The sequence below is a fragment of the Streptomyces sp. NPDC090106 genome (genome assembly GCF_044747265.1).
Taxonomy (GTDB): domain Bacteria; phylum Actinomycetota; class Actinomycetes; order Streptomycetales; family Streptomycetaceae; genus Streptomyces.
Genome location: NZ_JBIVDS010000003.1, coordinates 1 through 115343, shown reverse-complemented (window position 1 = coordinate 115343; position 115343 = coordinate 1). Strand labels below are relative to the sequence as shown.

Here is a 115343-nt window from a genome sequence, read left to right as displayed (position 1 = left end):
CAGAGCAGCCGCGTTGAAGTAGAGGGTGTCGAGAGCGGGCAACCGGTAGCGGGCGGGGGCCTGTTCGCCGAGGGCGCGGATGGTCTGGGCGTGGGTCGGCACCAGGAACACGGACTGGGCCCGGTGCTCCTGGGCGAGTTCGAGCATGCGGACGGGGTCCCAGCGCGGCAGCATCACGACGGTGCCACCGGTCAGGACGGGGGCGTAGCCGAACATGAAACCGGCGCCATGACTCATCGGCGCGACGGCGATGCTGGTCCTGCCCTCCCCAAGTCCCCATTCGTGGGCGGAGAGCAGCGCCGTGAGGGCACGTCCCCCGTGGGTGAGCAGCGCACCCTTGGGGCGGCCCGTGGTGCCGGAGGTGTACTGGACGCAGAAGACGTCGTCACCGGTGACGGCCACGGCCGGATCGCGGTCGGGTGCGGAGGCCAGCGCCGTCTCGTACGCCTGGCCGGGGCCGGGCCGTCCGACGGTGAGCACGACCGGGAGTTTCCCGCCGCCCTCGGTGACGGCGGAGACGGCTTCCTCGGCACGCCCGTCCTGCACGATCAGCGCCTGTGCCCCGCTGTGACCGACGATCCACGCGATCTCGGGGCCGGTCTGCCCGATCCCCAGCGGAACCATCGGCAGCCCCGCCTTGGCCAGCGCCGCCGCGACCTCGGGGTACTCCAGACAGTTGCCCAGCAGCACGGCCACCGGATCGCCGGGGGTGAGCCCGGCGCCGAGCAGGGCCTGCGCCAGCCGGTTCGACCGCGCGTGCAGCGCGGCGAAGGTCAGCGAGCGCTCGCCGTCCACGACGGCGGTACGCCCGGCGTCGTGGACGGCGCGCTCCCGCACTCCGGTCGCCATGGTGACGGTGACTCCGTCGGCGAGGATCCGCCGGACCCGGGCGGGCAGGGGTGGTGCATCGGGCATGACGACACGTCCTTCCCGGGGACCCGGCGGCGCGGGATCCAACAACTCCTGTTGTACCCAAGCCGTTCCTCATCAGTCAACAATGTTTCCACCAGCGGAACAGCTGTGCGGGCAGGAGCCGACGCGCCGCTCACCGGTCGCCGCGCTCGGCCTGCGCTACGGCCGCCGCCGCGTCGTCGTCGTAGGCCGTACGCGCGCGCCATACGACGGCGCAGCCCACGGCGAGCGGGACCAGCACGGAGGCGAAGGCGAGGTCGAGCGAGCCGGTGGCCTCGGAGAGGAGGCCGATCAGCCAGGGTCCGAGCGAGCCGCCGAGGGTGACGAGCATCTGGAGGACGGCGAACCCCATCCCCCGCCGGCCGGCGGACACGACGTCGGCGTTGGCGGCCGTGAGGTTGGCGAGCGAGACGGCGAAGCCAAGATTGGAGAGGGTGAAGAAGGCCACCTGCGGGACGAGTTGGGGAACGGCGACGGCGCCCGCCAGGGCCAGGGTGCCGAGGCCGAGGCCGGCTCCGCCCAGGGTGACGCGCCAACCCGGCCTGACCCCGTGGTGACGGTCGCCCCAACGGCTGCCGAGGAGAATCCCGGCGGCGATCCCGACCAGCCCCGCACCGCCCGCGACCGCCGCCGCCGAGGCCTCACCGAGGCCGAACTTCCGGTCGTAGAAGGAGGGCATCCAGAAGAAGAGCCCGCCGAGACCGAAGAAGACGATGCTCAGGCCGCCGACCACGGAACGCAGGGTGCGGATGGCGAGGAGTTCCCGGACCTGGCGCGCGAGCGGGACGTCCGGCTCCGGCGAGTGAGACGTGCCGGCGTCCTCCGGGACGGGTTCCGCCACCTCCGCGGGCGACTCCGGCACCGCGGGCGGCTCCGGCACCCCGGCAGCCTCTCCCCTCCGATACCAGAGGGTCAGCCGGTCCCCCGTGCCGCGCAGCGGCTCCTTGAGCGTGAGGACGAGCAGGGCCACGGCGATCCCCGGCAGGGCGACGAGGAAGAACCCGGCGCGCCATCCGACGTGCTCGGCGAACGCACCGCCCGCGATGACCCCGACGGGCAGGCCGCTGAAGTACGCCATGCGTTCGAGCCCGAAGGCCCGGCCGCGCCCGGGGCCGGGGTGGTAGTCGGCGAGCAGGCTGGACGCCGGAGGGTTGTAGAGCTGGCCCGCGGCACCGAGGAGCACCCGCACCGCGAAGAGCGTCGCGTAGCTCCCGGCGAGACCGGTGCCCAGGGTGAGCAGCGCCCACAGGGCGACGACCGCGGACACGGTCCAGGTGCGCCGGGCCCGGTCGGCCAGCCTCCCGGCCGGCAGCAGCAGGACGACCGCCGCGATCGAACCGGCGGTGGCGATGGCCCCGGCGGCGGCGTCCCCGAACCCGAACTCCTCCTGGATCTTGGGCAGGGCGCCGGCCAGGAGGTTGTACTCGATCCGGTCCACGGCGGCCACCAGGGCGATACAGCAGGCCGGCCACCACCCGAAGGGCGCCGGATCACCGCGCCGCACCTCCGTCGTCCCGCCACCGGGGAACACGGAGAACACACCCGATTCGGCGTGTCGGGTGCGCTTCTCCCCGCCCGCACGTCGCTGAACCATGGAGCCACCTCTCAACGACCGCTCTCGACGACCGCTCTCGACAAACGCGAGCAGAAGGAAACAGAGTTTCCCTAAAACATCAGAAAGGTGAGACCCTGACAAGGGCCTGGGACCCGCGGACACCCAGCGTTACACGCATGTCATGCCCACCTCATTCGGGAGGCTCCTTGTCCAGACCGACGCGCCCGGCAACCGCCCTGCTCATCACGCTGACCTCGTTGTGCGCCGCCGTTCCGGCCGGTGCCCTGCCCTCCCGGCCCGCGCCGCCCGCGTTCTCCGCCCACACGGTCGACGCGGCGCTGCCGGGAGCGGCGTTCGCCGTGGCAGGGGACCTCGTGGGCGGACCGCGCAAGGAACTCGTGGTGACGGGGTTCGGCCGTTTCACGACCGTCCCCGGCGGACCGCCGGTCCCCCCGGCGGCGGGCCGACTCGCCCTGTACCAGCAGAACGGCGCGGACCTCGACACCTGGTCGAAGCGGCTGGTCTTCGACACAGACGCCGGGATCCCCTTCCCCAACGAACCGGCCCTCGCCGATGTCGACGGCGACCGCGACCAGGACATCGTGGTGCCCGGGGGCTTCTTCCGCTGCACGACCCTGTGCGGGTCCCTCACCTGGTGGGAGCACCGGCGGGGCGGCACCTGGAAACGTCATGACATCGTGGCTCCGGGAAGTTCGGACCTCTTCTACCACCGCGCCGTGGTGGTCGACTTCGACAAGGACGGCCGCAAGGACCTGGTGACCGTCGGGGAGTCCTCCACGCCCGTCACGAGGACACCGGACGAGCCGCCCGCCGCCGCCTGGATCCAGGTCTTCCGGGGCGTCGACGGGCCCGAGCGGTTCAGCACGGAGCCCGTCGACCTCGCGCCGGGCGGCGGCGCCCTGCCCGTCGTGGCGGACGTCGACCGTGACGGCGACCTGGACGTGGCCTCCGCGCAGTACTTCGAGCCGGGGGCCGCGTTCATGTGGGCCGAGCGCACCGGACGGCCGAGCGCGGCACACCCGTTGGGCGACTTCACCCCGCACGTCATCGACACCACCCAGGGGCGCGCGATCCAACTGCGGGCCGTGCGCAACCTGTACGGCGACGGCCGTACCGTGTGGGTCGGTTCCAACCACACCAACACCGCCTTCCCACCGGGCTCGGCCGAACCCCCTTCGCAGGTGGTCTCGTTCACGGTGCCCGCCGATCCGCGCGGGCCCTGGGCCCCGACCGCCCTGTCCGAGGGGATCGTCGCGCGCGGCCGGGCCGGGCAGGCGGCGCCCGGTGTGTTCGGCAGCGGCGACATGGACGGCGACCGCGACACCGACCTGCTGGTGTCGGGCGACGGCGACGACCGCCTGTTCTGGCTGGAACAGAGACGCGACCACACCTTCGCCACCCATGTGCTCGCCACCGGCGCGGGCCAGGCGGGCGGAGCCGTGGTCACCGACCTGGATCGGAGCCGGCCGGCCCGCAACGAGGCCGTGTTCACCGTGTTCGAGTCGGACAGCGTCATGGTGTGGTCCCGCGACTGAGCCGCTGACGCCGGCCGGCTCGCCCATGGTCGCGCGGGCGGGCCGGCCGGCGTCGCCGTCACGTCAGGGCTTGGCGGAGTACACGACGCCGGTCAGGTTCTGGGCGGCGGAGCCCCACACCTGGTCGTACAGCGAGGTGTCGACGCCGAGCGTGTACAGCAGCCACGCGGTCGTGACACCGTAGGTGAGCTTCAGCTGGGCCGCGCGGGTGATGCTGCCGCTGTCGCAGCCGAGACCGGAGCTGTCCTCGAACCCGCAGTGGAACCCGCCGGTGATGACGCGGAGTTGGGTGGGAGCGGGCTTGGCGTCGTACATCTTCTGCTGGTTGTCGGCGACCCCGGCGATGGAGTCGGCGCTGCCGCCGACGTACTGGACGGGAACGCCCAGCGTCCGGCCCGCCTCGACGGCGGACGGGTTGGTCTCCGCCGCCGCGAGCGTGCTGACGGACTTGACGGCCGGGTTGCGGCTCGCCGCGACCAGAGCCGCGCCACCGCCCATCGAGTGCCCGGAGAGGGCGTACTTGGCGGTGTCGACGCGGCTCGCGAAGCGTGAACCGCTGGTGGTGTTCTGGGCGGTGAGCCAGGTCAGTGCCGCGTTCAGGTCGTCGGCGAAGTTCGTGTGGCTCGGGAAGAGGCCGCCCTGGGATTTCGGGACGACGGTGATGACGCCCCAGGACGCGTAGTGCTTGAGGAGGCTCTCGTACTGGGTGATGGCCTGGAAGAAGCCGTGGCCGAAGGCGAGACCGGGGTGGGCGCCGGCGGCGACGGCCGCGTTCGCCCCGGCCGTCGTGCCCGGGTACCAGACCCGCGCGCTGTACGAACGGCCCGCGGCCGACACCGTGACGTCGGTGTAGGCGACGGGGAACGACCCGGTGGTGGAGGGGTCCACCGCCTGGACCGAGGGTGCCGCCGGGGCGGCGAGGGCGGCCGGCGCGCAGGCGAGGGCCGCTGCCGCGGTCAGCACGACCGCGGTCATCGAACGCAGGATTGCACGGAACACGAGATCACCGTTTCTGTGGGGGTGAGCATGTGTGGACGTACGCATAGGGCTGTACGTGTGCGGGTGTACATGTGCGGCATTACATGTGCGGGTGTACATGTGCGGCATTACATGTGCGGGTGTACATGTGCGCGTGCACGCGCATAGGCAGGTGTGTGCCTATACGTGGGTGGGGCCGTCCCTGACGGGAAGGCGGGGTGGGGCGTGCCGCAGGGGAGGCTGCGGTGGCGCTCGGCGGATCCTCCGTGACCGGCCGCCGCCGGTCACGGAGGACGTCTCAGCCGCCGAAGCTCAGCGTGAAATCGCGCAGGGTGAGGCTGATCAGCGGGGCGCGGCGGCCCAGGTCGGCGAGCCGGCCGTCGGACGGCACGGTCCACGCGGCGCGCGCGGCCCGCACGCTCGCCCGGCTGCGGACCCGGCTCGTCCTGGTCCTGCCGTCCAGGGTCTGGACGATCCGGTACGACAGCGGCAGGCGGCCGGGGAGGCGTCCGCGCTCCTCGAACCGGGCGGCGGCGAGCGGTCCGTCGTCGCTCTTCGCGGCGAACGACGCCACGTCCGTGCGCTCGGCCTCGAAGACGGCCATCTCCTTGGGGATGCCCCACAGGGCCCGGCCGCCGGCCATCGAGGCGGGGCTGTCGACCCAGATGTCGGTGATGCAGACCCGCGGGCGCCCACCGTCCCGCACCAGGACGGCCCGCAGCAGTTCCCCGTAGTGCAGGACACTGTCGTTCTCGTAGACGACCCAGGCCGCGCCCGCCAGTCCGCGGCCGGCGACGGTCACGGGACGGGTGCCGACGGCGACGGGGGGAAGGTCGGCGCGCGGCACGGGCCAGAGCGAGAGGTACATCTGACCGGCGAGGTGCCAGGGCTCATCCGGGTAGGGGGTCATTCCGCGTCCGTTCCGTGGGGAGGTGAAAGGCGCAGGGCACCCGGGGCCGTGGCCGGGACGACCGGCCGGTGCGGGGGGACGGGTGCGACGTGCCCGTAGGGCAGACCGGGTGCGGGGCGGGGGTCCGTGTCCCCCTTGTTGGGCCACAGTGCGGTGGCCCGCTCGGCGAGGGCGGTGATGGTGAGCGAGGGGTTGACGCCGAGGTTCGCGGAGATGGTGGAGCCGTCGATGACGTGCAGGCCGGGGTGGCCGTGGAGCCGGTGGTAGGGGTCGACGACGCCGTCGCCCGGGCCGTCGCCGACGGTGCAGCCGCCGATGAGGTGGCCGGTGGTGGGGATGTCGAAGAGGTCGGCCCAGGTGCCGCAGGCCTGGCCCCCGATGCGGTCGGCCGCCGTGCGGGCGGCCTTGTGTCCCGCCGGGATCCAGGCCGGGTTGGGGGCGCCTTCGCCCGGACGGCTGGTGAGCCGGCGGCGGCCGGTGCGGGTGCGGCGCAGAAAGGTGGTCACCGAGTTGTCGACGCTCTGCATGACGAGCAGCACCACGGACTGCTGCGACCATCGCCGGGGGTTGTGCAGCGCGGGCAGCCGGCGGACGTTGCGGGCCATGGCGGCGAGCCCCACCAGCAGACGGGACCGCCCGGGCACGGGGTCGACGAGCATCGCGCCGAGCAGCCCGAGCAGGTTGCTGCCCCGGCCGTACCGGACCGGTTCGACGTGTGTGGTGTCGTCGAGGTGGACGGAGGAGGTGATGGCGACGCCACGGGAGTAGTCCGCGTCGCGTTCCGGCGCCCGGACGCCGAGGATCGCCTCCGAGTTGGTGCGGGTCAGGTGCCCCAGCCGAGGCGAGATGCCGGGGAGGGAGCCGTCCGCCTTCAGGGTGTGCAGCAGTCGCTGCGTGCCCAACGCACCGGCTGCGAAGACGACATGACGAGCCGTCACGACGTGACGCCGCCTCCGCCCCGGGAGGGCGCCGGTGCGGACGGAGACGACGGCCCAGCCGTCGCCGCGGCGCTCGATGCCGGTGACCGTGCGGCGTTCCAGGACGCGGGCGCCCGCACCCTCGGCCAGACCGAGGTAGTTCTTCGGCAGGGTGTTCTTCGCGTTGTGCCGGCACCCCGTCATACAGGCTCCGCAGTGCACACACGGGGCACGGCGGGGTCCCGCGCCGCCGAAGTAGGGGTCGGGGACGGCCTCGCCGGGCGGGGCCCCGTCCGGACCGAAGTGCACACCGACCGGCGTGGGGCGGAAGGTGTCGGCGCAGCCGAGGTCGCGCGCGGTGTTCTTCAGCAGCAGATCGGCCTCGGTGAACAGCGGGTTGGGTGTCACTCCGAGCATGCGGCGGGCCTGGGCGAAGTAGGGGGCCAGTTCGCGCCGCCAGTCGGTGATGCCGGCCCAGTGCGAGCCCTGGTAGAAGGCGTCCGGCGGTTCGTAGAGCGTGTTGGCGTACCCGAGGGATCCGCCGCCGACACCGGCGCCGGTCAGGACGAGGATGTCGCCGAGCAGGGAGAGCCGCAGGATGCCCGTGCAGCCGAGGCGTGGCGCGAAGAGGTAGCTGCGCACCCGCCAGGAGGTGCGCGGGAAGTCGGTGTCGGAGAAGCGCCGCCCAGCCTCCAGGACCGCGACCCGGTAGCCCTTCTCGGTCAGCCGCAGGGCGCTGACGCTCCCGCCGAACCCCGACCCGACGACGAGGACGTCGTAGTCGAAGCCGCTCTCCCCTTCTCCTCCGCTCTCCCCTCCCCTCCCGCTCATCGCCGTTCTGCCGCTCATCGCTTGTCTCCCGCTCATCGCTTGTCTCTCGCTCTGAAGTCGGCGAGCAGCGGGGTGACGAGCCGTTCGAGGTTGGCGCGCCGGACCTCGGGGTGGACCGCGCCGAGCGGGAGCGTGCTGTCGAGGCCGGGCATGTGAGGGACGAGGGCGAGGTGGGGAAGGAGCACCAGGAGCATCGACAGGAGCGCGTCCAGGTCGGCGTCCTTGCGCAGGTCCCCCGCGTCGACCGCGCGTTCCAGCAGGGGCCGCAGACCGGCGAGGTAGATGGTGTTCACGGGGACGCGCACCGCGTCCCGGACGGCGGGGTCCATCTCCATGTTGGTGGCGGCCGTGACACCGCGCTCCAGCGGATGCCGGGCGAAGTAGTCGAGCCACGCCGCCAGCGCGTCGGTGAGGTGGGTGGCGAAGTCGCTGGTGCCGTCGTAGCCGTCGAGCCAGGGCTGCATGCTCTCGTAGATGCGCAGGGAGGTCTGCTCGGCGACGTACGTGAAAAGGTCGAGCTTGCCGGAGAAGTACTGGAAGAGCGATCCCTTGGCGACCCCGGCCTCCCGGGCGATCACGTTGAGGCTGCCGGTGGAGTAGCCGTGCGTGCCGAACTCGTCCATCGCCGCGACGAGAACCCGCTCGCGGCGGACCGGCGAGAGCCGGGTCCAGGTGGGCGTGGGCATGGGCGCTCCTCGACATGACCGGGCGGTCACATGACCGCCCGGTCATGGTGGAGGCGGCACCCGGGAGATGTCAACGAGTCGGACGGACAAGCCTGTTGAAGCCTTTCGGCACGGCATCGCACACCCATTGACAGAACGTCGCGCGCCGTCCAGCCTGCGAGCGGCCGGTAAAATGACCGGGTGGTCACAAGGAGGTCGCCATGCAGAGGGTGTGTGTGATCGGGGCCGGGTCCTCCGGGATCGCCGCCTGCCAGGTCCTGGCGGAACGGGGCATCGCCTACGACTGCTTCGAGCTCGGCTCGGACGTGGGCGGCAACTGGCGCTATCTCAACGACAACGGGCAGTCGTCGGCCTACCGGTCGCTCCACATCAACACCTCGCGCCAGATCATGCAGTACGCCAGTTTCCCCATGTCGGACACGTATCCGGTGTATCCGGGCCACGCCCACATCGCCCGCTACTTCGACGAGTTCGTGGACCACTTCGGGCTACGGACGTCGATCAGGTTCCGCACCGAGGTGGTCGGGGTCGCGCCGGAGGGCGGCAAGTGGGCGGTGACGTACCGGGACCGCGACACGGACGTCCGGGAGACCGGTTCGTACGACGCGGTGCTCGTCGCCAACGGCCACCACTGGAAGCCGCGTTGGCCCGATCCGGGCATCGCGGGCGCCGCCGCCTTCGAGGGCACGCAGACGCACGCGCACGACTACCGGACGCCCGAACCGTTCGCGGACCAGCGGGTGCTGGTCCTCGGTATCGGCAACTCGGCCTGCGACATCGCGGTGGAGACCTCCCGGGTCTCCCGCAGGACGTTCCTGTCGATGCGGCGCGGCGCGCACATCCTGCCGAAGTACCTGTTCGGGGCCCCCACCGACCATCTCACCCACTCCTGGCTGGCCAAGGCTCCCCTCGCCGTCCAGGACCGCGGTCTCCAGCTGCTGCTGCGGCTCAGCCGCGGCCGGCTCACGGACTACGGCCTGCCCGCCCCGGCGCACCGCGTCCTGGCCGCCCATCCGACCATCTCCGACGACCTGCTGTCGCGCCTGGGCCACGGCGACATCTCGGTCAGGCCAGTGCCACGCGCGGCCGACGCGCACCGGGTGACCTTCGACGACGGCAGCGTCGAGGAGATCGACGCGATCATCTACTGCACGGGGTACGACATCGCGTTCCCCTTCCTCGAGCCGGAGTTGCTCGACACCGCCGGCAACGACCCGGCCCTCTACCACCGGGTCGTCTCCCCCGACCTGCCCGGCCTGTACTTCATCGGCCTGGTGCAGCCCCTCGGCGCGATCATGCCGCTGGCGGAGGCCCAGTCCCACTGGGTGGCCGACCTGCTGGAGGGCCGGTGCGCCCTGCCTGACCGGCCGGAGATGCTCGACGAGATCCGCGCCTACCGCGCCCGTACCGCCCACCGCTACGTCGCCTCGACCCGCCACACCATCCAGGTCGACGCCCAGCCGTACCTGAGGGAACTGAGGCGGGAACGCAGGAAGCGCGCGGTGCGGCGGTAGCGCGGGAAGAGTCGTCGTGCGCGCCGGTGGGCAGGATCACCGGCATCACGCTGTCGTGAGTCGGTCGGGGGGCGGACTTGTCGCGGAGCAGGATGTGGGCAGGGTTCGTCGCCGCGGTCACGGGGGTTCTGCTCCTCGCCGGTCCCGCTCGGGCGTCGGACGCCCCTGCCGCTGACCCGGCGTGCGTGCAGTTCTTCGCGGAACCCGCCGCGACCCCGCCCTCGGGCGGAAAGTGACGCCCGCCCCTCGGTCCGTGTTCACGGGAGGTGTCGGACCGGTCCGGGAATGCGCCCGGTGCGCAGGGCACGGAACCCCGGCCACTGGGTCCGTTCGCCTCGCGCCGGCCCCCTGTGTCCCATAGGGTCGCGGTGCCTTCCTAGGTGTGGAGGCGGCGCGGTTCTCACGGCTCGACCGGTCAGGAGTTCCCATGGCAGGACAGTTCGAAGCGGTGGTCGAGGTCGACCGGCCGGTCGAGGAGGTGTTCGCCTACCTCGCCGACGGACGCAACGACCCCGAGTTCAGCCCCCGCGTACTGCGTATCGACCGGATTCCCGAAGGCCCCACCGCCGTGGGGACCGTCTTCCGGAGCACGGTCAAGGACGCCGGTGTGAAGACCGCCAGGGAGTTCCGGATCACCGAACTCGAAGCGCCCGCGCGGATCCGCTGGACCGAGGTGTCGAAGAACAGCGTCGCGGTCCGCGAGGGCGGCTACGACCTCTCGGAGTCGCCCGGGGGCGGGACCCGGGTCCGTCTCTTCAACGTCCTGGAAGGGCACGGCGTCGGCAAGCTCCTCGTCGGGCTCGCCCTTGCCGCCGCCAGGAAGGACGCGGACGCGTTCGGCGGCCGGATCAAGAAGGCGGCCGAGGCGGCCATCACCCCGGGCTGACGCCGAGTCGCCCCGTCGGCCGACGGCGTCCCGAGGGCGCCCGCGAAGGAGCCGCACGCACCGATCGGACGGTGCCGGTCGGCTCCTTCGCCATGTCGACGCACCCGGCGGTCCTCCCCGCCCCGCCCCCGCGCTATGTATTCGCGCTCGCGTCCTAGGTTTCCGCGCGGAGTGTGATCCGACGCGCGGTGCCGCGACCGGCGTACGCGGGGCGCGTTTGGCTTCCCGTGGCAGGGCGCGCAGTGACGGTTCTGCTCCGGGAGATCCCCCGGGGCGGAGGGGTTGCGCGCGGTCCGGTGAAACCGTGCGGGAGCGAGGAGTACGACGACGTGTGGACGAGCGGTGGCGGTGGCGGTTCAGGGGTCGTGTCCGCGGACGGGGACGCCCGCGCGGCCGTGGTCGGCCGGGACCGGGAGATCGCGGCGCTGGGCGAGCTGTCGGCCGGGCACCGGCTGGTGACCGTGACGGGGCCCGCGGGGGTGGGCAAGAGCACGGTCGCCGCCGCGGCCGTCGCGTCGTCGGCGGGGTGGGAGTGCCTGGTGCAGGTGCGCTGGCACGGGTCGGGGCCCGGGCGTCCGGGTGACCTGGCCGCCGAGCTGGTCACCCGGCTGACCGGGACCCTGCCCGCCGGCGCCGTCGACCCGGCGTGGGCCGCCCGCCACCTCCCCGACGTCCCCACACTGCTGTTCCTCGACGACGTCGATCCGGTGTACGACGAGTGCGTGCGCCTGGTGCAGCGCGTGCTGGTGCTGGCGCCGCGGACGCGGGTCGTCGTGACGTCGCGCCGGGCCCTGGGGCTGGACGCGGAGCGGATCTTGCGGCTCGAAGGGCTGAGCACCCGTCCGTCGGCGGACGGCGGACGTCACGCGCCCGCGGTGGAGCTGTTCTTGCGGCAGGCGCCCTCCGGGCTGGACCGCGAGCGGGACCTGACCAGCGTGAGCGAGGTGTGCGGGCTCCTCGAAGGGCTGCCGCTGGCCGTGGTGCTCGCCGCCGAGCAGAGCGTCCGCCTGCCCGTGCAGGAGCTGCCGCGGCTGGTCCACCAGGGCCAGGGATGGCTGAGCGGCACCCGGCCGGCGCTGCGGCGGCACCGGTCCCTGCGGGATGCCGTCGGATCGGGATGGATGCTGTGCGACCGTGCCGTACGGACCGTGTGGGCGCGGGCGGGCGTGTTCGCCGGATCCTTCACGGAGGCGTCGGCCGTGTACATGTGCCAGGGCGGGGACATCGGACCGGCGGAGGTGCCCGCCTGTCTGGCCCAGCTCACCGCCCTGGGCGTGCTGGAGGTGGACGGCGAGGTCGGCGGTGTGCGCGAGCCCCGCTACCGGATGACGGGCCTGGCCCGGGAGTTCGGCGCCGAACGCCTCACGGCGGAGGGCGAGTTGCCCGCGGCGGCGTTGCGCAGGTCGCAGCGCTGGGGGCAGGTGGCCGCCGAGGCCGAGCGACTGTGGGACATCGGCAGCCAGGCCCGTGCCGTACGGCTCGTGTCCGAGGAGCACGACGAGTTGGCCGCCATGCTCCGGCACGCGCACACCGACCCCTCCCTCGCCCCGGCCGCTCTGCAGGCGGGCGTGCGGTTGTGGTTCTGGTGGGTGGCCTGCGGCCGGGCCGACGAGGGAGCGGCCCTGCTGCGTGGCCTGCTGCCGCACTGCGAGGACGATCCCGTGCTCGCGCGCGGGCAGTGGCTCGCCGCCTGGCTGAGCGTGCGCAGCCGGCCGAGGCTCGCCCGTGCGCTGCTGGACGAGGCGTGGTGGTCCTCGATGCTGGACGGCGACACCGCCACCGTCGGCCGCATCGCACACGCCCACGGGACACTCGCCCTCCAGGAACGCGACGTGCGCGCCGCGGCCGAGCACTTCGGGCTGGCCTCCGACCTGATCCCCGCGCACTCTCCCGGCGGTCCCCCGCCCGCGCTGAGCCAGGCCGCCCTGGCCCTGGTCCAGGCCGGTCCCTCCCCCGCCACCGCCCGGCGCACCGCCCGCCGCGCGCTGGCCCAGGCGGAGTTGCGCCACGACCTCTGGGCCCGTCAAGTCGCGCTCTACGCGAGCGCGTTCGCCGACCACCGGCTGGGCCGGTCCGCACGCGCCTGGCACCGGGCGCGCCGCGCCCTGGCCGATCCGGAGCTCGAACTGCCCTCCGCCCGTCACGGCGCCACGGCACTGCGGCATCTGATCACCACCATCGAGACGGGCGTCGGTGGCACGGAGACCCACGACCGCGCCCTCGACACCGGCGGCCCGCTCCACCCCGACCTGCCGACGATGCTCGTACCCCGGACCGCGATCCCCGTGCCGTCCCCGCGCTCCCGCGGCGAGGGGTCGTGAACGGGACACGCGCCGCTGCCGCACCCGCCCGACCGAGCCGGTGTGCGACCCGGACGCACCTCCCCCGGCGCGCGATCGACCCTTCACGCACCGCAGCGCGGGCTCGGGTGTCGGTCGCATACTTGCCGGTGCGCCGACCCGCGCATTGGGGTGACGCCCGCCGCGAAGCGGTCGCTCCGGGGGATGTCGTGCTTACGCTGCGACGGGCCCGCCCTGCAGGTGTACGGCTCTTGGGAAGACTGAGGGAGTGGAATGGGCTTCGGGTTCGAGGCACAACGCAACGGGCGGTTACCCGCACAGCTGAGCAGCTTCGTCGGCCGCGCGGAGGAGTTGGGCGAGATCGGGCAGGCGCTCGACCAAGGGCGCCTGGTGACGCTGGTCGGCCCCGGAGGCATCGGCAAGAGCCGCACCGGGGTGCACGCGGCCCACGCGTGCAGCGATTCGTTCCCCGACGGAGTGTGGTTCGCCGAGCTGTCCGGCCTGTCCGATCCCGAACTGCTCCCGGGACTGCTCGCGTCGGCACTGGACGTGCCCGAACACACCGGGCGGGAGAGGGAATCACGCGATGCCGACGAGTCCCGCGGCGTCGGCGGGGCCGGGGACGTCACCGGAGCCGGGAACTCCGCCGGAGCGGCGGACGCGACCGGGGCCAGGATGGCCATGGAATCGCTGGTGTCCCATCTCCGGGGGCTGCGGCTGCTGATCGTCCTGGACACCTGCGAGCACCTCCTCGACGCGTGCGCGGCGGTGTGCGGGGTGCTGCTGCGGGCCGCGCCCCAGGTGCGCGTCCTGGCGACGAGCAGGCAGCCCCTGGGGGTGCCCGGCGAACGCCTGGTCCCCATCGGGCCGTTGGAGCGGGCCGAGGCGATGGATCTGTTCACGCAGCGGGCCGCGCTGTCGGTGGCGGGCTGGCAGGTCACCGAGGCGAACCGGCCGCGGGTCGTGGAACTGGTGGAACGGCTGGAGGGCATACCGCTCGCCCTCAAACTCGCCGCCGTACGACTGCGGGTGGCCCCGCTGGAGGAACTCACGGCCCGCCGCGACAACCGGTTCGACATCCTCACGGGCACCCAACGCGGCGGCCTGGACCGGCATCAGACGCTCCGGACGGCGATCGGCTGGTCGTACGAGCTGTGCACGGCGGACGAACGGCTGCTGTGGCAGCGGCTGTCGGTGTTCGCCGGGCCCTTCGATCTGGCGGCGGCGGAACAGGTCTGCGCCGACGGGCGGCTGCCCGCCGAGAGGGTCGTGGCGGCCATGTTCGCGCTGGTCGACAAGTCCGTGGTGCAGTGCGGCGGGGAGGGCGGCGGCGGTTACCGGATGCTGGAGTCCATCCGGGCCTACGCGGCCGAGCGGATGGACGCGACCGGCGACGCGGGCGCGGTCCGTGAACGGCACTTCGCGCACTACGAACGTCTGGCCGGACGCCTGTGGGACGAGTCGGTGTCCGGTGCGCAGGTCCCGCTGCACCGGGCGGTGCGGGACGCGCTGGCGGAGATCCGGCAGGCGCTGCGTTTCGCCTGCGCCCCTGAGGGGCCGGCCGCGCGAGGGCTGTGGCTGGCGGCCCGGCTGGCACCGTACTGGCGGGCGGCCGGGCTGCTCTCGGAGGGCCGCTACTGGATCGACAAAGGGCTCGCCCTGGTGCCGGAGGACTGCCCGGAGCGGGCCTGGGGGCTGCTGGCGACCGGGTGGTTCGCGGCGTGGACCGCGGATCCCGATCCGGCGCTCGCCCGGTTCACCCAGGCCCGCGAGGTGGCTCTGCGGTGCGGCGAGGAGCGGGTCGTGTGCCTGGCGGACCCCGCTCTGGGGGCGCTGCGGGCACTGCTGGGCGAGGTCGGGGAGGGCCTCGCGGCCGTCGAGGCGGGGCGTCGGCGGCTGGTCGAGCGGCGGGACGCGCTGGGCGTGGCCCTGATCCACTACGAGGCCGCGCTGCTGCTGGGGCTGCTGGGCCGGACCGAGCGGGCGCTGGAGCTGTGCGAGACGGGGCTGACGCACCTGGAGGGTACGGGCGAGCGCCAGTTCCGTGCCGCCACGCTGGCGGTGAAGGGGCTGGTGCTGTGGCTGGCGGGGCGGCCGGAGGAGTGCGCCCCGCCGCTGCACCAGGCGCTGGAGGACATCGCCGGGATCGGGGACTTCCTGGTCGTCGCGCTGTGCTGTCTGGGGCTGGGCCGGCACGCGGCCCACCGGCAGCGCCCCGTGCGCGCCGCGTGGCTGCTGGGCCACGCCGACAGCGCCGCGCGGCTCGCCGGCTGTCCGGTCACGGCCCTCCCCCTGCTCGCACAGGAGCAGAACCGGGTCCTCCGGGGGGTGCGGGCCGCGCTGGGCGACGAGGAGTTCGACCGCTGGCACGCCACCGGCGCCCGCATGTCCGGGGCCGAGGTCCTCCAGGCCGTACGGGCGGGCACCGAGAGGCCGGTGCCGCGCCTGGACGCGGTCCAGGAGAAGCACCCGGGCCCCGCGCCGGGCCAGCTGACGGCACGGGAACGCGAGGTCGCCGCACTCGTCGCCGAGGGGCTCTCCAACCGCCAGATCGCCGAGCGTCTGGTGATCTCCAAGCGCACGGCGGACACCCACGTCGAACGCATCCTCGCCAAGCTCGGCATCACCTCGCGCACCCAGGTCCCCTCGGCACTGCACACCTAGGGGCAACATCCTCCAGGGGAAACACCCCCTGGGCCCGTCCGTATACGGACGGGCCGTACGGACGCCTCGGCGCTCCGCATACGGACATTCCCCGATGGGCCTCGCGTCGGGGTGATCGCTCCCGCAGTCTGAAGGTGCGTGGCCGCCGGGTCGGCGCGGCGGCCACGCGTCACCTGTCCGGCGATCCGCCCGCCCGAGGGTCGCCCGGCGGTCGGGCCGGGCGACGGACGCCCGGCGGACGCCGGTTCGCACCAGGCCATAGGGTGGGCCGATGGACGGTGCGGTCGGGCTCAGACAGGTGGCGGAACGAGCCGGCGTCTCCATGCGCACCGTGTCCAACGTCGTCCGTGGGACGGGGCGTTTCTCGGAGGCCACCCGCGAGCGCGTGATGCTCGCCGTCGAGGAACTGGGGTACCGGCCCAACACCGCGGCGCGGCGCCTGCGTACCGGCCGCAGCGGCGTACTGCTGCTCGCGGTACCGGAGCTGACCATGCCGTACTTCGCCGAGCTCGCCGCTCACCTGTTGCGGCAGGCGGCGGCACACGGCTGCACCTTGCTGGTCGAGGCCACCGGTGGACGTCCCGAGGCCGAGCTGGCCCTCGCGCTCGGGCAGACGGACCCCATGGTCGACGGGGTGGTCCTCAGCCCTCTCGCGCTGGACGACGAGGCCGCGGCCCGCGCCGGTTCCAAGACGCCCCTGGTCCTGCTCGGTGAGCGCGTGCACGACCTGCCGTGCCCGCACGTCACGATCGACAACACGGGCGCCGCGCGGGAGGCCACCGAGCATCTGCTCGCCCGGGGGCGGCGCCGTATCGCGGTCCTGGGCCGGCAGACCGTGGCCCACGCGGCGACCTCCGCGACCCGCCTCGCGGGCCACCGGCAGGCGCTGGACCAGGCGGGAATCGCCTACGACGAGACGCTGGCCCCCGCCGTCGCCGCGTACCACCGGGCCGACGCCGCCGCGGCCGTGCGAAGGCTCCTGGATCTGCCCGAGCCGCCCGACGCGGTGTTCTGCTTCGCCGACGCGATGGCCGAGGGCGCCCTGCACGCCGTACGGGAGCGAGGGCTGAGCGTGCCGGGCGACATCGCGGTCGTCGGGTTCGACGACGTCGAGGGCGCCGCCTACACCGCGCCGCCGCTCACGACGGTCGCCCCGGACAAGCCGGAGCTGGCGCGGCTCGCGGTCAACGCCCTGCTGGACCAGATCGAGGGGCGCGTCGACCCGTCGGTGCTGATCGCCGGGCACCGGCTCGTGGTGCGGGACAGCTCCTGACCGGGCGAACGCCCCCCAGGGGGTGTTGTACGGGACTCTCGCAACACCCCCTAACCCCGTACGGCACCCGCCGTCATCCCGGACACGAAGTACCGCTGGAGCAGCACGTACACGACGACCACGGGCGCCGAGGCGATCACCACGCCCGCGAAGAGCAGCGGGTACCGGGTGAGGAACTCGCCCTGGAAGTTCAGCAGGGCGAGCGGCAGGGTCCGTCGGTCGTCGGAGCGGATGAACAGCAGCGGGTACAGCAGGTCGTTCCAGTCCATGACGAACAGGAAGATGCCGGTCGTGGCCAGCGCGGGCCGCGTCAGGGGCAGGGCCAGGGAGCGGAAGGCGCGCAGCGGGCCCGCCCCGTCGAGTTCGGCGGCCTCGTACAGCTCCTCGGGGATGGAACGGAGGAAGCCGCCGAGGATGAACACCGCCGTGGGCAGGGTCATCGTGGTGTCCACGATGACCAGGCCGAGGAGGCTGTCGGTGAGGCCCATGCGGTCGAACAGGACGTACTGCGGGACGATCGCCGCCTGGGCGGGGACGGCGAGCCCTGCCACCAGCACCCCGAACACGATCCAGCCGGCGCGTCCCGGCACGCGTGCGCAGAAGAACGCGGCGAGGCTCGCCACGACCAGCGTGAGGGCGACCGCGCCGGCGGTCACGGTCAGGCTGTTGACGAAGGCCGGGCCGAGGCCGCCCTCGTCGACGGCGCGCCGGTAGTTGTCGAGCGTGGGTGAACCGGGCGGCGACAGCGGGGAGTCGAAGAGCTGCGGCAGCGTCTTGAACGTGCCGAACAGCACGACCAGGAGCGGCAGGACGACGGCCGCCGCGCCCAGCAGGAGCACCACGGGTCGGATGGTCTTGTGCAGCACGTCAGGCAGCCCTCCGCAGCGCCCGCCGCTGCACCCAGGTGAGCCCGGCGATGAGCGCCATGAACACCAGGGACTGGGCGGCCGCGTAGCCGAACTGGTTGTTGGAGAAGGTCGTGTAGACCCGGGTGGAGAGGATGTCGAGCGCGGGTCCGGGCGGGTTGCCGCCGAGGCCGAGGACGAGGTCGAAGGCCTTGAAGGACTGCACGGTGGTGTACGCGACGACGATCCCGGTGGCCGGGGCGACCAGTGGCCAGGTGACGTACCGGAAGCGGGTCCAGCGGCCGGCGCCGTCCAGGGCCGCCGCCTCGTACAACTCCCTTGGGATCGTCTGGAGTCCGGCGATGTAGACGACCATCATCTGGCCCGCGTGGAACCACACCTGGGTCAGCGCCAGCCAGAAGACCGCCGCGTCCGGGTCGCCGAGGTACACGGACTGCCAGGAGTCCAGCCCCATGGCGCGCAGGGCGGCGTTGAACAGCCCGCCGTCCGGGTCGTAGACGAACCGCCACACGAAGGCCACCGACACCGAGGACAGGACGGTGGGGAGGAAGAACAGCGCGCGCAGGAGCGTCGTCGTCCGCGTCGTGCGGACCAGGTACAGGGCCAGGAGCAGGGCCAGAGCCGTCTGGGCCAGGACCACGGTGACCGTCAGCTTGAGGTTGTTCTCGACCGCGTTGCGGAACACGTCGTCGCCGGTGGCGAGTTCGGTGAAGTTGCGCGCGCCGACGTCGTGGTAGGTCGCGCTGTATCCGTCCCAGTCGGTGAGGGCGTACTGCGCGGCCTGGATCGTCGGATAGGCGAAGAAGAAGAGGTAGAGGGCCAGCGCGGGCACCGGAAAGAGCCACAGTGCCCGCGCCGCGCGGCGGTTACGCGCGCTTCTGGTCGATGACACGCTGGGCCTCCTCGGCCGCCTGCGCCGGCTTCTTGCCGCCGACCACGGCGACCGCCGCGTTCTCGACCGCGCTGCGGATGTCCAGGTCGAGGAACTGGAAGCGCGGGGCGAGCAGGGTCTTCCGCGTCAGCCAGGGCGCGACGGCCTTGAGGTCGGTGTTGGTGTACTCGACGCCCTGCACGGTGACGTGCTGGCCGGTGCCGTCGGCGTAGAGGGCGGCGTTCGCCGGGTCGCTGAGGAACTCCAGGAAGGCGTACGCGGCGGGCTGCACCGTGGAGGCGCTGTTGACGCCCAGGATGAAGGTGGTGTTGAAGACGCCCTCGTACTTGGCCTTGCCCGCCGGGCTGGTGATCGGGGCGACGAGGTCGAAGGGGAACTCGGCGCCGAGGGCCCGTACTCCCGCCATCTGGAAGGAGCCCGTGGCCAGCAGACCGGCCTTGCCCTCGGCGAAGAGTTGGGTGACGGCGTCGGTGGTGGAGCCGGTGGCACGGGCCTGGAAGTACGGTTTCAACTCCCCGTACTGCTCCAGGGTCTTGAGGAACCAGTCGTCGGTGACCTTGTACCGGCCCGACTCGATCCTCGTGAACATGTCGTCGCTGGGGGCGTTGTTCATGACCATGGTGTTGAGCAGCTGGCCGGCGTTGGCCGCGTCGCCGCCGGGCCAGGCGATCGGTGTGAAGCCCTTGGCCTTGAGGTCGTCCAGCAGTTGGAGGAAGCCGTCCCAGTCCGTGGGGGCGCTGGTGTGCCCCGCCTTGTCGAGGGCGTCGGTGTTGGCGAGCGGCATATTGAAGACGAGCTGGTACGGCAGTCCGTACTGCACGCCCTGGGTGGCGCCCGGGCCGATCAGGCTCGCCTGGTAGCGGGCGAGGACGCCGGTTGTGGTCAGCGGGGCGTAGACGCCCGCCTTCACGATCTGCTCGAACTGCGCGCCGCGGAAGGCGGTGAAGAGGTCGCCGGTCTTCGAGCCCTGGATGCGGCGCAGGGCGGCGGACTGGTAGTCGGCGGACGGGGATATGTCCTGCTCGACGCCCGCGTCCGGGTGCTTCTTGACGAAGGCCTTGACCAGGTCGGCGATCACCGCCTTGTCCTCGGCTCGCCAGTGGGCGAAGGAGACGGTGCCCGTGGGCGTGCCCGAGGTGGCGAGGGCGGACGGGGACGTGCCCGCGTCGGCGGCGCCCGATCCGCCGCCGGGTCCGGCGCACGCGGCGGCGGCGAGACCGAGTCCGGCGGCGCCGAACAGACGAAGGGCTGCTCTTCTGTCGAGTGAGGAGGGCATGCGGTGCTCCTTGGAAAGTTGGGTCAACGGGTGCGGGAGTGCGGGGAATTCAGACGGCGGCGAGCCGGTCGGCGGCATCGGCGTCGGGGATCAGGGGGCGGACGCATTCGCCGAACCGGATCGCCTCCTCCAGGTGCGGCCGGCCGGAGAGGATGAAGTGCTCGATGCCGAGTGCGGCGAACTCCGCCATGCGTTCGGCGACTTGTTCGTGGCTTGCGACCAGGGCGGTGCCCGCGCCAGGCCGCACCAGGCCGAATCCCGCCCACAGGTTGGGGTGGATCTCCAGCCGGTCCGTACGGCCGCCGCTGAGTGCGGCCATGGCCCGCTGCCCGGCGGACTCCGAGGCGGAGAACCGTTCATGGGCCGCCTTGACGGCAGCGGGGTCCAAGCCGTCCAGGATCCGGCCCGCCTCCGCCCACGCCTCCTTCGCGGTGTCGCGGCTGATGACGTGCAGGCGAATGCCGTACGACAGCTTCCGTCCTCGCGCGTCGGCCGGTTCACGGACGCGGGCGATCTTCCGGGCGACCGCCGCCGGGGGTTCGCCCCAGGTGAGACAGGTGTCCGCGTGGCGGGCGGCCACCGGCAGCGCGGCGGCCGGCGAACCGCCGAAGAAGACGGGCGGACGGCTGGTGCCGCGGGACTGGGGGGAGTCCCGGGCGGTCATTCCGACCACGCCACGGTCGTCACCGGTGGTCGGAAGGAACCAGTGCAGGCGCACGGTCATGAGGTGTCCCCAAGGGAGGCGAGGAAGTCTGATTCAACGTTGCATCAAGGCCGACGGCCCAGAGCCGCACGAACCGACGTTCACGTCAGGAGAGAGGGGGAGACGCCGCCGAAAAGGGGCGCGCGGGATCAGCTACACAGCGCGGTGGCGACCCTGAGCAGGTCGACGTGCGCGCGCTTCACAAGCTCGACACCGGATCCCATGGGGCGGGACTATACACAGCGGGGCCGGAAGCGCGAGACGGCGGTCTCACTCAACTGACGTGAGGCTGGGGCCACTCAGCGCACGCCCGCTTCGCTGCCCCTGGTCCCCCAGGCCGGTCGCCTCCCGTCCGTGCGGGTCCTGCCGCGGAGGCCCAGCAGGAAGCCCGCGGGGATCGTGATGAGCCCCGGTGTCTGGAGGGGGAAGAGGTGGAAGTCGTGGTCGGGGAGGAGGGCGGTCGGGGTGCCGGAGACGGCCGGGGAGAGGGTCATGAGGGTCGCGATCAGCGGCAGGGTTCCGTAGACGGTCCAGCGCACGCCGGTCGACGAGTAGCGGGGCAGGAACGCCGTGCAGAGCAGGACCGGTGCCAGTACGGACGCGCCCACCGTCAGGGAGAGCGAGATGAGGGTGAGGGTGCCTCGGTCGCGGAGCAGGACGGCCAGGAGCACGGCGGCGGAGCCGAACAGGACGACGCCCGCTCTGGCCCGGCGGACCTCCCCGCCTCTGCGGCGGCTCGTCCGGGTTTCGCCGGGTGAGCCGCCGAAGTCACGTACCAGGCCCGCCGCCGCGGCCAGGGTGATGCCCGCGACGGCGGCGAGGGTGGTCGCGAAGACGGCGCAGGCGACGATCGCGAAGAGCATGCTGTGCCGGGTCCCGTCGGCGGACGGGTCGAGCGCGCCGGTGACCATGAGCAGGGCGGTGGACCCGGTGGGGTCGGCGGCCCGGATCGCGTCCCGGCCGAGCAGGGCGCACGCGCCCAGCCCCGCGACCGCCACGCCCAGGCAGACGAGGGTCACCGGGACCACCGCCCAGCCGACCGTGCGGCGGGCCGTACGGGCGTCGCGCAGCGGGTGGAGCCGCATGGTGAGATGCGGCAGACAGGCGGCGCCGAGGAGCAGGGTGACGGCGAAGCCGAGCAGGTCGAGCCGGCCGGTGAGCGAGGGGCCGAAGTGGAGCCCGGGGACGGCGTAGCCGGTTCCCGCGCCCGACTGCTCGCGCGCGGCCGAGAACAGGGCCGGGGGCGACCATCCGTGGCGGGCCAGGACGAGGCCCGCGAGGAGTGTCACGGCGACGAGGACGACGGCGATCTTGAGGATCTGGATGTAGCCGGTGCCCCGCATCCCGCCGAAGGCGGCGTAGCCGACCATGAGGGCGCCGCTGCCGACGGTGCAGGCCGTGAGCGCCGCTTCGGGCAGGCCGAACATGGCGGCGATGATGTGCCCGCCGGTCGACAGCTGGACGAGCAGCAGCGGGGTGAGCACGACGAGGGCGGCCGTTCCCAGCGCCTTGCGCGCGGCGGGGTCGCCGAGCCGGTCCGCGACGAAGTCGCCGAGGGTGAACACGCCCTCGGCGCGCAGGCGTTCGCCCAGGATCCGCAGCACGAGCCAGAGCGACAGCACGGTGACGGCGGCGAAGAGGATGCCGTCGGCGCCGTCGAGCGCGACCGCGCCCGTGGTGCTGAGCAGGGTGGCGGCGGAGACGTAGTCGCCGGCGACGGCGAGCCCGCTGCCGACGGGCCCGAAGGCGGCACCGCCCCCGGCGTAGAAGTGCTCGGGTTCGTCCAGGTCGGCGGCGGCGAGCCCGCACAGCAGCAGCGACCCGGCGACGAAGACGAGGAAGACCATCGCGGCGAGGGACTGCCCGTCCGTGGAGCTCACCGGCGGCGTCCCGCTGCCGGTGCGGAGCTGCCGTGCGCTGCTGCTGATGCGGCTGACATGGCGGCCATGCCATCAGCCGCCCCTTGCGCCGTCCAGGGCTCTTCGGCATCGGGAGACCCGTGCACAACGCGCGCGGGCGGGCCGTGTGCGCGGGCACAGGCGGCCCGGCCGCGCCATTCTTCGAGATGGCGCGTCTCACCAGGTGAAACGCGGGTTTGACATTAGATCGGCTTATAGCTGATAAAGAAGATGCTTTGGCCATTGAATGTCGCCCCGTGACCGATGGCCCCCGTCCAGCCAAGTGAGAACGCCGTGTCCGAGACCGCCACCGCCCGCCCCTCCCTCACGCCCCGGGAGACCTGGGACGCCTGGTGTACCGCGCGCCGCACGGCGCTCACCGGCGCGACCGGCAACCTCGCCCTCGTGGAGACCCGCTGGCTGCCGGCCGGGGAGCGCGGCGACGCGGAGGCGGCCCGCGCGGGTCTGCCGGAGACCGTGACCGTCACCACACTGTCGCGGACCGACCTCGTCAGCGGTGAGCCGGAGCACGGTCTGCGGTTCTGGGACGCGGCCTCCCCCGCCATCGCCCACTTCGACCATGTCGACGTCTTCCCCTACGACCCCGCGTGGGTCCTGGAGGCGACGTTCACCCCGGTCCCGGGCGCCCGCCGGATCGCGTTCGAGCACATCCGCGACAACGGCGGCAGCCGCGACCTCGTCGTCCCGGGCGACATCGCCCTGACCGTCGACGGCCGCGACTACACCCTGAGCGCCTTCGACGACGACGGCACGCTGCTGCTCGTCTTCGGCGACCCCACCAACGGCGACAGCACCTACGGCGCCGGCCGCTTCCTGTTCGTCGAGCGCACCGACGACGACAGCCGCGTCGTCCTCGACTTCAACCGGGCCTTCGTACCGCCCTGCGGATTCTCCGATCAGTACAACTGTCCGATGCCGCCGCGGCAGAACCGCTTCCACCTGCCCGTCGAGGCCGGCGAGAAGCTCCCCGTCTTCCGCGACGGCTTCACCGGCACCCACTGATCCGGTCCCCTCGGCCCTCCCCCGTCGGCAGCACCCTGCCGCAGCACGAAAGCGCCCTCATCATGAGCATCAAGAAGTCGCACCTGTACGCCGTCAGCACCGCGGCCACCCTCTCCCTCGCCCTGAGCGCCTGCGGCGGCTCCGCCGGCGGCAGCGCCTCCGGTGGCACCTGGGACAAGAACGCGACCGTCAACATCGGCTCCCTGTACGAGCCGCAGAACCTCGACAACACCGCCGGCGGCGGCCAGGGCGTCACCGAGGCCCTCAACGGCAACGTCTACGAAGGCCTGTTCAAGCTCACGGACGACGGCAAGGTCGAGAAGCTCCTCGCCCAGGACTACCAGGCGAGCGCGGACGGCCTGACGTACACCATCACCCTGCGCGACGGCGTGAAGTTCCACAGCGGCAAGGAACTGACCAGCGCGGACGTCAAGTACAGCCTGGAGAAGGTCCTCGCGGACGACTCCCAGTCGGCGCGCAAGAGCAACCTCGAGGTGATCAAGGACGTCGCGACTCCGGACGCGCGGACCGTGAAGGTCACGCTGTCGCAGAAGTCGATCTCCTTCATCTACAACCTCTCCTACGTCTGGATCATCGACTCCGAGGCGAAGGACCTGAAGACCTCCGAGGACGGCACGGGCCCGTACACCCTCGGCAAGTGGACGCGCGGCTCGGCGCTCAGCCTGAACCGGTTCGCCGGTTACTGGGGCGACGCCGCCGCGAACAAGAAGGTCGTCTTCCACTACTTCAAGGACGCCACGGCGCTGAACAACGCGCTGCTCACCAACGCCGTCGACGTGGTGACCAGCGAGCAGTCCCCGGACGCCCTGGACCAGTTCAAGAGCAACCAGAACTACAAGGTCAACGACGGCAATTCGACGACCAAGCTGCTGCTCGCCTTCAACGACAAGGCCAAGCCGTTCACCGACGTCAAGGTCCGCCAGGCCGTCTCGGCGGCGATCGACGACAAGAAGCTGCTGGAGTCCGTCTGGGGCGGCTACGGCAAGCTCATCGGCTCGATGGTCCCGCCCACCGACCCGTGGTACGAGGACCTCACCGACGTCAATGCCTACGACGTCGCCAAGGCCAAGAAGCTGCTCGCCGAGGCCGGTTACGCCAAGGGCTTCACCTTCACCCTCGACACCCCGAACTACGACCCGCACCCCACGGCGGCGACCTTCATCAAGTCGCAGCTCGCGAAGGTCGGCATCACCGTCAAGATCAACACGATCACGCCGGACGAGTGGTACACGAAGGTCTACAAGAACCACGACTTCACCGCCACGCTCCAGGAGCACGTCAACGACCGCGACCTGGTCTGGTACGGCAACCCGGACTTCTACTGGGGCTACGACGACAAGCAGGTCACCCAGTGGGTGAAGGAGGCCGAGGAGGCCTCCAGCACGGCCGAGCAGACCGCGCTGCTGAAGAAGGTCAACGAGAAGACCGCGGCGGACGCGGCCAGCGACTGGCTCTACCTCTACCCGCAGATCGTCGTCGCGAGCACCAAGCTCTCCGGCTACCCCCTCAACGGCCTCAACTCGCAGTTCTACGCCTACGACATCAAGAAGAAGGGCTGATGGCCCGCTACCTGCTGCGCCGTCTGGCGTTCCTGGTGGTGTCGCTGGCGCTGGCGAGCGTGGTGCTGTTCGTGCTGCTGCGCCTGCTGCCCGGCGACCCCGCCAACGCGCTGACCTCGGTCGGCGCGAGCCCGGAGCAGATCGCGGCGGCCCGTCACGCCATCGGCTCGGACCGCCCGCTGCCCGAGCAGTTCACGCACTGGCTCGGGCAGTTGGCGACCGGTGACCTCGGTACCTCCTTCGTCAGTTCGCTGCCGGTGGGGCCCGAGGTCACGGCCCGGCTGAACGTCACCGTGCCGCTCACGCTGGCCTCGTTCGTGCTGGCCGTCCTGATCGCCGTGCCCGCCGGGTTCGTCGCCGCCCACAAGCGCCGCACCTGGTACGGCGCCCTGCTCAGCGGCGTCTCCCAACTGGGCATCGCCATACCGGTCTTCTGGCTCGGCATGATCCTCATCGCGGTGTTCGCCCTGAACGCGGGCTGGCTCCCGTCGGGCGGCTTCCCGCAGGACGGCTGGGCGGTACCGGGCGAGGCGATCCGCTCGCTGGTCCTGCCCGTCGTCACCATCGCCCTGGTGATGAGCGCCTCCCTGATCCGCTACGTCCGGTCCGCCGCCCTCGACGTGCTCGGCAGCGACTATCTGCGCACCGCCCGCGCGCTCGGCGAGAGCTTCGGCACCGCCATGTGGCGCCACGGACTGCGCAACGCCTCCATCCCGGTGATCTCCATCCTCGGCATCGAACTCGCGTCCACGCTGCTGGGCGCGGTCGTCGTGGAGTCGGTGTACGCGCTGCCCGGCCTCGGCTCCCTGCTGGCCACCGGCATCGCCCAGCACGACTACCCGGTCATCCAGGGCGTCCTGTTCGTCTCCACCCTGGCCGTGCTGCTCATCGGGTTCCTCGCCGACCTCGTCCAGCGCATCATCGACCCGCGGCTGCGGGGCCGGCTCTCGGGAGGCGCCCGATGACCACCACCGACCTGCTCGCGAAGCCCGCCGGCAAGACGGCCGGTCCGCGCGCCCGTCGTCGCTCCGTCACGCTGATCGTGGGCTGCGTGGTGACGGCCCTGGTCGCACTGCTGGCGCTCACGTCGTTCCTGTGGCTGCCCTACTCCCCCGACGACACGTCCGGCGGGCGGCTCGCCGGACCCGGTGACGGCCATCTGCTGGGCACCGACAAGCTCGGCCGGGACCTGTTCACGCAGCTCATGACGGGCGCGCGCATCGCCTTCGCGGCCGGACTCGGCTCGGTGGCCGTGGCCGCGCTGATCGGTGTCACCCTCGGTGTCCTCGCCGCGTTCGCCCAGGGCTGGCTGGACGACACCCTCTCGGCGTTCCTCGACATCCTCATCGCCTTCCCCACCCTCCTGCTGGCGATGCTCGTCGTGGCCGCCCGGTCCGCCACCCTGAGCTCGGCGGTCCTCGCCATCGGGCTGGCGCAGAGCGCGGTGGTGGCCCGGTTGGTGCGCATCCTCGTCAAGCGGGTCCTCACCCAGGACTACATCACCGCCGCCCGCACCTCGGGAACGTCCTGGCCCCGCACGGTCCTCGGCCACGTCCTGCCGAACATCTGGCCCACCCTCGCGGTCAACCTGGCCCTCCAGTTCGGCCTCGCCGTCCTCGCCGAGGCGGGCCTGTCCTACCTCGGCCTCGGCGCGCCGCCGCCCAACGCCTCCTGGGGCCGGATGCTCCAGGAAGCCCAGGCCACCTTCACCACCGCGCCCGCGGGCGCTCTCGCCCCCGGCGTCCTCCTCGTGCTCCTCGTCATCGGCGTGAACCTCGTCGCCGACGGCCTGCGCGACGTCCTGGACCCGGCGACCCGCGGGAGGCGGGCATGACGCTCCTCGACGTACAGGGCCTGTCGGTGACCACCGCCGACGGACGCCCCCTCGTCCACGACCTGTCCTTCGGCCTCGCGGGCGGAGACCGCCTCGCGCTGATCGGCGAGTCCGGCTCGGGCAAGTCGCTCACCACGCTCGCCCTGCTGGGCCTGCTGCCCGAACAGATGACCGCCACCGGGAGCATCCTCCTGGCCGGCACCCAGATCATCGGCGCCGCCGACAGGCACCTCACCGGCGTGCGCGGCCGGGACGCCGCGATCGTCTTCCAGGAGCCGCTGACCGCCCTCGACCCGCTCATGCGCGTCGGCCGTCAGGTCGCCGGTCCGCTGGCCCGCCGTACCGGCCTCAAGGGCGCGAAGCTGCGCGCCGCCACCTTCGAGGCACTGGCACAGGTACGGCTGCCCGAGCCGGAGCGCATCGCGCGCGCCTTCCCGCACGAGATCTCCGGAGGTCAGCGCCAGCGTGTCGCGCTGGCCGCGGCCCTGGCGTGCGAACCCCGGCTGCTCATCGCCGACGAGCCCACGACCGCGCTGGACGTGTCCGTGCAGGCCGAGATGCTCGACCTCATCGACACCCTCGTCCGCGAGCGCGAGATGGCGGTGCTGTTCGTCAGCCACGATCTCGCCGTCGTGGCCAAGGTCACCGACCGCGCGCTGGTCATGAAGGACGGCCGGGCAGTCGAGGAGGGCGCCGTGCGCGACATCGTCGGCGCTCCCCGCGAGGAGTACACCCGCCGTCTGGTGGCCAGCGCCCGCCGCCTGGAGTCCGCCCTGGACCTGAGGAGCGCCCCGTGAACGCCGTGCTGGAACTCGACGACGTCAGCGCGCGCTACCGGGGCGCCCGCACCGACGTCGTCCAGGACGTGTCCCTGTCCGTGTCACCCGGCGAGAGCCTGGCGCTGGTCGGCGAGTCCGGCGCCGGGAAGACCACCCTGCTGCGCCTCCTGCTGGGGCTGGCCCAGCCCACCCGGGGCAGCGTCCGCTTCGACGGCCAGGCCCTGTCCCTGCGCGACCGGGAGCAGATGCGCCGCTTCCGGCGCGGCGTGCAGTGCGTCTTCCAGGACCCCTACTCCTCCCTCGACCCGCGCCGCCGGGTCGGCTCGATCGTCGCCGAGCCCCTGCGGTCGCTGCGCGTCGGGACGAAGGCGGAGGCCGCGGGGAAGGTGGCCGCCGCGCTCGAAGGGGTCGGCCTGCCCGCCGATGCCGCCGAGCGGTACCCGCACGAGTTCTCCGGTGGCCAGCGTCAGCGCATCGCCATCGCCCGCGCCACGGTGTGCGATCCCCGCGTGCTCCTCGCGGACGAGCCGGTCAGCGCGCTCGACGTGACCACCCGGGTCAAGGTCGTCGACCTGCTGGCCGAGCTGAAGCAGGAGCGCGGCCTCACGCTGGTGATGGTCTCGCACGACCTGTCGGTCGTGGCCTCGCTGTGTGAGCGGACGGCCGTGCTGGAACGCGGGCGGGTCGTCGAACAGGGCGACACGGCACAGGTCCTGAGCGCTCCCGCCCACTCCTACACCCGCCGTCTCATCGACAGCGTTCCCCGTCTGCCCGTCTGACCGCCGTGCCTCCGCCGTCACCTGGTTCTCCGGCGTGACGGCGGGCCGGTGGCGCAGCGGGTAAAGGGACGCCCGCCGCCTCGTACAGGCGTTCCACCGCAGCGCTGGCCGAGGCGAAGACGCAGCTTCCCCCGTCCTTCTCCCACCGCGCCATCTCGCGCAGCAGGCTGGAGTCGCAGAAGGTCACCTCGTCCAGGTGGAGCGTCAGATGGTGCGTACCGTCGGCGCGGCACTTGCGCATGATGGCGCTGAGCATCGTGATGCTGTGGAGGTCGATCTCGTCGCACAGATGAACCACCAGTCCCGAAGTGTGCGGGTAGCACTGGGAGACGATGTGGGGGCGGAGCCGGGATCGGGGATGAGGACCGGTGCCGGAGCTCGTGCGACCGGAGTGGCTGGAGTTGCTGGAGTGATTCGTGTGATTGGTGTGTGATCCATCCATGCCAGTAGTGAAGCCAGAGCGCCGCCGCCGGGCCGATGACTTCTCCCGCAGATTGCCGCAGCGGATGAAATCACCAGTCCGGCCGGGTGGTTCTCGCATCCGGACGCGGGGCCCGAGCGGAAGTGTTCCTCTGCGTCGCCACCCGGCCGACCGCCGCCCCGTTCCGCCCCGGACGGCAGTGTCGATCCGTGGAGTCTGCCGCCGACCCGGATCGCCGGCGGGGGCGGCAATGTGGCGTCGGTGGCGTTCGGTCCCGACGGGCACACACTGGCCGCGGGAAACCAGAACAGCACCGTCTCGCTGTGGGACATCTCCGATCCCGACAACCCCGCACCACGCGGTGAACCGCTCACCGGACCGGACGACCCGGTGGACGCCGTGGCGTTCAGCCCGGACGGGCGCACCCTGGCCGCGGGCGACGGCGGCGGCACCGTCACCTTGTGGAACATCGCCGGCCCGGGTCGTCCCGTCCGGCTCGGCGAGCCCCTCACCGGTGCGGACGGGGACGTCTTCTCCCTGGTCTTCAGCCCTGACGGCGACCTCTTGGCGGCGGCCGGTGACGGACAGGGCAGCGCCATCGCCCTGTGGGACGTCAGCGACCCCGCGGCACCCGAACCCCAGGGCACCATCTCCGACTCCGACACGGAATCGGTGTCGTCCCTGTCGTTCCACCACGACGGCTCGATCCTGGCGGCCGGCGGTGACAGCAGCGAGAACGGCACCGTCGGTCTGTGGAGCACGACGGACCCCGGGGTCCGTGTCGGGGAGAAGATCGACCAGCCGACGGCCACCAGCACCTGGGTGGCGTTCAGCCCGGACGGCCGCACCCTCGCCCTCGGCAACAGCCGCGGCACCGTCACCTTGTGGGACGCGACCGACCCCAACCGTCCGACCCGTAGGGGCAGTCCGCTGACCGTGCCCGGCGGCAGCCTGTGGTCGGTGGCGTTCAGCCCCGACGGACGCACGCTCGCGGCGGCCGGTCACACCGACGACGGCGCCGTCCACTTGTGGGACGTCGCCGATCCCGACCACCCCACGGCGATCGGCCGACCGCTGACGGTGCAGACCGGATTCGCCGCCGTCCTGGCGTTCAGCCCGGACGGCCGCACCTTGGCCGCCACCACCGACGACGGTGTGGCCACGCTCTGGAACCTGGACGTCGAGTCCGCCATCAGCCGCATCTGCGCGGGCAGTTCGGGGGCGTTGAGCCGGGAGCAGTGGACCCGCTACGTTCCCCGGTTGCCGTACGACCCACCGTGCGGGACAAGTCAAACGTGCCCTCCGGGTGGAGCCTGCTGATACAGCGCGACCAGCACGCCGTGCACGGGCCGGCCCTCCGTGTCCTCGTCCGCCTCGTCGACCAACTTGACCAGGGTGTCACCGAGTTCTCGCGCCTTCGCGGGACTGAGACGCAGATGACGCAGGGTCAGGTGAGGGTCCACGGGTGCGCGGTCCAGCTCCTGGGCGACCGCGGTGAGCATGGCGGCCGTGCCCGCCGCCCGGGGTTCGGCGACCATCATGCGGCGGGCCGTGCGCTGGTAGTACTGCTCGGTGCCGCCGCGGACCTGACGGGTCTCGGCGACATGGACCAGCCCGGCCTCGCGCAGCACTTTCAGATGGTGGGCGACGTTGCCCTTCCTCGCGTCGAGCTGCGCCGCCAACTGGCTCGTGGTGGCGGGGCGTTGCCCCAGGGCGAAGAGCAGCCGCTGGCGCAACGGGTGCGAGAGCGCCGCGAACTGCTCGGGCGCGCTGATCTCCAGGACGTCGTCCGGAGGCGGCGGGTAGGAGGGCTGATCACGCATGGCGAAAGTGTCTAATCTTCTTGACGCTTTCGCAAGGCCGGTGCTCTACTCCCTGCCATGCCGACTCCGACACCCTTTCATCCGGGCTCCGTCATCGACGAGGTCGCCCGACTGGTGACCGAGCACTACGTCTTCCCCGAGACCGCCGCACACCTCGCCGACCTGCTGCGCAAGCGCCTCGCCGAGGGTGCTTACGCCGTCGGCGACGCCGAGGAGCTGGCCCGGCTCGTCACGGCGGACCTCCAGTCCGTCAACGACGACCGGCACCTCGCCCTGAAGCACCATGCCGACCCCGTCTCCCGCGCGCAGGGGGCGGCGAAACTGGAGTCCATACGCCGGGACTTCGCCACCTCGCTGGGCGGCGCGCCCCGGGTCGAGCTGCTCGACGGTGGCGTCGCCCTGCTGGAACTGGCGCCGATGCTGTTCCCGCTGGAGTGGGCGGCCGAACCGCTGAGCGCCGCGCTCACCCTGGTCTCGCGCGCCGAGGCACTGATCGTGGACCTTCGGGGCAACCGGGGCGGCGACCCGGACACGGTCGCCTTCGTCTGCAGCCACCTGCTGGACCGGCGCACGCACCTCAACACCATGTACTGGCGTGCCGGGGAACGCACCGAGCAGTCCTGGAGCCAGCCCCACGTGCCCGGTGCCCGTTTCGGTGGCAGCAAGCCTCTGTACGTGCTGACCGGCGGCGCCACCTTCTCCGCCGCCGAAGAGCTCGCGTACGACCTGCAACAGCTCGGGCGTGCCGTCGTCGTCGGCGAGCGCACCCTCGGTGGCGCACACCCGCGCGAGGGCTGGACGGTGCACCCGCATCTGGAGGCGAGCATCCCCACGGGCCGTGCCGTCAACCCCGTCTCCGGCACGAACTGGGAGGGGACGGGGGTGCAGCCGGACGAGGCCTGCGCCGCCGCCGAGGCCCGCGAGCGCGCGCACGGGCTCGCTCTCGCGCAGCTGGCCGGGCAGCGGTAACAGGCCCCACAGCAGCGCCAGTTGAGGACGCCGGAGGGACGCGGGCCGCACGGCCGGCCTTCCGGAGCCGTCCGACTCGGCGCATTCGGCCGAAGGACTGGACCATTCCGACCACACTCGCCATGATGACGCTGTCATGACAATCGACTCGTCGGACGGTGACCGTGCGCGCAACCCTGGTCCGGGCCACAGTGGCCGCCGTGCTCCTGCTGTTCCTGGCACCCGCACCGGCCGCACCGGCGCAGACGGTGCCGGAAGCGGAGTCCGCCGCGCCCCTGTCGAGTGCGGCCGACTGGACGCCACCGCTGAGCACGCGAGGCCGCTGGATCGTCGACGCCGACGGGAACCGGTTCAAGCTGCGCTCGGGCAACTGGCACGGCGCCAGCGGCACGTGGAACGGCTCGGGTGACGTCGAGGTCGACGCCAACCATCACGCCGGTGAGAACTCCGGCCGGGTGCCGCTCGGCCTCGACCGCGCGCCCGTCGCCGAGATCATCGCCGGTTTCCAGGAGATCGGGATCAACAGCATCCGACTGCCCTTCTCCAACGAGATGATCCACGACACGCGCCCCGTCACCGACGACGCCGTCGCCGCGAATCCCGCGCTGCGCGGCATGACCCCGCTCCAGGTGTACGACACCGTGGTGCGCGACCTCACCGCCGCCGGTCTCGCCGTCATCCTCAACAACCACACGAACACGACCCGTTGGTGCTGCGGAGTGGACGGCAACGAACGCTGGAACGCGAGCCAGTCGACCGAGACCTGGGAGAACGACTGGCTGTTCATGGCCCGCCGCTACCGGGACAACAAGCGCGTCGTCGGCGCCGATCTCTACAACGAGGTGCGCCGCACCGTCTGGGACGACCCCAACTGGGGCCTGGGCGACAACCACGACTGGTTCGCCGCCTCGCAGCACGTCGGCGACCGCATCCTCACCGAGGCCTCACCCGATCTGCTGATCATCGTCGAGGGCATCAACTGGACCGGCATCCCCATCGACGGATTCGCGCACGAACGTCCCACCCTGGAACCGGCGCGCCGCCTCTCGCACACGCTCGTCGACTCCGGCAAGCTCGTCTACTCCGCGCACTTCTACGACTACACCGGGCCCAACCACACCGGCGCCACCGGGACGGGCGAGACCACCGACCCCCGCTACCGCGACCTGAGCCCGGCCGAGCTCACCCAGGTCCTCTACCGCCAGGCCTTCTTCGTCACCGCCGAGCAGGACCAGCACTTCACGGCGCCGGTCTGGATCAGCGAGTTCGGCGTCGGCGGCCGGGAGGAGACGGGCGCGAAGCAGCGGGCCTGGTTCGAGAACTTCGTCGACGAACTGATCCGCAACGACGCCGACTTCGCGTACTGGCCCCTCGTGGGCTGGCACGAGAACCGCACCGGCAACGGCTGGGCCCTGCTGCACTGGGATTCGGCCGGCCACCGCATGGGGCTGTACGACGGCGACGACTGGCGGGCCGCGGCCTGGACCCGGCTGCTCACGGCGACCGGGCGCACCGGCCCCGTCGCCCAGGTGTCGGAGTGGGGTCAACTGAGCCCGGATCACGCGGACTTCATCCAGTCCCGGCGCATGCGTGCCCTGTCCGACTGGGACTCCGGCGCCCGCAAGGCGGTCTGCCCGGACGGGCAGCGGCTCCTGGGGCTGAGCCACACGGGCAACCGTGGCCTGTGCTCGGACGTCACCGCCACGGCACTGTGGGCCGCGGCCGACGGGCACGAGAAGGTCGTCGACGAACGCCATGTCGTGTCGGGCCGGGACTGGGCCTCGGGGTACACCAAACTCCAGTGCGCCGAGGGCGATTTCCTGATCGGCTACAGCGTGCGCGGCGCCGCCGTCTCCTCCGCCCTGTGCGCGACCGCCGCGCCCGGACGGCTCGGGACCGACGGCCGTACCGTCTGGTTCGACCGCGGCGACAACCGTGGCACGGGACCCAAGGGCGGCGACTTCGCGAACGGCCACTACAAGGGGCAGTGCGCCGACGACGAGTACGCGGCCGGCATCGCGTACACGGGCCGGCTGGGGTCGTCCAGAACGCCGGACGCGCTGTACTGCCGCAAGCTCGGCTGAACTACTGCTCGGACGCGCCGGGTTCGGCGGCGAGGGACGCCTGGTAGACGTCCGCGTAGGTGGGTGAGTCCTTGACCAGGTCGTCGCAGAACGCGGCGACGTCGGTGCCGACGAGGTCGAGGACTCCCCTGCCCGCCGCTGCACCCTCCTCGAAGAAGTCGAGGAGCCCGGGGAGCAGTTCGGGCAGGCTGACCGGGCCGACCTTGAAGAGGTACTTCTGCATCTCCTTGTAGACGATCCGGTAGTCCGGCGGAAGGGCTTTGACCCGGGCCAGGTGCGCCCGCCACTGATTCTTGCCCTCGATGATGTCCTGGATGCCCACGTCAGCCTCCCAGCCTGCTCAGCTTCTTCGCGACGTTCCTGTTCAACTGCTCGCGCCACCGGTCGCGGTAGGTCCGTGCGCCTTCTCCGCCGGCGAGCGCGGCGCAGAATCCCCGGATGTCGTCGCCGAGCACCTCGTGCACATCCTGTCCGTCCGCCGCGGCCACTTCGAGCAGGCCGAGTGCGCCGTCGAGGATCGGCATCAGGTTGCGCCCGGTGAAGTCCCCGTAGGGGAAGAGGTGGTTGACGATCTGTCCCCACGCCGCCCGGTGGTCCGCGGGCAGTTGCTCGGCCCGCGCCTCGAACGCCTGCCATTGCCTGGTGAGATCGCTGCCGGTGACCTTCTCCCAGAAGTTCATCTCCCGCCCTCCCTGAGTCTGTCGATGCGTGCCGACACGTACTGCCACTTCGCCCAGAACCGTGCGAGCTCCTCGCGTCCGGCGTCGTTGAGCACGTAGAACTTCCGCGGCGGACCGACCTCGGAGCGCCGTTTCGTCACCTGGACGAGGCCGTTCCGCTCCAGCCGGAGCAGGATGGTGTACACGGTCCCCTCGATGACGTCGACGAAGCCGAGCTCGTTCAACCGCCGTGTGATGGCGTAACCGTAGGTCTCCTCGGCACCGATGATCTCCAGCACGCATCCTTCGAGCGTGCCCTTGAGCATCTCCGTCAGGTCGTCCATCCCCGGGCTCCTCCACCATGCCGGTACTGCGTAGTACCGAGTACCACTACACGGTATCACCGAGTAGCGATGACGGAGCGGTGCCCGGACACGTTCCTCCACCGATGCAAGCGCGACCCCGCGAGGGCGCGTCGCCGACGGGGCACGGGCTCACTCGGGAGCGCCGGTCAGCCCCCGCTGCTCTCCCGCACCACGATCCGGTGCCCGACCACCTCGTCCCGGTAGGGCACCGCGGAGTCCGGCGCGTCGACGCGGTCCAGCAGCAGCGCGACCGCCGCGCGGGCGATCTCCCGCTTGTCGGGCGAGACGGTGCTCAGGCTGGGGACGCTGAAACGGGACGCCTGGATGTCGTCGAAGCCGATCACGTCGAGGTCGGCGGGCACCCGCACCCCGGCCTCGTACAGGGCGCGCAGGGCGCCGAGCGCGAGGTTGTCGTTGAGGCAGAGCAGTGCGTCCGGCGGGGACGGCTCCCGGGCCAGGCGGGCCGCCGCCTCGGCGCCGTCCCGCCAGTGGTAGGCCTCGACCGGCACCACCAGGTCGGCCTCGAAGGGCAGGCCCGCCGCGGCCAGGGCCTCGCGGTAGCCGTCGGTGCGCAGCCGGTCGGTGCCCTGCCGGCCGCGCAGGGTGCCGCCGATGACCGCGACGCGTCGACGCCCCCGGGCCAGGAGGTGTGCGGTGGCCTCGCGCGCGGCTCGCACGTTGTCGATGCCGACGTGGTCGGTGTGCCCTTCGGCCGGGTGCTCACCGAGCAGCACCAGGGGAAGACGGCGGTCGCGCGTCGCAAGGTCGCGGGGCAGCAGGGACAGCGGGCTGAGGATCACGCCGTCGCAGAACTGGGTGTCGAAACCGTGCAGCGCGGCCAGTTCGCGGTCGCGTTCGCCGCCCGTGTGGTCGATCAGGACGGTGCGGCCGTGGAGCTTGGCGGCCTCCATGACGTGCCGGGCCAGTTCGGAGAAGTACGCGACGTCCAGCTCGGGCACGGCGAGGGTGATCATGCCGGTGCGACCCTGGCGCAGTTGCCGGCCCGCGATGTTCACCCGGTAGCCCAGGGCGTCGATCGCCTCCTGGACGGTGGTGCGGGTCCGTTCCGAGACGTGTTCGTAGTTGTTGATCACGTTGGAGACGGTCTTGGGCGAGACGCCGGCGTATTCCGCCACGTCCTTGATCCTCGGTCTGGCCGCCACGCTGAACTTCCTTCCGAACTCCGGTGATCATACCGATCACGGAGAGCGCTTTCCGGCCACTCGACTCCTCAGAATCTGCGCCCGAGCTATTTACATCGATGTAATCGGCATGGTGCCATGAGCCCGCACCATCCGCACCATGCGTCATTCGCACGGTCCGCACCCTCCGTGCACCGCACCGACCTGCACTCTCGCCACGAGGAGCACCATGCCCGACCCGTACCTCCCGGACGAGCCACCCCGCCCCGAGTACCCCAGGCCCCAGTTCACCCGGGACGCCTGGCTGAATCTCAACGGCGTGTGGCAGTTCGAGATCGACCGGTCCGACAGCGGCCTGGAACGCGGTCTGAGAGACCGCGAGTTGACCGGCAGCATCCTCGTCCCGTTCTGCCCCGAGTCGGAGCTGTCCGGTGTCGGGGACACCGACTTCCTGGAGGCGGTCTGGTACCGCCGCACGGTCACCGTGCCCGCCGGGTGGGCCGACTCCCGCGTCCTGTTGCACTTCGGGGCCGTCGACCACGACACCACGGTGTGGGCCAACGGCCAGGAGGTGGCCCGGCACCGCGGCGGCTTCACCCCCTTCACCGCCGACCTCGGCGACGTGGCCACGGCCGGCGAGGAACTCACCGTCGTCGTGCGCGCCCGGGACAGCCGCCACACCGTGCAGGCCCGCGGCAAGCAGGCCACCTGGTACGCCAACACCCATTGCCACTACACCCGGACCACCGGCATCTGGCAGACCGTGTGGCTGGAACCGGTCCCCCGCACCGTCGCCCTGGGCCGCCCCCGCATCACTCCCGACCTGGCCACCGGTTCCTTCCTGGTTGAGCTGCCGCTGTCCGCGAACGCCGCCGGGCACCGGGTGCGCGCCACGCTGTCCGACGCGGACGGCGCCGTCGTCACCGCCGAGGGCCGCGCCGACCTCGACCTGCGCCCCCGCCTGGTCCTCACCGTCCCCGAGGAACGGCGGCGCACCTGGTCCCCGGACGATCCGCACCTGTACGACCTCGCCCTGGAGGTCCTCGGCCCGGACGGCGCGGTCGTCGACTCCGTCGGGTCCTACGCCGGACTGCGCTCGGTGTCCGTGCGCGGCAAGGAGCTGCTCCTCAACGGCGAGCGGATCTTCCAGCGGCTGGTCCTGGACCAGGGCTACTACCCCGACGGTCTGATGACCGCGCCCAGCGACGCCGCCCTGCTGCGGGACATCGAGCTGGGGATCGCGGCCGGCTTCAACGGGGCCCGGCTGCACCAGAAGGTCTTCGAGGAGCGCTTCCTCCACCACGCCGACCGGCTCGGCTACCTGGTGTGGGGCGAGTTCGGCGACTGGGGCTGCGAGACCGGCGTACGCGACGACAACCAGCGGCCCGACGCCTCGTTCGTCACGCAGTGGCTGGAGGCGCTGGAGCGCGACCACTCGCACCCGTCGATCGTCGGCTGGTGCCCGCTGAACGAGACGTACCAGAACCTGCACGACCGCATCACCGTGCTGGACGACGTCACGCGCGGCATGTTCCTCGCCACCAAGCAGGCCGACCCGACCCGGCCGGTCATCGACGCCTCGGGCTACGCGCACCGGGTGCCGGAGACGGACGTCTACGACTCGCACTGCTACGAGCAGGACCCGGCGGAGTTCGCCAAGATCATGGACGGGCTCGCCGAGAACCGTCCGTACGTCAACACGGGTCCCGAGGGCCGGACCTGGTCCGTCCCGTACCGCGGACAGCCCTACTTCTGCAGCGAGTTCGGCGGGATCTGGTGGGACCCGGAGGCCGCCGCCGCGGCCGGCGACGACGCGGCGAACTCCTGGGGGTACGGCGAACGGCCGCGCACCGAGGCTGAGTTCGTGGACCGCTTCCAGGGGCTGACCGGCGTGCTGCTCGGCGACCCGGGCATGTTCGGCTACTGCTACACCCAGCTCACCGACGTCTTCCAGGAGCGCAACGGCGTCTACCGCTTCGACCGCTCGCAGAAGGCCGACACCGCGTTGCTGCGCGCGGCCCAGCTGCGCCCGGCGGCCTACGAGAGCAAGCCCTAGCCCCGCCCCGCTCCACCGCTTTCCCGCAGGGGCACACCCTGTCCGAGATTTACATCGATGTAAGCGGCGGCGACCGGTAACCCGCGATCCGCATCACGCACCTCCGAATGAGCCTGTGGTGGGCTGGGGCGGCGCGGGACCCCTGGTCCCCGCGCCGCCCCAGCCCACCGGGAAGGAACACCATGACCGGCACACCCGCCCAGGTCGGTCGCCACGGGCCGACCAGACGCCGCGTCCTGACGACAGCCCTCGCCGCCGGCGCGACCGCGCTCGGCGCCGGCGCGCTCACCGGCTGCGGCTCGGCCCTCGCCGCCGACGACGGCTCCACCGTCCGGCTGTGGGACCTGTTCAGCGGCGCCGACGGCGGCCTGCTCAACGACATGGTGGCCAAGGCCGGGCCCGACATGCCCGGCACACGCGTCGAGCGCACCGTCCTGGAGTGGGGCACGCCCTACTACACCAAGCTCGCCATGGCCTCCGCGGGCGGCCGGGGACCCGACGTCGCCGTCTCGCACATGTCACGGCTCGCCGGGTACGCGCCCACCGGGCTCCTGGACCCGTGGGACCTGAGCGTGCTGGCGGAGTACGGCATCGCCCCGGACGACTTCGCCGACGCCGTCTGGTCGCGCACCCGGTTCGACGGCAAGACCTACGCCATCCCCCTGGACACCCACCCCTTCATCGTCTTCTACCACCCGGAACCGGCGAAGAAGGCGGGTCTGCTCACCGCCGACGGCACCCTCGACACGGACGCCTTCTCCTCCCCCGACCGGTTCCTGGCCGCCGGCAAGGAACTCGCCAAGGCGTCCGGGAAACAGGGCATCGCGTTCGGCTACGTCACCGACACCGCCCAGTGCTGGCGGCTCTTCTACGGCCTCTACCACCAGACCGGCGGGCGCTTCGAACTGCCCGAGGGCGGCCCCGCCGAGGTGGACGTCGACCGGATGGCCACGGTCATCGCCTTCATGGCGAAGATCGTCGACGGCACCGTCAACCCCCGGAGCCTCGACTACGCCTCCGCCATCGCCTCCTTCGTCAACAACCAGACGGCGATGATCCTGTCCGGCGAATGGGAGCTGGGCACCTTCCGGTCCACCGACAAGAACGTCGGCGCGGCGCCCTTCCCCACCGTGTTCGGCACCCCGGCCGTCTACGCCGACTCGCACTCCTTCGTCCTGCCCCGCCGCGACCACCCCGACGAGGAGCACCGGCACCGTACGCACCGCGCGGTCGCCGCGCTGCTGAAGGCCGGGCAGATCTGGGCCACCGCGGGCCACATCCCCGCCTACACCCCGGTCACCGAGACCGCCGAGTACGCGGCGCTCAAGCCGCAGTCGCACTACGCCCAGGCCGCGGACCACGTCGTCCTCGACCCGGCGGCCTGGTTCGCCGGAGCGGGCTCCGACTTCCAGAACGCCATGTCCCAGGTCCTCCAGCAGGCGCTCCTGGGCGACATGACCCCGGACCGCGCGGCCCGCGCGATGGTACGGCGTCTCGACACCTTCCTCTCCAAGCCCAGCCCGGCCTGATCCGGCCGCGAACCATCCGCGCAGGAGGCACAACGATGTCCTCTCCCCTCGCCCCGTCCCGTTCAGGGACGCTCCCGGCGCGCCGGATCCTCTCCCCCGGCCTGCTGTTCGCCCTGCCCTTCCTCGTCCTCTTCGCCCTCTTCATGGTCTGGCCCCTGGCCCAGGGTCTGTGGATGAGCTTCACCGACACCTCGCTGTCGGCCCACGCACCCAGCTTCATCGGCCTCGACAACTTCTCCGAGGCCCTCCAGGACGCCGAGATGTGGCGGGCGCTCGGCCACACCGTGTGGTTCACCGTCCTGTCGACCGTCCCGCTGGTCGTCGTCGCCCTCGGCATGGCCCTCCTGGTCCACACCGGACTGCCCGGCCAGTGGGTGTGGCGCCTGGCGTTCTTCGCCCCGTACCTGCTGCCCGTCGGCGTCGTCACCCTCATCTGGGCCTGGCTCTTCCAGGGCGACCTGGGCCTGTACAACCAGCTCCTCAACGCGGTCGGCCTCGACTCCGTGGCCTGGCTCAGCGACAAGTCCGTCGCGATGTGGGCGATCGTGCTCACCACGCTGTGGTGGACCGTCGGCTTCAACTTCCTGCTCTACCTCGCCGCCCTCCAGTCCGTACCCGACCACCTCTACGAGGCCGCGGCGCTGGACGGCGCGGGCGCCTGGCGCCGCCTGTTCTCCATCACGCTGCCGCAGCTCAGCCGCATCACCGTCGTCGTGACCGTGCTCCAGGTCCTCGCCTCACTGAAGGTCTTCGACCAGATCTACCTGCTCACCAAGGGCGGCCCGGACAACTCCACCCGCCCGGTCATCGAATACATGTACGACGTCGGCTTCACCGGCTACCGGCTCGGCTACGCCTCGGCGATCAGCTATGTCTTCTTCGCCCTCGTCATCCTCGCCTCCGCGGCCCAGTACGCCGCCCTCCGCCGCCGGGAGAAGTGACATGACCTCCACCACCGAGCTGCCCGCCCGCAGCCCGAGGACCACGCCCCGCTCCCCCGTCATCCGGGAGGTGGCGGCCCGCAGACGGCGCGCCGAGGTCCGCCGCGTCCATCTCTCCCTCGGCGACAGCCGCACCGCCCGGACCCTCACCTTCGCGGTGCTGACCCTGCTGGCCCTGCTGTGGCTGCTGCCGGCCGGCTGGGGACTGCTGACCGCGTTCAAGTCGGAGCAGGACGCGAGCGATCCGGTCCACTGGCTGTGGCCGGCCCACGGCTTCACCCTCGACGGGTTCCGCAGTGTGTGGGAGCGCGGCGACCTCCCGCTGTGGATGTTCAACAGCTTCCTGATCGCCGCCGTCGTCACCGTGATCACGGTGGCGGTCTCCGCGATGGCCGGGTACGCCTTCTCCCGCACCCGGTTCGCGGGCCGCAAGGCCCTGTTCACGCTCACGGTGGCGGCCGTCCTGGTGCCGCCGCAGATGCTGATCGTGCCGTGGTTCCAGCAGATGCTGACCCTGAACCTGGTCGACACGTACGCGGCGGTGATCCTGCCGCAGACCGTGGCGCCGGTGATGGTGTTCATCCTGAAGCGGCACTTCGACTCGCTGCCCAAGGAACTGGAGGAGGCGGCCCGCATCGACGGCGCCGGGCACGTCCGGATCTTCTGGTCCGTGCTGCTGCCGCTGTCCCGCCCGATGCTGGCGGCCGTCGCGATCTTCGTGTTCATCGGGGCGTGGAACAACTTCCTGTGGCCCTTCGTCTCCACCTCGGACCCCGACCTGATGACCCTGCCCGTCGGCATCACGTCGGTGAAGGACGCCTACGGCGTCCAGTACGCCCAGTCGATGGCGTCGGCCGTACTGGCCGCGCTGCCGCTGGTGGTCGTCTTCCTGTTCTTCCAGCGGCACATCGTCAAGTCCGTCGCCACGACGGGACTCGGCGGCCAGTGAGACCGACGGCCCGCTGAGCCGGACCGCCGAAAGGACGCACCACCAGGCGCCACGACCGCACAGGCACCACCCACTCAGGCACCGCCCCACTCACCGGAGTCGCCCATGAGTACATCCCCCCGCACGGTCCGCGTCGCGACGCTGCTCGCCCTGCTGCTGGCCGTGGTGTTCTCGCTCGTCTCCACGCCCCCGTCGACCGCGGCGCCCCAGGCCGCGGCGGCCACGAGCACCACCTTCCGCAATCCCCTCAACACCGGGCCCGACCCGTACCTGACGTACTTCGACGGCTCCTACTACATGACGACGACGCAGGGCGGCAGCATCCGCATGTGGCGCTCGGCGTCGCTGGCCACGCTCCTCGCGTCCGACCCGGTCACGGTCTGGACGGACACCGACAGCTCCCGCAACAAGAACATCTGGGCCGCGGAGTTCCACCGCTTCGGCAACCGCTGGTACCTCTACTACACGGCCGACGACGGTGTGGACGACCACCACCGCGTCTACGTCCTGGAGTCCGACGCCGACTCCCCCACCGGCCCCTACCACTTCAAGTCGGCGCTGATCCCGCCGAACCACACCGCCGACTTCGCCATCGACCCCAGCGTCTTCACCCACAACGGCAAGCTGTACCTCGCCTACAGCGGCATCAACGCCTACCAGCACAACGGGCTCAACATCGCGCCGCTGTCGAACCCGTACACCGTCTCCGGCAACGCGGTCGCGATCGACGCGGCGGGCGGCTGCGCCGAGGTCCGTGAAGGCCCGGAGTTCCTCAACCGCAACGGCCGTACCTGGATGACCTATTCGGCGTGCGACACCGGCAAACCCGACTACCAGCTGTGGATGCTGTCCCTGGCCGACGGCGCCGACCCGCTGGTGCCCGCCAACTGGCGGCAGCGCAGCGGCGCGGTGTTCGCGCGCAACGACGCGGTCGGCGTGTACGGCCCCGGCCACCACGCCTTCTTCAAGTCCCCCGACGGCACCCAGGACTGGATGGTCTACCACGCCAAGACGACGTCCCAGTACACCTACACCGACCGCACCAGCCGCGCCCAGAAGATCGGCTGGAACGCCGACGGCAGCCCGAACCTCGGAACGCCGCTCGCCCTGGGCGCCACCCAGAACCTGCCCTCCGGCGACCCCGGTTCGGGCAATCACTGGATCAACGACGACGGCCGTTCCAGCGGCGACGGCACCCTCGCCTACACCGGGACGTGGAACTCCGGCACCGGATGCGCCGCTCAGTGCTTCTGGAGCGACGACCACTGGAGCGACCAGGCCGGCACCACCGCGACCTTCACCTTCACCGGGACCAGGATCGCGCTGCTGTCGGTACGCGACACCGGCAACGGCATCGCCGCGATCAGCGTCGACGGCGGCACGGAGACCCGTGTCGACTTCTACGGCGCGATCCGCACCGGTGAGACGGTCCAGTACGTCAGCCCGAAGCTGTCCCCCGGCCGCCACACCCTGCGCGTCCGCGTGACCGGCGAGCACAACGCCCAGTCCACGGCTTCCTTCGTGAGCGTGGACCGGGCGGAGGTGTACACGGACTGACCTGGGAGAAGAGAAGGGCGGCGGTCGTCAGGTGGAAGACGGCCGCCGTTCCCTCACGGAGCCCGCCGCGCACCGCGGACGCGGCGACGTCCCGAGGGAGCCGGCCGCCGTGGGACGAGCGGGGCCGACGGCCCGGGACGGGTGAGGGCGATCAGTGCGGGGTGGTCCGGCGACAGGGAGCAGGCCGGGTCGGTGCGGGAGGCGTCACCGGTCAGCGCGAACGCCTGGCAGCGGCACCCCCCGAAGTCCTCGGTCCGCCGCTCGCAGCCACGGCAGGGATCCGGCATCCAGTCCGTGCCCCGGTAGGCGTTGAAGGCGGGCGACTCCTCCCAGATCCAACGCAGCGGCCGGTCGGCGGCGTTGGGGGCGTCGAGCCCGGGCAGGGAGGCGGCTGCCGGGCAGGGCAGCGTGGTCCCGTCCGGCGCGACGGTCAGCGAGACGGCGCCCCAGCCTCCCATGCAGGGCTTGGGTGTTCCGGAGAAGTAGTCGGGGACCACCCAGGTGACGTCGAGCCTGCCGCGCAGGCGCTCTCGCCAGGTCTCCACCTTCTCCGCGGCCACCGCGAGTTGTTCACGGGTGGGCATGAGCGCGTCCCGGTTGAGCAGCCCCCAGCCGTAGAACTGGGTGTTGGCCAGCTCGATGCGGTCCGCCTCCCAGGCCACCGCGAGTTCCATCAGCGCGTCCAGGGCGTCGAGATTGTGCCGGTGCAGGACGACGTTGACGCCGAGGGGCAGGCCGCGTTCCCTGACGAGCGCCGCCGCCCGTCGCTTCGCGCCGTGGGCGGGATGGCCGGCGAGGTCGTCGGAGCGGCGGGGGTCGGCGTGCTGGACGGACAACTGGACGCTGTGCAGCCCCGCGTCGGTCAGGGCGTCGAGCCGTTCGGCCGACAGACCGACCCCGCTGGTGACCAGCTGGGTGTAGAGGCCCGCGTCCACCGCGGACCGGGTGATCTGCTCAAGGTCCTTGCGCAACAGGGGCTCGCCGCCGGAGAGATGCGTGTGCAGGACGCCGAGTTCCGCCGCCTGGCGGTGGATGCCGGCCCATTGGCCGGCGGTCAGTTCCCGTGAACGCCGCGTCAGTTCGAGGGGGTTGGAGCAGTAGCCGCAGTGCAGGGGGCAGGCGTGGGTGAGTTCGCTGAGCAGGGCCCAGGGCGGGGCGGGAGCCGTCATCGCAGGACTCCTTCCGTGCGGAGCGCGGTCAGGAACGAGAGGACGTCGTCGCGGATCGTGTCCTGCGCGGGAGGCGGTGCGAGGGCGGCGACGATGTCGTCGACGGTGCGGTCACCGTCCGCGAGTTCGAGTACGGCCCGGGCGGAACCGTGCAGGACGACGACCCGCTCGGGCAGCAGCAGGACGTCGGTCTCCCGTACCTGGTCGTGCCGCAGCCGGGCGGCGGGCGGGAGCCGGGGGCGCCAGGTCGAGGGGTCAGGCATCGCGGAGTTCCTGACGGGCCGCTCCCTGGACGCTGTCGAGCAGGCTCCACAGGACGTCGCACTTGAACGAGAGCGCGGACAGTGCGCGGTGCTGCTGGTCGCGGGTGACGGCCCAGTCGCGGACCCAGCCGAGCGCCTCGTTCCCGTCGCGCCGTCCCTGGGGGACCCGGGCGCGGAAGTAGGACAGGCCGGCGGACTCGATCCAGGGGTAGTGCAGGGGGAAGGTCTCCAGCCGCGTCAGCATGATCGACGGAGCGCACAGTTCCGTCAGGGACGACGCCACCGCTTCCAGCGCGTCGGCGTTGCGGCAGAAGTTGACGTAGCCGTCGACGGCCAGCCGGACGCCGGGCAGGAGGTGTTGGTGGGCCAGCAGCTCGTCGCGCCCGAGGCCGACGGCCTCGCCGAGCCGGAGCCATCTCTCCAGACCGCCGTCCTGGTCGGTGCGACCGTCGTGGTCCTGGATGCGCCGCAGCCAGGACCGGCGCTGGGCGGGAAGGCGGAGCTTGCTCAGGACGAAGGCGTCCTTGATGGGGATGTTGCACTGGTAGTAGAAGCGGTTGGCGACCCAGGTCCGCAGCTCGGCCGGTGTCGACCGGCCCTCGTGCATGCGCTGGTTGAAGGGGTGGCGGTCGTGGTAGCGGCTGACCGCCAGTTCCCGCAGACGGCGTTCCAGCTCGTCCGCGGACCACGGTGCGGGTCCGCCCTCGGCCGGGGAGACCGGGCGGCCCGCCTTCACGGTCGTGGTCACAGGTTCACCACCATCCTGTCCGCGGCGACGCCGAGGCCGAGCCCGGCGAGCCGTTCGTGTGCGGGATCGTCCGGATCCCCCAGCGGATTGCTGTTGTTGAGATGCGTGTAGAGGATCCGCCGGCCCGTCTTCCCGCCTCTGCCACAAAGGCGGGAAGCCGTTCCGTTCGGGCCTTCGACGGGCAGGTGGCCCATGGCCGAGGCGGTGCGCCGCGAGAAGCCGGTGCGAGGGGGTTCGTCGTCCGTGAGGAAGGTTCCGTCGAGCAGGACGCAGTCCGAGTCGGCGATCTCCTGTTCCAGCGGCTCGCTCCAGGACGCCAGGGCGGGTGCGTACAGGGCGGTCTTCCCCGTGGCGGGGTCGCGGACCTTGAGGGCGACGCTCCAGGCCGGATGCGCGGGTTCACCGGCGGCGTACCGGGGCCGCTTGGCGGACAGCGGGACGGCGCTGACGTGAAGTCCGCCGATGTCGGTGGGGCGTTCGGCCCCGGTGAGGGGAAGGTCGTTCCAGCGCAGCGCGGTGTAGGGGGAGAGGACTTCGTCCAGAGCGAGGCGCGTGGTCAGCGCCTTGCGCACGGGTTCGGTGCACCAGATCTCGATGCGGGAGGCTTCCCTGATCCGCAACAGGCCGAGTGTGTGGTCGAGTTCGGCGTCGGTGAGGACGACGCGTACGACGGGGGTCCGCTCCTGTCCGGCGTCGGGCAGCAGCGTGCGGTGGCTCTCGAGTTGCCCGGCGATGTCCGGGGTGGCGTTGGCGAGGAACCAGGCCCCTGGGTCCGCCGGCTGAAGGGCCAGTCCGTCGTGCAGGCGTCGGCGTGCGGGGTGGCGGCGTGCCCCGGTGCACCCGGGGCACGCGCAGTTCCACTGGGGCGTGCCACCACCGGCTGCCGTGCCGAGGACGCGCAACAGCACGGTGGGCCCTCCTACTTGGTGCGCAGCGAGTAGGCGGTGACTTCGAGAGCGGTGTCGACGACGGTGAAGTCGGGGCTCTGCCAGCCTGCCGGGGCCTGGGCCGGCGGCTCGGTGGGCTGCTGGGTGCGGGGTTCGTCGTGCATGGTGATCCTGCCTTCCGGTGAGGGGATTCGACGGCGCCGTGCCGGGCGCCGGGGTCGGCCGGCCTGGTGCGGCCGGACGTCACTTGCAGAACGGCGCCTTGCCCATGGCGGACTCGATGCCGCCGAGCAGCAGCTTCTGGAACTCCGCGGCGCCCGCGAAGGATCCGTCGGTGGAGAAGTCCTTGGCGTCGTGGCCGAGCGTGGTCAGCCAGGCCCTGCCTCCGTCGTAGTACTGGCACCAGGCGACGGGGTGGTTCCTGCCGTGCCCGGGGTGGTTGTAGTTCCCGGCCACTCCCTTGGCGAGCGTGCTCTCGTCGACTTCGGCCAGGACGCGGACGCGCGTCGGGGCGGGGACGAGGTTGTACCACTCGTCGGAGAACTGCCATCTGGCGGGAAGCGACTTGGTGGAGTGGTCCTTGCGGTCGACGGTCTCCACGGTGCCGGGCTGCGCGGGGCCGTGGTCGTAGAAGTTGGCGTTGCCGAGCAGCCCTTCGTACCAGGGCCAGTTGTACTCGGTGCCGAACGCGTTGTGGACGCCGACGAACCCGCCGCCCCCTCGGACGTACTGGCGCAGGGAGGTCTGGGCGGCGTCGTCGAGGGTGTCGCGGCTGGTGGAGTAGAAGATGACGGCGTTGTACTTGAACAAGGTGGCGGGCGAGGCGAGTTGGGTGACGTCCTCGGTGACGTCGACCTGGAAGCCGTTGTCGGCGCCCATCTTGGCCACGGCCTTCTGGACGACGTTGGCGTCGGTGAGCGGCGGGTTCAGTCCGGGGGCCAGGGCGGGGCCGAGGTTGGCGTGGCGGGGGCCCGCGGTGCGGGTGTAGAGCAGGACCTTGTAGCCCTGGGTGGTGTCGAAGGTGCCCCAGTCGTGGTAGCAGCGGGCGTCCACGCCGCGGCACACGCCGTAGTCGGGGTCGCCGAGTTCCTGGGCGCCCTGGCCGGTGCGGCCCTGGGCCACACTGAGGGTGCCGGTCGCCACGAGGGCGACGGTGATGCCCACGGTCGTGGCCGCGCCGGTGAGTGCCGCGCGCAGCGGGCGCATGCGGAGTCTGGTTCTCATGGAGCGTCCTCACGTCGTTCGGGAAAACGTGGCTGAGGGGTCGGCGGACTTCGCCGTGAGGGGGGCTACTTGACGACGATCTTTCCGGTGTTCTGCGGGGTGACCGGGTCGTTGTAGAAGTACTCGCCGGGGGTGTCGAAGGTGTACGCGTAGGACTGGCCCGGCATCAGGAGCCCGGTGTCGAACTCGGCCTCGAAGAACGAGACGGCGCCGTGCGCGGACCTGTTGTCCGCGGGATTGACGAAGGTGACCGTGGTGCCCCGGGCGATGCTCAGGTGCTGCGGCGCCATGGCGTTCTGGGCCACGAGGTTCTCGGTGGCACCGGGGGCGTTCCTCGTGCTGTCCCAGACCCTGCCGAGGGTGACGGTGTGCCGGGCGGTGTCGCCGGTCACGGCGGCGGTCCGGATCTGGTTGCGCTTGGACGGCGGGGTGGGCGCGGCGGCGGGTTTCACGGTGCCGCCCAGCTTGAACGCCCACAGGTGGTCGCCCCGGGGGATGTCCGGGTAGGGCAGGCCGTTCCCGCCGGCGAGGACGGCGACGTACTGCTCGCCGTCGATCTCGTAGGTGAGCGGGTTGGTGTTGACGCCGGCGCCGCACTGCCAGCTCCACAGTTCGCCGCCGTCGCGGTCGTCCAGCGCGGTGAGCACGCCGTCGGGGCGGCCCTGGAAGAGGACGCCGCCGGCGGTGCTGAGGACGCCGTTGCCGTGGGCGAGCGACCACTCGCCCTCCTGGCGCCAGGCGACGGTGTTGGTGCGCGGGTCGACGGCGGCGAGGCCGCCCGCGAAGTACTCGCCGAGGGGCCGGGCGGTGTTGACCCGCCCGCCGTGGGTGTTGGAGTAGGCGGAGTTGATGAGCCCGTAGCCGACGTAGACCAGGCCGGTGCGGTGGCTGAACGACGGCGAGGACCAGTCGGCGCCGCCGCCCGCGCCGGGGAAGATGATCGTCGCACGGTCCCAGTGGGCCTCGAACAGCCCGCCGGTCGGGTAGAAGGGCACCGGGCGGGTGGCCTTGTCGAGGCGGGGTTCGGTCTCGACGAAGGGTTCGCCGCCGGGGAAGGGCTGGGTGGGCGCGGTCTTCTGGGCCGCGTGCTGCGGTACCGGGCGTTCCTCCATGCCGTGGACCGGCGTGCCGGTGGCGCGGTCGAGCATGTAGTACATGCCGGTCTTGCTGCCGTAGACGACGATCTTGCGTTTCCTGCCGTCGATCAGGATGTCGGCGAGGACGGGGGACATGACGCCGTCGTAGTCCCAGATGTCGTGGTGCACGGACTGGAAGTGCCAGCGCCGCTGTCCGGTCTTGGCGTCCATGGCGACCAGGCAGTTGGCGAAGAGGTTGTCGCCGCCGCGGGTGGAACCGTCGGTGCGGGGATAGGGGTTGCCGAACGTCCAGTAGACGAGGCCGAGTTCGGGGTCGACGGCGGGATGGATCCAGCAGACGGCGCCGCCGGTCTTCCAGGTGTCGCCCTCCCAGGTGTCGTGGCCGTACTCCCCCGGGCCGGGGGTGCCCCAGAAGACCCAGGCGACGTCGCCGGTGCGGGCGTCGAGGGCGTAGGCGCGTCCGCGGGCTCCGGCGGTGCTGCCCTGGGTGCCGATGTAGACGAGTCCGTCCCAGTACACGGCGGCTCCGGCGAGGCCGCCCTTGCTGCCGCCGCACTGGCCCGAGGCGGGGTCGCAGCCGGGGTCGCCCTGGTCCTCGACCATCAGCTCGCGGCTCCAGACGACGGCGCCCGTCCTCTGGTCGAGGGCGAGGACCTTGTTGTCGCCGGAGATGGTGAACGCGAGGCCCTCGCCGAGGGCGAGGCCGCGCATGTTGGTGGTGTCGGTGCCGACGTTCGTCTTCCACTTGACCTGGCCGGTGCGGCCGTCGACGGCGAAGACGTTCTGCTGGGTGGTGGCCAGGTAGAGCACGCCCTTCTCGGCGATGACGGCGCACTGCTGGGCGGAGGAGGTGGAGCCGTTCTCCAGGTTGATGTGCCAGGCGCCGCCGAGCCTGCGGACGTTGCCGGTGGTGATCTTCCTGAGCGAGGAGTGGCTGTGGTTGCCGAGGTTGCCGCCGGCCTTGGGGTAGTCGGCGCCGGTGGCGGCGTGGGACTGGCCGGGCACCGGTCGCGCGAGGGTGTCGTCCTGGCCGGCCTGGGCGGGGGTGCCGCTCAGCAGGGTGACGGTGGTGGCTGTTCCGGCCGCGGTCGAGGTGAGGAAACTGCGTCTATCCATGGTCCCTCTTTCATGACGAGTCCTGACATACCCGTCAGTGGCGGGGCTGTGGTGTCTCAGGCGGGGAGGGGAGGAAGGCTGCGGGGCGGATCATGGTCCGCTGTACGGTTCGAGAGGTCCGTACGGTGGTTGCCGATTGGCGGAAAGCTACGTTAGGGACGCGCCGGGGGTGTGGCAAGGGCTGTGACGCGGATTGTTCACGCGTCTTTCGGCTGGGGCAGCCGGGCGGGCAGCACGGTGCGCGGGATGGGGCCCTTGTTGCGGCGGCCCTGCCCGGTCTCCTCCCACGCGTGCGCCAGGATGCCCACCGAGCGGCTGAGGACGAACAGACCGCGGGCGAGCGGAGCCTGGAAGCCCAGCTCGGCGTAGATGACGGCGGTGGCACCGTCGATGTTCATCGGCACGGGCCGGGCGCCGGCCCGGCGTCTCGCGAGGACGTCCTCGACGGCGAGGGCGGCCTGGAGGAAGTCCCCGCGGACGACACCGTCGGCAACCGCCCCTCGGACGAGGTGGATGAGCGGATCGCGCCGCGGATCGACGGGGTGGAAGCGGTGGCCGAAGCCCGGCAGATAGCGCGAGCGGCTCTGCCAGTCGGCCATGACCTCCTCAGCCGCCTGCCGCCAACTGCCGCCCGGGGCACGCCGGTCGCGGATGTCGCCGAGCATCTCCACACACTGCTGGCCCGCCCCGCCGTGCGCGTCGCCGAGCATGTTCACCCCGGTGGCGACGGCGTTGTTGAGGCCGATGCCGCAGGTCGCCGCCATCCGGGCGGCGGCGATGGAGGGGGCCTGGGGTCCGTGGTCGACGCCGGCCACCAACGCGGCCTCCAGCAGGGCCGCTTCACGGGGCGCGGGCGGGGAGCCGCGCAGCATCAGCCAGATGACGTCGACCAGGCTCGCGGTGCCGATGAGGTCCTGGACCGGGCGGTCGCGGAGTTCGATGCTGCCGGGCTCGATGTGGCTGACCGCGGTGGCCCACCACCGCGCGGCCTCACTGGCGTCGCGCTCGTCGGCGGTCATGACGCGGCGGCCTCTCCGGCCGTCTCGGTGGCCGCGTCCACCCAGCGGTCGGCGATCTCCTCGCGGTGGGCGTTGTGTTCGCCGAGCAGCGGTGGCGGAGAGGGCGGCCCGAAGGCCTCCCCGTCGACGAGGACTCCGTTGCCCACGACGGACAGTGGCCGTCCGGGGCGTCCTGGATGGCTGAGTCTCGTGATGAAGTTCCGGTGGGCCAGTTGGGCCTGTTCCAGGGCCTGGGGCACGGTGAGCACCCGTGCGGCGGGCACACCGGCGGCGTTCAGCTCGCGCTCCCAGTCGGCGGCCGGACGGCGCGAAAGAGCTTCGTTCAGGGCGGTGTTGAGCTCGTCGCGGTGCCGCTTGCGCTGTTCCCGTCCGCCGAACCGGTCGTCGGTGATCAGTTCCGGCGCCCCGGCCAGCCGGCACAGCGCCTCGAACTGGCGCTGCTGGTTGGCCGCGATGTTGAGCGGTCCGTCCAGGGCGGAGAAGGTGCCGGAGGGGGCCGCGGTGGGGTTCTGGTCACCGAGCGGTTCGGGCGGGATCCCGCTGACCAGGTAGTTGGAGACGGCCCAGCCCATGGTGGACAGCGACGCCTCCAGCATGGAGACGTCGAGCCTGCTGCCGTGCCCGGTGCGTTCGCGGTGCAGGAGGGCGGCGCTGATGGCGAAGGCGGCCATCAGTCCCCCGGTGGTGTCGCAGACGGGGAAGCCGACGCGCAGGGGCGCGGTCTCGGCGGTGCCGGTGACGCTCATCATGCCGGTGAGGCCCTGGACGATCTGGTCGTAGGCGGGCGCGCCGCTCATCGGGCCGTCCTGTCCGAAGCCGGAGATGGAGCAGTAGACGAGCCGGCCGTTGAGCTGGGCGAGGCGTTCGGTGCCGTAGCCCATGCGCTCCAGGACACCGGCCCGGAAGTTCTCCAGCAGGACGTCCGCCCCGGACAGGAGCCGTTCGAACAGGGCGCGGTCGGCGGTGTCCTTGAGGTCGAGCTCCAGGGACGCCTTGCCCGCGTTCTGGGCGAGGAAGGAGGCGCCGACGCCCGCCCGGTTGAGGGCGGGGTCGGGACCCAGGTTCCGGGCCAGATCCCCCTGACCCGGACGTTCGATCTTGACGACCTCGGCGCCCATGAGCGCGAGCTGGTAACTGCAGTAGGGGCCTGCCAGCACGTTCGTGAGATCCAGAACGCGTGTTCCGTCCAATGGGCGGACGTGCATATGACGTCTCCTTCCAGTGGCGCCTGGCGCGGCGCCGCTGCCGGCGGTGTTAGGTGCGCGGCCCCAGGGGGTGGTGGAAGCCCTGTGCGGCGACGCGCGCGGCGGTCTCGCGCAGGTCGTCCGCGAACACCTCGATGTCCTGTTCGGTGATGCGTGCGCTGGGGCCGCTCAGCGAGAGGGAGGCCACCGTGACCCCCGACTGGGTGCGGATGGGTACGGCGACGGCGGTGAGGCCGATGTCGCGCTCGCCGTGGCTGGTGCTGTAGCCGCGCTCGGCGGCGTCGTCGGCCCACAGGCGCAGTTGCTGCACATGGGCCACTCCGTGCGGGGAGGCGGCGGCGACCCGTTGCAGCAGTCCGTCGGTGGCGCCGATGAGCAGCACCTTCGACGAGGCTCCGGCCCACAAGGGCAGTTCGTCGCCCACCCGCACCACGTGCCGCAGCGGCTGGGGGCTCTCCTGCTGAGCGACGCAGACACGGTGGATGTCGCGGCGGATCATCAGGTTCGCGGTCTCCCCGCGCCGGTCGACGAGTTCGCGCAGCAGTTTCTGCGTGTCCGGGGGCAACTCCCAGCTGGTGTGGGCGAGATGGGCCCAGCGCCACAGACCGGGCCCGGCCGTGTAGCCGCCGGGTGTCGCCCACAGCAGTCCGTACTGCTCAAGCGTCTGGACGAGGCGCACCACGGTCGTCTTGGGCAGGCCGGTCGCGTCGACCATGTCCTTGAGCGGAACGGTGGGCTGGTCTTCGGTCAGCAGCGACAGGATGTCCAGAGCCCGGCGCACGCTGCGTACGCCGCCCGGTCCTTGCTCCGTGTCCATGCGCTCTCCTTCGTCGGTGGTCGGCCGCTCGGCCCGCTGTCGGGCGTGGCACTGGAGGGGACAGCTTCTACCAGCCAAGGTCCATTCGAAAACCGTGGCTTTCAACTTCCTCACGCCGACCTATTGCCACGGCCTCCCGGCGCCCGTACGTTACACGCCAGTCCACAGAGCAGTCCACGGAAACCATCAGATGGTTTTTTCTGGAGACGTGATGCTGCAAGACCTCCTCAAGGCAGCCGACCGGAACGACGTGGTCGACGCCCTCCCCTTCCTCGCCGGGTCCTGGGGCGGAGAGGGCCCTCCCACGGATCGCAGGGGCCCTTATCTCCGGCGCACCGTCAGCCGGGCCCCCGCCGCGACCGGGCGCGAGATCGGCACCGCGGTCGCCCGGTCCAGCGGCTACGCACGCCAGATGGCCGACCTCGCGCCCGCCGCGCGGGCCGACGTCCTGGAGACCGCCTCCCGCGGCGCCCTCGCCCACCGCGACGCGCTCGCCCGCCTTCTCGCCCTCGAGCTGGGCAAACCCGTCAAGGACAGCCGTACCGAGATCGAGCGCGTGGCGTCCACGTTCGCGGTCTGCGCGGCCGAGGCCCGCCGGATCGACGGCGAGAACCTGCCGGTGGCCGGCTGGAGCACCGGCATCGGCAGCACCGCCCTCACCTACCGGGCGCCCGCCGGGGTGGCGCTGGCCATCACGCCGTTCAACGCGCCCGCCAACCTCCTCGCCCACAAGCTCGGCGCCTCCTTCGCGGCGGGCAACACCACCCTGGTCAAGGCCCCGCCGCAGGCGCCGGCCGTCTCGGCGGCCGTCGTCGCCCTGCTCCTCGACAGCGGGATGCCCCACCAGGCGGTCCAGCTGCTGCACGGCGACGGGGAGGTCGGGGCCGCCCTGTGCGCCGCCGACCCCGTCAGCGTCATCAGCTTCACCGGCAGCGCCGACACGGGTGCCGCCGTGGCGCGCGCCGCCGGCCGCAAGCGGCTCGCCCTGGAGCTGGGCGGCAACGCCGCGACCATCGTGTGCGAGGACGCCGACCCCGCGGCGGCGGCACGGATGTGTGCCCGCACCGGATACAGCAACTCGGGGCAGAGCTGCATCTCCGTGCAGCGCGTCTACGTCCACCGCTCCCGCTACGGCGAGTTCCTCGACGCCCTCACCGCGGCGGTCGACGCGCTCGTCGTCGGCGACCCGTTCGACGAGAGCACCGACATCGGCTCCATGGTCGACGAGAACGCCGCGGAACGCGTGGTGGCCTGGTCGGACGAGGCCCGTGCGCTGGGCGCGAGCGTCGTCCGCGGCGGCACCCGGGACGGCGCCACCGCCGCCCCGACCATCGTCGCCGACCCGCCCGCCCACGCCTCCGTCGTGGTGCGCGAGGTGTTCGGCGCGCTCGTCGCCGTCCTGCCCTTCGACGACTTCGACACCGTCCTCGACCAGTGCAACACCAGCCGCTACGGACTCCAGGCCGGCCTGTTCACCCACGACATCACCCGCGTCCTCACCGCCTGGCGGCGGCTGGAGGTCGGCGGCCTCATCGTGAACGGCACCTCCAACTTCCGTCTCGACCACGTGCCGTTCGGCGGTGTGAAGGACTCCGGCTTCGGCCGCGAGGCGCCTCGGTGGCTCATCGAGGACTACAGCGTCGTCAAGACCCTCGTCCTGCGCGGGCTGTCCGTGTGGGGCGACAGCCGCGAGCTGCCCAAGGAGACCCCGTGACCACGGTGACCGCCGCCGAAGCCCTCGTCGCCCAACTGGAGTCCTACGGCGTGCAGTACGTCTTCGGCACCTGCGGGCACACCAACATCGCCCTGCTCGACGCGCTCGGCCCCAGCCCGATCGAGTTCGTGATCGCCCGGCACGAACAGGCCGCGGCCCACGCCGCCGACGGCTACGCCCGCGCCACCGGACGTCCCGGAGTACTGCTCACCCATGTGGGCCCGGGCATGATGAACGCCGTCACCGGTGTCGCGACCGCCGCCCTGGACTCCGTGCCGCTGGTCGTCGTCACCGGCGACATCCCCTCCTACTACCACGGGCGGCATCCGCACCAGGAGGTCAACCTCCACGCCGACGCCGACCAGACCGCGATCTACCGGCCCTTCTGCAAGCGCACCTGGGAGGTTCAGCGGGTCCAGGACCTCCCGCGCGTCACCGAGCGCGCCTTCTTCACCGCGACCTCCGGACGCCCCGGAACCGTCCTCGTCAACGTGCCGATGGACCTGTTCAACCGGCCGGTCGCGCCCTACGACGGCGCGCATCCGCTGCCCGGACACCTGGGCAGGCCCGGCCTGGACGAGCCGACCGCCGACCGGATCGCCCGGGAACTCCTGGCGGCCGAGCGGCCCCTGATCTACTTCGGCGGCGGCCTGCGCGGCCCACGGGGCCGCGCCGCGCTGCTGGACCTCGCCGAGCACCTCGACATCCCGCTCGCACACTCCCTCATGGGCAAAGGCGGCGTCCCCGACCGGCACCCCCTGCTGCTGGGCATGCCCGGTTTCTGGGGCCTGGAGAGCACCCACGAGCGCACGAAGGGCGCCGATGTCGTCCTGGCGCTGGCCACCCGCTTCGCCGAGACCGACGCCAGCTCCTGGGAGGCGGCGTACACCTGGAACTTCCCGCCGAGCCGACTGCTCCAGATCGACATCGACCCCGCCGAGATCGGCCGCAACTACCCCGTGCACATCGGTGCCGTGGCCGACGTCGAGCTCGCGCTGGAGAGGATCGGCGCGGCGGTACGGGCCCGTCGAGGCGAGCCGCTCTCCCGTCCCGGCCTGCGCGAGAGCATCGCCGCCGCGCGCGCCGGGGTGTTCGACGCGGCCCGTGAGGCCGGCCGCAGCGACGCCTTCCCGCTGCGTCCCCAGCGCATCCTGGCCGACCTGCGCGACGCCCTGCCCGACGACGCGATCCTCGTCACCGACGTCGGCTGGAACAAGAACGGCGTCGCGCAGTGCTACGAACTGCCCGAACAGGGCCGCTTCATCACCCCGGGAGGCGCCTCCACCATGGGCTTCGGCCCGGCCGCGGCCGTCGGCGTGCAGATCGCCCGGCCCGAGCGTGTCGTGGTCGCCCTCATCGGCGACGGCGGCATGAGCGCCCAGCTGCCCGCCGTACCGATGGCGGTCGAACAGGGCGCGCCCGTCATCTTCGTGGTGATGAACAACCGCGCCCACGGCACCATCGCCGACCTCCAGTCCTCGTCCTTCGGACGGTCCTACGGCTGCGAGTTCACCGACGCCGAAGGCCGCCCCTACAGCCCGGACTTCGCGCGCTACGGCGAGTCCTGCGGCGCCGACGGCTACTCCGTCACGGCCCCGGGCGACCTGCGCAAGGCGCTCGACGACGCCGTCGCCCGCCGCCGGCCCGCCGTCCTCGACGTGCCCATGGTCAACGAGCCGGTGCCCACCCCGGGCCACTGGAACATCAAGGACATCTACGCCGGCCGTTTCCCCGCCGACGCCCGCTGACCTCCTCCCGCACCGCCCGCCGGCCCCGGCACCACCACGGGCCGGCGGGGCTCGCGTCGCCTCCCCCCACCCCGCCCGTCAGCCCACCGACACCGATACCGAGGTGACCACCATGTCCCGTACCTCCCGGCCCTCCGCTCCACGCACGCTGCTCGCCACCGCCGTCGCCGTGGCCGCGACCGCCTCCCTGGCCGCGTGCGGCGCGCCCGGCGACTCCGACAAGGGCGGCGGTTCCGACTCGGGCCCCATCAAGATCGCCGTCGTCAACGCCCGCAGCGGCCAGCTCTCCTCGCTGGGCGACTGGGAGTACAAGGGCGCCAAGCTCGCCGTGGACGAGTGGAACAAGAAGGGCGGCATCGACGGCCGCAGGATCCAGATCAAGTCGTTCGACGACCAGGGCGACCCGACCACGGGCACCAACCTCGCCCGGAAGATCTCCAGCGAGGACTACATCGCGATGATCGGCACCGCCGAGAGCGCGGTGACCATCGCCATGGCGCCCATCCTGAAGCAGGAGGGCATCCCCAACATCACCTCGGGCCAGTCCGACGGACTCGTCGCCGTCAAGAGCGAGTTCCTGTTCCTCAACGGCCCGACCAGCACCACCTACGACAGCACCCTGGCCGACCATCTGGTGCGGGCCAAGGGCTACAAGAAGATCGCGATGATCACCAACAACGGTTCCTTCGGCACCGGTGAGCACGACGCGTTCACCAAGGCGGTCAAGGACCTCGGTGTCACCCCGGTCACCGACCAGGTCGTCACCACCGACCAGAAGGACTTCAGCGCCGCCCTCACCAAGATCCGCGCCCAGAAGCCCGAGGTGATCTTCATCGGTTCGGAGGAGGTCGAGGCCGGCCTCATCGTCAAGCAGGCCCGCGACCTCGGCATCACCGCCCCGTTCGCGGGCGCGGCACCCCAGGGCACACCGGTCTTCGTGGAGACCGCGGGCAAGGAGGCGGCGGAGGGCACCATCGTCAGCTCCCCCTACCTCAGCAACGACGTCAGCCCCGCCACCCAGAAGTTCGCCGCCGCCTACAAGGCCGCCTACGGCGAGGACGCCGAACTGCACGGCGCCAAGGCCTACGACGGCACCAGCATCCTGCTCACCGCCCTGAAGAACAGCGGGGTGGCGACCGGCAAGAAGCTCGCCGACGCCATCCGCGCGACCGAGTACGACGGACTGCTCGGCCAGTTCCGCTACGGCCCCGACGGCGTCGGCATCACCAAGACCAGCATCGGCGTCATCAAGTCCGGCGTGCTCGTCGAGCAGAAGTGAGGACGACGTGCAGGACACCCTCCAGACGCTCGTCAGCGGACTGAGTCTCGGGGCGGTCTACGCCCTGGTCGCGATGGGCTTCTCCCTCGTCTACCGGACGATGGGGCTGGTCAACTTCGCGCACGCGGACATCGCCATGATCGGCGCCTACGCCGCCTCCACCTTCTACCTCACCGCCCATCTGCCCTTCGCCCTGGCCATGGTGACCGCGATCGTGGTCACCGGGGCCATCGGCCTGGTCATCGAACGCGTGCTGCGCCCCCTGGAGAACAAGGACTTCGACCTCATGCTGATCGGCACGATCGGCTTCGGCATCGTGCTCCAGGCGGTCGCCGTCCTCGTCTGGGGCACCACCGGCCGCGCGGTCCCCTCGCCCCTGCACGCCGCGCCCCTGGACCTGCTCGGCATCCGGGTGCGCACCTACGACCTCCTCGTCATGGCCGTGGCCGCCGTCGCCGTCGTCGGTCTGGCCTTCTTCCTGTCCCGCACCAAGCGCGGCGCGGCCATGCAGGCGGTCGCCATGGACCACGAGGCGGCCACCGCCGTGGGCATCGACGTCGGCCGCAGCAACGCCCTGGCCTTCGCCATCGGAGCCGGACTCGCCGCCCTCGCGGGCGGCCTGGTCGGACCGATGCTCTACGTCGACGCCTCCCTCGGCGGGGCCCTCGGCATCAAGGGCTTCGCCGCCGCGATGCTCGGCGGGTTCGGCTCGATCCAGGGGGCGGTGGTGGGCGGCGTGGCCATCGGCGTCCTCGACTCCTACGCCGCCGGCCACTTCCAGGGCTACTCGGTCCTGGTCACGTTCCTGGTCTTCACCATGGCCATCATGATCCGGCCCACGGGGATCTTCGGCGAGAGGACGGTCAGCCGCGCATGAAGACCCGTATCGGCACGACCGGCGCGCTCGTCGCCGCCGCCTGGGCCCTCCCCTACGGCCTGGGCAGTTACACCATCCACGTGGTGGACATCGCTCTCATCTACGCCCTGCTGGCGATCGGGATGGGGCTGGCGATGGGCATCTCCGGCCAGGTCAACCTCGCCCAGGTCGCGTTCTTCGGCGTCGGCGCCTACACGGTGGCCATCCTCACCACCGGGTACGGACACGGGTTCTGGACCGCCGCCCTGCTCGCCGTCCTGGCCTCCGTCGTCACGGGCCTGTTCGTGGGCGTCCCGGCCCTGCGGATGCAGTCGCACTACCTGGGGATCGTCACCCTCGGTCTCGCCCTGGGCTTCATCAACTGGATCACCAACGCCGAGGTCACCGGCGGCGCCGACGGGATCTCCGGCGTCCCGGGCCCCACCCTGCCCGGCATCGACCTGTCCAGCGAGTACCTCTACTACTACCTGGAGGCCGTGGTCTTCGGCCTCGCGCTCGTCTTCGGCCTCTTCGTCGTCCGCACCTCCCTGGGCCGGCGCCTGCGCGCCATGCGCGACGACTCCCTGGCCGCGGGCGCGATGGGCGCGGAGATCCCGCTGCTGCGCATGACGGCCTTCCTCCTGGCCAGCCTCTACGGGGGCCTCGCCGGCGTCCTCTACGCGGGCCTCATCCGCTATGTCGCGCCGGAGACCTTCTCCATCGGGAACATGTTCATCCTGCTGGCGATGGTCATCATCGGCGGGCGCCGCTCCCTGGTGGGCTGCGTGGTCGGCGCCGTCGGTCTGACCCTGGTCCGGGAATGGCTCTCGGACTTCTCCACCTACGCCCAACTCGGCTACGGCGTGGTCGTCGTCCTCATGGTCGTGTTCGCGCCGACCGGTCTGGCCGGGGTCCCGGACCGGCTGCGCGGCGTGTACGAACGACGCCGCGGCCGGCAGTCCGTCCGCGCGGAGCTGCGGCCCTTCACGCCCTACCCACCCGTCGAGCGCGCCGACGGCGGCGGCGATGTGCTGCTGACGGTGGAGGGCGTCACACAGCAGTTCCGCGGACTGCGGGCGCTGGACGAGGTGTCCCTCACCGTGGACGCGGGCGAGATCCGCGGCATCGTCGGCCCCAACGGCTCCGGGAAGACCACGCTGTTCAACGTGATCAGCGGCTTCTACCGGGCGACCGCGGGCACGGTCCGCTTCGCCGGCGCCGACACCACCACCGCCCGGCCCTACGCCCTGTCGCTGGCCGGGGTGTCCCGCACCTTCCAGAACCTGCGCCTGTTCGGGCAGCTCACCGTCCGCGAGAACGTCCTCGTCGCCCTCGACCGCAGCCGCACATGGACGATCTGGCAGTACGTGCTGTGGCAGCCCGGGGTGTGGGCGCACGAGCGCCGGCTGCGGGCGCGGGCGGACGAGGTGCTGGAGCGCTTCGGGCTCTCGGACTTCGCGGGCGCCGACCCCACGTCCCTGCCGTACGGCATCCAGCGGCGCATCGAGATCGCCCGTGCCATGGCGGCCGAGCCCCGGCTGCTGCTGCTCGACGAACCGGCCGCCGGGCTCAACGGCGAGGAGGTGCGCCAGCTCATCGGCGTCGTCCGCTCGATCAGGGACAGCGGCACCACCGTGATCCTCATCGAGCACAACATGGGGCTGGTCATGAACCTGTGCGAGAAGGTCACCGTGCTGTCCAGCGGCTCCGTGATCGCCGAGGGCACCCCTCAGGAGGTCGTGGCCGCGCCGGAGGTCATCGAGGCCTATCTCGGCGAGTCCGACCTGGCCGAGATCGGCATGGACGCCCCCGGGACCGCCGACCGTCCCGGCCGACCCCAGGAGGCGACCTCGTGAAGGTCATCGCGGACACCACCGCCGAATGCCTGACCGTGCGCGAGCTCAGCGTGCACTACGGCGGCGTCCAGGCCGTCGGCTCCATCGACTTCAGCGTCGAGCCCGGCCAGTCCGTCGGCATCATCGGGGCCAACGGCGCCGGGAAGACGTCCACGCTCAAGGCGCTCATGGGGCTGGTCCCGCGCAGCGGCGGCAGCATCCGGCTCGGCGACAAGGACCTCACCCGGGTCAGGGCCCGCGACATGGTGCGTCACGGCATCGGCTACGTCCCCGAGGGGCGGCATGTCTTCCCCGGCCTGTCCGTCGAGAAGAACCTCCTCCTGGGCGCCTACTCCCGCGCCTGGGACAAGGAGACGCACCGGCAGCTCGACGAGGTCTACGCCCTCTTCCCCGTGCTGAAGGAGATGCGCGAGCGTCTGGCGGGAGCGCTGTCCGGCGGCCAGCAGCAGATGCTGTCCATCGGCCGCGCCCTGATGACCCGGCCGCGTCTGCTGGTGCTGGACGAACCCTCCATGGGTCTGTCGCCGAAGCTCGTCGGCACCATCCTCGACGTGCTGCTGCGGCTGCGCGAGGAAGGGCTGAGCCTGCTGCTCGTGGAGCAGAACGCCAAGCTCACCTTCGGGGTGACCAGCCACTGCGTCGTGATGGAGAACGGCCGTGTCGCCCTGCGCGGCACCTCCGCGCGGCTGAGTCACGACCCGCGGGTGCGGGAGGTGTACCTGGGCCTGTGAAGGCCGCCCCGGCCGACCACTTCCCGCCGCGCCCCGATCCTGGTACAGATAACGAACCAGTTCGTACATTACTTGTGTGGGGTGGGGATGAACGAGCGCTCGTACCTGGTCGGGCTGGTCGCGCCGGGAACGGATTTCTCGGTCAGCTCCGCGCTCCAGCAGCGCGAAGCCGACCGCCACGAGCTGCGCTATCTGTGCCGGCACCTGGGCGCCGCACGGGACTTCGGCACACTGCTGGACGAATGCAGGGTGTTCGGCTTCTCGGGGCTCGGCATGGCCGCCTCCGCCGGCCGGCCCACGGACGCCCTGGACGGACTGTCCCGGGCCGCCGCCAGGACGGGCACCGTCACCACGGTCGTCTACGACACCGACGGCCGGGCCACCGGCCACGACGCCGGAATGAGCGCGTTCACCGACGCCTTCGCGCGGAACCTGCCCGACGCACCGCTCTCCCGGGTCGTCCAGGTCGGCGCGACCGGCGCCGGGGTGTCCGCCGCGCACGCGCTCGCCGAGCGCGGGGTGGAGCACCTGACCCTGGTCGATCCCGACCCTCAGCGGGCCACGGCCCTGGCCGAGGCCGTGAACCGGCACGCACCGGGCCGGCCCGCCACGGGCCGGGGGACCGAGGACCTCGACCGTCACCTCGGCGAGGCCGACGGACTGGTCGACGCCCTCCCGGGGGCGGCGGGGTCCGACCGGCTGGTGCGGATGCTCGCCGCGGGGCTCCGCGGCGACCTGTGGGTCTGCGACCTCGGCCACCGCCCCGGCGACACCTCGCTGCTACGGGCGGCACGGGCACTGGGCTGTCCGGTGCTGCGGAGCGGGAGCCTGCTGGTCCACGCGGCGGCCCACACCTTCCACCTCGTCACCGGCCGCCCCGCGCACACCTCGCACATGCTCGGGGACTTCGCCGACCTGACGGCCGCACCGGCCGCCCACAGCTGAGGCCCCGCCTCCCTCAGGACCGCTCCCCCGGCTCCGCCACGCGTTCGAGCGCCTCGTCCACGCTCTCCGACACCGGGACCGTCAGGCTCACGCCGGTGAGGTCGAGGATGCGGCGCACGGCGGGGCGCGGGGCGATGATGTGGACGCTGCCGGGCAGGGTCCGGGCCTCCTGGTAGACGCGCAGGATGATGTTCATCCCCGACGAGTCCATGAACGGCACATCGGTGAGGTCGAGCAGGAAGTGGCGTCGGCCGTGGTGCAGTTGGTTGGCCAGATGGTGCTGGAACTCGGTCGCGGTGTCGACGTCCAAATAGCCCTGGACCGTGATCAGGGCCACGTCGTCACGCAACAGGGCGACCTCGACGGACAAGGGATTCTGGGCCACGGACACGTATGCCTCCAACGACGTGTACTGGAACCGGGTGACACTCTCACCTGCGGATCGCGGCGCGCGCCGCGCATGCGCACGTACCCGTGAACCCGCACGTCATGCCCCTTCGCCCCGAAGGTCGTTCGACGTGAGCGCCCGTACGTGACACGGTGGGAGGAGCCCAGTGGCCGTTGCTCGGCCACCAACCCCCAGGAAGGGGGCCCGACAGATGGGCACGCACATCACGTTGAGTCCGGGCGGTTACGCCGCCACGCTGACCGTGGACCACGACATAGACGACCGCGCCCGGCCCGCCATCGAGGGCGCGGCGACCGGGCTGCCGCTCTCCGTGCGCCGGGTCACCCTCGACCTCGCCCGTGTCGGCTTCGTCGACTCGGCGCTCCTGCACCTCCTCCTGACCGTCGACGGTGACGTGACCCGGCGCGGCGGCATGCTGAGGATCGTCGGCCTGCGCGCGCAGCCGCGCCGTCTGCTGGCCCTCGCCGCGGACGTACGCCCCGAGGCCAACTGGAAGGTGTACCTGCACTCCCCCGGCCCGAACTGACGTCCGCTCGCCACCCGGGGAGCAAAGTCACCCCGCATGCCCCGGTAAAGGCCGGGTATTTGCAGTTTTGGGCACACAGCGGCGGCGAGGGGACGCCCGGGCGCCGGACCCGGCGCCGGAGGCACCGGCCTCGGGACGTGCCTCGCCGCACAGGCCGCGGGCGGCGCACGGCGCGCCCCGCCCGCGCGACGATCACCGTCGCAGACCCGTTCGACGCACGCACCGAAAGGCCGTCCGAAATGAAAGCAAACACTCCGTTCCTCGCCCTCGGTCAGGACCGCCGACCGGCTGTGGAGAGGCCTCGGGCAGTGGTCGAACGGTGACCTCCGCCGACCGCGCGACCGCTGTCACCACCGCGGCGGCGGCACGGGAGCACACGCGGCTCGTCGTACGGGAGCGGTGGGACACCGCGACGCGCACGGCACGGGAGGAGGACGTCATCGATCTGATGCTCGTCGTCTCCGAGCTCGTCACCAACGCCCTGCGGCACGGGGACGGACTGGCCGCGTTCGAGGCCGTCGCCACCGCGGACGGCGTCCTGCTGGCGGTGCACGACCACAGCGATGTCGTTCCCGACGCCGTCCACGGGGCCGGTGCCTTCCCGTTGGCCGGACACGGACAGGGGTACGGCTGGCCGATCATCATCCGTCTGGCGCGGGACATCGTCGTGCGACCGCGCCCCGGCGGCGGCAAGACCATCAGCGTGCTGGTCCCGGTGCGCGACCAGGCGTAACCCGCTCACCAGGGCAGGAAGACGTGGACGCCCTTCCCGTCCGGCCCCGTCACGACACTGACCTGGCTGCCCAGCGACTGGACCAGGTACCAGCCGACCCCGCCGCCCCCGTCACGGCGGAAGGGGCGCGGGGACGGCGGGGTGCGGCTCGTGTCGTGGACGACGACATGGACCCCGTCGAAGGTCGTGCGCAGCCGGACCTCGAAGGGACCGGGCGCGTACTGGACCGCGTTCGCGGCCAGCTCGTTGACGACCAGGAGGATGTCGTCCCAGTGCTCGGGCTGGGAAGCCGGACGCACCCGGGCGACGTCGTCGAGGAAGCGTTCGGTGTCCAGGCGCGCGTCCGTCACATCATGCAGCTCGCCCCGGTAGCGCGTGACCTGCTCCGGAACACTCCCGGACCCCGTGCTTCCCTGCCATCGACGTTCGGTCGTCATCTCGCCTTCCCCACAAGAGCCGCGCCGCTGCCGGCCGGGCTCGCTCGTCCCTGCGGTTGTCTGACTTCCCAAAGAGGGCCGGGCTACGCGTACCGGCCACGATCGGGCCGTGTCGGCGAGGGCGCGTGCCGGGCGCCGCGGGTGCTGTGCGGGACTTTCGCAACACCCCCTAGGCCACGCGGACGCCCACGACGCAGGTGTCGTCGTCGGTGTCCGACCTGCTGTGGGTGAGCAGCCGGTCGAGCTGTTGTTCGAGGGCGGGCTGGAGCGTCCGCGCGGTCGTGAGCAGCTGGGTCAGGGACTCCTCCATGGAACGGTCACGCCGTTCGATCAGACCGTCCGTGTACATCAACAGCGTGTCCTCGGCGGCCAGTTGCAGCTCCTGCTCCTCATAGGCCGCCTCCGGTACGGCGCCCAGCAGCATCCCCCTGACCAGGGGCAGCGCGGTCGCCTCGCGCCCCCGTACCAGGACCGGCGGCAGATGGCCGGCCCGGGCCCAGCGCAGGCTGCGGCGGTCCGGGTCGTACAGACCGCAGACGGCGGTGGCGGTGACGGCGCCGCTCAGGTGGTGGGCGACCATGTTGAGCCAGGACAGCAACTGGCCCGGTCCCGCGCCGGTGACGGCGAGGCCGCGCAGCGCGTTGCGCAGGACGACCATGCTGGTGGCGGCCTCGATGCCGTGGCCGGCGACGTCGCCCACGCACAGCAGCACGAGGCCGGAGGGCAGCACCACGGCGTCGTACCAGTCTCCGCCGACCAACTGCTCGGTCTCGGCGGGCCGGTAGCGCACGGCGACCCGCAACCCGGGTGCCTGGAGCGGGGCTTGCGCGGGCGGCATGATGGCGTGCTGCAACTGGAGGGTCAGCCGGTGGCGTTCGCTGGCCTGCTGCTCGGTGTGGGCGAGCTGGTCGCGGGTCGCGGCGAGCGCCACCTCGGTCCAGTGGTGGGCGGAGATGTCCTGGTAGGCGCCGCGTACGACGTGCAGCCTGCCGTCCGCGTCGAGGACCGGTTCGGCAGCCACGCGCAGATGCCGGGTGACCCCGTCGGGCCGTTGCAGCCGGAAGGCCGTGTCGGCGGGCCGGTGGTGGTGCAGAAGGGTGCGCAGGAAGCGGCCGATGGCGACGGCGTCGTCCGGGTGGGCGTGGGCCGAGAGCTCCTCCAGCGGGACGGGGCCCAGGGACACCGGCTGGCCGTACAGATGGTGGAGCTGGCCGTTCCAGGTGATCTCGCCGGTGAGCAGGTTCTCCTCGAAACCGCCGATGCGGCCGAGGCGCTGGGCGTGCTGGAGCAGGTTCGCCAGGCGTGCCGTCTCGTCCTCCGTGCGCCAGATCAGCAGGACGCTGCCGCCGTGCCGGCTGATGCTGACGTCGGCGACGGCGTCCAGCGGCACGTCGCCGACCAGCGCGGTGAGCCGCAGGCGCTGGGTGCGGAACGGCTCCCCGGTGGCGTGCACGCGCTCGACCTGCTCGAACAGACCGCCGTCGCCGGCGGCCATCGGGTAGGCCTCCAGCAGCAGGGCTCCGTTGACGACGCCCCGGGGCCGGCCCGCGGGGTCCAGGAAGCGGGCGTTGACGTGGTGGATGCGGAAGTCGACGAGTTCGCCGCCCGCGTCGACATGCGGGACGAGGACCAGGGCGGGGTCGTGCAGTCCGTCGGCCAGGTCCCTGAGTTCGGCGGCGTCGGGGAGGATGCGCGGGCCTCCGTCGGGGCGGCGCAGGGCGTACGTCTCCAGGGTGTGGGCGCACAGTTCCGCCAGCGCCTCGATCTGCCGGGCGATCTGCGGGGGCTGGGGCTCCAGCGGGCCCGGCCAGACGATCTCCAGGACTCCGTGGATACGGCCCGCCGCGCCGGCCGGCATGGCGACCCGGCCGCCGTCGGGGTACTGGTGCTGGCCCACGGTGGGCAGGCCGGTGCCGGACAGGGAGCCGATCCACTGGCCCGTGCGGGCGGCGAGTCCCCGGCGTGCCACGGTGGCCACGCCGGGCGGTACGTGCCGCCAGCGTCCCGCCTCCCCGGAGGAGAATCCGGCGCTGCCCGCGAGCGTGAACGACCCGTCCGCGCCGAGCGCCCAGATGGCGACGGCCACCGCGCCCAGGGGAGCCAGCGCGTGCGCGAGCAGGGAGTCGGCGACGGTCTGCGCGTCCGGGGCGGCCAGTGCGGCGCTCTCCGCGGAGCGCAGTCCGACGGCGGGCGAGCCGTGGCCCGCCGGGCCGGCGTCGTGGGTCCGGCCCGCGGTGGCGGCGAGGAAGGCGGCCGTCACCTCCGAGAGCCGGTCGCGGGAGGCCTGGTCGATCACCTCGACGGCGAACTCCAGGGGTGTCACACCCGCTTGTTCGGTGAGCTCGGTCAACTGGCGTGCGGCCTGTGCCGGGCCGCACTGCAGGCGCTCGACGAGGATGCCCTTGGCCAGTTCGATCAGGGCCCGTCCGTCCGCTTCGGCCTGTGCGTCGCGGACCTCGCGCCGCAGGCGTTCGACGGTCGTGGCGAGCCGTCCGACGGGAGAGATCCGGGCGTCCGCGTCGTCGGGGGCGGTCACGACCGTCGTCGCGTCCTCGGTGCCGCGGGCGGCGGGCAGCGTGGCGGCGGCCCGCCCGTAGGAGGGGTCGGCGACGGTCGCGGGGGCCTCGGGAGGCTGCTCGCCCGGCACGTCGGGCTGGTGGGGTCGGCTCACGATGGCGCTGTTCCTCGCTTCGGGCGTCCGGGGGCGGCACAGGGGCGGCGGGTGCTCACGACGGTGAGAGCCTGCCTCCCGCGGGCAGCCAGCGCCGGACGCGGCCGATGAGATCGTCGGCGTCGACGGGCTTGGTGACGTAGTCGTTCGCCCCCGAGGCGAGGCTCTTCTCCTGATCGCCGGGCATGGCCTTCGCGGTGACGGCGATGATGGGCAGGTCCGCGTACCGGGGCATCTGGCGGATCTCGGCGGTGGCGGCGTACCCGTCCAGCTCCGGCATCATCACGTCCATCAGGACGATGGAGATCTCCGGGTGGGCGAGCAGCATCTCGATGCCCTTGCGGCCGTTGTCGGCGTGCAGGACCTGGAAGCCCTGGAGTTCCAGGACCCCGCTGAGCGCGAACAGGTTGCGCGCGTCGTCGTCCACCACGAGGACGGTGCGGCCGAGGAAGGAGTCGTCCAGCACCGGCGGGAAGGACTGCTGGGGCTCCTCGGCGCGCACCAGCGGCAGGACGTCCCCGGGTTCCTCGGCGGACAGCTGGAGGGTGATCTGTTCGCGCAGTTCGTCGAGGCTGGACAGGAAGGCCAGCGGGCGGCCCCCCGCACGGGCGCGCAGGGACTTCTCCCGGGTCAGGTCCACCCGCTGGCTGGTGTGGACGAGGACGGGCACGCTGGTCAGCGCGGAGTCGCCCTGCATGGCCTCCAGCAGGTGGGCGCCCTCGTCGTCGGGCATGCCGAGTTCCAGCACGACGCAGTGGCAGGGTTCGGCGGCGAGCGCCGCGGCGGCCTCCTGGGCCCCGACGGCGGTGATGATGTCGATCGTCCCGCGGGGGTCGTCGGGGTTGCGCGCGATGTCGGCCGCCGCGCGTTCGGCGACGAGCGTGAGCAGGCCGCGCAGCCGTTCCTCCACCACGAGCAGGCGGCGCCTGCGCCGCTCGGGCGCCACGGCGGACCCGCCGGTCAGGATCTGGGTGCCGACCGCGTCGCCCGGCTGTTCCAGCGGCCTGCCGCTGGTGAGGGCGTCCTCGAAGTCGGCGCGGGCGACGGGCAGATACAGGGTGAAGACGCTGCCCTGGCCGGGGGTGCTGTCGACGGTGACGGCGCCGCCGAGCAGATGGGCGATCTCCCGGGTGATCGACAGTCCGAGCCCCGTGCCGCCGTACTTGCGGCTGGTGGTTCCGTCGGCCTGCTGGAACGCGCCGAAGATCGTCTCCAGTTGCTGCTGCGGGATGCCGATGCCGGTGTCCTTGACCCGGAAGGCGACGACCGGTCCCCCGCGCAGGACGCCCAAGGGCACCTCGCGGTCGGCGGCGGGTTCGATCCGCAGTTCCACGCCGCCCTGCTCGGTGAACTTCACCGCGTTCGACAGGAGGTTGCGCAGGATCTGGCGGAGCCGGGAGTCGTCGGTGAGCAGGTCGGCGGGGGTGCCCGGCGCGGTGGCGACCGTGAAGTCGAGGCTCTTCTGCGAGGTCATGGGGCGGAACGTGGCCTCGACGTACTCCAGCAGCTGGCGCAGCGGGACGCGTTCGGGGCTGACGTCCATCTTGCCCGCCTCGACCTTCGACAGGTCGAGGATGTCGTTGATGAGCTGGAGCAGGTCCGAGCCGGCCGAGTGGATGATGCCCGCGTACTCGACCTGCTTCTGGGTGAGGTTGCGGGAGGGGTTCTGGGCGAGCAACTGGGCCAGGATCAGGAGGCTGTTGAGCGGGGTGCGCAGCTCGTGGCTCATGTTGGCCAGGAACTCCGACTTGTACTTGGAGGCCAGCGCCAGTTGCTGGGCGCGGGTCTCCAGCTCCTGGCGGGCCTGCTCGATCTCCAGGTTCTTGGCCTCGATGTCCCGGTTCTGGGAGGCCAGCAGGGACGCCTTCTCCTCCAGTTCGGCGTTGGAGCGCTGGAGTTCGTCCTGCTGGGTCTGCAACTCCTCGGAACGGGACTGGAGTTCGGCGGTCAGCCGCTGGGACTCGTCGAGCAGCTCGTCGGTGCGGGCGTTGGCGACGATGGTGTTGAGGTTGACGCCGATGGTGGGCATCAGCTGGGTCAGGAAGTCCTGGTGGATCTGGGTGAAGAGGGTGAGGGAGGCCAGCTCGATGACGCCGAGGACCTGGTCCTCCACCACGATCGGCAGCACGACAAGCGCGCTGGGCACGGCCTGGCCGAGGCCGGAGGAGATGGTGACGTAGCCCGGGGGCAGTTCCTCGACGGTGACGGGGCGCCGGTTGCGGGCCGCCTGTCCGACCAGGGAGCGGCCCACGGGGATGCGGACGGGCCGCTCGGCGTCGTCGGGCCAGCCGTAGGAGCCGACGAGCCGCAGTTCGTGTCCGCGCTCGGTGTCCTCGGCGAGGTAGAAGGCGCCGTACTGGGCGGTGACGAGCGGCACGAGCTCGTCCATGATCAGCTCGGCGACGACGGGCAGTTCCCGGTGGCCCTGCATCAGGCCGGAGATACGGGCGAGGTTGGTCTTGAGCCAGTCCTGCTCCTGGTTGGCCCGGGTGGTCTCGCGCAGGGACTCCACCATGGAGTTGATGTTGTCCTTGAGGTCGGCGACCTCGCCGGACGCCACCACGGTGATGGAGCGGGTGAGGTCGCCCTCCGCGACGGCGCTCGTGACCTCGGCGATCGCCCGGACCTGCCGGGTGAGGTTCCCGGCCAGTTCGTTCACGTTCTCGGTGAGCCGCTTCCAGGTGCCCTCGACGCCCTCCACCTCGGCCTGGCCGCCGAGGCGGCCCTCGCTGCCCACCTCGCGGGCGACGCGCGTGACCTCGGCGGCGAAGGACGAGAGCTGGTCGACCATCGTGTTGATGGTGGTCTTCAGCTCCAGGATCTCGCCGCGGGCGTCGACGTCGATCTTCTTCGACAGGTCGCCGCCCGCGACCGCCGTCGTCACCAGGGCGATGTTGCGGACCTGGCCGGTGAGGTTGTTGGCCATGGAGTTGACGTTGTCCGTCAGGTCCTTCCACGTGCCCGCCACGTTCGGGACGTGCGCCTGGCCGCCGAGCCGGCCCTCGGTGCCGACCTCGCGGGCGACCCGGGTGACCTCGTCGGCGAACGCGGACAGGGTGTCGACCATGGTGTTGATGACGTCGGCGAGGGCGGCGACCTCGCCCTTGGCCTCGACGGTGATCTTCTGCGAGAGGTCGCCGCGTGCGACGGCGGTGGCCACCTGGGCGATGGAGCGGACCTGGCCGGTGAGGTTCGAGGCCATCACGTTGACGTTGTCGGTGAGGTCCTTCCAGGTGCCGGAGACGCCCCGGACGATCGCCTGGCCGCCGAGATTGCCCTCGGTGCCGACCTCGCGGGCCACCCGGGTCACCTCGTCGGCGAACGCCGACAACTGGTCCACCATCGTGTTGATGGTGTTCTTCAGCTCCAGGATCTCGCCCCGCGCGTCCACCGTGATCTTCTGCGACAGATCCCCCTGCGCGACCGCCGTGGCCACCTGGGCGACATTGCGGACCTGCGCCGTGAGGTTGCCGCCCATGAAGTTCACGGAGTCGGTCAGATCGCGCCAGGTGCCCTTGACGCCCTTGACGTCCGCCTGACCGCCCAGCCGGCCCTCGGTGCCGACCTCGCGCGCCACCCGGGTCACCTCGTCGGCGAACGCCGACAACTGGTCCACCATCGTGTTGATGGTGTTCTTCAGCTCCAGGATCTCGCCCCGCGCGTCCACCGTGATCTTCTGCGACAGATCCCCCTGCGCGACCGCCGTCGTCACCTGGGCGACATTGCGGACCTGCGAGGTGAGGTTGCCCGCCATGAAGTTCACGGAGTCGGTCAGATCCCGCCAGACCCCGCCGACTCCGGGCACCTGCGCCTGCCCGCCGAGGCGGCCCTCGCTGCCGACCTCGCGGGCGACCCGGGTCACCTCGTCGGCGAACGCGGACAGCTGGTCGACCATCGTGTTGACGGTCTCCTTCAGCTGGAGGATCTCGCCGCGCGCGGGCACGTCGATCTTCTGCGAGAGGTCGCCCCTGGCCACCGCGGTCGCCACCTGGGCGATGTCGCGCACCTGTGTGGTCAGGTTGCCCGCCATGGCGTTGACCGAGTCGGTCAGATCGGCCCAGGTGCCCGAGACGCCCGGGACCTCGGCCTGGCCGCCCAGGGTGCCCTCGGTGCCCACCTCGCGGGCCACGCGCGTGACCTCGGAGGTGAACAGCGACAGCTGGTCCACCATGCCGTTGAAGACCGTGGCGATGTCGCCGAGCAGACCCTCGCCGTCGGACGGCAGCCGGGTGCCGAAGTCACCGTCCCGTACCGCGGTCAGACCCGCCAGGAGTTGCCGTAGTTCCTGCTCGCCCGGGGCCCGTTCCTCGGCCTCGATCGTCTTGCCGGTCATGCGCACCCTCGTTCCGCTCCCCAGGAGCCCCCACGCCGGGGACTCGGAACCGCGCCGGGCCGTGACCGGCCCTGCCCACCGTCCGCTTCTCCGCTTGTGGCGGTCACGGGCGATGAGGAAATCCGGTGAAGGTTAACTCAGTTGTCAGGAGACAACCAAAGCCCGGAGGGCGCTGCTCGGCCAGGCACGGCCCGCTGCGCGGAAGGGACGTGGCGCGGCCCCCTCGGGGCGCGCGGAAGGATCGCTTCCGCGGCGGGGCGGATCACTGCCCGAGAGCCTCCCGAAGATCCGGATGACAGGGGATGAGAAGGTCGAGCCCGACCAGTTGCACCGTGCGCAGCGCCGCTCCCCGCACGCCCACCAGACGCAGCCAGCCCCGCGCCTCCTCCGTGGCGCGGTGCACGGCGATCAGGGCGTTGACGCCGCTGGAGTCCATGAAGGTCACTCCGGTCAGGTCGAGCACGATCCGCGGCGCGGACACGGCGCGGGCGGGCGGCAGGACGTGGGTGAGGGCCTTCACGCTGTGGTGGTCCACCTCGCCCTTCAGGACGACCACGGTGACGCCGTCGGTGTCGGTCCGGACCACGGACAGCCGGCCGTGACCCGCTGCTTCCCGGCTGTCTGCCACGCGCGTCTCCCGCATGCTCGATGGAGCCCGGTCACGTCCCATGCGAACGCTGCCCCGAGACAGGGCCGACGATGCCTGCGGGCGGACGGGATTCCCGGCCGCACGACACAGGAGTGATCCGGGGACAAGGGGGTAGCCGCACGCTCATGAACGGGGTATCGCAGGCCGTCGTCAGGGAGCCCGTCCCGCACGAGGAGTGTTCCCGGATGCCGCATGAAGCTTTGGCCGAGATGGCCGTGGCACTGGACGGGGAGTTCGGCTGTATCGCCGACGCGCGGTCCGGCGCGGCGCGGTTCCTGACCCGGGCCCAGTCCGAGCAGGGGCTGCCGGTGTCGGCACGCGCCATGGACCTGGCACAGCTGGTGGTCAGCGAGCTGGTCACCAACTCCCTCAAGTACGCGCCCGGTCCGGTCATGCTGGAGCTGCGCATCGTCGCGGACACGGTGGAGATCACGGTCTGGGACACCGACCCGACGCTCCCGACGGCCCACACGGCCGGTGCCGGGCGCGTGGGGCAGCACGGTCTGGAGATCGTCATGGCGGTGGTGCACGGCTTCGAGGCGCATCGGGAACCCGTCGGCAAGCGGATCACCGCGCGCCTCTCCCTCCTCGACCGCCCGCTGCCGGCCCTCGACCACTGACACGGCGCCCTCCGACACCGCCCCGGCCGCCCCCTGGACGGCCGGCCCCGCCGCGTCGGCACCCCCTCCCCCGGCACCCGGACTTCGCGCGCGCAATTTCTCCACGCCCATGGCGGCCCGGTGGATTCGCCCGCCCGCCAGGCCCGAATACCTACGATGACCGGGGTGGCGGTGCTTGCGCGGCGACGCTTCGGGTACCGCGAGGGAATGAGGGTGGTATTCGCATGGGCAGCCGATTGCTGAAAGCCATGGGCTCGTGAGCCGGTCCGGCGGCCCCGGGCGGGCCCGGCCGGGCGGCGCGGGCGGCCCCGGTGACGGTCCCCTGGCCCTCGCCCTGGAGCTGTCCGATGCCGTGGACGGGCTGGCGCACCTGTGGTCGGTGGCCGGCCAGGAGGCGAGCATGCGGCTGTCGCCGCACCAGCTGCGGGCCCTGCGGATCCTGGAGTCGGAGCCCGGACTCAACCTCACCGCCCTGGCGGAGGGCATGGAGATAGGGCTGCCGACCGCGAGCCGGCTCTGCGACCGTCTGGAGGCGGCAGGTCTGGTCGAGCGTGTGCTGCACCCGCGCAGGAGGCGCGAGGTACAGCTCCATCTCACCGGCCCGGGACGACAGGTGCTGGCCGAGGTGACCTCCCGCCGTTCGCAGGCGCTCGCCGTGACGCTCGCGGCGATGGAACCGGCCGACCGCGAGGCACTGGGCCAGGGCCTGCGCGCGTTTCTCTCCGCCCGGGACGGCGGCCAGGACGGTGCCACAGGCCCCGCCACCTCCCGCCTCTGACCGCGCCGACGGGACTCCCCGGACCGGCCCCAGGGCGTGTCCGCCCAGTCCCGTCGCGCGCCCGGAGAGCGGGCCCCACGGCGTCCGGTGCGTGCTCTCGGCGTGCCGGGCGCACGGCCTCGTACCGGACGCACTCGGGCTGGCGGCCGATGCGGCGAGCGGGGGCACCTCCCACGCCCTTCAGGCAGTGGGGGAACATGCCGGGCGTCGCGGAACAGACGGAACTTCGCGCACAGGACCTAGCGCCCGCCCGGGGGCACGGTGTGGCACAGCAGCAGGCAGATGTCGTCGTCGCGTTCGGAGTCGTGCAGGAGGGGCTTGAGCAGGGCGTCCGCCGCGGCCTCCGGGTCCTGCTCCAGCTCCGGGACGCTCAGCGCGCCCAGGGCCTGGCCGAGGCGCTCGATGCCCGCGTCGATGCCCCGCGCCCGGCGCTCGACGAGACCGTCGGTGTACAGCACCAGGGAGGACCCGGCGGGCAGTTCGACGTGGTGGTCGGTGTACACGAACGGCATGGGGATGCCCAGCATCACGCCGGGTCTGGTGTCCAGCACGCGGACCGAGCCGTCGGCCCCGCGCACGACGGCCGGCGGGTGGCCGGCCGAGGCCCAGACGACGTCCGGTTCGCCCGGCCGGAACCGGGCGATCATCGCGGTGGCGTACAGCTCCGGCTGGAGATGGCCGAGCATGCGGTGCAGGCGCGTGAGGATCTGCGCGGGGCTGTCGTTCTCCACGGCGTAGGCGCGCAGCGCGGTGCGCAGCTCTCCCATGACGACGGCGGCGTGCAGTCCGTGGCCCGTCACGTCGCCTATGACGGTCAGCAGGCTGCCGTCGGGCTGGAGGAAGGCGTCGTACCAGTCGCCGCCGATGTTCAGGCCCTGGGTGGCGGGCAGATAGCGCGCGGCCAGCAACAGGCCCGACGGGGTGGGAAGTTGGGTGAGCTGGGCGCGCTGGAGGGCTTCGGCGGTGTCGCGGTACTGCTCGTAGCGGCGGGCGTTGTCCAGGGCGATGCCGACGCGGCGGGCGAGTTCGACCAGCATCACGCAGGTGTCCGGGTCGAACCTGGGGCCGGGGGCGGTGAGGGTGAGGACACCGAGCAGGCGCCGGGCCATGAGCGGGACGGCCAGCAGCGGCCGGTCGGGGTACAGGGCGGAGGGCGGGAGGTCGTCGACCCCGGGCAGCCCGCCGGGGTGGGCCGCGGCGTGCTGCGGCCGTCCGGTGCGGGCCGCGCTCACCGCGGCGGCGGCGTGCTGCCGCACCCGCCGCCGGCTCTCCTCGTCGGTCTGCTCCTCCTCCTCGTCGAAGAGCCATACGTCGAGGTGTTCCGCGTAGTCGGGTACGAGGAGGTCGGCGAGGCTGCGCAGGATGGCGGCGGGGTTGAGGGAGGCCGTGATGGCGGCGCTGGCGTCGGTGAGGAAGGTCAGCAGGCGCCGGGCCCGCTCGGCCTCGGCGCGGGCCGCCCGCTCGGCCTGGAGGAGTTCGCGCTGGGTGCGGGAGGCGGCTTCCAGGTCGGCGTGGAGCGCGAGGACGCCCTGGTTGGTCTGGTGCAGTTCCTCGCGGTGCAGCCGCAGGAGCCGTTCCTGTTCGTCGAAGAGGCTCAGCACGGCGGCGGTGTTCTCGTCGGCGTGCAGCAGCGCGAAGGGCAGCGGCACGCCCGGGTCGGGGGCGATCGCGGCGGGGCGCGGCAGGGCGCAGCCGAGGGGCGCTCCGTCCTCCGGGTCCGGCCGGGTCGAGCCGACCGGCCGCAGGGTGACCTCCAGACGGTCGGCGGCTCCGTCCGCGGTTCCTCGCAGGCGGGGCAGGAGCTCCCAGTCGTCGTGGCGGTCCAGGCACCGCCGCAGGCGTGCCGTGAGCGAGGTGAGGAAGCGGGCGCGTTCCAGCGGCGGGACCCCGGCGGCGGTGACGGCCCGGTCGATGGCGGCCCGGGCCTCGGCCACGTCGGCGACCGACGCGATCTTCCAGACGTCCGGGGTCGCGGTCATGGGCGCCCGTCCAGGTCGGGGGCGAGCACGGCCACGGCGGTGTCGTCGCGCAGCGGGCGCGCGGCGCTGCTGCCGTCCCGCAGGACGACGGCGGCCGTCACGGCCGGGTCGTGGCCCAGCAGACGGGTGTCGTGCGGGGGGACCCAGCGGCTGGGGAGTCCGTCGCTGTGCAGGATGAGGAGGCTGTCGGGCCGCCAGGCGGACTCGTGCCGGGGAACGGAGGCGGGGAAGTGGGCGCCGACGATCCCCGGGTGCGAGACGAGGGCCCGCCACTGCCCGTCGGTGCTGAGCCGGGCGCCGATGTTGCCGACGCCGGCGAACGACAGCCGCATGGTGCCCTCGTCGAGCTGGGCGACGCCGACGGCCGCGCCCCGGGTGTGCCGCAGCGCGGTGTGCAGATGGCGCAGGATCTCGGCGGGCGGCAGGTCCGCTCGCCGCCGCAGTTCCGCCACGGCGGCGCCGGACGCCTCGGCCGCCTTCGCCCCGTGGCCGAGCCCGTCGGCCAGCATGAGGGTGATCCGTGGCCCGGAGCGGGCCCAGCTGAAGGCGTCCCCGGAGTGGTCGGCGTGGGCGAGCGGGGCGTTGATCCCGCCGACCCGGGTACCTGGGCCGGCGAGGGCGGCACGCGGGCGGGACGGTCCCGGCGCTCCGGACGGGCCGAGGCGCGCCATGGCGACGGTGCCCTGGCCCGGGCGGCTGTGCAGGTCGAAGTCGTCGGACAGCCGGCGGCAGGTGCCCAGGCCCGCGCCCAGGGAGGAGGCGGCGGTGGTGTAGCCGTCCCGCAGGGCCTGCGCCACGTCGGGGATGCCCGGCCCGTGGTCGAGCGACGTGATCTGCACCCGCTCCGCGAAGTCGGCGAGGGTGCCGGAGGGACCGGTCAGGTTGATCACGATGCGCCCGCCGCCGGCGTGCTTGACGAGGTTGGTGGCCAGTTCGGTGGCCACGAGCGCCGCGGCGGCCGTGGAGCGGGTGTCCAGTCCGGCCGTGGCGCAGGCGCTCTCCGTCGCGACGCGGACGTCCCGGACCCTGGTGTTCTCGGGGACGGGGACGTCCCAGACCCTGCTCACAGGGCACCTGAGCGGGGCGCCGGGAGGCCGGAGACCCATTCGGTGACGGTGACGGTGGTGCCGAGGCCGGGCCGGGTGTCCAGGTCGAATTCCTGGACGAGCCGTCTGGCTCCGCTCAGGCCCATGCCCAGCCCGCCGCCGCTGGTGTAGCCGTCGGTCAGGGCCAGGTCGACGTCGCGGATGCCGGGGCCGGTGTCGACGAAGGCGAGCCGCAGTCCGCGCCGGGCGCCGTCGGCGAGTGCGGTGATCTCCGCGTGTCCCCCGCCGCCGTGGACGAGGGTGTTGCGGGCCAGTTCGCTGACCGCCGTCACCAGTTTCGTCTGCTGGACCAGGCCGAAGCCGAGGTCGGCGGCGCGCTGCCGCACGTGCTGGCGCAGCCAGGCCAGGTCGGCGTCCCCGCCGATGGGCAGGCGCGTGGTGGGGGTGTGGGGAGCGTGCATCACGCGCCCTCTTCCGGACGGGCGGGCCGGTCCGTGGCGTAGGTGCGGCCCAGCAGGGCCAGGGCCCGGTCGACGTCCAGGGCCGTGACCAGGCCGGGCAGGGTGAGGCCCAGCTCCACCAGGGTGATGGCGACGGCGGGGCGCATGCCGGCCAGGACGGTCCGGGCGGCCAGCAGGCGGGCGCTCGCGGCGATCTCGGCGAGGATGCGGCCGAGGAAGGAGTCGACGATCTCGACGCCGGAGAGGTCGATCACGACGCCGCCCACCGGCACCGGACTGTTCGCGATGCGCCGGGTGACGTCCTGCTGGAGCTGCTCGGCCACCCCGTCGTACAGGTCTCCCCGCAGTGTGACCAGGAGGATGTCGCCCAGTGCCAGCACGGGCACCGGCTCCGGACTGAGGGCGGGGTGGTCGGTCACCGCGGGCCCGCTCCGGCGCCGGGCAGGGCGGAGACGGCCATGCCCTGCTGGGTGAGCGCGTAGGCCAGGGCGTCGGCGAGCCTGGCGCGGGTGAGGATCGTCCCGAGGTCGATGCCGAGGTGGACGATGGTCTGCGCGATGGCGGGACGGATGCCGGAGACGATGCACTCGGCGCCCATCAGCCGGGCCGCGGCGACCGTCTTCATCAGGTGCTGGGCCACGAGCGAGTCGACGGTGGGCACGCCGGTGATGTCGAGGATGGCGTACCGGGCGCGCCGTTCCACGATCGCCTCCAGCAGGCTCTCCATGACGATCTGGCTGCGGGAGCTGTCCAGGGTCCCGATCAGCGGGACGGCGACGACGCCGTCCCACATCTCGATGACCGGGGTGGCCACCTCCAGCAGTTGCTGACGCTGGCGGGCTATCAGTTCCTCGCCGGAGTTGACCGTGGTCTCCATCACGACCAGGCGGAGCGTGCCCAGCAGCACCGTCAGGTCGAGGAGGGACGCGTGGACGCCGTCGTCGGCAGGCTCCTCGAACTCGGCCCGCAGCAGCGCGAGGACCGGGTCCCGCAGGGCGGCGACCTCGCGGGCGATCTGCGGCGGGCTGTAGCCGGCCTGGGAACGGGCGACGGCCATGCGGCCCAGCTGGTCCCTGACGGTGTCGAAGCCGGGGGCGTCGATGTCGTCCAGCCGGCCGGTGCGGGCCACGTCGGCCAGGGCGTCCACCACCGCCTTGCACGCCTCGACCGCCTCGTCCCGGGAGACGGTGAAGACGGTCCGGAACAGCGCGGCGTCCGCCCATCGCTGGGCGATCTGCTCGCGACGCCGTTCGAGGAACGCGGCGAGCTGCCGCGTCGTCTCGGGGGACGTGTCGTGCTGCACCACGTACTTCTTCTTCCTGTCGAGCGCTCCTGCGGCCGACCGTGCGGCAGGCCATCAGGCAATTATTGCCGCACGGCAAACGTTATCGCGGGGGCGCGGGGCGCACAACACGCGATCATCACAACGGCAGTTCGGCGGCTCCCTGCTCCGGCGTCCGCCCGCGCCAGTCCAGACAGACGATGAGGGCGTCGTCGTCCGCCGCCGTCTCGCCGCGGTGTCCGGTCAGCTCGCGCAGGATCGCGCGCGGCACCTCCGCCGCCGGGAGCAGGCGCGTGGAGTGGATGGCCCGGGCCAGCGCCGCCTCCCCGTACGCCTCCCCCTTGGGCGAGGCCACGGCGTGCACGCCGTCGCTGACGAAGACCAGCCGGTCGCCGGACTCCACCTGGAACCGCTGCGCCACGTAGTCGGTCTCCTCGAACATGCCCAGCGGGAGCTGGGCGTCGAAGGCGATGCGCTCCACGGTGCCGCCGCGCAGCCGCAGCAGCTGAGGGGAGCCCGCGTCGACGACGAGGGCCCGCCCGGTGGCCAGGTCGAAGTCGAACATCAGGACGGACAGATAGCAGCGCCCCTGGTAGTGCGCGTACACGGCCTGGTCCGCCAGGGCGGCCTGGTCGGCGATGGGGATGCCGGCCCGCCGGGCGTTGCGCAGGGCGTTGATGGCGAGGTTGGTGAGCAGGGCGGCCTCTATGCCCTCACCCATGCCGTTGGTGACGTACAGCGTCAGCCGGTCGGCGGTGGCCGCCCAGTCGAAGTTGTCACCGAATATGGCGTAGGCGGGCTCCAGTTGGGCGCCCAGGTCGTACTCCGGGCGGGTGCAGCCGCAGCCGGGCAGCAGCTGCCACTGCATCTCCGCGGCCAGGGTCAGCCGGTCCTTGCGGCGCGCCTGGAGGTAGAGGTCGGTGTCGCGCTCGGCCACGACCACCTCGCGCCCCAGCACGTCGGCGATCTCCAGGAGTTCGGACTCGCGCTCCCGCGAGACCCCGTCCCCGCCGAACGTCACCGACAGCACGCCGACGCGGTCGCCGCGGACGCTGACCGGCAGATGCAGCCGCGTCCGGCCCTCCCGCAGCTCCTCGCGGTAGGGCCGCTGCGAACCGAAGGTCCGGCCGGCCGGGCTGTTGTACAGCGACAGGGGCTCCAGTTCGTGCGGCGGAACCGACACCGGCTGGAGCACCGTCATCCCGTAGTCGGCCATGAAGAGCTCGACGTCCTCCGCACCGTACTGCTCGACCAGTGCGGCGCGGAGGGCGTCGAGCAACGCATGGGGCACCGCCGTGCGCAGCGCGCGCTCAGCGGCCAGGAATCTGTTCACGATGGAAAACACACCTATCTCTTGACGGGGGCCACGGACTCCCCGGGACGGCTGAACACCCGTCCCGTCCGCGGCCATCGCTCAATGCCTCAATGACCCGACCGCTCACCTAGTACGCTGACGGACATCCCAGAGCCTGCGAAAGTGTGACTGTGACTGCCTTCCGCCCCCGCCCGGAGCCCGATGAGGTCGCCCGTATGACCTCCACGGCCGGCGAGCTGCTGGAAGTGCTGTGGGGCCGTGCCTCGACCGCCCCCGCTTCCGCGTCCCAGCTGCGTGTGCTGTTCGTGCTCGAACACAACGACGGCATCAACCTGCGCACGCTCGCCGACCACCTCGCCTCCACGCCGCCCTCGACCAGCCGTCTGTGCGACCGGCTCCAGGCCGCGGGCTTCGTGGAACGCGTGGTGAGTCCGGCCAACCGGCGCGAGGTCCGGCTGCACCTCAGCAGCCGGGGGCGCGCCTTCCTCGTCGACCTGCGCGCCCGCAGGGAGCAGGCGCTGCGCGCCGTCCTCGACCAGATGCCCGCCGCCAAGCGCACCGCGCTGATGGAAGGGCTGGACGCGTTCTGCGCGGCAGCGGCCCTGCAGATGCACGACGCCGCCGGGACGTCCGACAGCAGGACAGCCTGAGCGATCCGCTGCGGGATCCGGCCCATTCAAGATCCTTCCCCACGCGCGTGCGACATCGCTACTTTGTTGCCTGCTGACTATAGTTGTCAAACGGCAAGTGTCGGTCGGTGTTCAGTCTTCGCATCTCGACCGGGTACCCCGACCTCGGCGGCCTAGGGGTGTGGCAAACGTCTCGAAGCCCCACAACCACCCCCGCTCCGCCCGCTCGGGCATATGCCCCACCAGCGGGAACGCCGCCCGCCGGCAGCGGCGGACCCGCCGTCCGGACGCCCCGAGGCACGACAAAGCGGGACATGAAGTCACCACGACCGGGTAGACGGGGCCCGCCCCCTCCCGGCCGGAGATCTCCCGCCCCGCGGCCGAGCCGCCCGCCTCAGGCCCCCGTGTACGCCGTCAGCCGCTCCCGCAGATGCACGAGGAAGCCTTCCAGGGCCAGGTCGAACGCACGGTCCGCGCGGTGGTCGCCCGCCGCCTCCAGCGCCTCCACCAGCCGCGGTGTCGCGGCCGCGTCGGCGACCTCCCACATGGCCTCGGGGGCGGCGAGGTCGAGGGCGGAACCCAGGACGACGTTCTCCAGGGCGACCAGGGCCGGCATCACGGCGGGCGCGGGGAACCCGGCCTCGCCCAGCAGGGTGACGGCGCGCTCGTACTGCTCCAGGACCCGCGGCGCCCGCACCGGGTTGGTCATGAGCAGCGGGATGGCCCGCGGATGCGCCGCGAAGGCCGCCCGGTAGGAGCGGGCCCACGCCTCCAGCGCGGCATCCCAGGGGCGGGCGTCGAGGGCGGTGACGTCGATGGCCTCGGCCACCCGCTCCCGCAGCAGTTCCACGATGCCGTCCCGCCCGTCCACATGGTGGTACACCGAGCCGGTCTGCACACCGAGCCGACGGGCGATCTGCGGGACGCTGAAGTCGCCGCGCTCGTCGACGAGTTCGAGCGCCGTGGCGGTGATGCGCTCCCGGTCCAACAGGGGCTTGTGGGGCCGTCCCATGTCGCGTGCTCCCCCTCATGGGTCTTTTCAAGTGTCTGGACCGGAGGTTACATTGCGGAAACCGAAAGCCTTTAGATTTACCGCCGTCGGACCACCCCCACGCCCGGCATCCCTCCCCTTTCCCGCAGCTGAAGGGCTTGCCCGTGCCTGCCACCGGTTCTCCTCCCCAGTCCCCCGCCGACGCGTCGCCCGCCTCCGCGGCACCCGCGCTGCGCTCCGGCTCGCTCGGCACCGCCGACATCGCCTTCTTCGTCGTCTCCGCCGCCGCGCCGCTGACCGTCATGGCGGGCGTGGCGCCCCTGGCGATCCTCCTCGGCGGGATCGGCGCGCCGGTGGGCTACCTGCTCGCCGGCATCACGCTCGCCGTGTTCGCCGTCGGGTTCACCACGATGAGCCGCTACGTCCGCAACGGCGGCGCCTTCTACGCGTACATCACCCGCGGCATGGGCCCGGCCGTCGGCATCGGCGCCGCCCTGCTCGCCCTGGTCGGCTACAACGGCATGGAGATCGGCGTCTACGGCCTGCTCGGCAGCGCCACCCACGACACCGCGGGCTCCCTGTTCGGCACGGACGTCCCGTGGCTGCCGGTCTCCCTGGCCGGGCTGCTGGTCATCGGCTACGGCGGCTACCGGTCGATCGACTTCGGGGCCAAGCTCCTCGGCGTCCTGCTCGTCGCCGAGACCGGCATCCTGGTGCTGCTGGCCGCCGGAGTGCTGATCAAGGGCGGCGCCGACGGCCTGTCCCTGGCCTCCTTCACGCCCGGCAACGTCTTCGTGCCCGGCACCGCCGCCGTGCTGGCCTTCGCCTTCGCCGCGTTCACCGGCTTCGAGTCGACCGTCATCTACCGCCGCGAGGCCCGCGACCCCGAGCGCACGGTGCCGCGCGCGACCTATCTGGCGGTCGGGTTCCTCGGCCTGTTCTACGCGTTCATCGTCTGGACGGCGATCCAGGCGTTCGGCGACGACAAGGTGATCGCGGCGGCGGGCGGCGACACCGCCGGGCTGTTCTTCTCCGCCATCACCACCTACGTCGGGGCGTGGGCGGCCGACGTGATGCACGTCCTCATCGTCACCAGCGTCCTGGCGTCCCTGCTGGCCTTCCACAACGCCATCAACCGCTACGCGCTGGCCCTCTCCGAGGAGGGCGTCCTGCCCAGGGCGCTGGCCCGCGTGCATCCCCGGCACGGTTCGCCCTATGTCGCCGGTATCGCGCAGACCGTGCTGGGGGCGGTCGTCGTCCTCGCGTTCGCCGCGGCCGGCGCCGACCCCTACGCGCAGCTCCTGCTGTACGTCAACACGCCCGGGATGCTGGCGCTGCTGGCCCTGCAACTGCTCGCCGCGCTCGCGGTGCCCCTGTACTTCCGCCGGTTCACGCACCGGGAGGGCGTGCTGCGCACGGTGGTGGCGCCCGTGACCTCCGCGCTCCTGCTGAGCACCGCGATCGTGCTGGTCCTGACCCACCTCGACCTCTTCACGGGCGCCACGACCACCGTGAACACCGTCCTCGCGGTCGTCGTCCCGGTCGTCTTCCTCGCCGGTCTGGCGCTCGCCGCCTGGCTGCGCCGCCGCCGTCCCGAGGTCTACGCCGGGCTGGCGGCCGAACCGGAAGGGAACCCGGCCGCCGCCTGACCCTCTCCCCCGACACCCCGCACCGCGAAGAAGCCGCAGAGAAGCACTCCAAGGAGTCCCGCACATGCCCACCGCCGAACTCGTCGTCACCGGCGCCCGGATCCGCACCCTCGACCCGCACCGCCCGTACGCCTCCGCCGTCGCCGTCCGCGACGGGCTGATCGCCGCTGTCGGCGAGGAGCACGACGTACGGGACTGGCGCGGCGCGGACACCGAGGTGGTGGACCTGGGCGGGGCCCATCTCGTGCCGGGGCTCACCGACGGGCACAGTCACCCGGTGTGGGGGCTGGAGATGGCGACCGGCATCGACCTGTCGGGGGTGACCGACCTCGACGGGCTGCGCGCCGCGCTCGTCGCGGGTCCCCGCACCGACGGCTGGGTCGTGGGGTACGGCCTCGACCACAACGCCTTCGGCGGGCGCCCCGTCGACCGCGCCCTCATCGAGGACGCGCTGCCCGGCGCACCGGCGTTCCTGCGCCTGTACGACGGCCACTCCGCCCTCGCCACCGGGCCCGCGCTCACCGCCGCCGGGATCACCGGCCCGCGCACGTTCACGCAGCGCTCGCACCTGGCGACCGACGCCGACGGACGGCTCACCGGCCATCTCGTCGAGCACGCGGCGATGGACCTCGTCGTCGCGGTCATGCCCCGCCCCTCCCACGAGGACCGGCGGGCACGGCTGGTGGAGCTGCTGACCCGCATGGCCGCGACCGGGCTGACCGGCGCCCATGTCATGGACGCCGGGGACCTGGAGCTGGTGACCGCCGTCGCCGAGGAGCAGGTCCTGCCGCTGCGGCTGCGGTTCGCCCCCTGGTGCATGCCCGGCGACGACGAGCGGGCCGTCGACGCGCTCGTCGAACTGCAGAGCCGCGCGGGGCGGCACTGGCGGGTCGGCGGCGTGAAGTTCTTCATGGACGGCACCGTCGAGGGCGGCACCGCCTGGCTGGAGCACCCCGACTGCCACGGCCAGGGCACGGACGCCTTCTGGCCCGACCCGCGGGCCTACAGCGCCGCCGTCACGCGACTGCACCGGGCGGGGGTGCGCACCGCGACCCACGCCATCGGGGACGCGGCCGTGCGGCACGTCCTGGACACCGTCGAGGCGCTCGGTCCCGACGCCCGGCTCACGCACCGCGTCGAGCACGTCGAGTCGGTGCCGGACGACACGCTCGCCCGGTTCGCGCGGCTCGGTGTCATCGCCTCCATGCAGCCCCCGCACACCGAGTACACCCGGGCGGACCGCACCGACGAGTGGTCGGTGCGGCTCGGCGGCACGCGCGCCGGGCGGGCCTGGCGGCTGCGGGACCTGCGGGACGCCGGCGCCGTCGTGGCGCTCGGCTCGGACTGGCCCATCGCCGGGTACGACGCCCGCGCGGTCCTCGCCACCGCCCTCGCCCCGCGCGGCGCGGCGTCGGCCCGTGCAGGCCTGACCGGGCTCCAGGCCCTGGAGGGCTGCACCTCCCACGCCGCCGTCGCCGCCGGGGAGAGCGACGTCGCGGGGCGGATCGCGCCGGGCTACCGGGCCGACCTCACCGCCCTCGGCGTGGACGTCGTGGAGGCACCGGCCGACGAGGTCGCCCAGGCACCGGTCCGGCTCACCGTGACCGGCGGCCACGTGGTCCACCGCGCGGACTGAACCGGAGCGGTGACGGCAGCACGGACGAGGATCCCGCCCCGCCGCATGCCGTCACCCGCCCCGGCTCCGAGTTCCCTCGGCCTCCTTCGCCGTATGCCACCAGGCGATCACCCGGGCGGCCATCGCCTCGGGCCGGGACAGCACAGGGTCGAGCCCGAAGTGGTCGCCCAGCTCGCGGCACAGGAAGTCCGCGATCTCCGCTTCGGGGGCGCCGCGTCGGAGCCGTTCGAGCAGGGGCGTGAGCATGCAGTCGTACTCGTCCGGCACCTCGTCGCCGACGCCGATCGGATCCCATTCGTTGAGCAGTCGGCGCAGGCCGTTGCCGGTCATGTCGCCTTCGGATCGCATCGCTTCAGGGCTCCGCGGGGGATGAGAGGTCAGGACAGGGACGCGAGGAGGCCGGTTCCCTCCGCCAGGACTCCGGGCTGGCCGAGGGCGTGGAAGTCGGCCTCGACCTCCGCCAGTGGGAGGACGCCCGCGCGCACCGCGCGGTAGCGGACCACCGACCACAGGAAGACGTCGAGGTTGTCGAACTGGGTGTCCGCCTCTATGACCTCCTCCTCGTGGAACCAGACCGCGATCCGGCCGTTGGGGAGCACGACGTAGTAGTTGCCGCCTCCGTCCGCGCCGAGGGACCACACGTCGTCGGCGGGGAGCTCCGTCTCGTAGTCGGAGTCGAGGACCTGGCAGCCGTTGGCCTCGAAGTCGAAGCCGTACGACCAGTCGTGGATGTCGAGAAAGCCTCCGGGCAACGCCCCTGAGCGGACCCGGCGGTCGAAGCCGGCCAGCGCTGTCGCGGCCTCGGGCGACAGCTTGGAGAGGAACGGCTCGACCGGGCGGACCGGCTCCGGGAAGTCGACCTTCGGCTCGTCGGGGAACCACCGCGCCAGGTCGGCGTCCAGACCCCGCTCGCCGTACCCGACCAGATCGTCAAGAGTGAGAGACATGCGGTGAGGCTAGCGGTCGCCGTACGGGGCTCGAGCCGCAGGCCGGCGTATGTGTGAAGGCGACGGCGCCACCGTGTCGTCGGTGGCGCCGTCGCCTTCGGGTGGGCCGGGGCGGGTCAGCCGTGGGGCAGGATCACCGCGCGGCCGTTGATCTTTCCGGCGTGCAGACGCTCGTAGGCGAGCGGTGCCTCGTCGAGGGAGAACGTCTCGGTGTGCACCGACACCGCGCCCGCGCGGGCCAGGCCGAGCACCTCGATGAGTTCGCCGCGGCTGCCCCAGTAGGGCGCGGTGACGGACACCTCGAACGGCAGATGCCCGAACCCGACGGGCAGGGTCCCGCCGCCGATGCCCACGATGGTCACGTCGGCCTCGACGGCGGCCACGGCACCGGCGGTGCGCACGGTCGGCTCGGCGCCGACGAAGTCGAACACCGCCTCCGCGCCCAGCCCGCCGGTCAGCGCGCGCACCGCGTCCGCGGCACCGGCGTCCGACAGGACCGCCTCGTGCGCGCCGACCTCACGGGCGAGGCGCAGCTTGTCCTCGCCGACGTCGAGGGCGATCACCCGGGCCGGCGTCAGGGCGCGCAGCAGCTGGATGGCGACGTGGCCGAGGCCGCCCGCGCCGATGACCACGGCCGTCGAGCCCGGGACCAGCTTGGGCAGCGACCGCTTGATCGCGTGGTACGGGGTGAGACCGGCGTCCGTCAGCGGCACCGCGGCGACCGGGTCGAGCCCGTCGAGGGGGACCAGGTGACGCGGGTCGTCGACGAGGAGGTACTCCGCCATCGCACCCGGCGCGCCGAGTCCGGGCGGGCGGATGCCCAGCTCGTCGGCGCGCAGGCAGTAGTTCTCCTTGCCCTCGGCGCACTTGGCGCAGTTCCCGCAGCCCCACGGCCCGTACACGGCGACCGAGTCGCCCTCTTGGACCCCGCTGACGCCCGCGCCGAGCGCGGCGACGGTGCCGACGCCCTCGTGCCCGAGGGTGAGCGGCAGCTCGTAGGGGAACCCTTCGGCGGGCCAGCTCATCACGGCGATGTCGGAGTGGCACACACCGGCGGCGGTGACCTTCAACAGGACCTGGCCGGGGCCGGGCTCGGGGTCGGGGACGGTGACGACCTCGGGCGGCGCGCCGATGGTGCGGTACTGGAGTGCCTTCATGACCGAACTCCTCTCTGAGTGGTCTGTGGTGCGCGGTCAGACAGCGGTGTACGCGCCGTCGACCAGGTGGTAGCTGCCGACCACGAACGAGGCACGCGGGGACAACAGGAAGACGATCAGCTCGGCGACCTCCTCGGGCAAGCCCAGCCGGGCAGCCGGGTGAAGGCCGACCAGCCCGTCGTAGGCGGCCTTGTCCATGCCCTTGAGCAGGGGGGTCTCGATGAAGCCGGGGCCGACCGCGTTGACGCGGATGCCCTTCGCGGCGTACTCGGCGGCGGTGGTCTTGGTCAGGCCGACCACGCCGTGCTTGGCGGCCACGTACGCGGAGGAGCCCGCGAAGCCGACCGAGCCGAGGATGGAGGCGACGTTGACGATCGCGCCGCCGCGGCCCGTGGCCTCGATGGCGGGGAGCTCGTGGCGCAGGGAGTAGAAGACGCCGTCGAGGTTGGTGCGCACGACACGGTCGTAGGCGGCGATGTCGTACTCGCCCGTCGGGGCGCTCGGGCCGCCGATGCCGGCGTTGTTCACGGCCAGGTCGAGGCCGCCGTAGGTCTCGACGGCGAAGGCGACGGCCGCTTCGACGGACTCGGGGCGGGTGACGTCCAGCTCGACGGCGGAGGCCTTGATGCCCTCGGCGCGCAGTGCGGCGGCGGCCTGCTCGGCGCCCTCGGCGTTGTAGTCGGCGATGACGACGTTGGCGCCGCCCGCGCCCAGACGGCGGGCGGTGGCGAGACCGATGCCGGAGGCGGCGCCGGTGACGAGGGCGGTCCGCCCGGCGAACTCGGTGGCGTAGTCGGACGTGGTCTCGGTCGCGTTTTCGGTGGTGCTCATCGTGCTCTCACTCTTCGGAGGTGCTGTCGGGGGCCGCGGACGCGGCCTCCGAGATCAGGGCGTCGTAGGCCTGTTCCACCAGGGCGGCGAGGTCTGCGGCTCCCGAGTCGGGATCGGCGGCACGGCGCGCCCACAGGCGCAGCGCCGCGGTGAGGACGCCGGCGGCGGCGTCCACGACGACGGCGGGGCGCAGGTCCCGCACGTCGTCGGTGCCGAGTCGTTCGGCGAGGATGCTGATCGAGTCCTCCTGGGCGTCGACGCGGATGCGTTCGTACGCGGCGAAGAGGGCGGGCTCGCGGTCGACCAGCGCCAACAGCGCGCGCATCTTGGGGCGCAGATGGCGGGCCGGGTCCTCTTCGTCGGCGAGCCAGGCGCGCACGGCGCGCCGGTAGGCCAGCAGGGGAGGCTCGGCCGGGGGGCGGTCCCGCAGCAGGGCGTTGATGCGGTCGCCGTCGCCGCGCACGAAGTCCAGTGCCGCGTCCTCCTTGCCGGTGAAGTGCCGGCTGAAGGTGCGGCGGGTGACGTCCGCGCGCTCGGAGATCGCCTCGACGGTGGTCTGTGCGAGGCCGCGTTCCAGGATGAGGTCGACCGCCGCGACGGCCATGGCGTTCCTGGTCTGTCGTGCCTTGCGCTGTCGCCGGTCCTCGGTCATGTCTTCGACGATACACCCAGATGTCCCCATGGGACATCTGACCCATGGGGACATTAAGGCGGGGTGCGGGGACGCCTCGGGACACACCCGGTTTGCGGTCCCCTATCAAGGGCATCCGGAGTTTCGTGCTTCGGAGCGGAGGCGCGCGCCCAGCGGAAATTCACCCAGGTGCCGGCGCCCTCCAGTGATGGCGTGCGACGCCACGGATCCGAGGAGACCCTCCGATGCTCATGCCGCTTCCCGCCACCCTGCGCAGGCTCCTCAAGGAGTACGAGGCACTCAGCGCGACCGGGACGGGCGTCGACGACGACGCCCTGCTCGCCCCGCGCGCACAGGACCTGGCCTACACCCTCTGCGTGTCCACCGGGACGCAGGAGATCGCACACGCCCTGCGCGTGGCCCACGACTACCTCGACCGGATGATCGACGGTACCGAGGCCGTCCCCCAGGCCTGAGGCGGGACGCGCGTCAGAGGGTTCCCTGCTCGCAGACGCGGCGGGCGACCTCGTGGAGCTTGATGTTCTCCTGCTGGGAGTACCGGCGCAGGACGTCGAAGGCCTGCTCCTCGGTGAGGCGGTGGGCCCCCATCAGGATGCCCATGGCTTCGCCGATGGTGTGGCGCGTGGCCACGGCCGCCTCCATCTGGGCCTGGGTGCGGGCGGCCGAGAAGGCCACCGCGGCGTGCGAGGCCAGCAGCCAGCCGGCCGTCTCGCTGGTCGTGGTGAAGGCGCCGGGTTCGTGGGCGTAGAGGTTGAGGGCGCCGAGATCCTCGTCCTCGGTGTACAGCAGGAAGCCCATCATGCTGCCCACTCCGAGCTTGCGGGCCTGCGGGGCGTACGCGGGCCAGCGCTTCTGCTCACCGGTGAGGTCCGCGATCCGCAGGATCCGCTCGACGTGCGGGTTGCTGGCGGCGTCGAAGCACGGGCCCTCCCCCAGCTGTCCCTGCAGCCGGTCGCTGTCGCTCACGAGCTGGTGCGTGGGAGCGAGGGACTCCACCTTCCTTCCGCGCAGCGTGAGGACGCCCGCCGCGTCGCAGCCCTCGACGAGTTCGACGGCCGAAGCGGTGATCCGCTCCAGTGTCCCGCCCACTGAATCCTGTGCCAGCAGATCACGCGCCATCGACGCCATCTGCTCCGCGAACCGACCCCAGTCCACTGTTCCGGCCCCTTCACGTCCCGTCCCGCTCGGATACATCCACGACCCGGATACCCCGTATTCCGCGAAACCGCGCAGCGCGACGGCGGACGCTGCTCCGTACGGACGCTGCTCCGTACGGACGCCACCAGCCCTGTCCGTGCAGCGGGCCCCGGACGAAGGAGGGGTCGCCGGCCGCGCTCGACAGGGACGTTTCGGCGTCTTCGGCGGAACGGGACAGGTCGCCGGGGCGACAGGTTCGGGCAGGGGGCGCACAGTATGTGACATGTGAGGGCATCGCCGATTCGGGAGCGCTGAGATGGTCCGCGTCTCCGTGACCGGCGCAGTGGGAGGTCCTCATGGGCGACTTCGGCGAACCGACGTCTGTTCCTACGACGCCGTCGCCTCTGGGCCAGGAACCGTGCGGCTGCGGTGCGCAGGCGCGGCCGGGCGAGCCGGGAGTGGCCGAGGAACGGTTCCGGGGACTGCTCGAAGCGGCTCCGGACGCCATGGTCATCGTCGACGACACGGGGACCATCCGGCTCGTCAACGCCCAGACCGAGACCCTCTTCGGCTATCCGCGCGCGGAACTGCTGGGCCGCCCGGTCGAGTTGCTGATCCCGCACCGGTTCCGCGGCCATCACACCCGGCACCGCAGCGGCTACGCCGCCAACCGTCAGCTGCGGCCCATGGGCGCCGGACTGGAACTGCACGGGCTGCGCAAGGACGGCACCGAGTTCCCCGTCGAGATCAGCCTCAGCCCCATGGAGACCTCCGACGGGCTACTGGTGTCCGCGGCGGTGCGCGACGTCAGCGACCGCAAGGCCGCCGAGGCCCGCATCAACCATCTCGCCGCGCTCGTCGAGTCCTCCCAGGACGCGATCCTCGCCAAGACCCTCGACGGCTACATCACCTACTGGAACGCGGCGGCCCAGTCCCTGTACGGGTACACCGCGGAGGAGATCATCGGCCGGCACATGTCGTACCTCGCCCCGCCCGAGCGGCGCGAGGAGATCGACGCCCTGCTGGAACGTCTCCGCCACGGGGAGAAGGTCGAGCACTTCGAGACGCTGCGGGTGACCAAGGCGCACACCATGCTCGACGTCGACGTCACCCTGTGGCCCACCCGGGACACGGACGGCCTGGTCGTCGGCGCGTGCGCCATCGTCCGGGACATCAGTGACCGCAAGCGCGCGGAGGCCGAGCTCAAGACGCTCTACGAGCAGCAGCGGCACGTCGCGCTCACCCTGCAACGCAGCCTCATGGGCACGCCGCCGCCCGTCCCCGGCCTCACCACCGCCAGCCGCTACCGGCCCGCCACCCAGGGCGCCGGCGTGGGCGGCGACTGGTTCGACCTGATCCCGCTGGGCGCGGGACGGGTCGGTGTGCTCATCGGTGACGTGATGGGCCGGGGGCTCGAAGCCGCCGCCGTGATGGGCCAGTTGAGGTCGGCGGCGCACGCGCTGGCCAAGATCGGTATGCAGCCGCGCCAGTTGATGCAGGCCCTGGACAGCTGCGTCGCGGACCTCGACGTCCCCGACCAGCTCGTCACGTGCTGCTACCTGGTCATCGCCCCGGACACCGGAACCGTGACCGCGTGCTCCGCCGGCCATCTGCCGGTCCTCGTCGCCACCCCCGGCGAGGGGGTCCACCGTCTGCCCATACCGGTCAACGCGCCCCTGGGCGTGGGGGACATCCTGCACGAGCAGTCCAGTACGAAGCTCCCGCCCGGCGCGACGCTCGTCCTGTACACGGACGGCCTGATCGAGACGCCCGGCAGCGACATCGAGGAGCGGGTCTGCGAACTGACCTCCGTGCTCGACAGGTTCTTCACCGACACGCCCTGTCTGGAGGCGGCGGCCGAGCACGTCCTGGCCGGGCTCCTCACCGACGCCGACAGCCACGACGACGACGTCACCCTCCTCCTCGCCCAGCTCCCGGCGGCGCCGCTCGCCATCCAGGCCATGGAACTGCCCGCCGTCCCGGCGTCGGTGCCCGAGGGGCGGGCCTTCCTGCACAAGGCGCTCATCGCCTGGGACTGCACCGCCTCCGCCGACGAGGCGATGCTGCTGCTGTCGGAGACCCTCACCAACGCCGTGCAGCACGCCGCGGGCCCCCTGGATCTGCATCTGAGGCGCACCGCCACCGACCTGACCGTCGAGGTCAGCGACCGCAATCCGCACCTGCCCGAACCCCGCCTGGCGGCCGAGGACGACGAGTCCGGCCGGGGCCTGCTCCTGGTCCGTTCCCTGGCCTCCAGCTGGGGCGTACGTCCCACCGACGACGGCAAGACGACCTGGTTCACGCTCACCCTGTGAGCCCCTGGCGCGGCTCCACCAGCCAACTGCGCTGCCACGCGGGCAGACAGACGGGCAGACAGGCAAGCAGGGACACACCAACGCTGCCGGGATCCGGCAATGCACGAGGCCGCTCGGGCCGTCCATCATGGGTCGCGGGGAGCACCACGGATGGTTCCGGTGCCGGACGCCACACACCAACAGGCGCCCGGCACCGGAACCTGGTCCGTGACGCCTCGTTCCCCGACAGGCACCGCGTCGGCCCGCGGAGCCCTGGTGCGTTGTCCGGCATGCGGATGGTGACGCGGGACGGGGTGCTGGACGGGCGTTCACCCCACAGGGTCCCGACGGGCGGAAGGCCGAACTCCTGCCGGTAGAGCTTGGAGAAGCGGGCCCGTGTCGCGAATCCCCACCTCACGGCCACGCTCGTGGCGTCCAGGTCCATGGCCTCGACCACCGGAAACCGCGCGACCTGCCCCCTGAGCGGTGCTCGCCCACCGCAGGGTGAAGCCGGCGACGGTGGTGTCCGGGGCGGTGGTGCCGTTCTTCGCGGTAGCCAGGACGGCGACGTGCCGGGCACGCCTACGGGAAGGCCTCGGAGCCGAGACAGCCGCCTTGCGGGTGCGCCTGAGCAGGCGGCCCGCCCGCGTCCGTGCCGGGGTGGGCTCCGTCAGGTGTCCTCCGGTTTGACGGAGGCGAGATGCGGGGCGACGTGGGCGCGTGAGGTGACGCCCAGCTTCGTGAGGATGTGCTCGACGTGCGTGTCGGCGGTCCGCTTGGAGATGACGAGGCGTTCGGCGATCTGCCGGTTGGTGAGCCCTTCGACGAGCAGCGCGGCGACCTCGCTCTCGCGCGGGGTCAGCGGGCCCAGAGCGCTGCCGACCGCCTCGGGCGGCGGGACGTACTCGTCGCCCGCCGCGCGGCCCCGGGCGATGTCGACGAGCCGGGGCACGGGAAGCTGGGCGCCGTGCGTGTAGAGCTGGGTGAGGCGCTTGCCGCCCAGGCCGGTCATCAGGCTCGCCTCGGTGTCGGCATGGATCCTGAGCAGCCCCGACATGCCCCACAGCGTCGAACCGAACCTGCCCCACAGCGTTCCGGCGCCGCCGAGCAGGATCGCGGCCAGTTCGGGCTCGCCGGCCACGGCGGCCCAGGACAGGATCTCCAGCGTGGCGGCCATGCACATCACCTCGTCCTGCTCCAGGACGGAGGGCAGCACTTTCTGACCGAGTTCGCGGCTCGCGTCGATGTCGCCGTCGATCCACAGGGCCAGCACCTGGGCGATCAGCAGGCAGTTGCGCACCCAGCGCTCACCGGGGACGGCCCTGAGATGGTGCAGTGCACGCTCGATCTCCCGCAGCGCCAGGGCGGGTTCACCGTGGGAGGCGTGGTACAGCGAGGTGTGGATGTAGCTGGCGGCCAGCGGGAACAGGTCGTCCGCGGCCTCGAACCGGCGGCGTGCCTGCTCGAAGAGGTCCAGGGCGTGCGGGACGTCGTCGCCCCACAGGAGGACCTCGCGCGCCTCAAGGGAGGTGGTGCGGGCCCGCAGCAGGTCGTCGTCCAGGGCCTCGGCGACGGCTCGGCAGCGCCGTACCGTCTCGCGCACCGCCTGGTCGGACTGGATCAGGCCGAAGTAGGAGCCCAGGTAGAGCGTGGTGCCGTGCTCGACGGTGGGGTTCGGCTCGGCGGTCAGGGCCTTGTCGATCCAGCGCCGGGCCTCGGCCAGCCTGCTCTTGCCCAGCCACAACCCCCACAGGCCGTTCACGAGGCGCAGCGCGGACTCGTCCCCCGGGTGGGTGACGGCGTGGTCCATCGCGACGCGGAAGTTGTCGAAGTCGGCGGCGAGCCGGTTGCCCCAGTCGAGTTGCCGATCGCCGAACCATTCCTCCCTGGCCCGCTGGGACATCAGCAGGAAGAAGTCCCGGTGCCGGCAGGCGAACTCGGCGCCGCGCCCGCCGGCTTCGAGGCGTTCGGCGCCGTACTCACGGATGGTGTCCAGGAGTCGGTAGCGGTACTCGGCGACGCCGTCCACGCGCTGCACGACGGACTTGTCGACCAGGGCACCGAGCAGATCGATCACGTCCTGGTCCGCCAACTCGCCGCCGGAGCAGACGTGTTCGACGGCCGCCAGGGTGAAGCCGCCCGCGAAGACCGACAGGCGTGCCCACAGTTCCCGCTCCTGAGGGGAGCAGAGTCCGTGGCTCCAGTCGATGGTGGTGCGCAGGGTGTGGTGGCGCGCCTGGGCGCTGCGGGCGCCGGCCAGCAGCCGGAACCGGTCGTCGAGGCGGGTGAGGATCTGCTCCAGCGGCATGCTGCGCAGTCGTACGGCGGCGAGTTCGATGGCCAGCGGGATGCCGTCCAGGCGGCGGCAGAGCGCGATGACCTCGGAGCGGTTGTCGTCGCACAGTTCGAAGGAGGGCAGGGCGGCGCGGGCGCGGGAGACGAAGAGGGCGAGCGTGTCGTTGTCCTGTTCGCCCGCGGTGGGGGCCGGTTCGGGCATCGGCTCGATCGGGAGGACGAACTCGCCGGGCAGGGCGACCGGCTGTCGGCTCGTCAGGAGCACGACCAGCGCGGCGGAGTTGCGCAGGAGGATGTCGACGAACACCGCCATGGCGTCGACCAGGTGTTCGCAGGTGTCGAGCACCAACAACGCCTGGGCGTCGGCGAAGTGGTCGATCAGCTGGTCCATGGGGTTCTGCGAGGCGGCCTCGGGCAGGCCGACGGCGTGGGCCACGGTGTTGGGCAGGAACTCGGGGTCCCGCAGGCCGCTCAGTTCGGCGATGTGCACCCCGTCGGGGAAGTCGACCGCGAGCTGATGGGCGGCCCGTACCGCGACCCGGGTCTTGCCCACTCCCCCGAGCCCGGTGAGGGTGACGGCACGTGCCTGTGTCACCGCCTTGCGGACGGCCTCCAGTTCCGCCACCCGGCCGATGAACCCGGTCGCCTCGTTGCGCGCGCCGGCCCGGGCCCATGTCCACTGAGTCACACATTCCTCCCTCTGCGTCACCATGACACTGCCATGAACGGCGGGCGCGCAGGAGAGGTTGCGGGAGGTATCGCCCCCGTTGGTGAGGCGTCGGCCCGGCGGCTGCGGCCCCTCGCGGACCGGTGGTACGGAGGGGGTGCCGTGGGACGTGGCGGACCGAGGGCGGCCCCGGTCGGGCCGGGGCCGCCCTCGGTCCTGTCACGGCGGGACGGCGACGCCCCGCCGTCGCGTCAGGAGCGGCGGGCGCGCTGGGACATGTAGACGGCGCCGGCGCCGGCGGCGACCACCAGGGCCGCGGCCCCCGCGATCAGGCCGACGGGCGCGCTGGAGCCGGTCTCCGCGAGGGGCGGGCCGCTGTCGCTGGGCGAGGGCTTCGGGGTGGAGGGCGGCGCCGACTCCAGCGGCGGCACGTCCGAGTCGGTGGGCGGCTCGGTGGGGGGCTTGGAGGGGGTGGGGGTGGCCGGTGGGGTCGTGTCGGCCGGGGGCGTGCTGGGCTCGGGCTCCGTGGGCGTCGCCGGGGTGGTCGGGGTCGGCTCCGACGGGGTGGGGGTGGGCTCGTCCGGGGAGCACGGCTTGTCGCCGCCGTTCCAGGCCGCTATCAGGTGGTACGGGGTGGTGACGTTGCCGGGTTCGTAGGGTGCGGGGCCGTGGCCTTCGCCGGTGCCGCCGTCGTAGGTGACGTCGTCGCCGTACAGGTCGATCTGGCCGTAGCAGTCGGGGGACTTGACGCTGAGCTTCTGCCAGGTGCGCCGGGTGTCGCCCGTGTCGGCGACGTCGGCGGCGGTGAGGTAGACGGTGGCCTTGTCGACCAGGGTCTGGCGGCCCGAGGAGTACCAGTCGGGGCCCTCGGTGGTGTATTCGGCGAGGGAGACGGGGTAGGTGCAGCCGTCGCCGACGCGCTGGCCGGGGGCGAGGCGGACCTCGACGGTGCCGGGGGCGGTCTTCCAGAGGGAGAGCCCGCCCTGCGAGGTCCAGTCCGCGCCGACGACGTTCCCGTCGGCACCGACGATCCGGTACTGGACGGTGGCGGACTGACAACCGCCGCCCGCCGGTGTGGCGTTGGCCGCTCCGGCGGCGAACAGGGGCAGTACGGCCCCGGCGGCGAAGGCCGTCGCGGCGAGGACGGCGAAGGTTCGTGGTTCTTGCGAACGCGACAAGATGTGCCTCTACGAAGGGTGAAGGTGTGGGAGGTGGCAGCGCGCGGGCGGCGGGCGCACGGAGGCATGGGTACGCCGCGTGCGTGACCCGGCCGCTCACGTCGCTTCGCTCGGCGCATGCACAGCCGAGCGAGCTGAATTCTGCTCACCTTTCACAACTCCCGTCAATCTTGCGCGAGTTCACCATGTTTCACTTCGGTCACAGGCGCCGGCGGGGCGCCCGCGATCAGGGCCGGGCAGGTCCGCTCCGGCGTCGCCCGGCGGTGTGGACCGCCGGGCGACGCCCTCGTCGGGAGCGGGTCAGCTCGCGATGCCCGCGGCGCGGACGACGGTCTGGGTGACCGTGTCGCCGTGGCCGTCGACGGCCTGGACGCGCAGGGTGACGTACTGGGCCGACGCGGGCGCGTTCAGGGCGACACCCACGGCGCCGTGGCCCTTGTCGCGAAGGCGGGCCGTGATCCAGGTGGCTCCGTCGTCGTAGGAGAGCTGGACCTTGGTGGTGCGCGGTGCCGTGCGCGGTCCGCCGTCGAGGTGGACGGGGGTGACGAGCAGGGCGGCGCGGGGGTCGGCCTTGCCGTCGGCTGAGGTGGGCAGGGTGTAGTCGACCTGGATGAGCGGGAGTTGCTCGGTGTCCTCCTTGGCGCGGGGGTTGGCCGAGGTGAAGGTCCACTCGGTGCGGGTGGCGGTGGAGTAGGGGAAGGCGGTCGTGGCGGTGCGGTTCGCCTCGTGGACGAGCCGGTAGGAGGAGCGCCCGGCGGGCAGCTGGGCGCTCAGGCCCGCGCCGCCCTCGGCGATGAGGGTGCCGCCGCGGTAGAGCCGGGTGTCCTGCTGGGTGGAAGTGCTGCCGAACGGGGTCCAGTTGACGTGGTCGCCGCCGGAGTCGCCCCAGGACGGCAGGGTGACGTCGATCAGGTCGCCCTCACGGACGGGTGCCGCGACACCGCTGTTGATGCGGGGCCGGACGACGGGGCCGAACCACTCGACGTCGGCCGTGCGGCCCGCCGGGTAGCGGACGGGTCCGGAGGCGCTGTAGGAGAGGAGGCTGAGTTCGCCCTCCTCCTGCCAGACGAACGAGTCGTCGGCGGTGACGTAGTCGGTGCGGTGGGCGCCCGCGGTGCTGAGCCGGTTGACGCCGACCCGGTAGGCGGTCCAGGGGTGCACGTCGTAGCGGTTCTCGTAGACCTCGCGGCCTGCGGGGTTGTGGAACGAGGTCTCCACGCGGGCGAGTTGGGACGTCTTGGGCGCGTAGACGAGGTTGCTGGGGATGCGGTCCTTCCAGGTGCGGACGAGGTCGTAGAGGTAGTCGGTGTCGGGGCGGGAGACCGCCGTGAGGGGCACGCTGCCGCCGGGGGCGGCGTCGACGCGGGCCATGAGCTCGGCGCCCTCGTCGCGGGAGAGGCCCACCACCTCGATGGTCGACCTGATGATGGGTTCGCGGAGCCGTCCGTCGAGGTCGTTCACGAACAGCAGGAGCTTCACGCCCGCCTTCTGCGCGGCTCTGATCTGGTCGTCGGCGGTGTCCTCGTCGTCGGAGTCCCAGGGCACGACGGCCGCCTTGCCCGTGGCGTCGATGTCCTCGTAGTCCTCGGTGAAGCCTTCGCCGGGGTGGATGAGGTCGAGGCCGTAGGTGTCCTCGGGGAGTTTCGCCGAACCCGGCATGATCCAGAGGTCGTCGTACTGCTTGCCGCCTGAGTCGAGGGTCAGCAGCGGCTCCTGGTTGCGCCAGCGGGCGGTGACGTACTGCTTGCCGTCGCGGACGGGCTTGGTGGGCGCGGTCCACATGCTGTCCCAGCCCTCGCCGATCTGGGTGCTGTCGAGGACCGAGCTGCCGTCGCCGAACTCACGGTAGTAGTCGAGGCGTTGGGTGAAGGTCTCGGTCTTCTGCGGGGTGACCGCGGAGATCTGCTTGAGGGTGGTGCCGTCGAAGACGAGGTCGGTGGCACCGGTGATGTCCACCTGGGGCAGGACGAGACGGGCGTAACCGGCCGAGGAGGAGCCGTGGGTGCCCTCGACCCGGAAGTCCGCGTAGACGGTGTAGCGGCCGGGCGGGAGGAGTTCGTCGGACTGTCCGCCGTCGAAGAGGTGGTAGCCCGCGTACTCGTCGCCCTCGCGGAAGAAGGTGAGCGCGCCGAAGACGGGTTCGCCGGAGCGGCCGGTGATCTTGCTGCGGACGTGGAAGAGCTGCTGCCGGGTGCTGACGCCGAGCAGGGTGCGGGTCAGGATCCGTCCGTCGGCGGAGGCGGTCAACCGGCCGGTGCGGCGCTGGAGTTCGCCCGCCTTGGCGAGGTCGGTGGTGACGGTGGCCTCGGCGGTGCCGCGCGCCGGGACCGTGAGGCGGTCGGTGGAGACGGTGAAGACGCCCTCGGGGACGCCGGGCGCGTCCACCGCGAGGTCCACGGTGACGGGCCGGTCGCCGGTGTTGGTCCAGGTCGCGGTCTTCGTGACGGTCTTCTCGGCGGCGCCGGGCGAGTGGATGCCCGCGTCGAGGGTGCCGGTGGCGGTGAGGGTCGCGCCGGCCGCCGCGGCGGCGTCGACGCGGCCGTTGCCGCCGTCGTCGGCGCTGATGTCGTCGGTGGCGTGGACGGTGCTGATCAGGGCGTCCTTGATCCGGCTGCCCGTCCAGTCGGGGTGGGCGGCGGCGACCAGGGCGGCGGCGCCCGCGACGTGCGGGGTGGCCATCGAGGTGCCGCTGAGGCCGATGTAGGAGCCGGAGCCCTCGCTCATGTACTGGGAGCGTGCGGCCAGGATGCCGACGCCGGGCGCGGTGATCTCCGGCTTGAGGGCGTCGTCGCCGTAGCGGGGACCGCGGCTGGAGAAGTCGGCTATCGCGTCGGCGGAGTCGACCGCGCCCACGGTCAGGGCGGCGTCGGCGGTGCCGGGCGAGCGTACGGTCTGCGCGGAGGGGCCGTCGTTGCCGGCGGCGATGGTGAACAGGGCGCCGGTCTCGGCGCTGAGCGCGTCCACGGCCTCGGCCAGCACGGTCTGCCCGTCGGCGTACTGGCTGCTGCCCAGGCTCATGCTGATGACGCGGGCGTGGGCGTCGCGGGCGGCCCACTCCATGCCGGCGAGGATCCAGGAGTCGTAGCCGTAGCCCTCGTCGGCGAGGACCTTGCCCACGTGCAGGTCGACGCCGGGGGCGACGCCCTTCTCCGCCCCGTCGGAGGCGGCGCCGTTCCCGGCGATGGTGGAGGCGACGTGGGTGCCGTGGCCGTTGCGGTCGGTGACGTCCTCGCCGGGGACAAAGCTGGCGGTGTCGGTGACGGCGTCCTTCAGGTCCGGGTGGTCCTGGTCGTAGCCGGTGTCCAGGACCGCCACGTCGACGCCCTGGCCGGTGTTGCCGCCCTGCCAGACCTCGGGGGCGCCGATCTGCGCGACCGAGTCGGCGAGGGTGGCCTCGGCCTTCCCGTCGAGCCACACCTTGGCGACGCCGCCGGTGAAGGAGCCGCCCTCCGTGGAAGCGCTCGGAGTGTCGGGGGTGTCTCCGGTGAGGGACTCCCACAGGGCGTGCGTGTCGTCCCGGTCGGCGGCCAGGGCCACGCCGTTGACGCTGGTGAGGGGGCGGACGCCGGTCGCCTCGCCGGGCAGGGCGACCGCACGCTTGCGGAGGGCGGACGCGGGGGCGTCCTTGCCGCCGTAGGTGACGATGAGGGGCAGGCTCGCGCGTGCGGCGTCGTCGTAGCCGTCGGCCAGGAGTCGGGTGACGTCGAAGAGCTGGTCGTCCAGGGCTCCGGACGCCAGGTAGGGGCGAGCGGACTCGGGATAGACGTAGGTGTCGCCGCCCACGGTCAGCACCCGGGCTCCGACGGGCTCGCCGTCGGGTCCCTCCACGGTGATGGCGTCGGGTCCGTCGCCCGTGTCCGGGGTGACGGTGACCTTGTCGCCGGTGATCAGGGTGAGGACGGTTCCGGCAACGTTGTCGGAGGCGTTGCCGGCGCCCGTCGTCGCGGTGGCCGGGAACGGGTCGGCGGAGGCGGTCAGCTGCGGGGTCGCCGCGGTGACCAGGAGGGCTGCCGCGAGTACGGCGAGGCGGCGCCTTCTGCCGGACGGATGGTGTGTCAAAGGATTCCCTCGACTTGAACGGATGATCAGGCCGACGGGAACTTATGCCCCGGCTGTGGATCTTGTGAAGACCCCGGAGCCGATGGCACCTCACAGCAACAGCACCGAAACAAGCGGAAGTTGGCTCCCGAGGCGTCGCCGGACCGCTCCCTTCCCCGGTGTCACGCGATTTCGTTGGGCACTGCATGCAATCGAATCCCGGCCGGGGTTGTCAGTGGCCCTTGGTACACAGGAGCCATGACTGCGTTCCGTGACTTCAACTTCAAGCTGCTGGTCGTCGACAGGCTGATGTACGGCGACAGGACGCTCGCGCCCGCCTTCGACATGGCGGAGCACATGAGGGCCCGCGGGGTCGAGGACCTCTCCGCGTACATCGAGGACAACGGCCTGGAGCACACGGTGCTCGACGAGGCGCGCGCCCACTTCGAGGAGCTGGAGATACCGGCGGAACTCCTGGCCACGGTGGAGGAGCTGCTCTTCGACGGCGGGAACCGGGTGTTCCTGGAGTGCGCCCCCATCTGGGACGGCGAGGACGACCTCTTCGACGTGCGCGCCCTCGACGACCTGGACCTGGTGCCGAACCTCAAACTGTTCACCGGGGGCAGGGCGCTGGAGCGCTCCCTGCCCGGCGCGCTGGAGATCCTCGCGTCCAGGGACATCACGGCACGCCACTGAGCCGGGCCGGCGGGCGGACTCCCGAGGGCACGGCTCAGTGCCCGGCGAGGAGCTTCACGCCGACCACACCCATCCCGATGGCGGCGTCCAGCGCGGCGACCACCAGGGAGCGCAGCGGGCCCGCGCCGACCCGTCGGCCACCGGCGTACCCCCACAGCGCCAGCGCCGCGACCTCGGTACCGGCGGAGACCCACAGGGCGGTGGTGAGCTCCAGGGCTCCGGTCGCGGACAGCCCGATCAGCAGGACCGGACCCACGGCGCAGGTGAGCAGCGGGCTGCTGGTGTAGAGGGTGCGCCGGATCTCGCCGAGGGTCGGCCGACGGCCGTGGGCGACGGGGTGCGCCTGGAGATCGGCGACCAGGGTCGCCAGCCACAGACCGACCGCCGTCGCCACGACGTACACGGCCGCGCCCCGGTGCGTGGGGTGCCCGCCCTGCGCCTGCCCCACCAGGACCGCGAGCAGGGTGAGCGAGGCGTAGAGGCGCTCTTTCAGCCGTTCCCCGAGCACGGCGGCGCGCTCGTGCTCCAGATCGGGCGAGGGTGTCGTGTCGGCCATGAGCGCACCTTAGGGCGTACCGCCCCGGTGCTCGCGCACCGCGTCGGCGTACACCTTCGCGCTGGGCTTCGGGCGGCGTTCCAGCGTGTCGCGGTCCACCTCGTACAGCCCCAGCCGGGCGCCGTAGCCGAAGATCCACTCGAAGTTGTCCAGGAGGGTCCAGTGGCAGTAGCCGAGGACGGGCGTGCCGCGGTCGCGTTCGGCGGCGAGCTCGCGCAGGGCGGCGGGGAGGAACGCGGCGCGCTGCTCGTCGTCCGGGGTCTGGATGCCGTGCTCGGTCACCAGGACCGGCACGCCGGACACCTCGTGGGCGTAGCGGACGGCGCCGGCGAGGGAGCCGGGGGCGATGACCGTGCCCATGCCGTTGAGTTCGCCCTCGACGCGGACCTCGCCGTCGGGGCCGTGGACGACGCGTTCGTAGTTCTGCACGCCGATGAAGTCGTCGTGGCGGGCCTCGCGCAGCCAGTGGTCGTAGACGGCGGCGCGCTTGGCGTCCCGGCGTGCCTCGCCGCCGGGGAGCGCCACCTCGTCGGCGATGGCGAGAGAGACCCCCACGGGGAGGTCGGCGCGGCGGGCCTTGATCGCCGCACGGGCGGCCCGGTGGGCGCGGGTGAACGCCTCCTGGAAGGCGTCCTGCCGGTCGGCCGGGATGACGTTGGCGCTGGCGTAGCCGTCGGCTCCGGCCGCTTCCGCCGCGGCGGCGAGCATCCGCGTCTTGAGCGCCTCCGCCTCGGGGGGCAGCTTCGCGCCGGCCTGGAGCAGTTGTTCGAGGTTGGGTTCGTTGAGGGTGACGGCGGCGGCGATGCGGTCGCCGAAGCGCGCCATGACACGGTCGCACTGCGCGGCGAAGCGGGCCGGGGCGTCGGTGCCGGTCCAGGATCCGTCCGCGGCGAACCAGTGCGGGGAGGTGAAGTGACTGAACGTCACCAGAGGGGCGAGGCCGCGCTCCAGGCAGCCGTCGACCAGGCGTTCGTAGTGGTCCAGGGCCTCGGTGGAGACGGCCCCGGGTTCGGGTTCGACGCGGGCCCACTCGACGGAGAACCGGTAGGCGTCGAGGCCGAGTCCGGCGGCCAGGTCGAGGTCCGTCTCCCACCGCCGGAGCGAGTCGCACGCCGGACCGCTCGGCTCCCGGAAGAGCGAGGGGACCGTGTGTTCCAGGAACCAGGTGTCGCTCGCGCGGTTGTGTCCCTCGGTCTGGTGGCCGGAGGTCGCGACGCCCCACAGGAACGTGTCGGGCAGGCGGGTGTGTGTCATGGGTGTTCCTCGCACGGGGTCTCTCGGGGGTGTCGGGTGGGGCACCGGTCGGGCGCGTCGGTGCTGCTCGTCGTCAGGGTGTGGGCAGGCGCCCCTGGAAGGAGTGGCGGCCGGGGCCGACCTCCGTGGGCCGGGTGCCGGGCAGGTCGACCAGGGCCGTCACGCCGGGCGGCACGAGGAGGTCGACGACGAGCGACCCGCCGCGCACGTGCCAGCCGGTCTCGACCCGGCCGTACGGCGTGTCGTGCTCGGCGCGGGCCCAGGTGAGGCCGCCTCCGGGGCGGGGCCTGACGAGGAGTCTGCGGTAGCCGGGGGCGGCGGGGGCCAGGCCCGCGACGGTGCGGTGCATCCAGTCGGCGACCGCGCCGAGCGCGTAGTGGTTGAAGGAGGTCATCTCGCCCGGGTTGACGGAGCCGTCGGGGAGCATGCTGTCCCAGCGTTCCCAGACGGTGGTGGCGCCCATGTCGACCTGGTAGAGCCAGGAGGGGCAGTCCCGTTGGGTCAGCAGCCGGTAGGCGGTGTCGACGTGTCCGGTGTCGGTGAGCGCGTCGCACACCAGCGGGGTGCCGAGGAAGCCGGTGCCGATGCGGTGGCCGCCGTCGGCGACGAGGCCGGCCAGCCGGCGTCCGGCTTCGGCGCGGTCGGTGCCGTCGGTCAGCAGCCGGAATCCCAGGGCGAGGGCGTAGGCGGTCTGGGTCTCCTCCTTCAGGCGTCCCCGCCCGAGATGGAAGTGGTCGAGGAACGCGTCCCGGACCGCGTCGGCCAGGGCGTGGTAGCGCTCCGCGTCGGCCGCCTCGTCCAGGATCGCGGCGGTGCGGGCGAGCAGCCGCGCGGAGTGCGCGAAGTACGCGGTGGCGACGAGAGCGGAGGGGGTCATGGCGCGGCCGGGGTCGTCGGCGGGGGCGGTGGGATCGAGCCAGTCGCCGAACTGGAAGCCCTCGCCCCAGATCCGTCCGGGTCCGGCCAGTTCGTCGACGGCGTCGACCCAGGCCCGCATGGAGGGGTACTGCGTGGCCAGCACCTCGGTGTCGCCGTACCGCTCGTGGAGCACCCAGGGGACGACGACCGCGGCGTCGCACCAGCCGGCCATGGGCGGGTTGCCGGGCGGGATCGGGACCGGGGTGATGACCGGGATGTCCGGGCTGAACACCGGGGGGATGCCGCGCCCGTCGGCGGCCTGGTCGACGGCGAGGTCGCGCAGCCAGGAGCGCAGGAAGTCGCGGACGTCGTAGAGGTAGGAGGCGGTGGGGGCGAAGACCTGGACGTCGCCGGTCCAGCCGAGCCGTTCGTCGCGCTGGGGGCAGTCGGTGGGCACGTCGAGGAAGTTGCCGCGCATCCCCCGGACGACGTTCTCGTGGAGGCGTTCCAGGGAGGGGTCGGAGCAGGCGAACCAGCCGGTGCGGCGCAGATCGCTGTGGAGCACCACCGCGCTCACGTCGGCGGGGTCCAGCTCGCCGGGCCAGCCCTCGACGTCGGCGTACCGGAAGCCGTGGAAGGTGAAGCGGGGTTCCCACTCCTCCCCCGCCGGATCGCCGCGCAGGGTGTAGCGGTCGGTGGCGGTGGCGTGCCGCAGCGGGCGGAGGCAGAGGTCGCCGTCTTCGAGCACTTCGGCGTGGCGCAGGGTGACGGTGTGCCCGGCCTCGCCGCGCACCCGGATGCGCAGGCGTCCGACGAGGTTCCGGCCGAAGTCGAGGACGGTCCGGCCGGTGGGCGAGGTGGTGACGGCGACGGGGGCGAGGTGTTCGATGCGGCGGACCGGCGGGCTGTCGGCGGGGAAGAGGACGGCGGTGTCGAAGTCGACGGTCCCGGCCGGTTCCCAGGCCGAGTCGTCGTAGCCGGGTGTGCTGAATCCGGTCCGTTCGCGGCGGGCGTCGTACTCCTCGCCCTCGTAGAGCCCGGAGGCCAGGAGGGGGCCGTGGCTCCAGCGCCAGCCGTCGCCCGTGGTGACGGTCCGGGTGGAGCCGTCGGTGTGCTCCAGGCGCAGTTCGGCGAGCAGTCCCGTGCGCGGTCCGTAGATGTCGCGGGTCCCGCCGTTGAAGCCGAGCAGGCCCCGGTACCAGCCGTCGGCGAGATGGGCGCCCCAGGCGTTGCGGCCCTCGCCGATCAGGCCGGTGACGTCGAAGGTCTGGTGGCGGTGCCGGTGGCGGTAGCTCGTCCAGCCCGGCGCCAGCACGTGGTCGCCGACCCGGCGGCCGTTGATCTCCATCTCGTACACGCCGAGGGCCGTGACCCGGAGCGTGGCGGACCGTACGGGGGCGTGAGCGGTGAACTCGGCGCGCAGCAGCGCGGCCGGACGGGCTCCTGATCCGCGGGCGAGGGCGGCCGGAGGAGGACTGACCACGCGTGCGGTCCAGTGGTGGTGCATGACGGCCTTTCTCGGCGCCGGCGGTGGGCAGGGTCGATCATGCGCCCAACACCTAGTGATTACTAGGTGTTGGTTCGCGTGACGTACGCCATACCCGACTGGGAGGGGTCGCCCGACGGACCTGGTGATGTCGAGAGCATGACAAGCAGGTGGCGCCCACTCACCAAGTGCGACACCCGCCCACCGCGCAGGACAGAGCCCGTCGCGACACCGACGGCCTTCGGCGGCGGGACCGGCCCTCACGAGGGGGCGACTCGCGGCGCCCTAGAACCCCTGCCCGTCGCTGGAGATCCCGCGCAGGAGGCGGTCGAGGTGGCCGCGCATGACGGCCACGAGGTCGAACGCGCGCCCGGCGGCCAGCCACTGCTGGAGCAGCCCCATGTCCATGGCCACGCACTCCCGGGCGATGGCCTCGTGGTCCAGGCCGGCGAGGAGTTCGCCGCTCCGGCTGCCCGCGAGGAGCCGGTCGGTCAGCTCCCGCACCCCCTTCTCCTGCCAGGTGGTGAAGTGCTCGTGGGCGGGATGGTCGGCGGCGGTGGCCTCGGCGCCGAGGACGACCGCCAGTTCCACCATGCCCGGCATGGCGAGGGTCTCCGCCGTGTCCTCCAGGTGGAGACGGAAGGCGTCGCGCACCGAGTCGGAGACGCGTTCCCAGCGCACGTCCATGCGCTCGTGCCAGAACTCGACGACCGCGAGCAGCAACCGCTGCTTGTCGCGGAAGTAGTGCAGCAGGCCGGCGTCGGTGATCTCGGCGTCGCGGGCGACCCGGGCGAGGGAGGTCTTGCGGTAGCCGTCCTGCCCGAAGCGCAGCAGGGCCGCCTCCAGGATCTGGGTGCGCCGGGCCCGGCCCGCCGTGTAGTGCCCGCGCGGGCCCCTGGGAGTCGACATGCCAGAACAGTACTGGCGCCGCGCGGACGGGTGATCGTTCACCCCGCACACGCCGCATCGCCGTGTGACATGGGCCACATCACCAACACCTAGCGTGCACTAGGCGTTGGGTTCATCATCGACGTCACGCGACGACGGAACGCCGCGCTGCCACGTCCCGCTGAGCGACGCGTCACGCCGAGCCCCCTCTCGCCCACACCCCCCGCGCCTCCCCTCTCCGACTTGCGCACCTCCGTGAAAGGAGGGCTGGCATGACGCCGCTGTCATCGAGCCCCTCAGCCGACCGCGAACCGGTCACCACCCCGGACGGACGGTGGACCCCCCGCCTCGTCCTGCTGCTGGTCGCCCTCGCCTGGCCGACCCAGCTGCTGGCCGCCGGCGGCATCCTCGGCGCCAACGCCACGGCCGGTGTCGCGCAGGCCTTCCACACCACCCAAGTGGTCTGGTTCGGGCTGACGTTGACCCTGGTGTCCACCCTGCTCACCCCCTTCGCGATCAAGCTCGGCGATCTGTACGGCAAGCGGCGCGTCATGCTGGCGATGACCGCCCTCGGCGCCGTCGGCGAAATGATCGCGGCCCTCGCCGGGAGCTTCTGGCTGGTCCTGGCGGGCCGGGCGATCGCCGGGTTCTACGGCCCGTTCGGCGCCCTGTCGTTCGCCGCGGTCCGGGACACCTTCCCGCCCCGCCTGGTCAAGCAGGCCAGCGGCATCATGGGCAGCAGCGTCGGCCTGGTCGCCCTCGTCTCGCCGTTCCTCGCGGGCCGGCTGATCGGCACCTGGGGTTACCGCGGGGCCCTGTGGTTCCTCGCCGCGGCCACGGCCGTCGCCTGCGCGCTGATCGCCGCCCTGGTCCCGGAGACCCCGCGGCACGCCTTCGAGTCGGGCTTCGACTGGCTGGGCGGGCTCACCCTCGGCGGCGGCCTCACCGCCGTGGTCTACGCCGTCGGCCAGGGGCAGAGCTGGGGCTGGGGCGATCCGCGCACCGCGGGCTGGCTGGCGGCGGGGGTCGTCGCGCTCGGCGCGTTCCTGCTCGTGGAGCGGTCCAGCCCGCACCCCATCCTGGACCTGAGGGTGCTGCGCCGCCGCCCGGTCGCCCTGGCGCTCACCGCGGGCGGCCTCGCCCAGACGGTCGCGTTCACCATGCCGGGGCTGGCCATCCTGCTCGCGCTCTACCCGCACATCCCCGGCGTCTCCGCGGGGCTGGGCTGGTCGGCCGACCACAACGCGGTGGTCAGCGTGAGCTGGAACCTCGTGATGTTCGGCACCGGCCTGCTGGTCAGCCGGTACATGCGGCGCTTCGACGCCCGCAGGATCTGGTGCGCCGGGCTGGCGGTCATGGCCGTCGGCTACGCGTTGGTGGGCTTCCATCACGGCGACGAGCTCCAGTTGATCCTCACGTCCTGCGTCGCCAACCTCGGCGCCGGTGTCGTCGTCGCGGGTGCGCCGACCCTCGTGGTGGGCGTGGTCTCGGACGGCGAACAGGGGCTGGGCAGCGGCATGATGAACATGCTCATCAGCCTGTTCGGCGCCTTCGTCACCGCCGGGGCGTACGCCCTGCTCGCCACGGACAGCACCGTCGTCGACGGGACCGCGTTCTATCTCGACACCGGATACTCGTGGGTGTTCTGGATGGGCTCGCTGGTGACGGTCGTCGCCCTGGCGCTCTCCCTGTTCCTGCCCCCGCTGCGCGACCCGGCCGAGGACGGCGCACAGACCGAGAGGGCCGCACAGCCCGCCTGAACCGCACACGGGCGACCCGTGCACGAGCCGCACGAGCACCCCGCGTCGCCCCCGTCGCCGTATCCGCGACGGGGGCGACCCGCATGCCGGAACCCGGCCTCACCGGCCTCGCGCGTCCATGAGGTGGATCACTTTCGCCACCTCCGGACGTATGACGTGGATCACTCTCCCAAAACCTAGCGCACTCGGTTTTCAACTCGCATCATCGGTCGAAACCTCGGCGTAACGAAGCGCCGACCTCCCCTCGGAGCGACCATGAACACTTCGCCCCCGTCCGATCGCTGGACCCCCGTGGAACTGCGGCGGCTCATCGCGCTCGTCTGGCCGGGTCAGCTCCTGGTGGTGGCCGGCATCATCGCCGCCAACGCACAGCCGCAGATCGCCCAGCACTTCCACACCACGCAGATCGCCTGGTTCAGCCTGGCGTTCACTCTGGCGACGATCGTGGCGACCCCGTTCGCGGTGCGCCTCGGGGAGGTGCACGGCAAGCGCCGGGTCATGCTGGTCCTGGCCGCCGCGGGGCTGGTCGGCGACATCGTGACGGTGCTGGCACCGTCGTATCCGGTGATGGTCCTCGGGCGGGTGATCGGCGGTCTGTACGGGCCCGTCGCGGTGCTGGTGCTGGCCGCCGTCCGCGATCTGTTCCCGGCCCGCAAGGTCTCCACGGCCATGGGCGTGGTCGCCGGATCGGTCGGCGTGCTCAGCCTGCTCGCTCCCCTGCTGTCCGGCTGGCTGCTGGACGCGTTCGGCTGGCGCGGCGCCCTGTGGTTCCTCGTCGCCTCGACCGTCCTCGCGATGGCGGCGCTGTGCGCGGTCCCCGAGACCCCGCGGCGCGCCCCGGCCGGGCGGCTGGACCGGGCCGGCGCCCTGCTGCTCGGCGGCGGCCTCTCCCTGATCGTCTACGGCATCGGGCAGGGCGGCGACTGGGGCTGGGCCTCGGCGAGGTTCCTGCTCACCCTCGGCGCGGGCCTGGTCGCCCTGGCGGTGTTCGTGGCCGTCGAACTGCGGGTGTCCGCACCCATCCTCGACCTGCGGCTGCTGCGGCGCCGCTCCCTGGCGACCGTGCTGCTGGGGTCCTCCGTGCCGCAGGCCGCGTACTACGCCTCCCAGGCGATCCTCATCTTCCTCGCCCTCTACCCGCACATCCCCCAGGTCTCCGACGGGCTGGGCTGGTCCACCACGCACAACGCCCTCGTCGGCGTCCCGGCGGGACTCGTCACCTTCGCCGCGGGCATCGGCGTGGGCCGGGCCGCGCGCAGCGTCAGCCCACGCGCCCTCTGGTTCGCCGGTCTCACCCTGCTCGGCGGCGGGCTCGTCCTGGCGGCCTTCCACCACTCCGGCACCGCGCAGATCGTCGCCACCGGCGTCGTCATGGGGCTCGGCGGCGGCATCCTGATGGCCGGTCAGCAGGCGATGATCCTGTCGGTGGTCTCGCACGAGGAGCAGGCCGCCGCGAACGGCATGTCCTCGCTGCTCACCCAGGTCTTCCTGGCCCTCACCAACCAGGCCCTCTACACGGTCCTGGCGGGGGACTCCACGGTCCTCCAGGGCACCGCGTTCTACCACGACAGCGCCTTCACCAACGGCTACCTCGTCATGGCCGGGATCGTGGCCCTCGGGCTCCTGATCTCCCTCGCCATCCCCCGGCTGGCCCGTACCGGCGACGGCACGGAACGGCCCGCCGCCTCCACGGAGCCCGTGGCCGTTCCCGTCTCGCCCGTCTCCTCCGCCTGACCGCGCCGCCGCCGGCCCCGACCGGCCGCACCACCGCACGACCGCTCGCTCCGAGAGGACTCCTCTTTTGTCTGCCACCCGCCCCACCCACCTGCGCGTCGAACACCTCGACCGGCCCCTGGGCCTCCACGTCCGGCGCCCTCGGCTGTCCTGGAGGCCGGCGCACGCCACCAGCGCCCAGCTCGCCTACCGGGTCCAGGCCGGACAGTGGGACTCGGGACGGGTGGAGTCGGCGGACACCACGTACATCCCGTACGAGGGCCCCGCGCCCGCGTCCGCCACACGTGTCCCCTGGCGGGTCAAGGTCTGGACGGCGGACGGCGAGAGCGACTGGTCCGAACCGTCCTGGTGGGAGACCGGGCTGCTCGACCCGCGCGACTGGCAGGCACAGTGGATCGCGCCCGCCGAGGCGGCACCGGCCGAGGCGGGCCGACGCCCCGCCCATCTCCTGCGGGACACCTTCACCCTCGACCGGCCGGTCCGCACCGCACGCCTGTACGCCACCGCGCACGGCGTCTACGAGATGTTCCTCAACGGCACCCGCGTCGGCGACGAGGAACTCACCCCCGGCTTCACCTCCTACCGCACCCGCCTCCAGGTCCAGACGTACGACGTCACCGGACTCCTCGCCCGCGGCGGCAACGCGGTCGGGGCGGTCCTCTCCGACGGCTGGTTCCGGGGACGGCACGGCTTCACCCGGGACGCGGACGGCTTCGGCACCCGCACCGCCCTGCTGGCCCAGCTCGTCGTCACCCACGACGACGGCACCACCACCGTCCTGGGCACCGGCCCCGGCTGGCGCAGCACGCCCGGGCCCGTCGTCGCGGCCGACCTGATGGACGGCCAGGAGACGGACCTGCGCCGCCACGACCCCCGCTGGGCGACCGCCGGCCACGACGACCGCGCCTGGGAGAAGGCGGACGTCCCCACGACGGGCCTGTACACGGACCTCACCCGGCTGACCGGCCCGCTCGCCCCGCCGGTGCGCAGGGTCGAGGAGCTCCGGCCGGTCTCCGTGACCCGTATCGGGCCCGGCCGGTACGTCGCCGACCTCGGCCAGAACATCAACGGCTGGGTACGGCTGACCCGGCTGGGCCCGGCCGGGACCCGGCTCACCCTGACGCACGGCGAGGCCCTGGACCCCGACGGCGACGTCACCACCGAGAACATCCGCGCCTTCGACTGGGCCACCCGGCAGCCGCTGCCCGCCGGTCAGACCGACACGGTCACCGCCGCGGGCCGCCCCGGTGAGACGTTCGAGCCCCGCCACACCACCCACGGCTTCCGCTACGTCCGGATCGAGGGCCACCCCGGTCCCCTCACCGAGGACGACGTGACCGGCGTCGTCGTCCACTCGGACCTGACCCGCACCGGCTGGTTCCGGTGCGGCGACCCCCGGCTCGAACGACTGCACGAGGCCGCCGTGTGGAGCCTGCGCGGCAACATCTGCGACGTGCCCACCGACTGCCCCCAGCGGGAGCGGGCCGCCTGGACCGGCGACTGGCAGGTGTTCGTCCCGACCGCGGCCTTCCTCTACGACGTCGCCGGGTTCAGCGCGAAGTGGCTGCGCGACCTGGCCGCCGACCAGTGGGCCGACGGCACCGTGCCCAACTTCGTGCCCGACCCGGCCGACGAGGACACCCGCCGACGGTCCGCCGAAGGCGGCATGAACGGCTCGGCGGGCTGGGGCGACGCGGCGGTCATCGTCCCGTGGGAGCTGTGGCGCGCCTACGGCGACCGCGACCTGCTGCGCACCCAGTACCCGTCGATGCGCGCCTGGGTCGACTTCGCCGCACGTCAGGCGGGCACCGCACGCCACCCCGACCGGGCCGCCCGACGCCCCGAGGCCGCACCGCACGAGGAGTTCCTGTGGGACACCGGCTTCCACTTCGGTGAGTGGTTGGAGCCCGGCGTCGCCCCCGACCTCTCCCCCGGCCGGGACCTGGGAGACGTGGCGACGGCCTATCTGCACCGCTCGGCGGATCTCCTCGCCCGGATGGCGGCCCTGCTCGGGCATCCTGACGACGAGGCCCGCTACCGGCACCTCGCCGAGGGCGCCCGGGCCGCGTGGCGGGCGGAGTACCTCGTCACCGACGGCTCCGCCGACGGGGCGGTCACCGTGCCCGACACACAGGCGACGCTGGTACGCGCCCTGGCGTTCGGGCTGGTGCCGGACGGGCTCCGGCAGCGGGCCGCCGACCGGCTCGCCGCTCTGGTGCGCGCCGCGGGCACCCATCTGACCACCGGTTTCCTCAGCACCGGCATGCTGCTTCCGGCGCTCGCCGACCACGGGCACGCGGACCTGGCCCACGCGCTGCTGCGGCAGACGTCCGTGCCCTCGTGGCTCGGCATGATCGAGCGCGGGGCGACGACCGTCTGGGAGAGCTGGCACGGCGTCGACGACGAGGGCCGCCCGCAGATGTCGTACAACCACTACAGCAAGGGGGCGGTGATCTCCTTCCTCCATCGGTACGTGGCCGGGCTGCGGCCGGCGGACACCGCGGACGCGGGTTCGGCCGGGTACCGGCGCTTCGTCGTCGCCCCGCAGCCGGGCGGGGACCTGACCTGGGCGGAGGCCCGCCTGGACACGCTCCACGGCACCGTCGGGACGCGGTGGCAGCTGGGCGGGGGGCGGCTGACGCTCACGGTGGAGGTCCCGCCGGGCACGGAGGCCGAGATCCGGATCCCCGGCTCCGAGCCCGTGCTCGCCCGGCCGGGCAGTCACCTGTACACGGCACCGTGGCCACCGCTGGGGTAACCCGGCCACCGAGAACGGGGATTGAGGAGAAGGCCGTTCAACTTCGGCCAGGACTGGCCTGTTTGAGCCATCGGGAGATCACTAGCCTGGCTCCCGATCACAGGCATCTACCCGAGGAGCCCCGTGCCCGCCGCCGCACCGCAGCTGCCCGACATCCTCTCGCCGGAATTCGCCGCGGATCCCTATCCGGCCTACGCCCAGATGCGGGAGCAGGAACCCCTCATCTGGCACGAGGCCACCCGGAGTTACCTCCTGTCCCGCTACGAGGACGTCGAACGCGTCTTCAAGGACAAGCAGTCCGAGTTCACCACCGACAACTACGACTGGCAGCTGGAACCGGTCCACGGCAGGACGATCCTCCAGCTCAGCGGACGCGAACACGCGGTACGGCGGGCCCTGGTCGCGCCCGCCTTCCGCGGCACCGACCTCCAGGAGAAGTTCCTGCCGGTCATCGAACGCAACTCCCGCGGGCTCGTCGACGCGTTCCGGCACACCGGCAGCGCCGACATCGTCAGCGACTACGCCACCCGCTTTCCGGTCAACGTCATCGCCGACATGCTGGGCCTCGACCAGGACGACCACGCCCGCTTCCACGGCTGGTACACGACCGTCATCGCCTTCCTCGGCAATCTCTCCGGCGACCCCGACGTCACCGCCGCCGGTGAACGGACCCGCGTCGAGTTCGCCGAGTACATGATCCCGGTCATCCGGCAGCGGCGCGAGAAGCCGGGCGACGACCTGCTGTCGGCGCTGTGCGCCGCCGAGGTCGACGGTGTGCGCATGAGCGACGAGGACATCAAGGCGTTCTGCAGCCTGCTGCTCGCCGCGGGCGGGGAGACCACCGACAAGGCGATCGCCGGCATCGTCGCCAACCTGCTGCTGCACCCCGAGCAGCTCGCCGCCGTGCGCGAGGACCGGAGCCTGATCCCGGCCGCCTTCGCGGAGACGCTGCGCTACACCCCGCCGGTCCACATGATCATGCGCCAGTCGGCCACCGAGGTGGAGGTGGGCGGCGGGGTCATCCCGGCCGGGGCCACGGTGACCTGCCTCATCGGCTCCGCCAACCGTGACGAGCGGCGCTACCGCGACCCCGACCGCTTCGACATCTTCCGTGACGATCTCAACTCGGCGTCGGCGTTCTCGGCCGCCGCCGACCATCTCGCCTTCGCCCTCGGACGGCACTTCTGCGTCGGGGCGCTCCTGGCCAAGGCGGAGGTCGAGACCGGCATCGGCCATCTGCTGGACGCCATGCCCGACCTGCGTCTCGCCGACGGGTTCACCCCCGTCGAACGGGGCGTGTTCACCCGGGGCCCGCGGTCGCTGCCGGTCCGGTTCACCCCGGTCGCGGTGTGAGACGGGCGCCGGGCCCGGTGCGGCCCGGCGCCCTGCCGCCGCGGTCTCAGTGGTCGGTCTCCAGGTGCAGCTTCAGCAGGTCCACGCCGTAGTCGTTGCCGTTGGGCGTACGGATGATGGTGTGGATGTGCTGCTGCGTGGGGTCGCCCTGGGCACCGGGGCCACCGCCGCCGGGAGAGGCCGACGCCGTGGTGGTGGCGGAGGCCGACGGGGAAGCGGAGCCGCTGCTGTCGTCGTCCTCGTGGTAGGCCAGCGGCGACTCGGCGTCGTACTCGATCAGGACGACGGGGCTGTGGACGCGGTAGTAGAACGCCGAGTCGTCCTCGTACTCCCCGATCCAGTAGAAGTACGTGTCGTCGAGGTGCTTCTCGATCTCCCGCATCCGGACCCGGGCGTGGCCCTCGTCCTGGTAGCCGACGTAGACCTCCACCAGGTCGAGCAGCAACTGCTGCTGACGGCGGTTCAGGTCCGAGGCCTGGACGCCCGCGTACGGGAGCACCGCGTTGTCCTGGCCCGCTCCGGCGACGAGGTTCGTGCCGGCCTTGGTCTCGGTGGACAGGGCCGTGGCCAGCTGGACGCTGTTCAGGGAGCGGAGCAGCTTCAAACCCGCGGCGGTCTCCTCGCGGAAGAGGTGGTAGTCGGTGCCGTCGTAGGTGATCTTCGTGGGCTCGGAGCCCATGAACGTCGGGGTCATGACGACCTGGCCGCCCAGGACGAAGTAGTTGATGACGAGGTGGTGGCCCTCGAACTGGAAGCCCCAGGCCTCGGTCGCCGACGGCGTGCCCATGACGGTGAACCAGTAGGCGTCCTCGTTGAGGGCCTTGGTGGTGTCACCGGAGTACTCGCCGAGGAACTGGTTGAGCTTACGGATGCTGTTGGACTGCTTCAGGCCCCGGGCCGAGAGCGACGCCCTCAGCAGCTTCATGCCGAGTGCGTACTGCTTCTCCGTCAGGTCCCGCAGGGCGACGCCGTCGCGGTCGTTGGAGTCGATGTTCGTCCAGTCGAGCCATTGGTCGGAGTCGACCTCGAAGAGGGTCGCCGCCTTCTGGTCGTCGGTGAGCGAGTCGAGGAAGGCGGTGGCGGCGCGGATGACCGGGGTCGTGGAGACGCCGGTGGAGTGGATCGCGTAGAGGTCGTCGACGACGGTGCCGTCCGTCGTGACGCCGACGAAGTCGTCGTAGGCGATCGTCTGCCCGAAGCCGCCGCCCGACGGCGGGCCCGAGGGGGAGGCACTCGCGGTCGCGTCGGCGGTGGTGCTCTCCTCGGCTCCGGCGCTGGCCGCGGCGTATCCGCCCATGATCGCGACGGCGGAGACACCGCCGGTGAGCAGGGCCTTGTTCATGAACCACCGGCGGGAGCGGTGGGAGGCGGGGGTACGCGGCTTGTGTCCGTGGTGTGTGTCGACCATGGTGTCAACGATTCCGTCACCACATGAAGTCGTACTGGTAGGAGCCTGTGCGCCGGGTAGGAGCGGAACCGGCGAATTCGCTCCTCGGCGGAGGAAGTGGGCACGCGGCACAGCCCGCGCGGGCCGTCCGACGGAGTAGCGAACGGGTTCAGGCAGCGGCCCGGCCGCCCAGGCCCAGACGTCTCACCCTGCCCGTGGCAGGAGCGAGCCTGACCCGGTAGGTGGTCTTGGCCGGATCGACGACGGGGTCGCCCAGCAAGAGGCGGCCACTGGCGCGCAGTTCCTCGCACACGTCCGTGGGCAGGGCCACGTAGCAGCCGCCCCGCCCCGTGGCGGAATCGACCGGGCGCCAGTAGCCGTACCGGACACGCCCGCCTGCGGAGACGGTGCTGAAGACCGACGTACGGGAGTCCGAGACGATGCGCAGCACGTCGGCGACCCGCGAACCCGGCTCAACGGCACGGCCGCCGCCCGGGTGAACGGCGGCACGGTGCACGGCTCCGGCATCGGTGCGGGCGGGCGGAACGGGGATGAAGGGCATGGGCGCGGCTTCCTCGGGACGGAGCCGCGTCGCGCGGGCCCCTTGCGGACGGGTCAGTGACGGCGCCCGCGCAACTTCCCCAACAGCTGCTGGGCCTGGGCCCTGCGCTTCGGATCGGCGGATGCCCGGCGGGCCTGCTCCACGACTCGTCGCCCCTTCGGGCTCCGGCTGAACTCCTTGATCTTGCCCAACAGGCCAGGCATGGCGGTCCTCCCAAGCGTTCGTCGCGATCGGCGACACGGTGGTAACTGCCTTGCGGCGAGCTCCTCTTGGGAACCAGCTACCCCGCCTGCTCCGGATCATCCCCGCGACCTGCCGATACACCCCCGGTTCACCTCCGCCGTGTCATACGTCGCTGTTCGTGGGTTCGTCGGTGAGGAGGACGACTTCGAGGGTGCGGGGGCCGTGGACGCCTTCGACGCGGTCGAGTTCGATGTCGCTGGTGGCGGAGGGGCCGGAGATCCAGGTGAGGGGGCGGGTGGGGTCCAGGCGTGGGAGGGCTTGGGGGACGGAGGCGACGATCTGGTGGGGGGTGTGGACGATGCAGATGTGGTGGTCGGGGATGAGGGTGGTGCGGCGGCGGCCTTGGTCGGGTGAGGCGTCCAGGACGAGGGTGCCGGTTTCGGCGATGGCGAGGGCGCAGGCGGTGATGACGCTGTCGACGCGGTCGAGTTGGTGGGGGGTGGTGTCGGGGGTGTCGGGGATCTGTTCGGTGTCCAGGGCGGATGTCCAGGCGGGGTCGAGGCCCGGTGGGATCAGGACGGTTCTGGTGCGGTGGGCGGTCAGGAGTGCGGCGAGCAGTCCCGGGAGTTCCTCGGTGGTGCAGCGGTGGACCTTCGCGCGGTAGTCGGTGAGGTTCTCGGCGAGCAGGTCGGTCAGTTCCTCGGGGCTGAGGTTGCCGTGGGCCTGGTGGTAGGTGCGTTCGATGGG

At 72.2% G+C, this 115343-nt stretch carries 97 protein-coding genes (1 of these 97 running past the window's edge); 41 read left to right on the top strand and 56 right to left on the bottom strand.

The annotated features are described in order from the left end of the window. A protein-coding gene (locus tag ACIPSE_RS10450) for a class I adenylate-forming enzyme family protein (protein WP_401660062.1) crosses the window boundary here: on the bottom strand, positions 1 to 915 show its 5' portion. It extends 699 nt beyond the left edge of the window; only the first 915 of its 1614 coding nucleotides appear in the window; its start codon is at positions 913 to 915; the stop codon falls past the left edge of the window. Between the two features lie 130 nt (positions 916 to 1045). Next, entirely contained in the window at positions 1046 to 2506 is a 1461-nt protein-coding gene (locus ACIPSE_RS10445; RefSeq protein ID WP_401660060.1) for an MFS transporter, read from the bottom strand. A gap of 167 nt (positions 2507 to 2673) precedes the next feature. On the opposite strand from ACIPSE_RS10445, the gene ACIPSE_RS10440 reads away from it, so the two are divergent. Next, complete coding sequence (locus ACIPSE_RS10440) at positions 2674 to 4023, top strand: FG-GAP repeat domain-containing protein (protein ID WP_401660058.1); 1350 nt, start codon at positions 2674 to 2676, stop codon at positions 4021 to 4023. A 63-nt stretch (positions 4024 to 4086) separates the two neighbouring features. Here ACIPSE_RS10440 and ACIPSE_RS10435 read toward each other — a convergent pair whose 3' ends face one another. From ACIPSE_RS10435 to ACIPSE_RS10420, 4 genes are all read right to left on the bottom strand, one after another. After that, positions 4087 to 5022, bottom strand: coding sequence for an alpha/beta hydrolase family protein (locus ACIPSE_RS10435; protein ID WP_401660056.1), 936 nt, complete (start codon positions 5020 to 5022; stop codon positions 4087 to 4089). A gap of 277 nt (positions 5023 to 5299) precedes the next feature. Next, positions 5300 to 5911, bottom strand: a complete 612-nt coding sequence (locus tag ACIPSE_RS10430) for an acetoacetate decarboxylase family protein (protein WP_401660054.1) — start codon at positions 5909 to 5911, stop codon at positions 5300 to 5302. Further along, positions 5908 to 7677, bottom strand: a complete 1770-nt coding sequence (locus tag ACIPSE_RS10425) for an FAD-dependent oxidoreductase (RefSeq protein ID WP_401660051.1) — start codon at positions 7675 to 7677, stop codon at positions 5908 to 5910. The genes ACIPSE_RS10430 and ACIPSE_RS10425 overlap by 4 nt, the downstream gene beginning before the upstream one ends. A 14-nt stretch (positions 7678 to 7691) precedes the next feature. Continuing rightward, positions 7692 to 8345: a TetR/AcrR family transcriptional regulator gene (locus tag ACIPSE_RS10420; RefSeq protein ID WP_401660049.1), complete on the bottom strand. Its 654-nt coding sequence runs from the start codon at positions 8343 to 8345 to the stop codon at positions 7692 to 7694. 200 nt (positions 8346 to 8545) lie between these two features. Here ACIPSE_RS10420 and ACIPSE_RS10415 point away from each other — a divergent pair, with 200 nt between their 5' ends. From ACIPSE_RS10415 to ACIPSE_RS10395, 5 genes are all read left to right on the top strand, one after another. Further along, positions 8546 to 9859 (top strand): flavin-containing monooxygenase, encoded by a 1314-nt coding sequence (locus ACIPSE_RS10415; protein ID WP_401660046.1) that lies wholly within the window; start codon positions 8546 to 8548, stop codon positions 9857 to 9859. A 427-nt stretch (positions 9860 to 10286) separates the two neighbouring features. Further along, a complete protein-coding gene (locus ACIPSE_RS10410) occupies positions 10287 to 10745 on the top strand; it encodes an SRPBCC family protein (RefSeq protein WP_401660044.1) in 459 nt (152 codons plus the stop codon). Positions 10746 to 11110: 365 nt separating this feature from the next. Continuing rightward, complete coding sequence (locus tag ACIPSE_RS10405; protein ID WP_401660042.1) at positions 11111 to 13066, top strand: ATP-binding protein; 1956 nt, start codon at positions 11111 to 11113, stop codon at positions 13064 to 13066. Between the two features lie 252 nt (positions 13067 to 13318). Continuing rightward, on the top strand, positions 13319 to 15709 hold the full coding sequence (locus ACIPSE_RS10400; protein WP_401660039.1) for an ATP-binding protein: 2391 nt from the start codon (positions 13319 to 13321) through the stop codon (positions 15707 to 15709). 271 nt (positions 15710 to 15980) lie between these two features. Beyond that, on the top strand, positions 15981 to 16982 hold the full coding sequence (locus tag ACIPSE_RS10395) for a LacI family DNA-binding transcriptional regulator (RefSeq protein ID WP_401660036.1): 1002 nt from the start codon (positions 15981 to 15983) through the stop codon (positions 16980 to 16982). Positions 16983 to 17032: 50 nt separating this feature from the next. Here ACIPSE_RS10395 and ACIPSE_RS10390 read toward each other — a convergent pair whose 3' ends face one another. From ACIPSE_RS10390 to ACIPSE_RS10365, 6 genes are all read right to left on the bottom strand, one after another. Continuing rightward, positions 17033 to 17848, bottom strand: coding sequence for a carbohydrate ABC transporter permease (locus ACIPSE_RS10390; protein WP_401660033.1), 816 nt, complete (start codon positions 17846 to 17848; stop codon positions 17033 to 17035). Position 17849: 1 nt separating this feature from the next. Continuing rightward, entirely contained in the window at positions 17850 to 18740 is an 891-nt protein-coding gene (locus tag ACIPSE_RS10385; RefSeq protein ID WP_401660030.1) for a carbohydrate ABC transporter permease, read from the bottom strand. Continuing rightward, complete coding sequence (locus ACIPSE_RS10380; RefSeq protein ID WP_401660027.1) at positions 18715 to 20016, bottom strand: ABC transporter substrate-binding protein; 1302 nt, start codon at positions 20014 to 20016, stop codon at positions 18715 to 18717. Before ACIPSE_RS10380 ends, ACIPSE_RS10385 begins: the two co-directional genes overlap by 26 nt. Before the next feature lie 49 nt (positions 20017 to 20065). Continuing rightward, on the bottom strand, positions 20066 to 20680 hold the full coding sequence (locus tag ACIPSE_RS10375; RefSeq protein WP_401661701.1) for an LLM class flavin-dependent oxidoreductase: 615 nt from the start codon (positions 20678 to 20680) through the stop codon (positions 20066 to 20068). Between the two features lie 188 nt (positions 20681 to 20868). Next, the gene (locus ACIPSE_RS10370) at positions 20869 to 20943 is read right to left on the bottom strand and encodes a putative leader peptide (RefSeq protein ID WP_401661699.1); all 75 of its coding nucleotides are present in this window, start codon (positions 20941 to 20943) and stop codon (positions 20869 to 20871) included. Between the two features lie 75 nt (positions 20944 to 21018). After that, positions 21019 to 22599, bottom strand: coding sequence for a cation acetate symporter (locus tag ACIPSE_RS10365; protein WP_401660024.1), 1581 nt, complete (start codon positions 22597 to 22599; stop codon positions 21019 to 21021). A 282-nt stretch (positions 22600 to 22881) separates the two neighbouring features. Here ACIPSE_RS10365 and ACIPSE_RS10360 point away from each other — a divergent pair, with 282 nt between their 5' ends. The 6 genes from ACIPSE_RS10360 (at position 22882) to ACIPSE_RS10335 (ending at position 28612) form a co-directional block, all read left to right on the top strand. After that, entirely contained in the window at positions 22882 to 23640 is a 759-nt protein-coding gene (locus ACIPSE_RS10360) for a DUF1684 domain-containing protein (RefSeq protein WP_401660022.1), read from the top strand. A gap of 62 nt (positions 23641 to 23702) precedes the next feature. Next, positions 23703 to 25220 (top strand): ABC transporter substrate-binding protein, encoded by a 1518-nt coding sequence (locus ACIPSE_RS10355; RefSeq protein WP_401660019.1) that lies wholly within the window; start codon positions 23703 to 23705, stop codon positions 25218 to 25220. Next, entirely contained in the window at positions 25220 to 26185 is a 966-nt protein-coding gene (locus ACIPSE_RS10350; RefSeq protein ID WP_401660016.1) for an ABC transporter permease, read from the top strand. Before ACIPSE_RS10355 ends, ACIPSE_RS10350 begins: the two co-directional genes overlap by 1 nt. Further along, positions 26182 to 27054 carry an ABC transporter permease gene (locus ACIPSE_RS10345; protein ID WP_401660014.1) on the top strand — a complete coding sequence of 291 codons (873 nt, stop codon included), beginning with the start codon at positions 26182 to 26184 and terminating at the stop codon, positions 27052 to 27054. The genes ACIPSE_RS10350 and ACIPSE_RS10345 overlap by 4 nt, the downstream gene beginning before the upstream one ends. Continuing rightward, complete coding sequence (locus tag ACIPSE_RS10340) at positions 27051 to 27851, top strand: ATP-binding cassette domain-containing protein (protein WP_401660012.1); 801 nt, start codon at positions 27051 to 27053, stop codon at positions 27849 to 27851. The genes ACIPSE_RS10345 and ACIPSE_RS10340 overlap by 4 nt, the downstream gene beginning before the upstream one ends. Beyond that, a complete protein-coding gene (locus ACIPSE_RS10335; protein ID WP_401660009.1) occupies positions 27848 to 28612 on the top strand; it encodes an ABC transporter ATP-binding protein in 765 nt (254 codons plus the stop codon). The genes ACIPSE_RS10340 and ACIPSE_RS10335 overlap by 4 nt, the downstream gene beginning before the upstream one ends. On the opposite strand, the gene ACIPSE_RS10330 is transcribed toward ACIPSE_RS10335, so the two are convergent. Further along, positions 28581 to 29054, bottom strand: a complete 474-nt coding sequence (locus tag ACIPSE_RS10330) for an STAS domain-containing protein (RefSeq protein ID WP_401660007.1) — start codon at positions 29052 to 29054, stop codon at positions 28581 to 28583. The genes ACIPSE_RS10335 and ACIPSE_RS10330 overlap by 32 nt on opposite strands. Positions 29055 to 29285: 231 nt before the next feature. On the opposite strand from ACIPSE_RS10330, the gene ACIPSE_RS10325 reads away from it, so the two are divergent. Beyond that, entirely contained in the window at positions 29286 to 30353 is a 1068-nt protein-coding gene (locus tag ACIPSE_RS10325; RefSeq protein ID WP_401660004.1) for a WD40 repeat domain-containing protein, read from the top strand. Here ACIPSE_RS10325 and ACIPSE_RS10320 read toward each other — a convergent pair. Beyond that, entirely contained in the window at positions 30323 to 30856 is a 534-nt protein-coding gene (locus tag ACIPSE_RS10320; RefSeq protein WP_401660001.1) for an ArsR/SmtB family transcription factor, read from the bottom strand. The genes ACIPSE_RS10325 and ACIPSE_RS10320 overlap by 31 nt on opposite strands. A gap of 57 nt (positions 30857 to 30913) precedes the next feature. Here ACIPSE_RS10320 and ACIPSE_RS10315 point away from each other — a divergent pair, with 57 nt between their 5' ends. Beyond that, entirely contained in the window at positions 30914 to 31825 is a 912-nt protein-coding gene (locus ACIPSE_RS10315) for a S41 family peptidase (protein ID WP_401659999.1), read from the top strand. A gap of 164 nt (positions 31826 to 31989) precedes the next feature. Continuing rightward, complete coding sequence (locus ACIPSE_RS10310; protein WP_401661696.1) at positions 31990 to 33909, top strand: glycoside hydrolase family 5 protein; 1920 nt, start codon at positions 31990 to 31992, stop codon at positions 33907 to 33909. A 1-nt stretch (position 33910) separates the two neighbouring features. Here ACIPSE_RS10310 and ACIPSE_RS10305 read toward each other — a convergent pair whose 3' ends face one another. The 4 genes from ACIPSE_RS10305 to ACIPSE_RS10290 form a co-directional block, all read right to left on the bottom strand. Continuing rightward, positions 33911 to 34231, bottom strand: a complete 321-nt coding sequence (locus ACIPSE_RS10305; protein ID WP_401659996.1) for a DUF1048 domain-containing protein — start codon at positions 34229 to 34231, stop codon at positions 33911 to 33913. Position 34232: 1 nt separating this feature from the next. Beyond that, complete coding sequence (locus ACIPSE_RS10300) at positions 34233 to 34589, bottom strand: DUF1048 domain-containing protein (protein WP_401659994.1); 357 nt, start codon at positions 34587 to 34589, stop codon at positions 34233 to 34235. After that, positions 34586 to 34912 (bottom strand): PadR family transcriptional regulator, encoded by a 327-nt coding sequence (locus tag ACIPSE_RS10295; protein WP_401659992.1) that lies wholly within the window; start codon positions 34910 to 34912, stop codon positions 34586 to 34588. The genes ACIPSE_RS10300 and ACIPSE_RS10295 overlap by 4 nt, the downstream gene beginning before the upstream one ends. A 167-nt stretch (positions 34913 to 35079) precedes the next feature. Beyond that, the gene (locus tag ACIPSE_RS10290; RefSeq protein ID WP_401659989.1) at positions 35080 to 36096 is read right to left on the bottom strand and encodes a LacI family DNA-binding transcriptional regulator; all 1017 of its coding nucleotides are present in this window, start codon (positions 36094 to 36096) and stop codon (positions 35080 to 35082) included. Between the two features lie 208 nt (positions 36097 to 36304). Between ACIPSE_RS10290 and ACIPSE_RS10285 the strand changes: the two genes are divergently transcribed. From ACIPSE_RS10285 to ACIPSE_RS10265, 5 genes are all read left to right on the top strand, one after another. Beyond that, on the top strand, positions 36305 to 38131 hold the full coding sequence (locus ACIPSE_RS10285) for a glycoside hydrolase family 2 protein (RefSeq protein ID WP_401659987.1): 1827 nt from the start codon (positions 36305 to 36307) through the stop codon (positions 38129 to 38131). 182 nt (positions 38132 to 38313) lie between these two features. Next, entirely contained in the window at positions 38314 to 39660 is a 1347-nt protein-coding gene (locus tag ACIPSE_RS10280) for an extracellular solute-binding protein (RefSeq protein WP_401659984.1), read from the top strand. Between the two features lie 35 nt (positions 39661 to 39695). Continuing rightward, on the top strand, positions 39696 to 40601 hold the full coding sequence (locus tag ACIPSE_RS10275; protein WP_401659982.1) for a carbohydrate ABC transporter permease: 906 nt from the start codon (positions 39696 to 39698) through the stop codon (positions 40599 to 40601). A gap of 1 nt (position 40602) precedes the next feature. Next, positions 40603 to 41550, top strand: coding sequence for a carbohydrate ABC transporter permease (locus ACIPSE_RS10270; protein WP_401659979.1), 948 nt, complete (start codon positions 40603 to 40605; stop codon positions 41548 to 41550). Positions 41551 to 41655: 105 nt separating this feature from the next. Further along, positions 41656 to 43107 carry a glycoside hydrolase family 43 protein gene (locus ACIPSE_RS10265; protein ID WP_401659976.1) on the top strand — a complete coding sequence of 484 codons (1452 nt, stop codon included), beginning with the start codon at positions 41656 to 41658 and terminating at the stop codon, positions 43105 to 43107. 53 nt (positions 43108 to 43160) lie between these two features. On the opposite strand, the gene pqqE is transcribed toward ACIPSE_RS10265, so the two are convergent. The 10 genes from pqqE to ACIPSE_RS10215 form a co-directional block, all read right to left on the bottom strand. After that, a complete protein-coding gene (gene pqqE, locus ACIPSE_RS10260) occupies positions 43161 to 44276 on the bottom strand; it encodes a pyrroloquinoline quinone biosynthesis protein PqqE (RefSeq protein WP_401659974.1) in 1116 nt (371 codons plus the stop codon). Continuing rightward, entirely contained in the window at positions 44273 to 44539 is a 267-nt protein-coding gene (gene pqqD, locus ACIPSE_RS10255) for a pyrroloquinoline quinone biosynthesis peptide chaperone PqqD (RefSeq protein WP_401659972.1), read from the bottom strand. Before pqqD ends, pqqE begins: the two co-directional genes overlap by 4 nt. Beyond that, on the bottom strand, positions 44532 to 45287 hold the full coding sequence (pqqC, locus tag ACIPSE_RS10250; RefSeq protein ID WP_401659969.1) for a pyrroloquinoline-quinone synthase PqqC: 756 nt from the start codon (positions 45285 to 45287) through the stop codon (positions 44532 to 44534). The genes pqqD and pqqC overlap by 8 nt, the downstream gene beginning before the upstream one ends. Beyond that, positions 45284 to 46195 (bottom strand): pyrroloquinoline quinone biosynthesis protein PqqB, encoded by a 912-nt coding sequence (gene pqqB / locus ACIPSE_RS10245; RefSeq protein ID WP_401659966.1) that lies wholly within the window; start codon positions 46193 to 46195, stop codon positions 45284 to 45286. The genes pqqC and pqqB overlap by 4 nt, the downstream gene beginning before the upstream one ends. Before the next feature lie 11 nt (positions 46196 to 46206). Further along, the gene (pqqA, locus tag ACIPSE_RS10240) at positions 46207 to 46338 is read right to left on the bottom strand and encodes a pyrroloquinoline quinone precursor peptide PqqA (RefSeq protein ID WP_401659963.1); all 132 of its coding nucleotides are present in this window, start codon (positions 46336 to 46338) and stop codon (positions 46207 to 46209) included. A 79-nt stretch (positions 46339 to 46417) separates the two neighbouring features. Then, positions 46418 to 47398: a ThuA domain-containing protein gene (locus tag ACIPSE_RS10235; RefSeq protein ID WP_401659960.1), complete on the bottom strand. Its 981-nt coding sequence runs from the start codon at positions 47396 to 47398 to the stop codon at positions 46418 to 46420. A gap of 65 nt (positions 47399 to 47463) precedes the next feature. Next, entirely contained in the window at positions 47464 to 49611 is a 2148-nt protein-coding gene (locus ACIPSE_RS10230) for a PQQ-binding-like beta-propeller repeat protein (protein ID WP_401659957.1), read from the bottom strand. Between the two features lie 197 nt (positions 49612 to 49808). Next, positions 49809 to 50630 (bottom strand): citryl-CoA lyase, encoded by an 822-nt coding sequence (locus ACIPSE_RS10225; RefSeq protein ID WP_401659954.1) that lies wholly within the window; start codon positions 50628 to 50630, stop codon positions 49809 to 49811. After that, positions 50627 to 51835, bottom strand: coding sequence for a CaiB/BaiF CoA transferase family protein (locus tag ACIPSE_RS10220; RefSeq protein WP_401659952.1), 1209 nt, complete (start codon positions 51833 to 51835; stop codon positions 50627 to 50629). Before ACIPSE_RS10220 ends, ACIPSE_RS10225 begins: the two co-directional genes overlap by 4 nt. Before the next feature lie 49 nt (positions 51836 to 51884). Continuing rightward, the gene (locus tag ACIPSE_RS10215) at positions 51885 to 52652 is read right to left on the bottom strand and encodes an IclR family transcriptional regulator (protein WP_401659949.1); all 768 of its coding nucleotides are present in this window, start codon (positions 52650 to 52652) and stop codon (positions 51885 to 51887) included. 211 nt (positions 52653 to 52863) lie between these two features. On the opposite strand from ACIPSE_RS10215, the gene ACIPSE_RS10210 reads away from it, so the two are divergent. From ACIPSE_RS10210 to ACIPSE_RS10180, 7 genes are all read left to right on the top strand, one after another. Then, complete coding sequence (locus ACIPSE_RS10210) at positions 52864 to 54366, top strand: aldehyde dehydrogenase family protein (protein WP_401659947.1); 1503 nt, start codon at positions 52864 to 52866, stop codon at positions 54364 to 54366. After that, on the top strand, positions 54363 to 56114 hold the full coding sequence (locus ACIPSE_RS10205) for a thiamine pyrophosphate-binding protein (protein ID WP_401659944.1): 1752 nt from the start codon (positions 54363 to 54365) through the stop codon (positions 56112 to 56114). Before ACIPSE_RS10210 ends, ACIPSE_RS10205 begins: the two co-directional genes overlap by 4 nt. A gap of 112 nt (positions 56115 to 56226) precedes the next feature. Then, a complete protein-coding gene (locus tag ACIPSE_RS10200; protein WP_401659941.1) occupies positions 56227 to 57393 on the top strand; it encodes an ABC transporter substrate-binding protein in 1167 nt (388 codons plus the stop codon). 7 nt (positions 57394 to 57400) lie between these two features. Next, positions 57401 to 58270, top strand: coding sequence for a branched-chain amino acid ABC transporter permease (locus tag ACIPSE_RS10195; protein WP_401659938.1), 870 nt, complete (start codon positions 57401 to 57403; stop codon positions 58268 to 58270). Beyond that, on the top strand, positions 58267 to 60105 hold the full coding sequence (locus ACIPSE_RS10190; protein ID WP_401659935.1) for an ATP-binding cassette domain-containing protein: 1839 nt from the start codon (positions 58267 to 58269) through the stop codon (positions 60103 to 60105). The genes ACIPSE_RS10195 and ACIPSE_RS10190 overlap by 4 nt, the downstream gene beginning before the upstream one ends. Next, positions 60102 to 60836, top strand: coding sequence for an ABC transporter ATP-binding protein (locus ACIPSE_RS10185; RefSeq protein ID WP_401659932.1), 735 nt, complete (start codon positions 60102 to 60104; stop codon positions 60834 to 60836). Before ACIPSE_RS10190 ends, ACIPSE_RS10185 begins: the two co-directional genes overlap by 4 nt. A gap of 87 nt (positions 60837 to 60923) precedes the next feature. Then, positions 60924 to 61781 carry a shikimate dehydrogenase gene (locus ACIPSE_RS10180; RefSeq protein ID WP_401659929.1) on the top strand — a complete coding sequence of 286 codons (858 nt, stop codon included), beginning with the start codon at positions 60924 to 60926 and terminating at the stop codon, positions 61779 to 61781. A gap of 13 nt (positions 61782 to 61794) precedes the next feature. Here ACIPSE_RS10180 and ACIPSE_RS10175 read toward each other — a convergent pair whose 3' ends face one another. Beyond that, positions 61795 to 62172, bottom strand: coding sequence for an STAS domain-containing protein (locus tag ACIPSE_RS10175; RefSeq protein ID WP_401659927.1), 378 nt, complete (start codon positions 62170 to 62172; stop codon positions 61795 to 61797). Positions 62173 to 62380: 208 nt separating this feature from the next. Here ACIPSE_RS10175 and ACIPSE_RS10170 point away from each other — a divergent pair, with 208 nt between their 5' ends. Both ACIPSE_RS10170 and ACIPSE_RS10165 read left to right on the top strand, forming a co-directional pair. Continuing rightward, positions 62381 to 62716: an STAS domain-containing protein gene (locus ACIPSE_RS10170; RefSeq protein ID WP_401659924.1), complete on the top strand. Its 336-nt coding sequence runs from the start codon at positions 62381 to 62383 to the stop codon at positions 62714 to 62716. Between the two features lie 319 nt (positions 62717 to 63035). Then, on the top strand, positions 63036 to 63449 hold the full coding sequence (locus tag ACIPSE_RS10165) for an ATP-binding protein (RefSeq protein WP_401659921.1): 414 nt from the start codon (positions 63036 to 63038) through the stop codon (positions 63447 to 63449). Positions 63450 to 63454: 5 nt separating this feature from the next. On the opposite strand, the gene ACIPSE_RS10160 is transcribed toward ACIPSE_RS10165, so the two are convergent. The 4 genes from ACIPSE_RS10160 to ACIPSE_RS10145 form a co-directional block, all read right to left on the bottom strand. Continuing rightward, on the bottom strand, positions 63455 to 63886 hold the full coding sequence (locus ACIPSE_RS10160) for an ATP-binding protein (RefSeq protein ID WP_401659918.1): 432 nt from the start codon (positions 63884 to 63886) through the stop codon (positions 63455 to 63457). Positions 63887 to 64055: 169 nt separating this feature from the next. Further along, positions 64056 to 66422, bottom strand: coding sequence for a SpoIIE family protein phosphatase (locus tag ACIPSE_RS10155; protein ID WP_401661693.1), 2367 nt, complete (start codon positions 66420 to 66422; stop codon positions 64056 to 64058). A 190-nt stretch (positions 66423 to 66612) separates the two neighbouring features. Further along, positions 66613 to 70890, bottom strand: coding sequence for a HAMP domain-containing protein (locus tag ACIPSE_RS10150; protein ID WP_401659916.1), 4278 nt, complete (start codon positions 70888 to 70890; stop codon positions 66613 to 66615). A 262-nt stretch (positions 70891 to 71152) separates the two neighbouring features. After that, complete coding sequence (locus ACIPSE_RS10145) at positions 71153 to 71518, bottom strand: STAS domain-containing protein (RefSeq protein ID WP_401659913.1); 366 nt, start codon at positions 71516 to 71518, stop codon at positions 71153 to 71155. 206 nt (positions 71519 to 71724) lie between these two features. On the opposite strand from ACIPSE_RS10145, the gene ACIPSE_RS10140 reads away from it, so the two are divergent. Continuing rightward, a complete protein-coding gene (locus tag ACIPSE_RS10140) occupies positions 71725 to 72159 on the top strand; it encodes an ATP-binding protein (protein ID WP_401659910.1) in 435 nt (144 codons plus the stop codon). A gap of 256 nt (positions 72160 to 72415) precedes the next feature. Then, entirely contained in the window at positions 72416 to 72937 is a 522-nt protein-coding gene (locus ACIPSE_RS10135; protein WP_401659908.1) for a MarR family winged helix-turn-helix transcriptional regulator, read from the top strand. A 239-nt stretch (positions 72938 to 73176) separates the two neighbouring features. Here ACIPSE_RS10135 and ACIPSE_RS10130 read toward each other — a convergent pair whose 3' ends face one another. From ACIPSE_RS10130 to ACIPSE_RS10105, 6 genes are all read right to left on the bottom strand, one after another. Continuing rightward, positions 73177 to 74916 (bottom strand): PP2C family protein-serine/threonine phosphatase, encoded by a 1740-nt coding sequence (locus ACIPSE_RS10130; RefSeq protein ID WP_401659905.1) that lies wholly within the window; start codon positions 74914 to 74916, stop codon positions 73177 to 73179. Then, positions 74913 to 75983: a SpoIIE family protein phosphatase gene (locus ACIPSE_RS10125; protein WP_401659902.1), complete on the bottom strand. Its 1071-nt coding sequence runs from the start codon at positions 75981 to 75983 to the stop codon at positions 74913 to 74915. Before ACIPSE_RS10125 ends, ACIPSE_RS10130 begins: the two co-directional genes overlap by 4 nt. Further along, positions 75980 to 76423, bottom strand: coding sequence for an anti-sigma regulatory factor (locus tag ACIPSE_RS10120; protein WP_401659900.1), 444 nt, complete (start codon positions 76421 to 76423; stop codon positions 75980 to 75982). Before ACIPSE_RS10120 ends, ACIPSE_RS10125 begins: the two co-directional genes overlap by 4 nt. Beyond that, positions 76423 to 76842: an STAS domain-containing protein gene (locus tag ACIPSE_RS10115; RefSeq protein WP_401659897.1), complete on the bottom strand. Its 420-nt coding sequence runs from the start codon at positions 76840 to 76842 to the stop codon at positions 76423 to 76425. Before ACIPSE_RS10115 ends, ACIPSE_RS10120 begins: the two co-directional genes overlap by 1 nt. Continuing rightward, positions 76839 to 77729, bottom strand: a complete 891-nt coding sequence (locus ACIPSE_RS10110) for an STAS domain-containing protein (protein WP_401659894.1) — start codon at positions 77727 to 77729, stop codon at positions 76839 to 76841. Before ACIPSE_RS10110 ends, ACIPSE_RS10115 begins: the two co-directional genes overlap by 4 nt. Positions 77730 to 77844: 115 nt before the next feature. Continuing rightward, entirely contained in the window at positions 77845 to 79038 is a 1194-nt protein-coding gene (locus tag ACIPSE_RS10105; protein WP_401659892.1) for a PP2C family protein-serine/threonine phosphatase, read from the bottom strand. 197 nt (positions 79039 to 79235) lie between these two features. Here ACIPSE_RS10105 and ACIPSE_RS10100 point away from each other — a divergent pair, with 197 nt between their 5' ends. Then, on the top strand, positions 79236 to 79670 hold the full coding sequence (locus ACIPSE_RS10100; RefSeq protein WP_401659890.1) for a MarR family winged helix-turn-helix transcriptional regulator: 435 nt from the start codon (positions 79236 to 79238) through the stop codon (positions 79668 to 79670). A gap of 373 nt (positions 79671 to 80043) precedes the next feature. On the opposite strand, the gene ACIPSE_RS10095 is transcribed toward ACIPSE_RS10100, so the two are convergent. Continuing rightward, positions 80044 to 80661 carry a TetR/AcrR family transcriptional regulator gene (locus ACIPSE_RS10095; RefSeq protein WP_401659886.1) on the bottom strand — a complete coding sequence of 206 codons (618 nt, stop codon included), beginning with the start codon at positions 80659 to 80661 and terminating at the stop codon, positions 80044 to 80046. 143 nt (positions 80662 to 80804) lie between these two features. On the opposite strand from ACIPSE_RS10095, the gene ACIPSE_RS10090 reads away from it, so the two are divergent. Together ACIPSE_RS10090 and ACIPSE_RS10085 are read left to right on the top strand one after the other, a co-directional pair. Then, positions 80805 to 82289, top strand: a complete 1485-nt coding sequence (locus ACIPSE_RS10090; protein WP_401659883.1) for an APC family permease — start codon at positions 80805 to 80807, stop codon at positions 82287 to 82289. Between the two features lie 64 nt (positions 82290 to 82353). Beyond that, positions 82354 to 83925, top strand: coding sequence for an amidohydrolase (locus tag ACIPSE_RS10085; protein ID WP_401659880.1), 1572 nt, complete (start codon positions 82354 to 82356; stop codon positions 83923 to 83925). Positions 83926 to 83976: 51 nt separating this feature from the next. Here the strand turns inward: ACIPSE_RS10085 and ACIPSE_RS10080 are convergent, their stop codons facing one another. The 5 genes from ACIPSE_RS10080 to ACIPSE_RS10060 all read right to left on the bottom strand — a co-directional run bounded on the left by ACIPSE_RS10080 (position 83977) and on the right by ACIPSE_RS10060 (position 87512). Beyond that, positions 83977 to 84273 (bottom strand): hypothetical protein, encoded by a 297-nt coding sequence (locus ACIPSE_RS10080; protein WP_401659877.1) that lies wholly within the window; start codon positions 84271 to 84273, stop codon positions 83977 to 83979. A gap of 29 nt (positions 84274 to 84302) precedes the next feature. Continuing rightward, positions 84303 to 84872 carry a hypothetical protein gene (locus tag ACIPSE_RS10075; RefSeq protein ID WP_401659875.1) on the bottom strand — a complete coding sequence of 190 codons (570 nt, stop codon included), beginning with the start codon at positions 84870 to 84872 and terminating at the stop codon, positions 84303 to 84305. A gap of 116 nt (positions 84873 to 84988) precedes the next feature. Next, positions 84989 to 86029, bottom strand: a complete 1041-nt coding sequence (locus ACIPSE_RS10070; RefSeq protein ID WP_401659873.1) for an NAD(P)-dependent alcohol dehydrogenase — start codon at positions 86027 to 86029, stop codon at positions 84989 to 84991. A gap of 36 nt (positions 86030 to 86065) precedes the next feature. Next, positions 86066 to 86860 carry an SDR family NAD(P)-dependent oxidoreductase gene (locus ACIPSE_RS10065; protein ID WP_401659871.1) on the bottom strand — a complete coding sequence of 265 codons (795 nt, stop codon included), beginning with the start codon at positions 86858 to 86860 and terminating at the stop codon, positions 86066 to 86068. Between the two features lie 7 nt (positions 86861 to 86867). Next, positions 86868 to 87512, bottom strand: a complete 645-nt coding sequence (locus ACIPSE_RS10060) for a TetR/AcrR family transcriptional regulator (RefSeq protein WP_401659868.1) — start codon at positions 87510 to 87512, stop codon at positions 86868 to 86870. Positions 87513 to 87736: 224 nt separating this feature from the next. Here ACIPSE_RS10060 and ACIPSE_RS10055 point away from each other — a divergent pair, with 224 nt between their 5' ends. Further along, on the top strand, positions 87737 to 87967 hold the full coding sequence (locus ACIPSE_RS10055; protein ID WP_401659865.1) for a DUF5133 domain-containing protein: 231 nt from the start codon (positions 87737 to 87739) through the stop codon (positions 87965 to 87967). A gap of 13 nt (positions 87968 to 87980) precedes the next feature. On the opposite strand, the gene ACIPSE_RS10050 is transcribed toward ACIPSE_RS10055, so the two are convergent. Next, positions 87981 to 88667, bottom strand: a complete 687-nt coding sequence (locus tag ACIPSE_RS10050; protein ID WP_401659862.1) for a GAF and ANTAR domain-containing protein — start codon at positions 88665 to 88667, stop codon at positions 87981 to 87983. Between the two features lie 338 nt (positions 88668 to 89005). Here ACIPSE_RS10050 and ACIPSE_RS10045 point away from each other — a divergent pair, with 338 nt between their 5' ends. Then, entirely contained in the window at positions 89006 to 90964 is a 1959-nt protein-coding gene (locus ACIPSE_RS10045; protein ID WP_401659859.1) for a PAS domain S-box protein, read from the top strand. A 649-nt stretch (positions 90965 to 91613) separates the two neighbouring features. On the opposite strand, the gene ACIPSE_RS10040 is transcribed toward ACIPSE_RS10045, so the two are convergent. From ACIPSE_RS10040 to ACIPSE_RS10030, 3 genes are all read right to left on the bottom strand, one after another. After that, a complete protein-coding gene (locus tag ACIPSE_RS10040; RefSeq protein WP_401659857.1) occupies positions 91614 to 93926 on the bottom strand; it encodes an ATP-binding protein in 2313 nt (770 codons plus the stop codon). Between the two features lie 230 nt (positions 93927 to 94156). Continuing rightward, the gene (locus ACIPSE_RS10035) at positions 94157 to 95083 is read right to left on the bottom strand and encodes a hypothetical protein (protein WP_401659854.1); all 927 of its coding nucleotides are present in this window, start codon (positions 95081 to 95083) and stop codon (positions 94157 to 94159) included. 300 nt (positions 95084 to 95383) lie between these two features. Further along, on the bottom strand, positions 95384 to 99142 hold the full coding sequence (locus tag ACIPSE_RS10030; RefSeq protein WP_401659851.1) for a S8 family serine peptidase: 3759 nt from the start codon (positions 99140 to 99142) through the stop codon (positions 95384 to 95386). A gap of 237 nt (positions 99143 to 99379) precedes the next feature. On the opposite strand from ACIPSE_RS10030, the gene ACIPSE_RS10025 reads away from it, so the two are divergent. Next, a complete protein-coding gene (locus ACIPSE_RS10025) occupies positions 99380 to 99817 on the top strand; it encodes a DUF6892 domain-containing protein (protein ID WP_401659848.1) in 438 nt (145 codons plus the stop codon). A 34-nt stretch (positions 99818 to 99851) separates the two neighbouring features. Here the strand turns inward: ACIPSE_RS10025 and ACIPSE_RS10020 are convergent, their stop codons facing one another. The 4 genes from ACIPSE_RS10020 to ACIPSE_RS10005 all read right to left on the bottom strand — a co-directional run bounded on the left by ACIPSE_RS10020 (position 99852) and on the right by ACIPSE_RS10005 (position 104880). Then, positions 99852 to 100373 (bottom strand): hypothetical protein, encoded by a 522-nt coding sequence (locus tag ACIPSE_RS10020; protein WP_401659845.1) that lies wholly within the window; start codon positions 100371 to 100373, stop codon positions 99852 to 99854. Positions 100374 to 100382: 9 nt separating this feature from the next. Then, a complete protein-coding gene (locus ACIPSE_RS10015) occupies positions 100383 to 101627 on the bottom strand; it encodes a family 1 glycosylhydrolase (RefSeq protein WP_401659842.1) in 1245 nt (414 codons plus the stop codon). 73 nt (positions 101628 to 101700) lie between these two features. Further along, the gene (locus ACIPSE_RS10010) at positions 101701 to 103992 is read right to left on the bottom strand and encodes a family 78 glycoside hydrolase catalytic domain (protein WP_401659839.1); all 2292 of its coding nucleotides are present in this window, start codon (positions 103990 to 103992) and stop codon (positions 101701 to 101703) included. A 264-nt stretch (positions 103993 to 104256) separates the two neighbouring features. Beyond that, positions 104257 to 104880, bottom strand: coding sequence for a TetR/AcrR family transcriptional regulator (locus ACIPSE_RS10005; protein WP_401659836.1), 624 nt, complete (start codon positions 104878 to 104880; stop codon positions 104257 to 104259). 251 nt (positions 104881 to 105131) lie between these two features. On the opposite strand from ACIPSE_RS10005, the gene ACIPSE_RS10000 reads away from it, so the two are divergent. The 4 genes from ACIPSE_RS10000 (at position 105132) to ACIPSE_RS09985 (ending at position 112464) form a co-directional block, all read left to right on the top strand. Beyond that, complete coding sequence (locus ACIPSE_RS10000; RefSeq protein WP_401659833.1) at positions 105132 to 106619, top strand: MFS transporter; 1488 nt, start codon at positions 105132 to 105134, stop codon at positions 106617 to 106619. Positions 106620 to 106874: 255 nt separating this feature from the next. After that, on the top strand, positions 106875 to 108353 hold the full coding sequence (locus tag ACIPSE_RS09995) for an MFS transporter (protein WP_401659830.1): 1479 nt from the start codon (positions 106875 to 106877) through the stop codon (positions 108351 to 108353). A gap of 67 nt (positions 108354 to 108420) precedes the next feature. Then, positions 108421 to 111111 carry a family 78 glycoside hydrolase catalytic domain gene (locus ACIPSE_RS09990; RefSeq protein WP_401659827.1) on the top strand — a complete coding sequence of 897 codons (2691 nt, stop codon included), beginning with the start codon at positions 108421 to 108423 and terminating at the stop codon, positions 111109 to 111111. Between the two features lie 123 nt (positions 111112 to 111234). Then, entirely contained in the window at positions 111235 to 112464 is a 1230-nt protein-coding gene (locus ACIPSE_RS09985; RefSeq protein ID WP_401659824.1) for a cytochrome P450, read from the top strand. Between the two features lie 46 nt (positions 112465 to 112510). Here ACIPSE_RS09985 and ACIPSE_RS09980 read toward each other — a convergent pair whose 3' ends face one another. The 3 genes from ACIPSE_RS09980 to ACIPSE_RS09970 form a co-directional block, all read right to left on the bottom strand. Then, positions 112511 to 113872: a DUF3500 domain-containing protein gene (locus ACIPSE_RS09980; protein ID WP_401659821.1), complete on the bottom strand. Its 1362-nt coding sequence runs from the start codon at positions 113870 to 113872 to the stop codon at positions 112511 to 112513. A 148-nt stretch (positions 113873 to 114020) separates the two neighbouring features. Beyond that, on the bottom strand, positions 114021 to 114413 hold the full coding sequence (locus ACIPSE_RS09975; protein WP_401659818.1) for a hypothetical protein: 393 nt from the start codon (positions 114411 to 114413) through the stop codon (positions 114021 to 114023). A gap of 345 nt (positions 114414 to 114758) precedes the next feature. Next, positions 114759 to 115340, bottom strand: coding sequence for a lactate utilization protein C (locus ACIPSE_RS09970; protein WP_401661690.1), 582 nt, complete (start codon positions 115338 to 115340; stop codon positions 114759 to 114761). Positions 115341 to 115343 lie beyond the last annotated feature (3 nt).

Bases quoted from the DNA above. Each gene is read 5' to 3' on its own strand.
- ACIPSE_RS10210 (WP_401659947.1), top strand. From the start codon at position 52,864: ATGCTGCAAGACCTCCTCAAGGCAGCCGACCGGAACGACGTGGTCGAC.
- ACIPSE_RS09995 (WP_401659830.1), top strand. From the start codon at position 106,875: ATGAACACTTCGCCCCCGTCCGATCGCTGGACCCCCGTGGAACTGCGG.
- ACIPSE_RS10075 (WP_401659875.1), bottom strand. From the start codon at position 84,872: ATGTCTCTCACTCTTGACGATCTGGTCGGGTACGGCGAGCGGGGTCTG.
- ACIPSE_RS10000 (WP_401659833.1), top strand. From the start codon at position 105,132: ATGACGCCGCTGTCATCGAGCCCCTCAGCCGACCGCGAACCGGTCACC.
- ACIPSE_RS10275 (WP_401659982.1), top strand. From the start codon at position 39,696: ATGTCCTCTCCCCTCGCCCCGTCCCGTTCAGGGACGCTCCCGGCGCGC.
- ACIPSE_RS10400 (WP_401660039.1), top strand. From the start codon at position 13,319: ATGGGCTTCGGGTTCGAGGCACAACGCAACGGGCGGTTACCCGCACAG.
- ACIPSE_RS10445 (WP_401660060.1), bottom strand. From the start codon at position 2,506: ATGGTTCAGCGACGTGCGGGCGGGGAGAAGCGCACCCGACACGCCGAA.
- ACIPSE_RS10280 (WP_401659984.1), top strand. From the start codon at position 38,314: ATGACCGGCACACCCGCCCAGGTCGGTCGCCACGGGCCGACCAGACGC.
- ACIPSE_RS10190 (WP_401659935.1), top strand. From the start codon at position 58,267: ATGAAGACCCGTATCGGCACGACCGGCGCGCTCGTCGCCGCCGCCTGG.
- ACIPSE_RS10340 (WP_401660012.1), top strand. From the start codon at position 27,051: ATGACGCTCCTCGACGTACAGGGCCTGTCGGTGACCACCGCCGACGGA.
- ACIPSE_RS10060 (WP_401659868.1), bottom strand. From the start codon at position 87,512: ATGACCGAGGACCGGCGACAGCGCAAGGCACGACAGACCAGGAACGCC.
- ACIPSE_RS10270 (WP_401659979.1), top strand. From the start codon at position 40,603: ATGACCTCCACCACCGAGCTGCCCGCCCGCAGCCCGAGGACCACGCCC.
- ACIPSE_RS10065 (WP_401659871.1), bottom strand. From the start codon at position 86,860: ATGAGCACCACCGAAAACGCGACCGAGACCACGTCCGACTACGCCACC.
- ACIPSE_RS10025 (WP_401659848.1), top strand. From the start codon at position 99,380: ATGACTGCGTTCCGTGACTTCAACTTCAAGCTGCTGGTCGTCGACAGG.
- ACIPSE_RS10085 (WP_401659880.1), top strand. From the start codon at position 82,354: ATGCCCACCGCCGAACTCGTCGTCACCGGCGCCCGGATCCGCACCCTC.
- ACIPSE_RS10080 (WP_401659877.1), bottom strand. From the start codon at position 84,273: ATGCGATCCGAAGGCGACATGACCGGCAACGGCCTGCGCCGACTGCTC.
- ACIPSE_RS10425 (WP_401660051.1), bottom strand. From the start codon at position 7,677: ATGAGCGGCAGAACGGCGATGAGCGGGAGGGGAGGGGAGAGCGGAGGA.
- ACIPSE_RS10055 (WP_401659865.1), top strand. From the start codon at position 87,737: ATGCTCATGCCGCTTCCCGCCACCCTGCGCAGGCTCCTCAAGGAGTAC.
- ACIPSE_RS10130 (WP_401659905.1), bottom strand. From the start codon at position 74,916: ATGACCGCGACCCCGGACGTCTGGAAGATCGCGTCGGTCGCCGACGTG.
- ACIPSE_RS10375 (WP_401661701.1), bottom strand. From the start codon at position 20,680: ATGACCGCCCGGGACTCCCCCCAGTCCCGCGGCACCAGCCGTCCGCCC.
- ACIPSE_RS10300 (WP_401659994.1), bottom strand. From the start codon at position 34,589: ATGAACTTCTGGGAGAAGGTCACCGGCAGCGATCTCACCAGGCAATGG.
- ACIPSE_RS10330 (WP_401660007.1), bottom strand. From the start codon at position 29,054: ATGGATGGATCACACACCAATCACACGAATCACTCCAGCAACTCCAGC.
- ACIPSE_RS10410 (WP_401660044.1), top strand. From the start codon at position 10,287: ATGGCAGGACAGTTCGAAGCGGTGGTCGAGGTCGACCGGCCGGTCGAG.
- ACIPSE_RS10430 (WP_401660054.1), bottom strand. From the start codon at position 5,911: ATGACCCCCTACCCGGATGAGCCCTGGCACCTCGCCGGTCAGATGTAC.
- ACIPSE_RS10415 (WP_401660046.1), top strand. From the start codon at position 8,546: ATGCAGAGGGTGTGTGTGATCGGGGCCGGGTCCTCCGGGATCGCCGCC.
- ACIPSE_RS10170 (WP_401659924.1), top strand. From the start codon at position 62,381: ATGGGCACGCACATCACGTTGAGTCCGGGCGGTTACGCCGCCACGCTG.
- ACIPSE_RS10010 (WP_401659839.1), bottom strand. From the start codon at position 103,992: ATGCACCACCACTGGACCGCACGCGTGGTCAGTCCTCCTCCGGCCGCC.
- ACIPSE_RS10355 (WP_401660019.1), top strand. From the start codon at position 23,703: ATGAGCATCAAGAAGTCGCACCTGTACGCCGTCAGCACCGCGGCCACC.
- pqqD (WP_401659972.1), bottom strand. From the start codon at position 44,539: ATGCCTGACCCCTCGACCTGGCGCCCCCGGCTCCCGCCCGCCGCCCGG.
- ACIPSE_RS10160 (WP_401659918.1), bottom strand. From the start codon at position 63,886: ATGACGACCGAACGTCGATGGCAGGGAAGCACGGGGTCCGGGAGTGTT.
- ACIPSE_RS10200 (WP_401659941.1), top strand. From the start codon at position 56,227: ATGTCCCGTACCTCCCGGCCCTCCGCTCCACGCACGCTGCTCGCCACC.
- ACIPSE_RS10360 (WP_401660022.1), top strand. From the start codon at position 22,882: ATGGCCCCCGTCCAGCCAAGTGAGAACGCCGTGTCCGAGACCGCCACC.
- ACIPSE_RS10345 (WP_401660014.1), top strand. From the start codon at position 26,182: ATGACCACCACCGACCTGCTCGCGAAGCCCGCCGGCAAGACGGCCGGT.
- ACIPSE_RS10235 (WP_401659960.1), bottom strand. From the start codon at position 47,398: ATGAGAACCAGACTCCGCATGCGCCCGCTGCGCGCGGCACTCACCGGC.
- ACIPSE_RS10350 (WP_401660016.1), top strand. From the start codon at position 25,220: ATGGCCCGCTACCTGCTGCGCCGTCTGGCGTTCCTGGTGGTGTCGCTG.
- ACIPSE_RS10005 (WP_401659836.1), bottom strand. From the start codon at position 104,880: ATGTCGACTCCCAGGGGCCCGCGCGGGCACTACACGGCGGGCCGGGCC.
- ACIPSE_RS10225 (WP_401659954.1), bottom strand. From the start codon at position 50,630: ATGACCGCCGACGAGCGCGACGCCAGTGAGGCCGCGCGGTGGTGGGCC.
- ACIPSE_RS10150 (WP_401659916.1), bottom strand. From the start codon at position 70,890: ATGACCGGCAAGACGATCGAGGCCGAGGAACGGGCCCCGGGCGAGCAG.
- ACIPSE_RS10295 (WP_401659992.1), bottom strand. From the start codon at position 34,912: ATGGACGACCTGACGGAGATGCTCAAGGGCACGCTCGAAGGATGCGTG.
- ACIPSE_RS10020 (WP_401659845.1), bottom strand. From the start codon at position 100,373: ATGGCCGACACGACACCCTCGCCCGATCTGGAGCACGAGCGCGCCGCC.
- ACIPSE_RS10420 (WP_401660049.1), bottom strand. From the start codon at position 8,345: ATGCCCACGCCCACCTGGACCCGGCTCTCGCCGGTCCGCCGCGAGCGG.
- ACIPSE_RS09980 (WP_401659821.1), bottom strand. From the start codon at position 113,872: ATGGTCGACACACACCACGGACACAAGCCGCGTACCCCCGCCTCCCAC.
- ACIPSE_RS10095 (WP_401659886.1), bottom strand. From the start codon at position 80,661: ATGGGACGGCCCCACAAGCCCCTGTTGGACCGGGAGCGCATCACCGCC.
- ACIPSE_RS10230 (WP_401659957.1), bottom strand. From the start codon at position 49,611: ATGGATAGACGCAGTTTCCTCACCTCGACCGCGGCCGGAACAGCCACC.
- ACIPSE_RS10045 (WP_401659859.1), top strand. From the start codon at position 89,006: ATGGGCGACTTCGGCGAACCGACGTCTGTTCCTACGACGCCGTCGCCT.
- ACIPSE_RS10285 (WP_401659987.1), top strand. From the start codon at position 36,305: ATGCCCGACCCGTACCTCCCGGACGAGCCACCCCGCCCCGAGTACCCC.
- ACIPSE_RS10315 (WP_401659999.1), top strand. From the start codon at position 30,914: ATGCCGACTCCGACACCCTTTCATCCGGGCTCCGTCATCGACGAGGTC.
- ACIPSE_RS10015 (WP_401659842.1), bottom strand. From the start codon at position 101,627: ATGACACACACCCGCCTGCCCGACACGTTCCTGTGGGGCGTCGCGACC.
- pqqA (WP_401659963.1), bottom strand. From the start codon at position 46,338: ATGCACGACGAACCCCGCACCCAGCAGCCCACCGAGCCGCCGGCCCAG.
- ACIPSE_RS10220 (WP_401659952.1), bottom strand. From the start codon at position 51,835: ATGCACGTCCGCCCATTGGACGGAACACGCGTTCTGGATCTCACGAAC.
- ACIPSE_RS10380 (WP_401660027.1), bottom strand. From the start codon at position 20,016: ATGCCCTCCTCACTCGACAGAAGAGCAGCCCTTCGTCTGTTCGGCGCC.
- ACIPSE_RS10265 (WP_401659976.1), top strand. From the start codon at position 41,656: ATGAGTACATCCCCCCGCACGGTCCGCGTCGCGACGCTGCTCGCCCTG.
- ACIPSE_RS10120 (WP_401659900.1), bottom strand. From the start codon at position 76,423: ATGCACGCTCCCCACACCCCCACCACGCGCCTGCCCATCGGCGGGGAC.
- ACIPSE_RS10320 (WP_401660001.1), bottom strand. From the start codon at position 30,856: ATGCGTGATCAGCCCTCCTACCCGCCGCCTCCGGACGACGTCCTGGAG.
- pqqE (WP_401659974.1), bottom strand. From the start codon at position 44,276: ATGACGGCTCCCGCCCCGCCCTGGGCCCTGCTCAGCGAACTCACCCAC.
- ACIPSE_RS10100 (WP_401659890.1), top strand. From the start codon at position 79,236: ATGACCTCCACGGCCGGCGAGCTGCTGGAAGTGCTGTGGGGCCGTGCC.
- ACIPSE_RS10140 (WP_401659910.1), top strand. From the start codon at position 71,725: ATGCCGCATGAAGCTTTGGCCGAGATGGCCGTGGCACTGGACGGGGAG.
- ACIPSE_RS10215 (WP_401659949.1), bottom strand. From the start codon at position 52,652: ATGGACACGGAGCAAGGACCGGGCGGCGTACGCAGCGTGCGCCGGGCT.
- ACIPSE_RS09975 (WP_401659818.1), bottom strand. From the start codon at position 114,413: ATGCCCTTCATCCCCGTTCCGCCCGCCCGCACCGATGCCGGAGCCGTG.
- ACIPSE_RS10395 (WP_401660036.1), top strand. From the start codon at position 15,981: ATGGACGGTGCGGTCGGGCTCAGACAGGTGGCGGAACGAGCCGGCGTC.
- ACIPSE_RS10180 (WP_401659929.1), top strand. From the start codon at position 60,924: ATGAACGAGCGCTCGTACCTGGTCGGGCTGGTCGCGCCGGGAACGGAT.
- ACIPSE_RS10070 (WP_401659873.1), bottom strand. From the start codon at position 86,029: ATGAAGGCACTCCAGTACCGCACCATCGGCGCGCCGCCCGAGGTCGTC.